Source organism: Pelagibius sp. (assembly GCF_965249265.1).
Lineage (GTDB): Bacteria > Pseudomonadota > Alphaproteobacteria > Kiloniellales > Kiloniellaceae > Pelagibius.
Window position 1 is genome coordinate 2,026,040 of record NZ_OZ252224.1, and the last position, 112,567, is coordinate 2,138,606.

Consider the following 112,567-nt stretch of genomic DNA (forward strand, 5'->3'; position numbering starts at 1 on the left):
TAACGTCCCAAGGTGGGTTGGTGCCCACAGGGATCTTGCTGATATCCAACGCTTTCTCCTCAGGTTCTAGGAAGTTTGCCCCAATTTTGCCCTTGATCAGGGATGAGGACCTTTACCAATTGTTAACGCCATTTTCCTATTAATAAACTGTTAGGATCAGACTCTATGAGATTGCAAGAAAGAACGATAAATAACTGTTTTTGTTTGTAATTGATTCCTTTATCCATCCATGCGCCGGGAAGCTGCATCAGATCGGCCCGGCAAGGGGGAGACGGTGGGTAGGATAAAGGATACTTCGAACAACTGTTGCGCGCACCTGTTGACCCAAATGTGTCGGGGTGGGAGGCGCGAAAGGTGCACGAAGCGGTTCTTCGACCGGAAGGTCGAGCGGCCAAGGAACGTGACGTCGTTATGCGGAATGAGATGAACCGGACAGAGACAACCAAGCGACCGTTGCTTTCGCGTTGGCCCGCGGCATTTATTGCCGCGGTGTTGATCGGGACGACGGCCCTGGTGCTCTATGTCGAGGCCAGCATTTCGCAACTGAAGCAGGTGTTGCCGGTCGAGGTGCTGCGTCAGGAGCGTGACGTTGTCTTCATCATCGATGACCTTGTCTATCTGCAAGATGCAATCCGCGAGGCGAGAACCGCTCCGACGGCGGATAATCGACAGGCCGTGGTCGATCGGATCGAACTGATCGAGCGGCGGATCGAGGATCTCAACGACTCCTACGAGTTCAGCAGCCAGATCGGCATCGCCTCGATGTATGCGACCCTGAAACCTGTGGCGAGCGACCTCAAACTCTGGCTTACCGATGGTGTTCAGGGCTTGGCGCCGGACTCCGAGGTCGTTCTCGACCTGGCGCAGGAGCGGGTCGGTGCCGCACGCCAGGAGATCGCCAAGCTGTTCGGCGAGGCGAACAGTGCCGCGCTGGCGATCCTGCAGACCGAAGCAGCCAACCTGGAGCGCTTCCGGGGCGCCCTGATTTTGGTCGTGATCGTCGTGGCCTCACTGACCGTGGTTCTTGTTGCCTTTATTTTCCGCGAGCGCCGCTCGGAACTGGCGGCGGCGGCGGCTCAGCAGCGCCTGCGCGAGTCCATTGAATCCCTTGCCGGCGGATTTGCCCTCTTCGATGCCGGCGAGCGGCTGGTTCTCTGCAACCGGCGCTATGGGGATCTTTATGCCGGTGCACGAGACCTTCTGGTGCCGGGCATGCGCTTTGAGGAAATCGTCACCGCTGCGGCCGGAGCCGGGAACTTCCCGCAGGCCGGGGAAAACTGGCATCTCTGGGTCGAGGAGCATCTTCAGCACTTCCGTAACCCCGGGCCGCCGTTTGAGATCGAGCTGCGGGACGGGGCGTGGTTCAGGGTTGCCGAACGGCGCACCGCCGACGGCGGCTTCGTGGTGATCAGCACCAACATCACCGAACTGCGGCGCCGGGAATCGGAACTGCGCAGCATCGGTGAGGAACTGCGCCACAAGAACGTCCTCTTGGACGCCGCCCTGGACAACATGGTTCAGGGCCTGGCCATGTACGACGTCAATCAGCGCCTGATCATCTGCAACCAGCGTTTCCTCGACCTCTACAACCTGCCGGCCGGGATGGGCCAGCCGGGAACGGATCTCGTGGAGATTCTGGACTACACCGCCAAGCTGGAAGGGCTGACCAGGGATCAGGCCGCCACCATGCGCCAGCGCCGCATGTCGGCCGCGGCAAGTGCAAAGGAAGCCAAGCTGCAGGACTTCCTCTCCAACGGGCGGGTGATCAATGTTCTGCATCGCCCGATGCCGGGCGGCGGTTCGTTGGCGACCTACGACGACGTGACCGGCAGCTACAGCGCCGAGCGCCAGCTACGCAGCGCCAAGGAAGAAGCAGAACTCGCCAGCCGCGCCAAGTCCGACTTCCTGGCCAACGTCAGCCATGAATTGCGGACCCCGCTGAATGCCATCATCGGTTTCTCGGAGATCATCAAGGATCAGCTCTTCGGCCCCATGGGCAACCAGCGTTATCGCGAGTATGCGATCGACATCCACGACAGCGGCACGCATTTGCTGAGTCTGATCAACGATATCCTCGATCTTTCAAAGGTCGAGGCCGGCAAGTTCGAACTGCACGAGGAGGCCATCGATCTGCAGGCCGCCACCAAGGCTTCTTTCCGGATCATGCGGGATCGGGCCGAGGAGGCCGGTGTCAATCTGGTGCTCGACATGCCCGCCGGCTTGCCCCGGCTGCAGGCCGATCCGCGCGCGGTCAAGCAGATCATGCTCAATCTCCTGTCCAACGCGGTGAAGTTCACCGATGCGGGCGGGCGTGTCTCTGTCCGTGCGCGCCTGCTCGGCACCGGCGGTCTGCGGGTGCAGGTGGAAGACACGGGGATCGGCATCGCCGAGGAAGATATTGCCAAGGCGATGGCACCCTTCGGCCAGGTCGATTCCTCGTTGAGCCGGAAGTACGAGGGCACGGGCCTCGGTCTGCCGCTGACCCGCCGGCTGATCGATCTGCACGGCGGCAGCCTGTCGTTGACCAGCGAGGCGGATAAGGGAACCTGCGTCAGCATCGACTTTCCCAAGGAGCGCGTCTCGCCGCTGGAGACTTCCTTCGACCCGCCGCAGGTGATCGGCAAGTCGGCCTAGAGGCCCCGGCCGCCATCAACGGCAGTTGCCAGCAGCTTGCGTAATCAGCTTATAGTAGGCTGTGCTAATCATCTTGGACGCAAGAAGTCTTTCACCAAACCCACTACATGTAGTATATAGTCTCACTCATTGGGGGTAGATGAGGGGCGTTGCAGTGGGGAAGGCTTTTGATCCGGCGGACCTGCCGGACAACAAGCTGCAGAAGCTTTTCGCCTATTGGCGGGCGCTTTGTGAGGGCGATCTTCTGCCCTCGCGGCAAGACATCGATCCGGTGGAGATTCCCGACCTGTTGCCCAACGTCTTCCTGCTCGACGTTGTGGGCGATGCGGAGGATTTTCACTTTCGTCTTGCCGGCAGTCAGGTCGAAGATGCGTTCTCCATGCCGCTGCGCGGCAAATCCATAGCCGATATCCAAAGACGGGCCGGTATTCGGATCCCGATGGAGCACCATATCGAGGTGGCGCGGGGCGGCGGTCCGCGTTACCGCGAGGGCAAGATGCATGTTGCCGGGCGCGAACACTGGGAAATCCACCGCCTGCTGCTGCCGCTTGCCAGTGACGGCCGGTCGATCGATGTGCTGATGGGCGGCGCCGTCTTTATGCATGGAAGCCGGGTTGGTGATCAGCCCGACGAAGCTCAGGGGCACCAGGCAGGCGCTCCTTAAGGTCTCGTCCGGGTGCCGCCCCGGATCTCCCCAATGACGCGAAAAAGATCGAGAATCTTTGCCTTCAGTGGATAGCCTGCTTGTCTCCGGTCGCAGGCTGTGTTTGCCTAGACGGGTGACAAATGAGCGGCAAAGCCGCCAATAGGGAGAATTGGGCAGCGATGGCGAAGAGATTTCAACCGCGCCGCATGGTTGCGGCGGGCGATACTGCATTTGGATCGGGGCCAGGGGAAACTGCGCTTGGGTTCGCGCAACCTGATCTGACGAAACGGACCTTGTCACCCGATGCGCGGCCCGAGGGCACCTTGATCGTCGGCAACGGTATTTTCGTGAAAGGCGAGATCGAGTCCTGCCAGACACTGGTTGTCGAGGGTCGGGTGGAGGCCTCGCTCACCGCCGACCATCTGAAGGTCCGTTCAGGCGGCGTGTTTCGCGGTCGGGCTGTCGTCGAGACGGCAAACATCACCGGGGATTTCGACGGCGATCTCACGGTTCGCGGACTGCTGACGATCGAAGCGTCAGGCCGGGTCAGCGGTACCATCCGCTACGCGGAAATCATGATCAAGACCGGTGGCCAGATCCGCGGCGATATCGGTGTCGGCCCCGCCTTGGTCGCCGGCGAAGACGTGGCCTGAGGGAAACGTGGCCTGAGGGAAACGTGGCCTAAGGAAGGCTTGGCCTAAGACAGAGTCTTGCCGGCCTGATCGCCTCTCCGGTTTCGTAACGCGGCCAGGATGTCGCGCTGCACCGTCAGATATCCTCTGCTGCGGGTTACCACCTTTCCGCCCAGCATCGCATCGGCCTCGGGCAGAGCGTGAAATGGAAGTGCCGGGAAAGCATGATGGGCGCTGTGCCGGTTCATGTTCCAGCAGAGCCAGCGCAGCGCGGCGTTGGTCTGCGTGGTTCGCGAGTTCACCAGCATGTCGTCGGTTTGCGGGCAGCCGCTGTGCTCCGCCAGCAGGAAGGCGCGCAGGAAGGGCTGGCCCAGCAGCGCCGGCAGCAGCCAGAGGCTGAGCAGCAGCGTTGATCCGGCCGTGAGACTGCCGGCCAGCAGGACGCCGTAAGCGGCGAGATGCCAGCGCGCCTCGCCGATGATCCGGGCTTTTTGCCGCGCGGGGATGAAGTCCTCATCGATGCCGCCAAGGGCGTGGCGGACCATTGCAGAAGTTCTCTCCCGCCAGTAGGGCAGTCCGGAAAGATGCGTCAGATAGGCGGCCAAAGATGTGATAGGCGGTCCCGCCAGTTCGGGGTCCTGCGCCGGGTTCTGGGTATGCCGGTGATGCTGAAAATGAAAGGCGCGGAAGTAGTCGGCCGGCAGCAGCAGCAGAAATCCGCAGACCCGCGCTACAAGGTCATTCAGCCGGCGGTTCTGGAAAGCGGTGCGGTGAATGCACTCGTGCAGCGGTGCGAAGAGAAAGGTGATTGCGACACCCTGGGCCAGCAGGGCGGGGCCGTAGAGCAAGGGATGCGCGGCGAGCAGAACCGCGGCAGTCGTAAAAGTCAGGAGTGCAAGGTGTCCGCAGAGCTGCATCAAGCCCTTTGCATCGCTGCGTTCCGACAGCGCTTTGAGGGCCCGCTTGTCTATCGTCGGGTTGCGGTAGACCTCTTCTTCCATAACTCGGACATGCTCTAACCCAAGGCCTTCGCGTGATGCCGCAGATGGTCTTCGACAAAGGTCTGGATGAAATAATAGCTGTGATCGTAGTCCGGTTGCATGCGGAACTCAAAGCGCTGGCCGGCCTCTTCACAGGCGGCTACCAGCAGGTCGGGCTTAAGCTGCTCGCTGAGAAAGGGATCTTCCGCGCCCTGGTCGATGAAGATCTGCGCGTCGGACGGCTGACGGCGAATCAGGGTGCAGCTGTCGTAGTCTTCCCAGGCCGTTTCGTCGTCGCCCAGATAGCCGGCAAAGGCCTTGCGTCCCCAGGGGCAGAGGCTGGGCGCGCAGATCGGCGCAAAGGCCGAGACCGAGCGATAGACGCCGGGGTTCTTCAAATGGATGGTGATGGCGCCATGCCCGCCCATGGAGTGGCCGAAGATGCCCTGACGTTCCATGTCGACGGGGAAGTGCTCACCCATAAGGGTGGGTAACTCCTGGGTCACGTAGCTGTACATCTTATAGCGTTCCGACCAGGGGGTCTCTGTGGCATCCAGGTAGAAGCCGGCGCCGCTGCCGAAGTCATAGTCGTTGTCTTCGCCCGGATAGCCGGCACCGCGCGGCGAGGTATCCGGCACCAGCAGCATGATCCCCAGTTCCGCTGCCACGCGTTGCGCGCCGGCTTTGGTGGTGAAGTTCTCTTCCGTGCAGGTAAGGCCTGAGAGAAAGGTCACCAGAGGCACCTTTGCCCCGTCCTTCGCCTGCGGCGGCTGAAAGACGGAGAAGTTCATCACGCCGCCGCAAACCGCTGACTCGTGACTGTAGAATCCCTGCGTGCCTTCAAAGCAGCGCTGCTGACTGACAATAGTAAGGTCCATGCTCGCCCCGAATACTCTCTAGATCGGATCATGATTTGACGGAACCAATTTGTTGTTCCGTCAAATCATGTGAATCCGATCGCCATCAAACAGTTAGAGCAGATTCACCCTGTCGAATGGATCGCTAAAGCGATTCCATACGACAGGGACCTGCTCTAGGGCCAGGAAAGTTCCCGACGAATCGGTCCATCATACAGCTTTTTGCCGCTAGGCTCTAAAACCCGCGCGCTGGAGGTCTTAGAAGACCACGACGCTGCGGATCGACTTGCCCTCATGCATCAGGTCAAAGGCGCTGTTGATGTCCTCCAGGGGCATGGTGTGGGTGATCAGGTCGTCGATATTGATCTTGCCGTCCATGTACCAGTCGACGATCTGCGGCACGTCCGTGCGTCCGCGCGCACCGCCGAAGGCAGTGCCCTTCCAAACCCGTCCGGTGACCAGTTGGAAGGGGCGGGTGGCGATCTCCTGGCCGGCGCCGGCCACCCCGATAATGACCGAAACGCCCCAACCCTTGTGGCAGCACTCCAAGGCCTGGCGCATGGTGTTCACATTGCCGATGCACTCGAAGCTGTAGTCGGCACCGCCGCCGGTCAGCTCGACCAGATGGGCGACGAGATCGCCATCGAGATCCTTGGGATTGACGAAATGGGTCATGCCGAACTTCTCGCCCAGCGCTTTGCGCGCGGGGTTGAGGTCGACGCCGACGATCTTGTCCGCGCCGACGAGGCGCGCACCCTGGATGACGTTGAGGCCGATACCGCCAAGGCCGAAGACAACCACGTTGGCGCCGGGCTCCACCTTCGCGGTATTGATCACCGCGCCGACGCCGGTGGTGACGCCGCAGCCGATATAGCAGATCTTGTCGAAGGGCGCGTCCTCGCGCACCTTGGCCAGGGCGATCTCGGGTGCAACGGTGTAGTTGGCGAAGGTCGAGCAGCCCATGTAATGCAGCACCGGTTTGCCGTCGAAGGAGAAGCGGCTGGTGCCGTCGGGCATCAGGCCCTGGCCCTGGGTGGTGCGGATGGCCTGGCAGAGATTGGTCTTGGGATTCAGGCAGTACTCGCACTGGCGGCATTCGGGTGTGTAGAGGGGAATGACATGATCGCCCTTTTTCAGCGACGTGACCCCGGGGCCGGTATCGACCACGACACCGGCGCCCTCGTGGCCCAGGATTGCAGGAAACAGGCCTTCCGGGTCGTCACCGGAGAGCGTGAAGGCGTCGGTATGGCAGATCCCCGTGGCTTTCACTTCCACCAGAACTTCGCCCTCTTTCGGGCCTTCCAATTGAACCGTTTCGATTGATAAGGGTTTTCCGGCTCCGAAAGCCACCGCCGCGCGCACGTCCATCTCTTCAGCTTCCCCCTGGGTGCCTGAGTATTGCGAAAGGCTTGGTCTTGAGAATCGACCGCCTGTCAATCTAGTCTAAGCTGACGTTCGCCTGACCGCCATACCTGCCGCCATACCCGCACTACAGGCGGCCCGTGGCCAATTTGAAGGGCCGGGCGGGCCCTGAAGTCCAAGCCGACCCAGGCTTTGGCGCTGTATGAGGAGTTCTCGGATGGAAGACCCCCTGATCCAGGCAAGGATCGATCTCGCGGCGGCTTTGCGGTTGGCGGCGCGTTTCAACCTGAACGAAGGGATCTGTAACCACTTCAGCTACGCGCCGCCGGAAACGACGGATCGCTTTCTCGTCAACCCCTTCGGGATTCACTGGTCGCAGATTACCGCCAGCGACCTGCTGCTGGTCGACAATGCCGGCACCGTGCTGGAAGGAACCGGTGAGTTGGAGACGACGGCCTTCTGCATCCACTCGCGCATCCACATGCGTCACCCCAAGGCGGCCTGTGTGCTGCACACGCATATGCCCTATGCAACTACCCTTACGGCTTTGGAAGATACGCCGCTGGAGCCGATCAGCCAGAACGCACTGCGCTACTACAACGATGTTGCCTACGATCCGAACTACAACGGCATTGCCGGCGAGGTGGAGGAGGGCGACCGCATGGCCGAGGCGATGGGTGACAAGCGTGTTCTCTTTCTCGCCAACCACGGCATCATCGTCGTTGAGAACAGCATCGCCAAAGCTTTCGAAGATCTCTACTACCTGGAGCGTGCCTGTCAGGTACAGGTGCTGGCGCATTCGACCGGTCGCCCGCTGAAGCGGGTGACCGACAACATCGCGGCGACGACTTTCACCAAACCGGAGGTGGCCCTTGAATATGCCGAGGCGCATTTCTCCGCGCTCAAGCGATTGCTCGATGCCGAGGACGCCAGCTACGCAAACTGACCCAGTCCGCCTGAAAGGAATACGTGATGCACAAAAGCCGTCTTGCCGCCGTCGTGCTTGATTGCCCGGGCGATGACTTCGAGCGCGACGCCGCGTTCTGGGGCGAGGCGCTTGGCTGGCCCGCTCAGCCGCCGCGTGACGGCCAGGACCCGCGCTATCGCGATCTCAACACGCCGGCCGACTTTCCAAAACTGCTGCTTCAGCAGGTCGATCATCCCCCACGGGCCCACCTGGATATCGAAACCGATGACATCGAAGCGGAGGTCAAACGGCTGGAAGGGCTCGGCGCCAAGCGCGTTGCACAGGTCAGAACCTGGTGGGTGATGGAAGCCCCCAGCGGCCACCGTTTCTGCGTCGTGCGCCCGCAGCGCGACAACTTCGATGCCCAGGCCAAGACTTGGCCATAACGGATAGAATCACAGCTTTTGTAAATACTTGAACTCTATGATGCGCTATTGCCGGTATTAGGGATCAGAGCCGATGGGCGCGGGAGTGAAGGGCTTCTTCATGCTTTGGTTTTGGGGGTTGCTGGGCGCCTATTGCGTCGTGCTGGTGGTCATGTTCCTGGCCCAGCGCAATCTGCTTTATCCCGCGGCAATCGACGCGCCCAATCTGTCGGACCACAGCCTGCCGGAGTTGCGGGCCATAGAGACGGAGCCGGAGCCCGGTCTCAGGCTCACCCACTGGTTCCATCCGCCGACGTCGCCGGAGCAGCCGGTGATCCTCTATTTCCACGGCAACGCCGGACATCTCGGGGACCGGGTCGCCAAGATGCGCCCGCTCATCGACGCCGGCTTCGGCCTGCTGCTGACCGGCTATCGCGGCTACAGCGGCAACCCGGGCAAGCCGAGCGAGGATGGCTTGCGTGCCGACGCCCGCTCCGTTCACGACTGGCTGCTGGCTGAAGGTTTCGCGGCGGATCGGATCGTCATTTTCGGCGAGTCTCTGGGCACGGCGGTTTCGGTTGCCCTGGCCAGTGAACGGCCGCCGGCAGCCCTGGTGCTTGAGGCGCCGCCGAGTTCGATTGCGGATGTGGCAGCGGCCCATTACTGGTACCTGCCCGTAAGGCTCTTGATCCGCGATCCCTGGGATTCGATTGGCCGCATCGGCTCGATCGATGTGCCGCTCTTTTTGCTTCATGGCGAGCGGGATCACGTCGTTCCGGTGCGCTTTGGGCGCAAACTCTTTGCAGCGGCGAATGAGCCCAAGCAGGCGCTGTTTCATCCTTCCGCGCGGCACACCGATTTGCTGGACTACCGCGATGTCGTCGAGAAGGTGGTGGCCTTCATTCGTGCCAACGCGGGTTAGCCTAAGCGTCGAGGGCGGCCAGGGCTTCCGGGGTATCGACGTCGACCAGGACCGCGTCATCGTCCATCGGCACTTCGCAGACCAGTTCGGCATGGTCGCCGATCAGCGCGCGGGCACCGACATCGCCGGCCACTTCCTGCATCTCCGCGAAGAAGCGGCGGGCGAAGAGCACGGGATTACCGCGCTTGCCCTGCCAGGTCGGCACGCAGATGGCGCGGCCCTCCAGCGGATTGAAGGCTGCGATCAGCCGGTCGATGGCCTGCGGCGAGACTCTGGGCATATCGCCGAGGCAAACCAGTACGCCGTCGATCTCGTCAGGCAGGGCGGCCAGACCCCGCCGCAGAGAGGAGGAAAGGCCGCTGGCGAAGTCCGGGTTGTGGGTCAGCGCAAAACGGCCCTCGGGCAAGGCGGCCTCGACTGCCGCATAGTCGTGTCCGGTCACGACGGCGAGCGGACCGGCCTGGGAGGCCAGCAGGCTCTCGGCGGCATGGGCGACCATGGGCTTGCCGTCGACCGGCAGCAGCAATTTGTTGTCCCGGCCCATGCGCCGGGACTGCCCGGCCGCGAGGATCACCGCGGCGATCCGCGGGGCACGGGGTGCGCCGTCCGAGGTCTCGACGGCTTCGGCGCGGGGCAGCGGGCGGCTGGCAATCTCCTTCAGCAGGCCGCCGGCACCCATGCGCATGACAGCCCTCGGGGAAACTTCCAGCCCGGCGACAAGCCGTTGCAGGACCCAGTCGAAACCATTCAATTTGGGTGAGCGCGCGCAGCCGGGCAGGCCGACCACCGGCCGCTCCTTGAAGCGGCCCAGCAGCATCAGGTTTCCCGGATCGACCGGCATACCGAAGTGATCGATGCTTCCGCCGGCGGCTTCGAGGCCGCTGGGCAGTACATCGCGCCGGTCGATGATCGCTGAAGCGCCGGACATCAGGATGATGTCGCAACCGTCTGCAGAGAGCCTGCGCAGCGCCTCGGCAACCGCCCCTTCCTCGTGGCGGCAGCGGTGTTCCACCACAGCCTTGCAATCCAGCAGAGCCAGGCGCTGATTGGCGGTGTTCCGCGTCTTGTCGAGCAGACTCTCCTTGGTACCCGGCAGATGGGTTTGCAACAGCCCTACCTTGCGCGGTGCCAGGGCCGCAACCTGCAACAGAGGACCGCCGCGGCCAGCGACCGCCAGGCAGGCGTCCAGCACGTGGCGGGTGATGGCGAAGGGGATGATCTTGATGGTCGCCGCCATCTGCCGCGGTTCGACCAGGTCATAGGGCGTCAGGGTGGCGAGGGTGACCGCCTCATCGACGAGATTGAGGGCATCGATGCGCTCTCTCTCCGTCACCAGCACGCCGCGTTTTGCGACCATCAGGTTGCAGCGCCCGGTAAAACTGGCGGAGGCCGTCAAGCCGGCGCCGGTGATGGCATCGGCGAGCGCTGTGGCTGCCGCGTCTTCGTGAACCTCATCGGCTTCAAGGCGCGCGACGGTCAGCTCCTCGATTCCGGCCTCGCGCAGGGTCTCCACATCGGCTTCGGAAAGCCGTCGCCCTTTCTTGAAGGCGATGCCGGAGGCCTTCAGGGAATGGGCGAGGATGGTGTCCGCTGCCTCGCTGACCGGGACCGCACCGAAAATCATTCCGCTGCAGCCGCGCCGGGGTTGAGGGGATCTGCCTTCACCAAAGGCGGCGCGCCGTGCAGGGCCTGGGTCATCTGGGCCAGGATGGCGATGGCGATTTCCGCAGGACTCTTGGCGCCGATGGCGAGGCCGATGGGCCCGTGAATGCGTTCAAAACTTTCCTCTTCCAGACCGGAGTCACGCAAGCGGGCGAGCCGTCCGGCGTGGGTTTTCCGGCTGCCCAAGGCACCGATGTAGAAAGCCGAAGACCGCAGCGCGACGCCGAGGGCCGGGTCGTCGAGCTTCGGGTCGTGGGTCAGCACCACCACCGCACTGCGGTGATCGGGTGCCAGACTGTGCAGGGCTTCATCGGGCCAGCCCTCAACCATGTTGACGGCGGGAAACCTGTCACTGTTCGCCCAGGCCTTGCGCGGATCGACCAGGTACACATCGTAGCCTGCCAATCGCGCCATTGGGACCAACGCCTGACTGATGTGCACGGCGCCCACGACGATCAGGCGTAGCGGCGGGTTGTGGACGTGAACAAAGAGATCGCGGTCTTCCTTGAGGACACCGCTGCGGTCGCTTTGGATCGCCGCCGCAACGGCCGTCCGTTGGTCTGCGGTGAGCGGCAGACCGTCGTCTCCTTCGCCGTCGACGATCAGGGATTGGCGGCCATCCTTGAGGTTGGTGACTACTGCTGCCGGACGTTTCTCCGCCCGGGCGGCTTGCAGACGATCGAGCAGCGCGCGTTTCATTCCACGGCCTCGACAAAAACCTGAATGGTGCCGCCGCAGGCCAGACCGACCTCCCAGGCCTGCTCGTCGGAGACGCCGAACTCCAGCAGCTTCGCCGGAGCACCCCCCATGATGGCCTGGGCTTCGTGAACCACCGCGCCTTCGATGCAGCCGCCGGAGACCGAGCCTTGGAGCCGCAGCCCGTCATCGACGATCAACTGGCTGCCGACCGGCCGGGGGGAGGAGCCCCAGGTGCTGACCACAGTGGCGAGAGCGACCGCATGCCCTTCGTCGCGCCAGCGCAGCGCCTCGGCAAGCAGGTCTTCGCCGCCGCCTGTCATGTTCTCTTGCTTCACCATGACGTCCGTCCTTCTTCACGCCGAGCCGCTGTGCGGCTGAGAACCTTGGAGAGTTCTCTCAGGCTCTGCAGGTTGTGGATCGTGCGAAAATCGTCCACATGGCCGATCATCGCCTTTGCTCCCATGGATTTTGGTTCGTAGGCATCATAACGCAAGAGGGGGTTGAGCCAGATCAGCCGGCGGCAGGATTTGTGCAGCCGTTCGATCTCGCCCGACAAGCCCTCTGCGTTGTCGCGGTCCAGCCCGTCTGAGATCAGCAGCAGGACCGCACCCTGGCCCAGCACGCGCCGCGCCCAGGTCATGTTGAAGTCGCGCAGACAGGCGCCGATGCGGGTACCGCCCGACCAGTCGACAACGGAATCGGAGACTTTCTCCACCGCCACATCGACATCCTTGTGACGCAGGTGGCGGGTGATGTTGGTCAGCCTGGTGCCGAAGACGAAGCTGTGCACCCGGTCGCGGTCGTTGGTGATGGTGTGCATGAAATGCAGCAGCATGCGCGAGTAGCGGCTCATCGACCCTGAGATATCGCAAAGCATCACCAGGGGCGGGTGGCGTCGCCGCTGGCGTTTCCAGTGCAACGGAATGGTATCGCCGCCGCTGCGCAGCCCGGCCCGCATGGTCGCCCGCAGATCCGCCCTTTGGCCCTGTTGCGCCGGGCGAAAGCGCCGGGTCGGTACCTCCATGATCGGCAGGCGCATGGCCTGGATGGCACGCTTTGCCTCGGCCAGCTCGGCGGCGGACATTTTTTCGAAGTCGACTTCCTGCAAAACCTCCTTGCTGGAGAAGGTCATGACCGCGTCGATCTCGGTCTGCTCTTCCTCTTCCCGGACGGTGTCGTCATCGCCGTTCTTGGGACGGAAGACATCGGTCAATCGGCGGCTCAGTTCTTCGGTATTTTCCGGCTGTTGGCCGGCCAAGGGTGTGATGTCCGGCAGCAGCAGGCTCATGACCCGTTCCAGGATCTTGGGGTTGCGCCAGAACATGTGAAAGGCCTGATCGAAGAGCTCCTGCTGGTCGCGGCGGTTCACGAAGACAGAATGAAGCGTCCAGTAAAAGTCATCGCGCCGCGCCAGCCCGACCGTCTCGGTCGCCTTCAGCGCGTCCAGCACCTTGCCAGGGCCGACCGGCAGGCCTGCTGCCCTAAGGGTCCTGGCAAAGTAGAGAATGTTCTCCGCCAGGCGGCCGTCCTGTGGTTCTGAGTTCTGTGCCGAGGAGGTCATGGCGGCCAGCATATACCAAGGCGAGCGCCTGCGCCCAGGCCGCAGGGGCATTAGTTTCCCTAATTCGAGAGATGAGAAGAAGTCGTTTGTCCCTAGGGACTTAAGCGCGCACATCTAAACCCAGCGGAGATGGTATCGCGCCGGATCGTAGGGCTTTTGGCAGAAGTGCCGGCCGGCGCGGATTCCAAGCGAGGAGAAGCGAAGATGTCGAGTATTCATACCTCAATCCACCAACAGCCTTTCGGCGGTGCCGAAGAGGTTCTCGTGCGCAGGCTGCGCCGGGGCCTCGTGGCCCTTGCCGTCCTGGCCGTCGGCTTTCTGGTCTTCCAGGGCATCACCGCCCCGGACGACGTTTCAAAGGAGGGTATCGAGGCTTCGCCGGCAGTGGCGGCCGAGCAAACCTTCGACGGCCGCGGCAAGTGGACCGGCTACGCGCGTTGAGCCCAAGCGCAGAGAGAGTGAAACGAAAAACCGGCGGCTCGAGAGCCGCCGGTCTTCGTTTGCCCCGGATTTGGCCCGAGACTTGACAGGTCAGGCGCTGCTTTCGCTGCCTGCGTACTTTTTGATCTCGCCGCTCTTCAGGCGTGACCAGTAGGACGTCAGTTCCTCCTTCACCACCGGGAAGAGGATGTAGAGCCCGATGATGTTGGCGATCGACATGGCGAAGATCGCGGAGTCCGAGAAGTCGATCACCGGACCCAGGTTCATCGAAGCGCCGATCACCACGAAGATGCAGAAGATCAACTTGAACAGCAGGTCCATCGAACGGCTTTCGCCGAACAGATAGGTCCAGCACTTCGCCCCGTAGTAGGACCACGACAGCATGGTGGAGAAGGCGAAGAGGATCACCGCCACCGCCAGGATGTAGGGGAACCAGGAGAAGGCGCTCTCGAAGGCGAGGGAGGTGAGTTCCACGCCGCTCATGCCGCCGCCGGCGGTGTAGGTGCCGGTGATGACGATCACCAGCGCCGTCATGGTGCAGATCACGACCGTGTCGATGAACGGCTCATGGAGCGCCACCAGCCCCTCGGTGATCGGCTCCTTCGTGCGCACCGCCGAATGGGCGATGGAGGCCGAACCGATGCCGGCTTCGTTGGAGAAGGCCGCCCGCCGGAAGCCCTGGATCAGTGCGCCGATGGCACCACCCGCAACCCCTTCCGCGTGGAAGGCGCCGCCGATGATGGCGCCGAAGGCTGCCGGCACCTGGTCGATGTTCATGACGATGATGATCACCGCGGCTGCGCAGTAGATGACCGCCATGAAGGGTACGACCTTCTCGGTCACCTTGGCGATCGACTGAATGCCGCCGATGATGACCACACCCACCAGGCCGGCAACGATCAGGCCGAAGAGCCAACCCTTGTCGGCCATGAAGCTGTCGGCGCCGCCGGTCACATTGACGAACTGCTGGAACGACTGGTTGGCCTGGAACATGTTGCCGCCGCCGAGCGAGCCGGCGATGCAGCAGATGGCGAAGAACACCGCCAGGAACTTGCCGAGCCCGCCCAGGCCTTTCTCGCCGAGGCCTTTGCTCAGGTAGTACATCGGGCCGCCCGAAACCGTACCGTCCGGATATTCGTTGCGGTACTTCACACCCAGGGTGCATTCGGCGAACTTCAGCGACATGCCGAGGAAGCCGGCGACGATCATCCAGAAAGTCGCGCCCGGACCACCGATGGAAACGGCGATGGCGACGCCGGCGATATTGCCGAGACCGACGGTGCCGGAGAGTGCCGTCGCAAGCGCCTGGAAGTGAGAAACCTCGCCGGCGTCCTTCGGGTCTGAATAATCGCCCCGCACCAACTCGACCGCATGGCCGAAGGCCCGCACCGAGATGAAATTGAAGTACAGCGTCGCGAAGAGGGCGGCGACCACCAACCACACGACGATGACAGGAATGGCAATCTCATCGCTCACCGGAACCGAGTAGAAGATGACCCCGGCGATCGCGTTGGTGACCGGTGAAATCGTCTGGTTGATCCGTTCATCCAAGCTCAATTCGACCGCACCCGCGGCATCCTGGGCCCAGCTTGCCGGTGCCCAGAGCAATGCGGTCAGGAAGGCCGCTAGCAACTTTTTCATGGAAGCCTCGCTTTGTTTCTCGCCGCGATCCCCCCGCGGCCTGCCGTTCCTTTTGCCGGAACGGATTCTTTGACTTGGGGCTTTGCCCCGTCGGTTCCGTCTAGGGAATAACCGTTACCGGAACCGGTGAAATCTGCACCAGACTGCCGGCTGTACTGCCGAACAACAGCGCCTGCATCTTGGTCAGGCCGCGCCGTCCGATGAAGATCTGGCCGGCCTTTTCCTCGCTGGCGAGTTTGCTCAGCACCTCCGCCGCATGCCCGTGACGGACGATCCCCTTGGCTTCCACACCCTCGCCTTTGAGGGTTTCCAGAACCGGACCGATAACGTCGCTTTCGGCGCGGGAGATCTCTTCCTCCCGCCGCTTGTGGCGGACCTCGTTTTCCTGCGGTGTATTGAAACTGTAGGGCGACCACTCGATTACGTAGGCCACGATCAGGTTACCCTGACTTTCCTTGGCGCGTTTGGCCGCAAACTGCGCGGCACGCGTGCCCCCCTCGCTACCGTCGATGCCGACGAGCAATGTATCTGTCATATGTCCCCCACCTCTGCTCCGGCTTCCGCCCTGGAACGGGCAGCCGCCGCTGTTCATCGGTTATGATTTTTTTTTTTACGTTTGCACGAAAATCTAATGAACGCCAGGGTTAGATGGGTCAGGGAAATACAATTTTTACGTCAATGAAGGGGTGCGTAATTAGTCTTCGAGGCGTTATCCCGCGATGGCTCACCCGCGCGACCGGCCCCATATTCTGCCGTGCAGCGGCCGGTTCGTCAGCGGGGCGGATGGTATTGGTAGAGCCAGCTCTCGGTCAGTACCTTGCCGTCGAGTTCCATGTGGCAACGCAGTTCTACCGGCTCCGGGCCATCGACTGTAAGGTCGAAGGAGGCAAGCCAGCGCGGCGTGTACCAAACCGGGTCTGAGCGCCTCAGGCTGATCTCTCCGCGCGAGGCCGTCGCCACCACCTCCGGACGGGCGCCCCAGGGGATGTCGGCCAAGCTGGCGCCGTCGAATTCGACCGCGAACTTGACCACGCCGGGCGGTCGCGGTTTGCCGGCCTCGCCGCCGCGGCCGGTGCGGGTCGCGACACAGCGTGCCAGCTCGACCGCCGGATAGAAGGGCTCGAACTCCTCCCAATGCAGGCGGTAGCGGTAGGTGAGGCTGCTGCCCGCCCGCGCCGTTTCGCTCGGCAGCCAATAGGCGACGATGTTGTCGTGAATTTCATCGTCGGTCGGCAGTTCGATAAGCTGCACCGCCCCGCTGCCCCAGGACCCCAGGGGTTCAACCCAGCAACTGGGGCGGTGGTGGTAGTTCACGCCGTCCAGATAATGGTCGTAGTTGCGGTCTCTCTGCGAGAGCCCAAAGCCCAGGGGATTGCGGTCCTGGAAGCTGGAGGTGATCGGGCGGTCGGGATTGTTGAGGGGGCGCCAGATGCGCTCCCCAGCACCGGTCCAGAGGGCCAGGCCATCGGAGTCATGTACTTCGGGGCGCCAGTCCATCAGCCGCTGGTCGCCGTACTCGCCGTACCAGAACATGGAGGTCAGCGGCGCGATGCCCAGCCGGGCGATATCACGCCGGATGAAGAGCCGTTTCTCAACCTCCATAACCACGCCGCGCTGGCGCGACATGACGAAGCGATAGGCGCCGGTCAGGCTCGGGCCTTCCAGCAGGGCATAGACGACCTGGGGATCGCCCTCGCGCTGGGTCGGGGTGAACCAGAACTGTGTGAAGTCGGGAAACTCTTCGGGCCCCGGGTCGCCGACATTGAGGGCGATACCGCGGGCTGAAAGGCCGACCTGGCCGAGAGCGCCGACGCTGCGAAAATAGGAGGCGCCGACAAAGGTCACCCAGGGTTCCCGCTGACGCCAGTCGCCGGAGCGGCGGGATTCCTGAACCCAGAAGCCGGCAAAGGCCGAGGCGCCGGAAGGAAGGCCCGCCGCCGGATGGCCCTCCGGCACCGTGAAATAGTCCGTTTCGTAGAGAACCTCCTGGGCCTGACCGTCTTCTACCTTGTGCATGCGGATCGACTTGGGGAAGTAGCGGCCGAGATGCACGAAGGTGATGGGATAGACGCTGCCCTCACGGCCCCAGAGCGCATATTCGGGCTTCAGGCGCAGCTTGCCATGGGCATCGTAGTCGATCTGCTCGACCAGTTCCGGCGCCGGTCTCGGCGGCTCCTGATAGGGCTGGGCGGCAAGGGCCTGGGCGTACTCGATCAGCCAGGCCCAGTCGAAACGCCTGGCGGGGCCCAGGCGCAGCGCGGGGGTTTGGGCATAGGCCGCATTGGGGACCAAGGTTGAGGCCCAGGCGGGCGTTGTCAGAAGGGCGCCCAGCGTGGCCAGGGACTGGCGACGGGATAGAGTCATGGTCGATCATCTGAAAGCTGTTCAGGACCGCCAGGATATGGGGAGAAAATGCCTAGTGGGCTGTGTGATTCCGGTGACTTGAGGGCCGATCGTGACGGAATCCGTGAAAACCCGCCCGCCTGGCCGATCCGAAGTCAGGCGATGGCCACGCCTGTAAGCTCCGACTTCACATCGCTCAGCAGACGTGCTGCCTCGCTGCCCTGGATCTTGGCGATGTCGTCCTGATACTTCAGCAGCACGCCCAGGGTGTCGTCGATGGCTTGGGGGTCGAGGGCGACCTTGTCGAGCTGGGTCAGGGCTTCGGCCCAGTCCAGTGTCTCGGCGATGCCGGGCAGCTTGAAGAGGTCTTCCTTGCGCAGAGCCTGAACGAAGGAGACGATCTCCTGCGACAGCTTTGCCGGTGCCGCCGGGGCTTTTACGGTCAGGATCTCCAACTCACGCTCGGCGGTCGGATAGTCTATCCAGTGATAGAGGCAGCGCCGCTTCAGGGCGTCGTGGATCTCCCGCGTGCGGTTGGAGGTGACGATAACGATCGGCGGCGCGGCGGCGGCGATGCTGCCCAGTTCGGGAATGGTGATCTGATAGTCCGAAAGGACCTCCAGCAGGAAGGCCTCGAAGGGCTCGTCGGTGCGGTCGAGTTCGTCGATCAGCAGGACCGGTGCGCCCCGGTCATCCGGCCGAAGGGCCTGAAGCAGGGGGCGTTCGATGAGGAACCGCTCGTCGAAAATGTCGTTGGTCAGGCTGGCCCGGTCGCCGGCGCCGGCGGCCTCGGCGACGCGGATCTCGACCATCTGGCGCGGATAATTCCATTCGTAGACGGCGGCGGCAACATCAAGCCCTTCGTAGCATTGCAGCCGAACGAGACGGCGGCCCAGGGTCTCGGCCAGCACCTTGGCGATCTCGGTTTTGCCGACCCCGGCTTCGCCCTCCAGGAACAGCGGGCGCCCAAGCTTCAAGGCGAGGAACAGAACGGTGGCCAGGCTACGCTCGCCCACGTAGTTGCCGCCTGACAACAGGGCCAGGGTTTCGTCCACGGAGGCGGGTAGGGGGCTTTTGTCGCCCATCGGTCAGGCTCTCACTTTGTCATGCTGGTGTTGTCGGGTGCGGGAGAAGATGGCCAATGCCGCTATTTCTGCAGCCACTCGCCGTCCTTGGTCAGAAACCAGGTCCCGGCGGGTACCTGTTCCAGAATTTCCTGAGCATAAACCATCCCCACCTGGGTGGTTGGGACGCCCTGCTTGTTAGCCTGCTCGACATAGATCGCCAACCGCTTCTCGTTGACCTTCTCAACGAAGTCAGCGACGCCGGAGTCGCGAGCGACCGCCAGGCCGTTGAATTTCTCACCCACCTGTCCGCTGGCGCGCAGATCGTCCAGCGACTGCGCTGCGGCCGGGGTTGCCAGCATCGCCAGGGCGACCAGGGCCGCCGCCAGAATGGGTGTCAGTGAGGACCAGAACCGCGTCATACCATCTTCCTTTGGAATAATATCCGTCTCCATTTTGCCGCAAGCCGGCGGGCGGGTGCCCGCCCTGCTTCTGCTAAAAGATATCCGGGTTGCTTTCGATATCCTTATCGGCTTGTTCTTCAAGTTTTACGCGGACTTCGGCATCTAATTTCACATTCAGGTTTATCGTGATGGGTTCTTTCGGCGCTTCCACCTGCACGGTCGGCGTACAGGCCGAAAGTGCGAGGCAAACCAAAGTTCCGACAAGGACCGCTTCACGGCCGGGAACGACGTACAAATCCGTATCTCCCCTCAAAAAATCGCTCTCGGACGGAAAGCGACAACACAATATATCAGCCTCCAGCGGGCCTATCCATTGGCCCTTGATACTACGCGGGATCCGATGAAAGCATCCCCGGCGGTGGCGGCCGGCGGCGGAAAGCAACGGTCAGTCACTCAAGCGCCAGGCCCGGCGCAGCGCCTCATCCGACAGGGAGTATCCCTGGCGCAGCGCCTCCAGCACGCTGGTCAGGTTACTCTCAAGGTTGATGTTGAACTGGAAGGGTTGCCCGTCCAGCACCGTGGGATTACTGCCCAGGATCGACAGCAGTACCTGGGCCTCGTTGCCCGCTGTCTTATTGAGCTTCACCGAGAGACTTTCGTAACGGAAATCCTCCAGTGCCTTGATGGCCAGCTCGACTGTTTTACCGCCGCCGGCGAGGGCGGAGGCCAACGCCTGTGAGCGAATGGAGAGAACCCCCGGACCTTGAGCGGCAAGAACACCGTCTTCGATGACGACACTTTGGTCTTCGAAGGCGACCGGGATGCGTCCGGCAAGCACGCCGCTGCCGGAAAGCCCTTCGATCTCGATCAGCCTGAAGAAGGTCGCAAGATCCAGGTTATTGGTTGCCAGGGCGACGCTGTTTCGTGCCGCCGCCGGGTCCAGCGTCGTCGGTTCCACTTGCCAGTCGGCGCCGCCCAGGTCAAATCCGCCCCCGATTATCTCCAGATGCGGTTGGGGTTCCTGATCCAGGCTGAAGCGCAGGTCGATGTCCTCGACCGGGGCGCCGGCATCGATCCGCCCGATGGTCAGCCGCTGATTCTTGGCGCTGCTGAGCGGCAGAAGACTCGTCAGGGCAAGATCCAGGGAGAGGTTCTGGAACCTGACACCCTCGATGCCGAAGGAAAGGTTGCGCAGGCCAAGGGTCCCGCTTTCGGCCGCCGCATTGCGCGGCCAGGAAAGAGCCGCCTCGGCCGTGACATCGCCCGCGACATCGGCCAGGACTGCCAGGGCGGGCGCGATATCGGCCGGTTGCAGACCGCCCGGCGCAAACTGCACCGGATCGACGCGAAGCTTTGCCTTTGCGGTTCCCGCGTCGTTATAGCGCAGATCGACTTCGGCGACCTTCAGGTCACCGTCGATCAGGCGGGCGGCGGCATCGATATCGTAGCCGCCCCCGCGGCGCCGCAGCTTTCCGTCGACGATCAGGGGGGAAAGCCGGGCGGGCTTGGCATCGAGTGTGACCGGTTGGGCCGCGAAACGACTCTCCACCGGTCTGAGATCCCGGTCCAGCCGGGTGTTGGCGGTAAGTCTCTTGATACCGAACCCATAAGCCGGGATCGCAGTGTCGGCAATCTCTGCCGCTATCTCTGCGGCGTGGCCTTCCACCGGGTCGAAGGTACCGCCGAAGGTGACGGCGGTGCGGCCGAGCTCGACGTCGAGCGCTTCGCCTGCCGCCGGTTCCACCCGGGCCTTTACCGATGCCGTCCGACTGCCCAGACGGTAGCGGTAGCGGGCAGTCCCTTCCTCCGGCGCCAGGGTGGCCCGGTCGATTGCCAGACGAACCGGTTCGTTCAGGCGCAGGGGAAGGTCGCCGCTCAGTTGGCGAAGACGAAGGCTCCCCGGTTCCGCAAGCGCCAGGGAGATGCCCTTTGCATCCAGTGCCACGGTCAGGGGAAGATTGGCTGAAACCCCGCGCGCTTCACGGTCCCCCAAGCGAAAGCGTTCCAGTGTCGCCTCGACCGCCAGGCTGCCGTCCAATTCGGCAAGGGCGCCGTTCTGATCCATGAGCGCCGATCCTTCGAGCGCCAGGGAAGCGGAAACGCCTTGTTCACTGGTGAAGCCGGTTGTGGCGGTTATTTCCGCTTTTCGAGGCGGCCAGGCCGGTTGCAGGTTCAAGCGAAACGGCTGGCTGCCCTGCGCGGCAACGGAAACCGAAAGGCCCGATGTCAACAGAGGCAGGACATCGTTGGGGATGCCGAGGTCCCTCAGATTGCGTTCGGAGGGCGTGCCGATCTGCAGCGCGCTGTCGTCGCTCAGTGTGATCTCCAGCGCATTCTCCCGCAGCTTTGCCGTTACCGGCAGGTGGGCGGATATGCCGCTGCTTCCCTCTTTCAGCGCGACCTCGGCGAGGATTACTTCGCCGACCAGGTCAGCGGCTGCAGTCTGCGGCAGGGCTTTGAGGTCTTGCCATCGCTCGGGGCGCGGACTTCCCGGCGGCAGGCTGGCGGACAGCTCTGCGACAAGCGTGGCCCTTCCTTCAGCGAGTGCTTCTTCCGCAAGCGGCAGGTAGGCGGCGAGGCCGCCGCTGGTCTGCAGCTCCGCCGCGGTCGCCAGGGTGAGGCCCATCTCGCCGGCCTCCGAACGAACGGCCCCTTTGGTGTCGAGAAGCAGACTCTCCCCCGGCCCCGTGAGACTGGCCTCAAGGGTAAAACCGGAAAGCTCGCCGCTGACCAACACCCGGCCTTCGGTCAGGTTGAGGGCAGCCGCATCGGCAGGCCGGTAGTTCAGGTTCTGCAGCTTCAGGTCGGCGGTAATATCCGGCGCGCCTTCTGCGTCGGCGGTCAGATCGATTGAGCCGGTGAGAGCACCGACGGCGATGCTCTGCCAGTCGATTTGACCTTGGTCGATCTGCGCTTTTACCACCAGGGACCCGTCGGCGGAGAGCCGGGTCTCGACGCTGGCGGAGAGGCGGCCCTGTTCGGCCGCGGCGCGGGCGGAGAGCTGTCCGACGAGATCGCCGCCGGTGTGTGGCTCAAGCGTTCCGTCGACGTCGACCGCCATAGGGCCGGCTCCGGTCTCGGCGATCACCTGGGCATCGCTCAGGTGCAGAGCCGGCAGGCTATCCAGTGACCCATCCAGCGCCGTTGTGCCGGAGGTGTCGCCTGGGGCCGCTGTTTCCTGTGCATCGACGATTGGCTGCAGGCTGCCAAGCATGGGGCCTTCGCCGGTCAGGTCCAACCGAAGCCGGAGGCCGGCAATCGTGATCCGCTCCGGATTGACGGAAAGAGCCCCGGCGTTGAAGGCAACCTCGATGCGGCTTGCGAAGAGTTCGTTCGCGGTGCCGAGTTGTACTCTCTCGAAGACCAGACTTCTGGTGTCCAGCCTGCTGACGGCCAGGGATTCGACGGCGATCCCCTGGTCTTTCAGATAGAAGCGGGCTGCGGCGGCGGCGATCTCCTGACGAAAGATCAGAATGCAGACAAACAACAAGAGCAGGATGGCCGCCGCATAGCCAAGCCACCGCCAAAAACCCCGTTTGGGGCGGGTTTCAGGGGCGGTTTGGGGGCCATTCATGGGCACAAGCTAGCCCAGAGAGGGTAGTCTGAGGAAACGGAAAAGAAAGGGCCGGCCCCATAAGGACCGGCCCTGACAAACCCGGAGGACCTGGCGGTCAGCCGGCTGCGGCGGCAGCCCGGCGCAGCATGACGTTCACCAGATTAGCGCGGTACTCAGAAGACGCATGCAGGTCGCTGTTGAGGCCGTCTGCGGCAACGCTGACGTTGGCCACGGCGTCGGCGGAGATTCCGCTGCCCAATGCCGATTCCGCATCGCTGAGGCGGAACACACAGGGGCCTGCGCCGGTGACCGCCACGCGGGTTCCCGCCGGTCCCGTTGCGACCATCACACCGACGATGGCATAGCGCGAGGCCGGGTTGGCGAACTTTGCGTAGCCAGCCTTCTCAGGAACGGGAAAGGCAACGGCGGTGATGATTTCGCCGTCGTCCAGCGCCGTTTCGAACATGCCGGTGAAGAAATCGTCGGCGGCGATCTCACGCTTGTTGGTGCGGACCGTCGCTCCCAGGCCGACCAGGGCGGCAGGGTAATCCGCCGCCGGGTCGTTGTTGGCGATGGAGCCGCCGATGGTGCCGCAGTTGCGCACCTGGGCGTCACCGATCCCTTCCGCCAAATGCGCGAGGGCCGGAATCTTGGCCTTCACCGTGGCGTCCTTGGCGACCGCGGCGTGGGTCGTCATGGCCCCGACCACGACGGCCCCGCCCTCTTCGCAGATGCCTTTCAACTCGCCGATGGCGCCGAGATCGACAAGGTCGCTGGGACTGGCCAGCCGCTGTTTGAGGGTCGGGATCAGGGTCATGCCGCCGGCCAGGATTTTGCCGTCGTCAGCGCCGGAAAGAGCGGAGGCGGCGGCATCGATCGAACCCGGCCGATGATGATTGAAGTCGTACATGTTTTGCGTCTCCCCTTATTCCGCGGCCATCTTCTGTTCGTTGGCCAACCGCCAGACCTTCTCGGGGCTGGCGGGCATGTCCATGGACAGAATGCCGAGTGCATTGGTGATGGCGTTGATGGTGGCAGCCGGTGCGGCAATAGCGCCCGCTTCACCGCAACCTTTGACGCCCAAGGGATTGTGGGTACAGGCCGTCTCGGTCAGGCCGACGCGGAAGGACGGCAGGTCGTCGGCCCGGGGCATGCAGTAGTCCATGTAGGACCCGGTCAGAAGCTGACCGCTGTCGGCGTCATAGACGCAGTTTTCGAGCAGGGCCTGGCCGACGCCTTGTGCGATACCGCCGTGGACCTGACCTTCGACCACCATCGGGTTGATCACCTTGCCGAAATCGTCGACGGCAACCCAATCCACGATCTCGGTAACGCCCGTGCTGGGATCGATCTCCACCTCGCAGATATGCACACCGGCGGGGTAGGTGAAGTTCAGCGGATCGTAGAAGGCCGTCTCATCGAGGCCGGGCTCTACGTCTTCCGGATAGTTGTGCGGCACATAGGCGGTGAAGGCGACCTCGGCGATCGACTTTTCCTTGTCGGTGCCGGCCACCCGGAAGGTGCCGTTTTCGAACTCCACGTCTTCGACCGAGGCCTCCATCAGGTGCGCCGCGATCTTGCGCGACTTCTCGATGATCTTGTCGCAGGCGCGCGAGATCGCCGAACCGCCGACCGCCAGAGACCGCGAGCCGTAGGTGCCCATGCCCATGGGGATCGAGCCGGTGTCGCCGTGTACGATCTCCACGTTCTCGATGGGAATGCCGAGGGTATCGGCAACCAGTTGCGAGAAGGTGGTCTCGTGCCCCTGACCGTGGCTGTGGGAACCGGTGAAGACCGAGACCGAGCCGGTGGCGTTGAAGCGGACCTGCGCCGATTCCCAAAGCCCGACGCCGGCGCCCAGCGAACCGACCACCGCCGAGGGGGCGATGCCGCAGGCTTCGATGTAGGACGAGAAGCCGATGCCTCGAAGCTTGCCCTTGGCTTCAGAGGCCGCCTTGCGCCCGGCGAAGCCGTCGTAGTCGATCATCTCCAGGGCTTTGGTCAGCGAAGCGTCGTAGTCGCCAATGTCGTATTGCAGAGCGACCGGCGTCTGGTAGGGGAACTGGTCGGGCTGGATGAAGTTGCGGCGGCGGATTTCCGCCGGATCAATACCCATTTCCCGGGCCGCGACTTCGACCAGGCGCTCGACAACATAGGTGGCTTCCGGCCGTCCGGCGCCGCGGTAGGCGTCCACCGGCGCGGTGTTGCTGAAAACCGCCTTCACATTGGCGAAGATCACCGGTGTCGTGTACTGTCCGGCCAGCAAGGTCGCGTAGAGGTAGGTCGGCACGGAGGTTGAGAAGCTCGACAGATAGGCGCCCATGTTGGCCGTGGTGTCGACCTTCATGCCCAGGAACTTGCCGTTCTCATCCATGGCCAGTTGGGCATGGGTAATGTGGTCGCGTCCATGCGCGTCGGAGGTAAAGCTCTCGGAGCGGTCGGCGGTCCACTTGACCGGCGCCTTCACTTTCTTCGAGGCCCACATGCAGACCGTTTCTTCCGCATAACAGAAGATCTTGGAACCGAAGCCGCCGCCCACGTCCGGGGCAATGACCCGAAGCTTGTTCTCGTTCAGGCCGAAGACAAAGGCACAGAGAATGAGCTTCAGCAGGTGCGGGTTCTGGCTGGTTGAATAGAGCGTGAAGCTGTCGGTGCCCCCGTCGTAGTCGCCGAGCGCTGCGCGGGGCTCCATGGCATTGGGGATCAGGCGGTTGTTGACGAGATCCACCTTGGTCACGTGATGCGCCTTGGCGAAGGCCGCATCGGCCTCGGCCTCGTCGCCCAGAACCCAGTCGTAGCAAAGGTTGCCCGGCGCCTCCTCGTGCAGCTGCGCCGCGCCGGAGTCCAGGGCTGTTCCGGTACCGGAAACGGCCGGCAACTCGCCGTAGTCGACCTCGACCAGTTCGCCGGCATTGCGCGCGGCGTCGTAGGTCTCAGCGATGACGACGGCGACGTGATCGCCCACATAGCGGGCCTTGTCGCGGGCCAGCGGAAAATGCGGCGGCGCCTTATGCGGCTCGCCGTGGCGGTCGTTGACGACCCAGCCGCAGGGCAGGGAGCCGACGTTGTCGGCAGCCATGTCGGCCCCGGTGAAGACCGCAACCACGCCCTCGGCGGCCTCGGCGGCGGACTTGTTGATGCCGTTGATGGTGGCGTGGGCGTGGGGCGAACGGACGAAGTAGGCGTGCAACTGTCCCGGACGGTTGATGTCGTCGGTATAGCGGCCCTGGCCGGTGAGAAAACGGAAGTCTTCCTTGCGCTGAACGCTGGCGCCGATTCCTGTTTCTGACATTGCCCTATCCCCTCATGTTTTCTGCGGCGGACTGGATCGCCTTGACGATGTTGTGATAGCCGGTGCAGCGGCAGATGTTGCCTTCCAGCCATTCACGGATCTCGCCCTCATCGGGGTTGGGGTTCTTGTTCAGCAGATCCACCGCCGACATCACCATGCCCGGGGTGCAGAAACCGCACTGCAGGCCGTGATGCTCGCGAAAAGCCTCCTGCATTGGATGGAGGCCGCCATTGCTTGCCAGGCCTTCGATGGTCGTTACCTCGGTACCGTCGGCCTGCTGGGCCAGCATGGTGCAACTTTTGATGGACTCGCCGTCGACATGGACGACACAGGCGCCGCATTGGCTGGTATCGCAGCCGACATGGGTGCCGGTCAGCGAAAGCTGCTCGCGCAAAAACTGAACAAGCAGTGTACGGCCTTCAACCTCGCCCGTAACCGCCCGCCCATTGACTGTCATCGAAACAGTGGGCATGGGGATCTCCCTTCATTGACCTCCGAACGGAATGTCCGGTTATCTTTGTTTTCTTGACCACGCGGCTGCCCCTGCTGCCCGCGGTCCCTGTATGCTTAACCTGTTCTAAGTCTGTTGCCGCAGCCAATTCAGGTCAAGGGCTGCGGCGGTATCCCAGGTGATACTTTGGTCTAGCCTGTCGCCTTGCTAGAGCGCAAAAACCGCAAGCAAAATCAGCACGACCACCAACAGCCCGGTGATCCAGACCCCCAAAGACGCGCCGGCACCCACATCGGCATCCGCGTCGGTCTCCGCCGCTGGCGGCTGCGCTGCCGCGGCAGGTTCGGCCGCCGCTGCCGCTGGTTCGGCTGCCGGTTCCGGGGCGGGTCCGCCGACGGTCTCGGCAAAACGGGAAAAGAAGTCATCCGCCATTTTTTTGGCGGTGCCGTTGATCAAACGAGACCCGATCTGCGCCAGCTTGCCGCCGACCTGTGCGTCGACGTCATAATTCAGCAATGTTGCGTCGCCGTCCTCATCCAGGCTCACCTTGGCCCCACCCTTGGCAAAGCCCGCGGCGCCGCCCTTTCCCTCGCCGGAGATGGTATAGCCTCTTGGCGGATCGAGGTCGCTCAGGGTAACGGCGCCGGCAAAACGCGCCGAAACCGGCCCGACCTTGGCCTTTACCTTGGCCGTGAAAGACGTGTCGGAGGTTTTCTCGATCTCTTCGACACCCGGAATACAGGCGCGCAGTACCTCGACATCGTTCAAGGCTTCCCAAACCGCCTCTCGCGGCGCCTCGATGCGGTATTGGCCGGTCATCTGCATGATTTTCGGAAATCCCTCTTGAAACACATCTCTCTGACTGGGCTTTAACAGCCGAGCACCAGAATTGCCGGATCACCCCGGCTGTTCAAGCCCTACCTTCGATCCATATAGGAACATCGGTGGCGAAACCACAGACTGTTTTACATGACCGAAAGCTAGCCGCCGAGAAAGAGGCGGCCGACCTGGGGGTCTTCCAGCAAGCTGTCTCCCGCGTCGGCCATGGCCAACTGGCCGGAAACCAGCACATAGCCGATATCCGCGAACTCCAGCCCCTTCTTTGCATTCTGCTCGACCATGATGATGGTTTTGCCTTCACCTTTCTGCAGATCATCCAGAATCTCGAAGACCATGTCGATGAAGCGCGGCTCCAGGCCGATGGAAGGCTCGTCGACCAGCAACACCTCCGGCTCCATCACCAGGGCGCGCGAGATTTCGAGCAGACGGCGCTCGCCGCCCGACAGAACCTTGGCCTGATGCCCGCGCCGTTCGGCCAGACGGGGGTATTTGGTGAAGATCTCCTCGGCCTTTTCCCGGGCCTGGGCCGGATGCTCCATCAGATAACCGCCCATCCAGAGATTCTCCTCCACCGTCATGGCGGGAAAGACCGACTTGTCCTGCAGGATGTAGGCGACCCCGGCGGAGCGCAGCTTATCCTTGGGGGAGAGGCGGGTGACCTCTTCTCCGCCGATTTTGATTGAACCGCCGAAGATGTTGGTGAAGCCGAAGATCGAGTGCAGCACCGTCGATTTGCCGGCGCCGTTAGGGCCGATCAGGCAGAGCGACTGGCCCCGGCCGACCTGAAGGTTGAAGTCGTGCAGTATCTCCATCTTGCCGTAACCGGCGCGCAGCCCGTCGATGGAGACAAAGGGTGCATTGTCCGCAAGCGCGGCAATGCGCCCTTCGGGAATGCCCGATCCGGCGAGGGCGGCGGCCTGGCGGTTTACGTCTTCGACAGAAATGACCGTCTCGACACCGCCCTGACCGTAACCGCGGACCGGTTGCTTGCTTTGCTCTTCGCCGCTCATCAATGCGCCCCCAGGTAAGCGTCGATCACCCTTTGGTCATTCTGGATCTCCGCCGGATGGCCCTCCGCCAGCAGTTCGCCGTGGGCCAGGCAGTAGATGTTTTCCGCCAGATTCATGATCACCCGCATGTTGTGCTCGATGACGAAGAGGGTGATGCCGAACTCCTCGTTGGCACGCTTCAGGCGGTCGATCAGGCCGTTGATCAGTGTCGGATTGATTCCGGCCGTGGGTTCGTCGAGCAGGAGCACCTTGGGCTCGTTCATCAGCGCCATGGCGAACTCCAGCAGCTTTTGCTGGCCGAAGGAGAGATCGCCGGAGATAAGCCTTCGCTTGGCGTAGAGGCCGACGAATTCGAGCAGGTGCTCCGCCTTGTCCATCAACTCCGGCTCGAAGGGCGTGAACATGGAGCCCCAGCCGGCCCGCCGGTGGGGCAGGGAAATCAGCATGTTCTGAACACAGTCCATCTTGGAATAGATGCGGGTCTGCTGGAAGGTGCGCAGCAGCCCGAGACGGGCGATCTGCGGCACCCGCAGCCGGGAGATTTCCTGCCCTTCGAAGCGGATCGAACCGTTGTCGATGGGATGATAGCCGACGATGGAATTGAACAGGGTGGTCTTGCCGGAGCCATTGGGCCCGATCAGGCCGGTGATCTTGCCGGCTTCCACTTTCAGCGAGACATCGCGGTTGGCCTGAACGCCGCCGAAGGCCTTGGAGACGCCGGTGACCTCTATCAGGTCGCTCATTCCGCCGCCCTCCTTGCCGCACTGTCATCTGCGGACTCGGGTTCATCGACCCGGATGCCGAAGGCCTCCGGCCACTTTTCCTGCGCCCAGCCGAGCAGGCCTTGTTGGAAGTAAACGACGTTGATGATGATCAGCAGCCCGAGGGCGACCCACTGCCAGCCCAGCAGGTGGGTCCAGGTCACCTCCTTGATCACATGGAAGAGGGTCGCCCCCAGCACCGGGCCCCAGAGCGTGCCCTTGCCGCCAAGCAGGGCCATTAGCACCATAAAGATGCCGAAGGTTACGGTGGGGAAGGCCACTTCGAGCGGTTCGATAAAGCCGCTCATGTTGCCGTAGATGGCGCCGGAAATGCCCAGGAAGAAGGCGGCGATGGACCAGGCGACGATCTTATAGCGCAGGGTATGGATGCCCATGGCTTCGGCCTTGGCTTCGTCGTCGCGGATCGCGTTGATCGCCAGTTTGAAGCGGGTGGCATAGAGCACACGCAAAAAGGCGAAGGTGGCGACGGCGCTGCCGAAGCAGAGAAAGTAGAACAGCAGAGCGCGGTCATCGGGTTCGCCGGGGTAGGTGGGCATGGAGATGCCGCTGCCGCCGCCCAGCCAATCCCAGGCCCCGACGAGTTCACCGGCGGCAATGGCGACGCCCAGAGTACCGATGGCGAAATAGGGTCCGCGCAGGCCGAAGACGATCCAGCCGAAGATCACCGCAAAGAGCGCCGATACAACGGCTGAGGCAAGGATGCCGAGGACCAGTCCGAGGTAGTATTGCCCGGGCGTGAAGTCCACCTTCACCGCGCCGTAGGCCGAAGTGTAGTCGCCGACGTTGTAGAACAGTCCGATCTGAATAACGGCGCAGATGTACATGCCGGCGCCGAAGAAGAAGATGTTGCCCAGCGAGTTGTAACCCATCTGGCCGCCCATGATGTCCCAGGTCAGGGCGAAGAGGATCATCACCCAGAGCACCGCAATCTGGAAGGTGTAGTTGGGGAACAGGAAGGGCGCGACGATACCTGCCAAAAGGATCAGCGCGCAGAGCAGAAGCTGCTTGTTCTTTGCGGTCATTGGACCACCTGCCTCAGGCGGCCCTGCTGGATCTGGCGCCAGACCAGAACCGCGACCAGAAGCCCGACGACGGTCGCCTGTTGAAACTCCGCGCCCATCACAAAGCCGCTGTACTGCTCTGCGACGCCGAGGCCGAGTCCGGCGATGATGACGCCTGGCAGATTGCCGAAGCCTGCAGCCGTAACGATGACGAAGGAGCGGATCGAATGGGTGATGCCATAGAACGGCTGGATCACCCAGATCATGGCGATCAGCACGCCGGCGGCCCCGCAGATGGCGGCGTTCAGCGCGAAGGTGAAGGCATAGACCCGGTCGGTGTCGATGCCCATGATCTTGGCGGCGCGAGGATCTTGCGCCGTCGCACGGATCGCCTGTCCCATGCGGCTGCGCTTCATGAAGACCACGACCGCAATCGCCAATGCCGCCGCCATGACGAAGGAAACAACCTTGATGTCGGACACCGTGAGCTGGTTGTCGAGCGCCGAGCGGATACCGAAGCCGGACTCGGCGATCTTCACCTCCGGTCCGTAGATCAGGTTCAGGCTCTGCTGCACCACGATGGCGATGCCGAAAGTAGCCAGCAGAGAGGTGAAGAGATCACGGTCGATGACCCGGCGGATAACCAGCACATAGACCGCCCAGCCGAAGGCGAACATCACCACGATCGCCACGGGCAGGCCGAGGATCGGGTGAATACCCCATTCACCGAGGCTGTAGGCGATGTAACCGCCCATGATGACAAAATCGCCCTGGGCCAGATTCTTCACGTTCATCACGCCCCAGACCAGCGCCAGGCCATAGGCCGCCAGGGCGAAGATGGCCCCGATGAAGAGGCCGTCGAGCAGCAGCTGGATATTGAAAACCGGCGCCAGGTCGAACAGCAGTGAGAGGTTATCGAGCATAACGGATCAGAGTGTCTCCACGCAGTCAGAGGGCCGCAGCCGCCCCCGATCTCGCGATTCCACGAAGACCGGGGGGTGGTGCGGGTATCGTTGCGGACGCCATGGAAAAGCGTCCCGGACTGCGATCCGTTAAAAGCCTGCCTCGCGCGGGAAGTTCAGGGGATGCGAGGCCCACTTTGAAGGCGCCACGACGTTGTAGCTCCCGCCTTGGATCTGCCGCAGCACCATCGGCTTTGCGATGTTGTTGCCGGCTTCGGAGAACCTGATCGGTCCATAGAAGGTCTGCATGTCGGTGGCGGCGATGGCGTCGCGAACCTTGTCGATCTCGAAGCTGTTCGCCCGCTCGAAAGCGTCTTTCCAGACCATCACCGCGGCGGCGGCCTGTGCCGACTGATAGGGTACCGTCGTATAGCCTTCGAAGTTGGCCTTGAACTCCTCGTGGAACTCTGCGGCGGTGCCGAACATCTCGTCTTCGTAAGACAGGGTTTCGGCCCACTGCGTCGAACAGAGGATGTCGTTGGCCCCGGCGCCGAACTTGTCGGTCACTTTTGCTGCCTCGCAATGGGTCATGGCGATCATCGGGATGTCGATTTTCATCTCGTTGATCTGGCGTACAGCCGTGGCCGCGCCCTTGGAGTGGCCGGAGACGATCAGCAGGTCCGGCTTCAGGGCTTTGGCCTTGGTGAGGGTCGCCGACATGTCGGAGAGGTCGCGCGGCAGCTTGTCGTCGATCACCACCTTCATGCCGTACTTCTTGGCGTCGTCAACCACGCCGGCGCGCACATCGAGCGAGAAGGGGTCGTTCTCGAAAGCCATGGCGATCTTCACGTCGGAAGGCTTCCTGCCTTCTTTCTCGGCCATCTCCGCAGCCAGGTCGATGGCGCTGGCGAGATACTGTTCGGAGGTCGAGAGCACGGCGAAGAGATACTTGTAGCCCTGCGTGAAGAGCGAGCGCGAGGCGCCTTCGGCCTCGACCATTGGGATCTTGTATTTCTCGGTGACCGGTGCGATGGCCTTGGTCAGGCCCGAGGAGTAGGGACCGAGCATGAACTGGACCCCGTCCTGCTTGATCAGGCGTTCGGCCAGTTGTGCGCCGCGGGCGGGTGTTGATTCATCGTCGTAGTAGACGACTTTCAACTTGTAGGACTTGCCGTCGACCTTGACGCCGCCGCCTTCGTTGATTTTTCTGACCGCAAGATCGTAGCCGTTCTGGGCGTGAACGCCGTTTGTTGCGTACTTGCCGGTCAATGAGATGGCGGAGCCCAGAACGATGGTGTCGCCTTCGATCTTGGCCTGGGCGCTGCCGGCGGCCAGCAAGCCGACGGCCGCGCCGGCCATCACCAAACGCGAAAATCCCTGAGCCCTGCCGGGCAGAGTGTTGAATTTCATGTGATTTCCTCCCGTATTCGAAGCCGTTCAGCTTCGTTCTTTTTCTGCCGCTTGAGCGATCAGTTAGAAGAAGATCATATAAGGGTGGTGTTGTGACGCAACCCCGCTTGTTTTGCCCGGCCTGGCGTCTGCCACCCGTCCTGCCATCCGGGGCGGCCGGGCGGTCTCAGCCCTTCAGCGCTGGTTTCGGCGGGGAATTGTCAGGGAGCTTGGCTCGTCATCATCGGAATCGGGCGGCACGTCAAAGCTCGCCCAACCGCACTCCGTGCCGGTCGGCGGCAGGTCGGTTTCGGGGTCCACCTGCCGGTGCAGGAAGGATTTGGCGATGAAATTGGCGGTTATCGGGGCTGTCAGCAGAAGGAAAATGGCGATCAGCAACTCATGGACCGAGAAACTGCCCTGGTGTTTCAGAATGAAGACCGCGGAGGCAACGAGGACTGATCCGACACCCAGGGTGGTGGCTTTGGTCGGGCCGTGCAGGCGGGTCATCAGGTCCGGCAGTTTGGCAAGGCCGTAGGAGCCGACCAATCCGAAGACGCCACCGAAGACGATGAGGCCGGCGACCAGCAGTTCCAGGAAGAGGTCCATAGCCGTCCCGCCGCTATTCGATGATGTCGCCGCGCAGGATGAACCTGCAGTAGGCAACGGTGGATATGAAACCGACCATGGCAAAGAGAAGGGCGGCCTCGAAGTAGACCGTCGTTCCCTTGGCGATGCCGTAGAGGATCAAAACCGCGATCCCGTTGATCACCATGGTGTCCAGCGCCAGAACCCGGTCGGCGACGGTCGGGCCCTTGGCGAGGCGATAAAGGTTGAGCAGCAGCCCTATGGCAAAGCAGCCGAAGGCAAATGCCAGCGCATAGTCAATCACTCGAAAATCTCCTTCAGCCGCGCCTCGTAGCGCGCCTTGATATCAACCACCTGGCCTTGCGGATCATCGGTATCGAGGCAGTGCACCAAAAGGCTCCGCCCGTCAGCCGAGAGGTCCGCGGATACGGTTCCGGGTGTCATCGTGATGGTGCCTGCCAGCGCTGTTATCGCTTCGGGCGAATAGATCTCCAACGGGATGGTGATGAAGTGCGAGCGCATCTGCTTGTTGCTCTTGAACACGACGATATAGGCAACCTGGAGGTTGGCCACGAAGATGTCCCAGAGCACCAGGAAAACATAGGCGGTAATCTTCAAAGGGTGACGGATGCGCGGCCGCCCGGGCCAGAAAGCAGCGGTGGTCAGCGGTACCGTAATGCCGATGATCAGGCCAAGCAGCAGGCCACCCAGCGACAGACTGTTGAGCAGCATGAGCCAGACCAGCACCAGCGTGACGGTCAGGATCGGATGGGGCAGCAGTCTGGCTAACACAGCATGGCTCCCTAATACTGCTCCGCCACGGCTTTCGGGCCGAGGACGGTCTGGATATAGCCGTTCGGAGAATAGAGCTCCGCCGCCGCTGTTTCCAGATAGGCGGTTACCGGACTGGCAAAGAGCGCCAGGCCAATCATGGCGGCCAGCATCATACCGGCCGCCGCGATCGGCAGGGCCGGGCGGGCGGAGGCGACCTGCTTGGGCTCTGGAAGTGATGCGCTTTTCCAGAAGACCACGCTGCCGGCCCGGGCGAAGCCGACGATACTGATCAGCGAGGTTACCAGGATGATGGTCCAAATGGTCGCCATGGAGTTCGCATCACGGGCAGAGTCGAGAATCATGAGTTTGCCCAGGAAACCGGTCATCGGCGGCATTCCGGCCATGGCAATGGCGGCCAGGAAGAACATGGCGGCGAGCAGGCCGGTTTGGGCAAAGCGCGGCGCGGTGGTCAGCCGGCCGCCGGCGCCGCCGCGACGCTCACTGATCTGATCGGCCAGAAGGAACAGAGCTGCCGTCGCGAAGGTCGAATGGATCAGATAAAACAACGCCGCGACCGTGGCCGCGGGGGTGAAGAGCGCAATGGCCGTCAGCAAGGTCCCCATGGAGGCGACTACCGAAAAGCAGACAAGCCGGGCCAATTCTTTGGCGCCAAGGACGCCGACCGAACCGACGATCAGCGTCACCAGGGCCGCCGGCAGCAGCCAGTCGGCCGCCAGCCAGGCGCTGTCGCCTGCATCTTCGCCGAACACCAGGGTGAAGAAGCGCAGGATCGAGTAGGCGCCGACTTTCGTCATGACCGCAAAAAGCGCCGCCACCGGTGCCGGTGCATTGGCATAGGTGCCGGGCAGCCAGAAGTGGATTGGCACCAGGGCGGCCTTCACGGCAAAGACGACAAGCAGCAACAGGCCGCCGACCCGCAGGATCGCCTGATCGCCGGCGGGAACCAGCGGCACTTTCACCGCCAGATCGGCCATGTTCAGCGTCCCCGTGACGCCGTAGATCGTCCCGACGGCGATGAGGAAAAGGGTCGAGCCGGCAAGGTTCACCACGACATACTGCACCCCGGCCTTCATCCTGGCCGCGCCGCCGCCATGCAGCATCAGTCCGTAGGAGGCGATCAGGAGCACCTCGAAGAAAACGAAGAGATTGAAAACGTCGCCGGTCAGGAACGCGCCGTTGATGCCCATGAGCTGAAACTGGAAAAGCGCATGAAAATGGCGGCCCCGGGTATCCCATTCGCTGGTCACCGCATAGATCGCCACGACCACCGCGAGCAGGCTGGTCAGCAGCACCATCAGGGCCGACAGGCGGTCCAGTACCAGAACGATGCCGAAGGGCGCCTGCCAGTTGCCGAGCTCGTAGAGCTGTGCGGGACCAGTGGCGGCCTGGGCGGTCAGCGCGATGGCCACCGCCAGCAGGGCGATCGTGCCGGCCAGCGAGAATACCCGCTGCAGCAGCAGATCGTGGCGCATGGCCAATACGATAAACGGCGCCAGCAGGGCCGGCAGGGCAATCGGCACGATCAGCCAATGGTTCATGCCTGATCTCCCCCGGCGCCGGAACCACCGCTGCCACCCGGACGCTCGCCTTCGGCGGTATCGACCGAGCCAACATCGACCTCATCGGTGCCGGCCTCAAGATAGGCGCGCAATGCCAGCACCACGATGACGGCCGTCATACCGAAAGAGATCACAATCGCCGTCAGCACCAAGGCCTGGGGCAGAGGATCGGTATAGGCCGTTGCGGTGCTGGAAATCACCGGCGGCAGGTTGGTCGTCAGACGACCGGTGGCGAAGAGGAAAATGTTGACCGCATAGGAAAGCAGGGCCAGACCGATGATGACAGGAAAGGTTCTGGCGCGCAGCAGAAGGTACACCCCCGTCGCTGTCATGACGCCCACGCCGCTGGCCACGAGAAGCTCCATCAGCTGCGGCCCTCCGTCTCGCCGGCAGGGCTGCTATCGGCCGCCGGATTGTCCTCGACGCTCTCGTCGTCGGGAACCGGCCGGAAGTCCATAGGCTCGTCGCTCACCGGCTCCTCGGTCCGCCGCGCCAGGCGGGAAAGGTTTGCCAGGGCCAGCATGACCGACCCGATAACGGTCAGGAACACGCCGATATCGAAACCCATGACGGTCGCCAACTCGAACTTCTCAAGGAACGGAAGCTTGAAATAGCCGTAGTCGCTGGTGAGGAAAGGCCGCCCGGCCAGCCAGGCGCCGGCACCCGTGAAGCCGGCGATCAGAACGCCCCAGGCAATCAGTGCATGGTAGTCGATCTTCATGCGCCGCTCCGCCCAGCCGAAGCCGCTGGCCATATACTGCATGACAAAAGCGATGGCGACGACCAAGCCGGCGATGAAGCCGCCGCCGGGTTCGTTGTGGCCACGCAGGAAGATGAAGATGCCGACGACGAGTGCCAGCGGCAGCATCACCCTGGTGGCAACCACCATCATCAGGGGATGGCGGTCTTTGGCGCGTTCCTGATCGGGGATCCACGAATTCAACCGCCTGGCCGCCGGACCGTAGAGAGCGCCGTCGAGCAACGCGAAGATCGCCAAGGCGGCAATGCCCAGCACGATGATTTCGCCAAAGGTATCGAAGCCGCGGAAGTCGACCAGGATAACGTTCACCACGTTGGTGCCGCCGCCTTCAGGTTTGGACTTGGCGAGATGGAAGGTCGAGATGCTGTTGAAGTCCCGCGTCATGATGACATAGATCAGACCGCCGACTCCCAGGCCGCTGGCGCCGGCCAGGACCCCGTCACGCAGGCGCCGCGTCACCGAGCTTTCCCGCGGTGTCTCCTTGGGCAGGAAATTCAGTGCCAGCAGCAACAGGACGATGGTGACGACTTCGACCGAAATCTGCGTGAGCGCGAGGTCCGGGGCCGAGAGATAGATGAAGGCGATGGAGAGAATCAGACCCAACACGCCGACGATCACAAGGGTGAGCAGGCGTTGGCGGTGGAAAAACAGAATGCCGATGCAAGCGCCGACCAGCAACATCCAGCCGAGAATTGGAATCAGCGGTGCCGGCATGGGGGCCCGCAGACCGGCAGCGTGCTCACCGCTGATGAAGGCTGTAGCGCCGACCGCGACGCAGGCCGCGACGAAAAACGCGAGGTATCGGCGCAACGAACCATTGTGCAGCCCGTCGATCACCAGATTGCTGAAAGCCGCAAGCCCGCCGATCAAGGCGTCGAACATGGTTTTGGCTTCGGGACGCGGCAGGGCCAGGCGCAGCTTGTTGAAGACGTCGTGACGCCATAGCAAAAAGGCGCCCCCGGCGACGGCAATGGCGCTCATGCCGAGCGCCGCCGTGAAACCGTGCCAGATGGCCAGATGGAACTCCGGTAGCGGTGCACCGACAACGGCGCCCGCGACCACGGTGACCAGCGGCTGCGCCAGGAAAGGCAGCAGCCCGATTGCGATGACCAGGACGACGAGGAACATCGGCGGCAGGAACATCCCGGCCGGCGGGTCGTGCGGATGCTGCGGATAGTCGTCGCGCTGCGGCCCGAAGAAGACATGGAACACGTAGCGAAACGAATAGGCGACGGAAAAAATCGCGCCCAGCGTTGCCAGGGCCGGCAGAATCCAAGGGTTGCCGGCCCAGGGCGTGTGGGCGGCCTCATGCAGCATCATCTCCTTGGAAAGAAAGCCGTTCAAAAAAGGCAATCCGGCCATGGAGAAGGCGGCAATCGTGGCGATGGTGGTGGTGATCGGCATCAGCGCGGCAAGGCCCCCGAGGCGTCTGGCATCGCGGGTGCCGGTCTCGTGGTCGACGATGCCGGCGGTCATGAAGAGCGCGCACTTGAAGGTCGCATGGTTGAGGATGTGGAACACGCCGGCGATGGCGGCCATGGGGGTCCCGAAGCCGAAGAGCATGGTCACCAGTCCCAGGTGGCTGACGGTGGAATGGGCCAGAAGCCCCTTCAGGTCGTCTTTGAACAGCGCGATCCAGGCGCCGATCGCCATGGTCGCCAGGCCGGTGGTTGCGACGATGTAGAACCAGGCATCGGTCCCGGCCAGCACCGGCCACATGCGCGCCATCAGGAAGATGCCGGCTTTCACCATGGTGGCCGAGTGCAGATAGGCGCTGACCGGGGTCGGCGCCGCCATGGCGTGAGGCAGCCAGAAGTGGAAGGGAAACTGTGCCGACTTGGTGAAACAGCCGCCCAGGATCAACAGCAGGGCCGGCAGGTACCAGGGGGATGCCTGGATTTCCGCGCCGTGCTGCAGGATGACCGTAAGATCATAGGATCCGGCGATGTTGCCGAGGATCAGCATGCCGGCGATCATCGACAGGCCGCCCATGCCGGTGACCGCGAGGGCCATGCGCGCGCCCTGACGGCCCGCCGGCAGGTGCTTCCAATAGCCGATCAGCAGAAACGAACTGAGGCTCGTCAGCTCCCAAAAGACCAACAGCAGCAGGATGTTGTCCGAAAGCACGATCCCCACCATCGCGCCCTGGAACAGCAGCAGGTAGGCATAGAACTGACCCATTGGGTCGTTCTTGGAGAGATAGAAGCGTGCATAGATGATGATGAGCAGGCCGATCGAGAGGATCAGGCCGGCAAAGAAAAAGCCGAGGCCGTCCAGGAAAAACGTGACGTTGAGCCCCAGCCAGGGCAGCCAATCCCACCCGGCCTGCACGACCTCGCCGGCGAAGACGGCGGGCGTCTGGGTGAGCAACAGGATCAGTGCCAGCAGGGTCACCGAACCTGTGGTCAAGGCACAGGCGTTACGGCCCGCCCGGATCAACAGACCGGGCAGCACTGCACCTATGAACGGTAACAGGACGATCCACGCCAACGTCATGCCCGGTTATTCTTTCTGTAGTTTCGTTTTCGTGGAAGGGGCGGGCCGTGCGTCAATGCAAACTAGAATCTTTTCCCAGCTCAGGCTTGATAGACTGAGCCTACTGACGGATCGGCGGCGGTCAAGACAATCCCGCAGCCCGCAATGCTTGCTGGCCCCCCCAAGGCCGTTTTCGACCCGTCGCCCTGGTCTTGGCCCAGCCTTTCCTGTCGGTTTCGTTTAGGTTGGCCGGCGCGTTGATGGCACTCACCGGCCCGACATCATCTTTGTGTCCCGGTTCTTGCTGCCGGATTCGGACAGCGAATCGCAGCGCGCTTCGGACGCCTGTCCGGCGAACGAAGGGTGTCGACCCGACACCCGGAGCGTCAAATCGAAGGCTTGCGGCTGGGCCGCCAATCGGGCATCGCTAAAGGCGGGCAACGCCACGGCGGCGCCATGACCCTTTCACCGCGCAACTGACAGGAGAGGCGCCGATGGCCCCCAGGCCCATTATCATCGATACCGATCCCGGACAGGATGATGCCATTGCCATTCTGCTGGCGCTCGCGTCGCCGGAATTCGACGTTCTGGGCATCACGGTGGTGGCCGGCAATGTGCCCCTGAAGCTGACCGAGATGAATGCCCGCAAGATCTGCGAGCTTGCCGGAAAACCGGAAACGAAGGTTTTTGCCGGCTGCGCCAGGCCGATGATGCGTTCCCTGGTCACGGCGGAGGAGGTGCACGGGAAGACCGGCCTCGATGGACCGGAACTGCCCGATCCCGCCATGGCGCTGCAGGATCAGCACGCGGTGGACTGGCTCGTCGAGACGCTGCGCGCGGCGGCGCCGGGCGGCATCACGCTCTGCACCCTGGGGCCGCTGACGAATGTCGCGGCGGCGCTGGTGAAGGCGCCGGACATCGCCGGCAAGATCGCTGAGATCGTGATGATGGGCGGTGGCTTTTTCGAGGGCGGCAACGTGACGCCGGCGGCCGAATTCAACATCTACGTCGATCCCCACGCGGCCCATGTGGTTCTCAGCTCCGGTGTCAAGATCACGATGCATCCGCTTGATGTGACCCACAAAGCGCTGATGACGCGAACCTGGATCGATTCGCTGAAGGCGCTGGGCAACAGGACCGGTGCGGCCGCGGCGGCGATGCTCGATTTCTACGAACGCTTCGATATGGAAAAGTACGGCGAAGACGGCGGGCCGCTGCACGATCCCTGCGTCATGGCCTTTCTGCTGCAGCCGGACCTGTTTCAGGGAAAGGACTGCAATGTGCAGGTCGAAACCGGATCGGAACTGACAATGGGTATGACGGTGGTCGATTGGTGGGGTGTTTCCGGTAGGCCGGCGAACTGTCACGTGATCAATCAGATCGACGCGGCCGGGTTCTACAGTCTCATTCACGACCGCCTCGCCAGGCTGCCGTAACGCTGATCCGGGCAGACTGCGCGAATGCCCTGATGATATCCCGGGTACGCCGACGGCGGCCCGCATACGCCGATGACGAACGACAACGGTGAGTCATGCTTCTGGTCCTTGGCCAGTTACTCTGTCTGCTGGTGATTGCCCGGCTCTGCGGGGTCGGGGCTGAACGCTTCGGGCAGGCCGCCCCGGTGGGCGAATTGGTTGCCGGTGTCCTGATCGCCGTGGCCGCTTCGCTCATTGGACCCGCGCTCGGCCCCGCCAACGGCCTCCTCCAGGGCCTGCGTGAGGCGCCGCACATCGCCGACATCGGCGCGATGGCGATCTTTTTTCTGGTGTTGCGGGCCGGTGTGGACATGGAACCACGAGAAGTCTTCGCCGCTTCCGGCGGCGCCTTCGCGGTGGCGCTGGGTGGTGTCATCCTGCCGATGGCGCTCGGTTTCGCCCTGGCCTGGTGGTTCATCCCGGCCTCAGAACTGAAGGTGGCGCAGGCCATGGTGGTCGGCGTTGCCATGTCGGTAACGGCCATCCCGGCGACCGCGCGGGTGTTCGAAGAACTGGGTCTGCTGCACAGCCGCCTGGGGTCCACCGTCCTCGCCGCCGCCCTGATCGACGATGTTTTCGGGCTGATCCTCCTGGCCGGCGTCACCACCTATGCCGCGACCGGCGGCGATGCCGATCTCGGCAACCTTGCCTGGCTCGCCGCCAAGGCCGGTCTGTTCTTCGTGATAACCGGGCTGCTTGGCGCTCATGTCTACCCGCATGTCAGCGAGCGGCTGCGCGAGGAAAAGATCGTGGCGCTGGATCTCAGCGCGCTGGTCGCCATTGCGCTCGCCTATGCGTTCCTGGCGGAGCTTCTGGGGCTGCACTGGATCATGGGCGCCTTCATGGCGGGGCTGTTTCTGGAGCCGACGCGGATCGGACGGCGCGCCTTTGACGATATGAAGCTGATCCTTGCCGCCATCACCAGCGGCGTACTGGGCCCGCTGTTTTTTGTGTCCATCGGCATGCAGGTCGATCTCTCCGCCGTCTATGAGGCGCCGGTGTTGGCGGCCTTGGTCGTTCTCGCCGCCTTCTTCGGCAAGTTGGCGGGTGCCGGTTTCCCCGCCTTGTGGATCGGGTTCGATCGACGGCACGCCTCTGCCGTCGGCGTCGGCATGAGCGCCAGGGGGGCGGTCGAGCTGATCATCCTCGGCGTCGTGGCGGAGGCGGGTATCCTCGCAACAGGCCATCATGGTGCGGAGTCCGGTGTGGTGGAGAATTTGTTTTCCCTGCTGGTGGTGATGGCCGTCGTTACGACTTTCGTCGCGCCGCTCGTTTTGCGCTGGTTGTTGAAGCCGGATGACTGACGCCCCATGACTGAAGCGCGGGACAGCAGGCCGCCGCGGTTCATCGGCAGCGAGATTTATCGTCGCTCGACCTATGGCGGGCGTCACCCCCTGGCGATCCCCCGGGTTTCGACCTGCATCGATCTTTGCCGGGCGCTCGGTTGGTTGCCCGACAGTGTTTACATCGACAGTCCCCTGGCGACCACCGAGCAACTGGCCCGCTTTCACGACCCGGCCTATATCGCTGCGGTCCGAAAGGCCGAACGCGAGCAGCGCCTGACGGCCGAGGAGCAGGAGCGCTTCAACCTCGGCCGCAACGGCAATCCGATTTATCCGGAAGTCTTCCGCCGCCCGGCGACGGCCTGTGGCGCTTCCATCCTGGCCGGCAGGCTTCTGGCCGAGCCGGGGGTGATTCACAGTCCGGCCGGCGGCACCCATCATGGCCGGCGCGGCCAGGCCAGTGGCTTTTGCTATTTCAACGACCCGGTCTTGGCGATCCTGGCATTGCTCGACGGCGGGCTTTCGCGCGTGGCCTATCTCGACGTCGATGCCCATCACGGCGACGGCGTACAGGCGGCCTTTGACGACGACCCGCGGGTTCTCACCATATCGATCCACGAGGATATGCGTTGGCCGATGGCGGCTTCCACCAACTCTGCCGAGAGTCCGGGCAGCGTCGGCGACCGCGGTGGCGGGCAGGCGCGCAACCTGCCGGTCCCGGCGGGCTTCAACGACAACGAGCTGGCTTTCCTGATGGAAGCAGCCGTCCTGCCGATGCTCGAAGACTTCGCGCCTCAGGCCCTGGTGTTGCAATGCGGCGCCGACGGTTTGGAAGAGGACCCTTTGAGCAAGCTCGCTCTTTCGAACACGGCGCTCTGGCGGGTCGTGGCACAGGTGCGCAGTCTTGCCCCCCGGTTTCTGGTGTTGGGGGGTGGGGGCTACAACCCCTGGTCCGTCGGCCGCGCCTGGGCCGGCGTCTGGGCGACGCTCAACGGCTTTGCAATACCCGAACGCCTGCCGCCGGCGGCGGAAGCGATCCTGCGCGCGCTGGAATGGCGTCACAGCAAAGGCCGCAATCCGCCGGCGGCCTGGTTCACCACCCTGGCTGACCCGCCACGCTATGGACCGCTGCGCCCGGCGGTGAGGGATCTCGCAGCCCAGGTGATGGCGGTGTGGTGAGCAGCGCCAGTCGCCGCTTTATTGCCCTTGTGTGCCAAAGCCGGGGTGGCTAAAGCTTGGTGCCATGGAAAAGCTGAATAAGATCGCCGTTCTGGGCGCCTTGGTGCTGGCGTTGCTGGCGCCCCTGGGCGAGGGCCGGGCCCAGGCGCCGGACAGCCTCGTGAGCTTCGACAGGGACCAAATCACCATCGAGACCGCGGCGGGCGGCAGTCATGTTTTTGAAGTCGAATTGGCGATCACGCCTGAACAGCGCTCTCAAGGGCTGATGTTCAGGCATAGCATGCCGGCAGACGCGGGCATGTTGTTTCTTTTTGAGCGCTCTGAACAGCGCGCGATGTGGATGAAGAATACGCTTATCCCGCTGGATATGCTCTTCATCGACGAGGGCGGCGTCATTGTGCGCATCCATGCGCGCAGCGTGCCCTTTTCGTTGCAGGCCATCGCGTCCGGCCAGCCCGTAATCGCAGTTCTGGAGTTGAACGCCGGGACTTCGGCCCGTCTTTCCATCAAGCCCGGAGACCGGGTGCTTCATGGCGCGTTCGAATCAGGATCCTGAGTGCATCGACCTCATATCGGCAGGCCCAGTTTCCTGAAGTGCCAAGTTAGGCCTCCGGATCCGCAGCAATCTGCTCCATCGCGCGCCAGCCTTCACCGGCAGCCACGAGGCAGCTCATGCCCTGGGGAGTCGTCACAATGATGGACCAGGTCGTACCATTGCCGGTGCTGAGCACCTCGACCAGTCCGCCGTTGTGGGTGACGCCCAAAGCAACAGGGGCTTCTTTGTACTTCTGCTGCAGAACCTTCAGAACAGAGTCACGCTGATCACACTGAGGCTGCGCCGTCGCTGCGGTGGAGTTGCTAACGAGGGCGAGTCCGGCGCTGAGCGCTAAGATCTTCCACATAGTTGGCCTCATCTTTCATTGCACGTCAGCGAAACTCTTTCCGCCGATTCCACAATTTTTCCACGTGGCAATGAAGATGCGCTTAACTTTCACTTAAGCGATCGTTAACGCCAAAAGATAACTTTTGACTACGAATGATAGTCGGTTCGTTTGTGTGCGAGCATCAGGCCGTCGCCGATGGGAACCAGCGAACAGACGACTCGATCGTCCTCTTTGATTTTCTCGTTCAGTGCGCGAATCGCCAGAGTATCCGGGTCTTTTTTGCCGGGATCGATCACGCTGCCGCCCCAGAGCACATTGTCGACGGCGATCAGTCCACCGGGCCGAAGCAGCTTCAAGGCCCGTTCGTAGTAGTCATCGTAGTTGGATTTGTCGGCGTCGATGAAAGCGAAGTCGTAACTTTCTGCCTCGCCGGCGTTAAGCATTTCGTCCAGCGTTTCGACCGCCGGCCCGATTCGCGAATCGATCTTTCCGGCGACGCCCGCCTCGTCCCAATAGCGCCGGCCGATGGCCATGGTTTCCGCATCGACGTCGCAGGCGACCAAGCGGCCATCTGCGGGAAGGGCCCGGGCGACGGCCAAAGCCGAGTAGCCCGTGAAGGTGCCGATTTCGAGGCAGCGGCGCGCACCCATCAACTGCACCAGCAGGGCCATGAACTGTCCTTGCTCCGGGGCGATCTGCATCATCGAGCCGGGCAGGCCGGCGGTCTCCGCGCGCAGGCGGCGCATCACCTCGGGCTCGCGCAGGGAGGTGGCGAGCAGATAGTTGTACAGCGCGTCGCTGAGGTCGATGCTGCGGTTGGACATGGAGCGCTCCGGATGGCAGGGGTTAGAGCAGCTTGCCTTCAAAGGGGTGACGGCCCTCGCGGTCTTCGATCTCCAGGACCCAGACATCGGGATCGCGGCTCACGGCCCGCTCAATATAGGCATCGGCGGCGCTCTCTTCCACAAGCTCACCGCCCAGGGCGGGCATCCAGGCGAGTTCGCCCTCCAGGGTACGGGTCTGGCTGAGCACGCGGCAACCGGCCTCAAGCTGGTTGATCTTCAGGATCAGGGTGCCGCTATTCTTTTCGCCGCGATGGACGATCGTGGCCGGCATGCCCTCGGCAAAACAGCGCCTGAGATGCGCCTTGATCCAGAGTTCGGACGGCAGCCGTCCGTCCGGCTGCATATCCATTTCCTAGATCTGCTCCTTGGTCTTGAGGAAACGCAGGTCGGGATTGTCTTCCGCCGCGCGGTCGAGATGCCAGGCATTGCGCGCCAGGAACACCGGGGCGCCGGTATGGTCTTCGCCCATGGCGCCCTGGTTGCTGTCGATGAAGCGCTTCAGCTTTACCGCGTCGTCGCATTCGATCCAGCGGGCCGTGTGCAGGGCGGTCGGCTCGAAGTGCACCGGCACTTCGTATTCCGTGCGGATGCGGTCGGCCAGCACGTCGAACTGCAGCGGCCCGACGACGCCGACGATCCAGTCGGCGCCGATGGTCGGTTTGAAGACCCGTGCCGCGCCTTCTTCGGCCAACTGCTGCAGGGCGCGGCCCAGATGCTTGGCGCGCAGCGGATCGGCCGGGCGGACGGTCTGCAGGTATTCCGGCGCGAAGGAGGGGATGCCGGTGAACTTCAGTTCCTCGCCCTCGGTCAGGGCATCGCCGATGCCAAGGTTGCCGTGGTTGGGAATGCCGATGATGTCGCCGGGCCAGGCCTCCTCCGCCAGCTCGCGGTCGCGGGCCAGGAACAGCACCGGGTTGTGGATGTTGAGGGTCTTGCCGCTGCGCGAATGGCGCAGCTTGGCGCCGCGCTTGAAATGGCCGGAGCAGAGCCGGAGAAAGGCGATGCGGTCGCGGTGATTGGGGTCCATGTTCGCCTGGATCTTGAAGACGAAGCCGCTGATCTTGTTTTCCGTCGGTTCCACCTCGCGGCCCACCGTCGGCTGCGGACGCGGGGCAGGGGCCATGTCGGCGACACCCTGCAGCAGTTCGCGGACTCCGAAATTATTCAGCGCCGAGCCGAAGTAGATCGGCGTCATGGTGCCGTCGAGATAAGCCTGCTGATCGAATTCCGGACAGAGCCCGCGCACCATCTCGACCTCTTCGCGGAGCTGGGCCACCGCGTCGGCGGGCAGCAGTTCGTCGAGCTTCGGGTCGTCGATGCCGGAACAGGCCTCGCCCTCCGCGCCCTTCTTGTCGCGGCTGCGCTCGACCAGTAGCAGGCGGTCGTGCAGCAGGTCGTAGCAGCCGAGGAAGGAGCGCCCCATGCCGATCGGCCAGGAGGCCGGGGTGACGTCCAGGGCGAGGCGCTGTTCGACTTCGTCGATCAGCTCGAAGGGGTCGCGGCTTTCGCGGTCCAGCTTGTTCACGAAGGTGATGATCGGCATGTCCCTGAGACGGCAGACCTCGAAGAGCTTCAGGGTCTGGGCCTCGATGCCCTTGGCGGCGTCGATCACCATCACGGCGGAGTCCACCGCCGTCAGGGTGCGGTAGGTATCTTCCGAAAAGTCTTCGTGGCCCGGCGTGTCGAGCAGGTTGAAGGTCTTGCCGGCGTAGTCGTAGGTCATGACCGAAGAGGCGACGGAGATGCCGCGCTCGCGCTCCACCTTCATCCAGTCCGAATGGGCGCGGCGCTGCTCGCCGCGCGCCTTCACGGCGCCGGCCATCTGGATCGCACCGCCGAACAGCAACAGCTTTTCCGTCAGCGTGGTCTTGCCCGCATCAGGGTGCGAAATGATCGCAAAGGTGCGCCGCTTGGCAACGGCCTCGGAAAGGTCGGTCATGCTCGAAATCTGTAAATCCCGGGAGCGGGCCCAATCGCCCGCGGGCTTGCCCGCGGGGCCGCAATGGCGCGCCTTATAGCCGGGCAGGGGGCAAATGTCGATCTGGAAGCCTGCTCCGGATCAAGCTGAGCGCAGAACCCTTAGCGATCCAAAATTCTGCGTTCTGGGCGTTGAAGTTCGTAAGGGCTAGCTAATTTTCAAAGACATCTAGGATCTCTGCCCATTGTAGGGCTCAGTGATCGCCATAAATGAATTTCACCCTTAAGAGTTGTATTGATTGGAGTGCCGTCTCGTGAGTTGGAAACAATTGTTTTAAAAATCATATGGTTATAAATCATACTGGTAGATTAACTTGACTTTTATCGTTGCACGCCGACGATAAGGTTTGATACCAAGTTTTAAAGTCTCGAGTCGCGATCTACGGCCAAGGAGGGCGAAATGGCGGGCTTAGCGGTTGCAGAAAAGCGCGAAGAAATGGTCGAGGCGGAAATTCTAAGCTATTTGCAACAGCATGACGAAACTGTGCCACCCTCAAACGTACTTCGTGACCTTCAAAAGGATATCTCCGAAAAGGAGATTATGCAGGCACTACGATTTTTGTTGCAGAGTGGTAGAGTTCGCATGGGACCACACATGAACCTCGAAGTGGTTGAATGATCTAAATGTTACACCGCAGCGACGGGTGCTGAACAATCGATTCAACCGACGTCATAGCATAGCTAGGGACGATCAAAGGAGTGTGTTTCAGCGCGATAGAGATCGTATTCTCTACTGCTCTGCGTTTCGTCGTCTTGCTGGCGTCACACAGATCGTTCGTGCTGGAGAGGCTGATGTATTTCACACACGCCTCACACACACGCTAAAAGTTGCACAGGTTGGACGCAGGCTTGCTGAGCGCCGTCTGGAGCAGCAGCCAGTCGAGTGCGATTTTTTTGGTGTCGACGCAGAAGTCGTTGAAGCTGCTTGCCTCGCGCACGATTTAGGTCACCCACCTTTCGGGCATCTGGGGGAACAGGTTCTCAATGAACTGGTTCTCGCTGAAGCTGATTCGGAGCGAGAAGGAGACGAAGATGGATTCGAGGGCAACGCACAGTCGTTTCGTATTTTAACTAAGCTTTCTGTCCGTTTCGTAGCACGCGATGGCCACCCAATTGACGGCCTCGACCTTACCGGAGCTTCTTTGGCAGCTTGTCTGAAGTATCCGTGGGTTCGTGATCCGAAGGATTCGCGGCGCGCCAAAAAATGGGGTGTTTATAGTTCAGAACTCGACGACTTTGAATGGGCTCGCGCAGGTTGGGCTAGCGATAACAAAACGGCGGAAGCCGAGTTAATGGACTGGGCAGACGACATTGCCTACTCGGTACACGATCTGGAGGATTTTCACCGTTGTCGAGTGATCCCTTGGCACCAGATTTTCGGCAGTGAGGCTAAGGGGGCAGAGGAGATCGTTCAGCGGGCTTTCGGCGCTTGGAGCAAGGCTGCTAGCGGTAAACCTCCAAAAGATGCAGAAGGAAGGCTAAGAAAAGCGCACGGGCGTCTTGAAGAAGTTTTCTCACTCGTTCCGAAAGTGATTTCAACTCCATACGAAGGAAGTTGGGAACAGCGGCAACAACTTCGTTTGCTGACTTCCCAACTGATCGGTCGATACATTGATGGAATAACGTTGAAAACGCAGAGCGAATTTCGACCGAATGAATCATGCGTCCTTATTGATGAGACGCATGAGGAGGAAATCAGGATCCTCAAACAAATTACGCGGGATTATGTGCTGAATAATCCGGCCTTAGCAGCTCAGCAGAAAGGGCACGAACGCATTCTACGCGAGCTGTTTGATGACTTATATCTCGATACCAAGTCCGGCAACCCGAAATATTTCCCGGGCAGATTCAAATATTTGGTCGAAGACGAAAGCGTATCGACTGAGCGCGCAATTTCAGATTGCATTGCTAGCCTTACAGAAGCTGAAGCGATTGGACTTCATGGTCGTCTTCGTGGGTATGCTAGTGGGTCGGTGCTGGATCCAATTGTTCGCTAGCTATGTCACTTAGCTGTTTTGGTTTGCAGAAACTTCCCTTCCGGTAATTCCGTTTCATTTAATGCCGTTTTGTTGTTTAATTTGACAACAGAAGGTGGATAGAATGCCGGAAAGGAGCAGACCATGGCAGTCAGCAGGTTGCGGCCGGCCCCCCGGGCGCAGGGCGCCGATCCCACCGACCCGGATGTCGAGGCCTTGCGGGCGAGCGCGCGCATCGTGGCCCGGATGGAGGTGGCGGACGCGGTCACCGAGGCCCTCAACGCCTATGCCGGCAGCCTGCGCGATCTGCAGCAGGCGACCGGCCTGGACCCCGCTTTCGTCTCCAAGCTGGCCGGCGGCAAGGTGAACAAGCAGGGCGCGACCGTCGCCTCCCTGGCGCAGATCGCGCTGGCCATGAACAAGACCCTGAAGATCTCCATCGAATAGGCCCGCGGTCCTTGCAAGGCGACGGCATCCTGCCCTGGTTTAGCTTCCTCGCCGACATGATGCTGGCGGCCGCGGCGCTCTATGTGACGTCGCAGGCGCTGCGCGGCTGGTACCGCGAGCAGCAGGCCGAGAAGATGGTTGAGGGGCCGGAAAAGCAGGCCAAGATCAACGACGCCAAGACCTTTTATGCCCTGGCCAGTCTCTCCAAGGTCTGGGTCCTGCTGCTGATCCTCGGCGGCACCGCGATCAAGCTGGCCATCAATCTCTACAACGCGCCCTGGACGAACTGAGCGCGTCTTCGGGGCTTCGGTTCAGGAACCGCGCCGGCGCGCGATCAGCATCCAGGCGCAGACCAGGGTGCAAAACCCGAAGAGCGTGAGGCCGAGAATCTCGAAAACAAGATGCCCCTCGATGCTCAGGGCCAGGGCGCTGCTGACCGTCAGCAGCAGAGAGGCGACGAGCATGACCCAAAGCACGGCGGGGTGATGGCGCTTTGCCTGAGTCTCGTAACTTTCCCTGAAGGTCAGCTTTTCGGTCGTGACCTGCAGGCCCTTGGTCCACTTGCGGACCAGGAAGATGTAAGGAAGTACGACGATGGGGATGAGGATCAGCCCCTGCCATTTGAGCGCTACCCCGACCGCGATGGTAACGGCGATGAGCGCCATGGTGTAGCGGATGACGCCTTGCTTTATCTCGTGATGTCGTGTCTCCGTGTCGATCTCATATCCCTTGCCGAACTTGCCCCAGGGATAAAAGGCGGGTTTTCCGGACTTTGTATGTTTGAAACAACTGCTTGCCAGCGCATCGAAGTACCCCAAAACGACTCTCCACAACCCTTGGATTAGAATAATCTAACCAATTCCCGGAGATTGTCATGGGCGCAAAAGCCTTAGAAGTCCTGATTACAAGTTGTCTCTAATTTCTTTCAGCCCGCGTTTCTGCCGCCCGTCGCCGTCGAAGTTCGCCGGCGCCAGCCAGGCTTCGAAAGCGGCCTTGGCCTGCGGCCATTCCCGGTCGAGCAGGGAGTACCAGGCGGTGTCGCGGTTGCGGCCCTTGATCACCGCGGCCTGGCGGAAGACTCCCTCGAAGGTGAAGCCGAGACGTTCGGCGGCGCGGCAGGAGCCGGCGTTCAGCGCGTTGCACTTCCACTCATAGCGCCGGTAGCCCAATTCATCGAAGACCCGGGCCATCATCAGGTACATCGCCTCGGTGGCGATCGCGGTGCCCTGGAGGGCGGGGCTGTAGTTGATGTGGCCGACCTCGATGGAGCCTGCCGCCGGGGCGATGCGCAGATAGCTGGCGACACCGAGCGCTTTTCCGGCGGCCTGATCGACGATGGCATGGAACAGCGGATCATCGCTGAGGCAGGTCGCTTCCATCCACTTGCGAAAGGCCGCCGGATCGTCGAAGGGCCCGTAGGGCAGGTAGGTCCAGATGCGGTTTTCCCGGTCGGCGCCATAGGCGGCGAAGAGGTCGGCAGCATGGGTCTCAGGGCTCAGCGGTTCCACCCGGCAGAGACGGCCTGCCATTGCCGAGCGCGGCGGCGCGGGCGGCGGCATCCAGCCGGGCAGGGGATCGCCCAGAGGAGCATCGGTCGGTTGGTTCGGGTTCTCTCGCGCGTCCGGCATGGCGGTCTCTGTATCAGGGGCTGGGCGACCGCGCCTTCATGCAATCAAGCGGTCCGGCAGACAAGGGCCAGATCGGCAAACTGCAGGGAGCCACTTAGGCGTTGTCCCGAAATGGCGTGAGGCCGGCGCGCAGCCAATCCCGCAGCGCGGCAACCGCCGGCCGGACCTCATCGCCCGCCCGGCAGACGAAGTAGACGGCCCGCTCCAGAGGCAGTGTCACATCGCTGACCTGGACCAGCCGCCCGGCGGCAAGGTCGTCCGCGGCCAGCAGGCGCCGGACTAGGGCGACAGCCTGGCCGTCGAGGGCGGCGGCGATCAAGAGGCCGGTATCGCCGTAGCGGTCTCCCGGCAGCGTTTCGCCGCTGGCGCCGCCACCCGCTCTTTCCAGCCAAGGCTCCCAGCCCGGGTTGTAATCGTCATGGACCAGCGGCAGGGCTGTGAGCGCAGAAGGCTCGATCGGCAGTGGCCGATCACCGATCAACCCGGGTGCCGCCACCGCCACCAACTCTTCCCGCGCCAGCAAACTGGCATGGAGGCCCTTCCAGTCGCCCTTGCCGAAGCGCAAGGCAGCGTCCACCGTCTTATCGGTGAAGTCGACCGGGGCGTCGTTGGTGTCCAGCAGGATGGCGATCTCCGGATGGCGCGCCCTGAAGTCCGGCAGCCTGGGCAGCAGCCACTTCATCGCCAGGGAGGTGGTGAGGGAGAGGGTTACCGTTTGGTCGGTCTTGCGCCTTTCCAGCTCGGCGACGCCGTTTTCCAGCGCGGCAAAAGCTTCGCGGCTGGCGCGGAACAGCACTCGGCCGTCGTCGGTGAGCCCGGCACCCCTTGCCGTCCGGTGGAAGAGGGTGCTGCCGAGCTGTTCCTCCAAGCCCCGGATCTGACGGCTGACCGCGCCGTGGGTCACGGCCAGGGCGTCGGCGGCGCGGCTGAAACTGCTGTGCCTTGCCACCGCGTCGAAGGCCTGGATCGCCCGTAGCGAGGGAAGCCTCATCGCCTGTCTTTCTGTTACTTAAACTCACAGAAGGCGTGAGCTTATATCGTTTGCGCTACCCCGCAAGATATTATTTTTTATCGATAAATCTTGCGCGAGGGGTGCGCCAAGCCGGAAAGCCCTTCAGCCTGAAATCACATCAAAGACGGTAGACCGGGAGGCCCCCGAAGGCTCCGTCTATAGGAAGGATAAGTCATGCCACAACGTCACAACCCCCCTTCGATCCGCCCGGTGGGGAACGACTTCAAAGGGATCTACACCCATGCCGTGGCCCTTGAGGCGCCGCAGAAGCTGTTCTTCATTTCCGGTCAGATCGGTGTCGACCCGCAAGGGGTCACGCATGAGTCTTTCGAAGACCAATGCCATGAGGCCATGGCCAGCGTGGAGACGCTCCTCAGCACCGTCGATCTCTCGATGAACGATATGGTCCGTGTGGTCTACTATCTGACGAAGGCGGGAAACCTGCCGGCGCTGACGAAGATCCGCCAGGCCCGCTGGGGCGGCAATGAGGCCCCGGCGGTGACGACCCTGGTCATCGCCGCCCTGGCCCGCCCCGAGTATCTGGTAGAGATCGAGGTTACGGCGGGCCGCTAGATCGGCGAAACGGTCGGTCGGCCTAGCGGTACCGGTCCAGCAGCGCTGCCCAGCTTTCGGTGTCCATCGCAACGCGGGACATCCGTCCGGGCACCGTGTCGCGATGACTTGTGATACCGAACATTTCGTCCTGCACCTCGCCGACGCTTGGCGCGGTGGCTGCGTTGGGGTAGGTCTCGACCGTCAGGGCCGCGCCGTATTTCTTCTTGAGATTGGCGGTCATGTGCGTGGCGACGAAGTCGTTCAGCGCATCGCCGGTCAGGCCGAGCTCTCGGCCGACCTTATCGGCATCGCCCTGTCCGGGGACGATTCGGGCACTACTGTCGGCGTTTTTGGTTGTCGACCAGCCATTGGTTTGGTGCAACGCGACGACCTCGCCGTTGACCCGATACACGGTATGCACCGGGACAGCGCGCTGCTTTGCGATCTGTGCGGCCCTCTCGGTTGCCGAAAGCTCCTCTGGGCGCGTCTGCAGGGCACGCTGCATCATCTCCCAGCGTTCGGGGTCGGTCTCCTTCAGGTCATTAAGCCGATGAAGCTGCGGTTTGATCTCGCGTGCCTCGGCGAGAGGAATGCCACTTTGTATCGTTGTCATCTGATCCTCCGTTCATCGGGATCCCCCGGTGATCCGCGAAGAGTCACCGCTGCAACTTCAGCAAGAAGAATGCCAAGAAACATCAATTTTTTAGGCGCTTTGACTCCCTTTGAAACCCTTAGATTGAGCCTGCAAGAGGTGTGAGCGCCGAGGTCAGTAAGTTGAAAATAGGCGGCACTAATTGCCGCCATGGAAGGCTTTGCCTAGCTTTGGCCGCTGATTCAGGGCGACTTCCGCCCTGGTCTCCCATGCCGCCGGATACAAGATCCTTACCGCTCGGCTAGACGGAATCCGCATGGGGAGCGGAGGCGATGCGCAGAAACATCCGGTCCTCGTGGCGGATAAAGCGTTCCTCTCGGGCAAAGCGATAGTTTTCTCGCCCCAAGGGGTCGGCGGCCAGACGGGCGCGGTAGGCTTCGTAGTCCGCCAGGCTGGCAACGTTGTAGAGACCGTAGGCGGTGGTCGCCGAACCCTCGTGCGGCGCGTAGTAGCCGATGAGGTCAGCGCCGCAGCGCGGTATCGCTTGGCCCCAATTGCGCGCGTAGATCTCGAAGAGCTCCTTCTTGAAGGGGTCGATTTCGTAGCGGATGAAACAGGTGATCATGGCACGGTGCTCCGGGTTGCTTGTCGCTGCCATAAAGCACGGATCGTCTGCTCCAAGATTCGCCTGATATCGAAGTGTGCCCGCGGGACCTTGGCCCTTCCTCCGGCTCTTCTCCGTCCTTTCCGGGGCCTTGCCAAGGCCGGGGGCGGGGCCTAGTCTGGCGCTGTCTCAACGGGGTGCCCAAGCGGTCTGACCACAGTGGTCTGATGACTCTGGGCTGAGAGATCGGGGCGGTGCTGCCGCCCGGTCAACCCGATGAACCTGACCCGGGTAATGCCGGCGGAGGGATTTGAGCGGAAGGCCTCTTCGGAAAAGACCCACCTCAAAGCCAGCCGCCCCATAGCGCTATGGAGCGATGTTATGCGAATTCCCAGTTTCCTGGCGGCCCTCGGCCTTGCCGCCGTCATAACGGCCGGCCTTTCCGGCGCCCCCGACGTTCTTGAGGCGGCCGAGGCAAAGAAGCGCCTGACCGTCTACACCTACGACTCCTTCACCTCCGACTGGGGTCCTGGCCCCCAAATCAAGGAAGCTTTCGAAGCCGACTGCAATTGCCTACTGGATTTCGTGGCCGTCGACTCTTCGGTGGGCGTGCTCAGCCGACTGCGCCTGGAAGGGGCGTCGAGCAAGGCCGATGTCGTCCTGGGGCTCGATCTCAACCTGATGGCCGAGGCCAAAGAGACCGGACTTTTCGCCGAGCACGGCTTGGCGGCGGAGGGTTTTGTGCTGCCGGTCGCCTGGCACGATGAGACTTTTCTGCCCTTCGATTACGGCTATTTTTCCTTCGTCTACGATACCGAGAGCCTGACCGCACCTCCGCAGAGCCTGAAGGAACTGGTGGAGGCGCCGGACGATCTGAAGATCATCGTGCAGGACCCGCGCACCTCGACGCCCGGGCTTGGCCTGATGCTCTGGGTCCGCGCCGTTTATGGCGACAAGGCGCCCGAGGCCTGGGCCAAGCTGGCGCGCAAAACGGTGACCACCACCAAGGGCTGGAGCGAGGCCTACGGCCTGTTCCTGGAGGGTGAGGCGCCGCTGGTGCTGAGCTACACCACCTCGCCGGCCTATCACATGATTGCCGAGGACTCCGCACGCTATCAGGCCGCTGCTTTCGAGGAAGGCCACTACATGCAGGTCGAGATCGCCGGCATCCCGAAGTCGGCGCCGGAGCCGGAACTGGCCCGGCAGTTTCTCGCCTTCATGGTCAGCCCGGCCTTTCAATCGGCAATTCCGACCGGGCAATGGATGTATCCGGTGATCAATCTGCCTGAGGGCCTGCCGCGCGAATACGGCAAGCTGGACTACCCGTCGCGCCCCCTGCTGATCCCTTCGCAGGAAGTGGCTGAAAACCGCAAGGCCTGGATAGAGGAATGGCTACAGGCCGTCAGTCGGTAGCGGCCGACACCGGCTGATCGCGACCATGCCCTGGTGGCTTCCAGCGAGTCTCTCGCTCAGCGTTGTTGGGCTCCTCGTCGGCGGAGCGCTGCTGGCCCTGGGGCTGACCGCCGGCGGACTGGCGCTGGCCGACAACCTGGGACAGCCCTATCTCTGGCGCGTGGTCTGGTTCACACTCTGGCAGGCGGCGCTTTCCACCCTGTTGTCGGTGGCCTTTGCAATCCCCCTCGCCAGGGCCCTGTCAAGGCGCCGCTTTCCGGGCCGTGGTTTGCTGCTCCGCATTTTCAGCCTCTCCTTGGTGGTGCCGGTCATCGTCGCCATCTTCGGCATCGTCGCCGTGCATGGCCGCCGGGGCTGGGTCAACGAGGCCCTGGAAGCCTTTGGCTTTTCCGGCGTTCATTACCTCTACGGCTTGGGTGGCATCCTGATCGGCCACTGCTTTCTCAACATGCCCTTTGTCGCCCGGATACTGCTCCAGGCCCTGGATACGGTGCCGCCGGAAAGCTGGCGCGTCGCCAGCCAATACGGTCTGCGGTCGCGGGATCTCTTCCGATTGATCGAGTGGCCTGCCATGCGCACGGTTCTGCCCGGTGTGGCCGGTCTCGTCTTCATGCTTTGCTTTACCTCCTTCGCCGTGGTGCTGACTCTGGGCGGCGGTCCCAAGGCGACGACCCTCGAGGTCGCGGTCTATCAGGCCCTGCGCTTCGACTTCGACCTCGGGCGCGCGGTGACCCTGGCGTTGGTGCAGCTTGTCTGCTGCGGCGGCATTGTTCTGGCGGTGTTGCACCTCTCGCTGCCCGGTAACCTCTCGCTGACCGAAGGGCGCGCTTATCCACGGCCGGACCGCGCCGGCTGGCCGGGTCGGCTGGCGGACAGCGCGATGATCGGCGGCGCCATGGTCTTCGTGCTCCTGCCGCTGGCTGCGGTGGTTCTGGCGGGCTTCAATGCCAAGGCGGCAAGCGTACTCACTGATCCGGCCCTCTGGCGTGCGCTCGGCCAGTCGCTGACCATCGCCATGGCCTCGGCGGTCCTGGCTTTGCTATTGGGGGCTGCCTTGCTGATCAGCAGCCGCAGCCTGCGTCACCGCCTGTTGCGCCCGGCGGCGGCCAATCGGCTGGAGCTCTCGGCCTCGCTGATCCTTGTTGTGCCGCCCTTCGTATTGGCCACCGGGCTCTTCGTCATGCTGCGGCACGTCACCGATGTCTTTGCGCTCGCCATGCCGCTGGTGATCCTCGTGAATGCGCTGATGGCGCTGCCCTTTGTGGTGCGCTTTCTCGGCGGGCCGATGATGGCCGAGGCGCAGAAGCACGACCGTCTTTGCCAGAGTCTTGGCCTTGCCGGCTGGAACCGTCTGCGGCTGATCGAATGGCCGAGTCTGCGCCGCCCCATCGCCCTGGCGCTGGCGGTGGCGGCGACCCTGTCGCTGGGAGACCTCGGGGTCATCGCGCTCTTCGGCAGCCAGGATTTTGCCACCTTGCCGCTGTTGCTCTATCAGGCGATGGGCGGTTTTCGCATGGCTGAAGCGGCGGTGATCGCAGCGGTTCTTTCGTTGCTCTGCCTGCTGCTTTTCCTTTCCATCGAATACGGCCTGGGGCGGATGCGTTTCCGCAGGCGGGTACGCCATGCTTGAGGTCGCGGGCCTGACTTTCCACTACGAAGACATGACCATGGTCTTCGATCTCAAGGTCGCCAGAGGCGAGTGCCTGGCTTTGCTGGGGCCCAGCGGCGCCGGGAAGTCGACCTTGCTGAGCCTGATCGCCGGCTTCGAGACGCCCAGCAGCGGGCGGGTGGAAATCGAGGGCCGCGACGTGACAAACCTCAGCCCGGCCGAGCGCCCGGTCACCAGCCTGTTTCAGGAACACAATCTTTTCGCCCATCTGACGGTGACCGAGAACGTCGGGTTGGGCCTCGATCCCGGTCTGCATCTGGGGCCGGCCGAGCGTGCGGCCGTGGAGGAGGCGCTGCATCGCGTCGAACTGGCCGGCATGGGCGGGCGTCTGCCGGCACAGCTCTCCGGCGGGCAGCGTCAGAGGGTCGCCCTGGCCCGCAGTCTGGTGCGGCAAAAACCCCTGCTGCTGCTCGACGAACCTTTCTCGGCGCTCGACCCGGGGCTGCGTGGGGGCATGCTGGATTTGGTGGACCAATTGCGCCGGGAGCGCGGCCTGACTGTCGTTATCGTCAGCCACAATCCGCAGGATGCCCAGCACATAGCGGCGCGGACCGCTTTTCTTTATGAGGGGCGTGTCGTTGCCCAGGGGGAAACACAGGCTGTGCTGAGCGCCGGTGAGCCGGCGGCACTGCGCGCCTTCCTGGGCAACGCGCCGCGGCAGGTGGGCGAGGGCTAATCCGCATTCCCGCCACCCCGGTACTACCGGATGCGCCGGAAATACTCTAATTTGCCACGAACGTGGCGGCCCGCCCCGTCGGGAGTACCGGCGCCGACCGGGTTGAACACAGCAATGAGCGACAAATCGCCGTCAGAGGATGGCTTAGCAAGGTGCAATGGGGTCGGCGCAGACAGACTGCAATCTAAGGGCCGTTGACGCAACGTCCGCGCGAAGCATTCGCTTGCTGCGGGGCTTTGCCTTGGTCTGCCTGTTGATCTTTGCCGCGCCTGCCGGCCTCACCGCCCAAAACGCCGCCGCCCAAAACGCTGCCACCCAGGATGGCGCCGGTTCCGGCATTCTGAGCGCCGATGATCTGCGAGGGGCGATAGACGAACTCCGGCAACTCGCGGCATTTTACGGCGAGATCGCCGGGCGCGACAGCAACGGCTTCGCCGCGTCGCGGTGGACTGACCTCCAGTCCTCCTATGCCGCCATGGCGGGCCAGTTGACCGATCTGCTCGGCAGCGGCCGTCTGGGTATCGTCGACCTGCCGGAGGGATCGCTTCGGATTTCCCAAGGGGGTGACATCGAGATCGATGATCGGCTGGACGGGCGCTGGCTGCCGAGCCTGGTGCGCGCGCAGCGCCGGCAGGGCCGTCCCGAGGCACAGAACAGCGATGTCCTCTTGCCGGTTCTGATTCAGGCGCTTTCTCAGGTCAACGATGCCCGGAATTGGCCTTGGTTCGACGAGCATGTGCGGCGCGCCGGCACCCTGGGTCCGATTACCGAAGAGGGCGCGAGCCGGGCTGAACTGGCGCGCTACTTCTTTCTGAAAGACCGCTATCTCAGTCTTTCGATGCGCCGCATCGCCGAGGGCGACCCCGGGCTGCGCCATGACTGGGCGCGGCGGCAGATGCGCGCCTTTACGGAGGTGCGCGGTCTGCGGCGCGACTTTGCCACGCGTTTTGGTGCCGGGCCGGCCGAGACCCTGCGCGACGATTGGTCGAACTACGTGGCGCTCGTCGACGGATTTGCCGTTACCCGGGGCTGGCTGATGCTCGATCCGACCCTGCGGCTGACGCGGTTGCAGAGGACCCTTCCCGACGGCACGGTCGAACGGGCGGCGGAGGAGATTGTCGAGGCCCGCCAGACCTCGATCCTCAGTCCCCGGGCGGGGCAGCGGCCCGCCGGCCTGCCGGACCCGCAGCCGGCCGAGGCTCTGCCCTATCTTGACGAAACCGGGCCGAGCCTTTCCAGCCTTGTCCGGAGGGTCGAGACCCGGGCGGCACGTCAGGCCCTGCAGAACGACGTTGCGGCCAGTTTTCCGGTCCAGGCACTGTTGCTGAGGCCGGAGTTTGGCGCGGCCGGATATGGCGCCTCCGGCACGGCGGAGTTCCGGGCTTTCGCCGAGCGTCTGAAAACGGCGATGCGCCAACCCGACCCGGCGCTGGAACTTGCCAAGCGTGACCGGGCTCTCAATGCCGCAGAGCGGGAACTGGCGTTGGCGAATGCAAGGATCAACGCGCTTGAGCCGGTGGAGCGGGAGGTCAGCGCACTTCAAGAGCGTGTCCGCGTGTTGAATGAGGCCGAGCGGCAGGTCGAAGCCCTCAAGTCCCAAGTCGGTGAACTGGACGAAGCGCAGGAGCAGGTTGCGGCCCTCCAGGCCCAGGTCGACGAACTGGGTGCGGCCTTGAACGCCCGCGACGGAGAAGCCGGCGCCCTGCAGGAACAATTGGCCGAGGCACGCAGCAGGTTGGAAACGGCATCGGAGTCTACAATCGTTCCGGCCGTTTCGCGGATTGAAGAGCGGCAGCTCTACATGATGGCGGCGATCGCCGTGATGTTCGTGCTGACGCTGCTGCTCTGGGCCCGGCGCCGGGAGCGTCCGGTTGCCGTTTACCAGCCGCCGTCGGACCCGGCGCGCATCGCGCCAGCGCCAGCGCGCCTCCCGCCGCCGCCGGGACGCAGCGCCCTGAACAATCCTCCTCCTGACGTGATCGATGTGCCGCCTCTTGAAGAAACGCGACCCTTGGACGAAACGGCGGATGTTGAATCCGAGACGGCCTGCCGCAACGACGCGGCAGCAACCCAGCAAGAAACGGTCAACGGCATCGCCCACACGGAGATCTCGGCGGCGGACGTGCGTGAGGTCGCAAGCGCCGATAACGCTGCGGTCCTCGGCGACGAGAAGTCGGCAGCCGGTCACCCCATCGTCAAGGCGTTGCGCAAAGGCAACTTGCCGCTCTTCGAATTGCTGTTCAGCGAGTTAACCGATTTGCGCAGTCCCCAGTTGCAGCGCATCGTTTACGGCGGTCGCGGGGAAGACCTTGCCATCGTTTGCCGCGCCGTCGAGGTCGACAAGCTGCTGTTCGGTGCCATCTTTCTGCTGACCGATCACCTGCGCGGCGGCGATGCAGACAACGATCCGAACCGCGTTGCAGAGATCCTGGCTTTGTACGACCGCACGGCGCCGTCAACGGCCCGTAAGGCTTTGCTAAAGTGGCAGCGCAACTGGGGCGCCGGTCCGCTACCAACCTCTTCGCATGCCGACTGAATGGTACGCAGCAAGAAAAAGGCCGGGCAAAGACCGGTGACCCGGCGGCTGATCCAAAGGGCGCGGCGCTGGCTGCTGTGGGGGCTTGCCATCATCGTCTGCCTGCCGCTGGTTTTGACTCTGGCCTACCGTTTCCTGCCGCCGCCGATCACGCCGCTGATGGTGATCCGGGTCATGGAGGGAAAAGGGCTGGAAAAGGACTGGGTTCGCTGGCCCGAAATCAGTCCCAACCTGCGCCGCGCCGCGGTTGCCGCCGAGGACAACCTGTTTTGCGAACACAGGGGTTTCGACTGGGGGTCCCTGGAGGTGGCCGTCAGATCCTATGCGGACGGTAAGCGGGCAGGCGGGGGCAGCACGATCTCCATGCAGACGGCCAAGAATCTCTTTCTCTGGCCCAAGCGAAGCGTGGTCCGCAAGGTGTTGGAAGTACCGCTCACGGCCACTCTTGAACTGCTCTGGCCGAAGCAGCGGATCATGGAGGTCTATCTCAACATTGCGGAGTGGGGGCCGGGGGTCTATGGCGCCGAGGCGGCCGCGCAGGCCCACTTCGGCGTCAGCGCTGACAAGCTCAGCCTGCGTCAGGCCTCCCAGCTTGCCGCGGTGCTGCCGAATCCGTTGAACTGGAGTGCCGGAAAACCCGGCAACCATGTGACCAGCCGCGCCGCCACGATCCGTAAGCGTATCCGGCAGCTCGGCCCGATGCTCGACTGCGTTACGGAATAGGACTTAACAACCGGCGGCCGGCTGCAGCAACCCCCAGCCGAAAGTGCTGTCGCGCCCGGGTGTGCCCAGATCGCGCGCCTGTTCCGCCAGGCGGCTTTGCAGGGCCTGCGGAGCAATGTCGGGTTCCAACGCCAGCACCACCGCAGCCGACGCCGCTACGAAGGGGGCGGCGAAGGAAGTGCCGCTGCTGTAGCGTCCGCCCTTTCCACTGCGTGCCGACCAGACGTCTACGCCCGGCGCAGCGAGATCGATGTAGTCGCCGCGGTTGGCCAGGCTATAGGGCTGAAGGGCGGCATCAACGGCGGTGACGGCCAGCACGGATTCGTAGCCCGCCGGGAAAACCGGCGCCGCGTTTGGCCCTTCATTGCCGGCGGCGGCGACCAGGATCATCCCACTATCCCGGGCGCGCTCCACGGTGAGGCGCATCACCTGGTTGCCGGAGCCCGAAAGGCTGAGATTGACGATACGCACGCCTTCCTGGCCCAGCCAGTCGACGGCGCGGGCTATGGCGTCGGTGGTGCCGACCACGCGATTGTTCTCGCGCAAACCAAAAATCGCCGCCGCGTAAAGGCGGGCGGAGGGGATCAACCCTTTGGCGCTGGAGGCGGGGTCGCCGACAATCAGGGAGGCGACGGCGGTACCGTGGTCCGGCGGTGCTGGTTTCAGCCCCGAGGTCAGGAAGTTGCGCGACATCAGGTTACGATCGCGCAGCGCCGGGTGACTGCGATCCACCGCCGTGTCGATCAGACCGACATCGACTTCGAGCCGGCAGTCCGATGAGAGCTCCGGCCAACCGATCAGAGCCTTGGCGTAACGCCGCGGCTCTGCCGCGGCTTGCAGATGGCGCTGCGGTTTTGCCGAGGCCTGGGGCCCATAGAGCGTATTGGCATCGAAGAGCGTTGCCGGAAACGCCTGGCGCAGGGTGCCGAGGGCGGAGGGCACGTCCTGGCCGCTTGGCAGCCCCAGGCGCATCAAAGAAAAGCCGAGCACCGGCAGTTCCTGCAGCGAGCGGATGGCATAGCCCTGGCCCGTCAGTTGCTGTGCCAGTGCGGTGGCTTCGTTAAGAGAACCGGTGATCGCCAGGATCTCGTCGTCTTCCTGGTCGGGCAGTGCATCGCCGCTTGCGGGGGGCGGGGCGGGCAATCCGGCCGGCGGTGTTTGTGGCGGGGTCCCCGGCGTGGCGACGCTCGGACGCTCCGGCGGCGTGCTTCCCGGTGTGTTCCTGGGGGGAACCCTGCGCGGCGGCTCCGACGACGGCCTGCGGTCCGGTCCCGCCGGCTGGCCGCGATCCGGATTAATCGGGTTGCCGGAGGCATCGACCTGCGGCCTTTCGTCTGCGCAGATCTGCAAGGGGCGGCGTTGAGCCGAAGTCCACTTGCCGCTTCTCTTCTCTTCGATGCCCAGCTGATACCAGTTGCCGGGCACGAGATTGCTGGCGCGCGGTACGGTGGCGAGAATGCTGCGGTCCGTCCATCGGGTGATCGGCAGTTCGACGCGGGCGTAGGAGTCTTTCAGGATGAGCGATTTGCCGCCGGCGCGGCCGAAGTTGCTGCCCTTCACGGAAATGCGGTCCCCGGGTTCCACACAACCCATGACACCGACACCCAGGATGCGCGGCGGGTTTTGCGGAGCACTGGTAGAGGTTTGCGCCGAGGCCACAGCCGCCAGGCAAAGAGAGGCTGCGACAAGGCCCGCAATCTGCAGCGGCCGGAACACGGCTTAGTTCCTCTCTGCGAAAGTCACCACATCGCCGCGCGCCTGCAACTTGGTCAGGGCGGCGTCTATCTGAGCGTCGCTCGTGTCGGCGCCCAGCAGACGCAGGCCGTAGACGCCGATTGCGGTCGGTCCGCTGGCGATGGAGGTACCGGCGGACTGCAGCACTTCGCGAATGTCCTGTTCGGTCGCCGTCGGGGCGAAAGTGACCTGCAGCACAGGGGGGGCGTAAGCGATCTCGCCGCCGGCCGTACCGACCTCGTCGCCCGCATCTTTCGTCAGGTCCACCATGAACCCGGCCTGAATGACGACCGCAAGACAGGCGGCAACCGCCAGGGGGCGCCACCACGAAGCGATGGTCACCACTGTGCCGCTTTCCGCCGGGGCCGCATCCTGCTTCTCGCTGAGGGAGATCTCGCGCCTCAACCGCTTGAGGCCAAGTTCGCCCGGGCTGTTTTCGATGGCCTCTTCTTTCACCTGTCCGCGCAGCGCCGAGAGCAGCTCGACCTCGTCACGCGCATGGGGATTATCTTCCAGGTAGGCCTCGATGGCTTTCGTCTCCTCGGCGCTCAGGCTGCCGTTGACGTACCAGGGGAGGAGCAGGTCCAGGTCCTCGTCTTTTTTGCCGTTTTCAACCATCACAACAGTCCCATCTCTTTGAGCCCCGCAAGACACTTCATAAGCGCCTTTTTCGCGTGAAACATTCTTGTCTTCACCGTTCCCTCCGGGCAGCCCACGATAGAGGCTATTTCGCCGTAGGGGAGGTCTTCGAAGAACGCCAGATGAACCACACTGCGATGCGCTTCAGAGAGCTGGTCGACACAGGTTCGAACCTGCTCTGCATTCTGGGCTGCCGAGAGTGTCTCCGCCGGGTTGGGAGTCTCGTCCTCTGCGAGCTCCGGGTCCAGTTCCACACTCTCGCCTGGTTTGCGCCGACGGATCCGGTCGATTGCCTTATGGTGAGCGATACCCAATACCCAAGTACTCACCGCTGATCTACCTTCAAACCGCCCGGCACTGCGCCAGACTTCGAACATAACCTCATTGAGTACGTCGGCGGCATCAAAGGAATCGTTCAATTTAGACCGAATAAATCGGTAAACGCGTCCTTCATACTGGCGGTAGAATTCGTCCAGGGCACTTTGGTCGCCATTTGCCATGCGGCTCAGCAACTCTTGATCTTCCTGTGCCAAAAATAGCTCCCACACTAAAATGGCGACCCGGGCCCAGGGACGCCTAGGGTTTAAAGATCTCCCTTACGGAACTGGACCCGATGACAGCGCCATTAGCATCAATCGCGCTGACCTTCCAGAAGTAGCTCCTGCCTGCGGGCAGGTGGTCGACGGAGAAGTCCGCAAGGCTTGTTTGGGTTCTGTCGCCCGGCACGAAGCTGCCGGCCAGGGCAGCCTGTCCTTTGACGGCATCGGTCTCTGGACCGGGGTCGAGCGGCAGGTTTGCCTGCACGGCATTGGGGTCGGCGGGTTTACGCGGACCGGCAGGGGTGGCGAAGATCTCGAGGTGATAGGTCTTGGCAGCGGCCATTGCCGACCAGGCAAACACCGTTTCGTCGGTCAGCGAAGCGCCGGGACGCGGGCCGGAAACGAGGATCTCCTGCAGCGGCTGCTGGCCGGCGGCAAGGCTGCGCGGCGTCACATAGTACTGCAGCGTCTGGTCCTCGACGCGCAGTTCGGGGCTCGTGACAAGGAAGCGCACCAGGTTCGATCCTTCGACGCTGGTCGGCAGACGGGGACTGGTGATGATCGTCCGGCCGCCACCGCCGACGCCCTGACGAACTTCGTAGAGCGTGCGAAAGACCGGTGTGCCGGCCGTGGTGAAACCTTCGGCGATCTGCCACTTGCCGGACAACAGGCCGGCGCCTGTGGTGTTGATTTCGGCAACCGCCCGCAGACTGCTGTTGCGGGGCAGGACGCGGGTGCGCACGTCATCGCCAAAGCTCAGCGAGAGGCGTTGGACCGTGAACCCTTCAGAGCCTGGACCTGCCGGTACGACGATCAATTCGCCGTCTTCGCTGCCTGAATCCGCGATGTCGTCGAAGACCCGCCGCACGATGATGGGGCTTTCCTGTTTGATGGCGCGGTAGATCACGGAGCGGGGAATTCTCAAGGTTTCCCTGAATTCCAGGATTTCAGCGCTCGTTTCGCCTGCCGAGCTTTGCTCGAGGCGGCGTGAAATCGTTCCTGCCGCAGCGCCATTGATGAAGAGCTGGGCATTCGCCGAGGCGATGACACCCGGGACGGGCAGACTGACCAGGCTGCGGTTGACGCGCCAGGTGACGGCGACAGAACCGGCGCCCGTGGCCGCGACCTGCGCCTTGACCGGCGATGGCGTAACGCTGCCGACCGAGGCCTGAGCCGTTGCGAAGGGCAACGCCAGGGCCGCCATAAGGGCGGTGGTTGCGAGTGTGAGGCGGGTTGCTTGGGCGCCCATGATTCTGTTCCTTGCCTTGGATTCCTGTTGATCGATCCGGGCCTGATAACCAGGAACCGGTTGCTCCCGATGGGTCGGAGTCAGCCCAGTTTGGGTTCAACGGCGCGTGGCAAGTCTTTCTATGGCTTGAATATTTCTTTCATTTCGCTCACTCCCAGAACAGCACCTTCCTTGCCGAGCGCTTTAACCATCCAACGATACCGGCGGTTCGGCGGCAGATGCTGCAGGGAAAAGGCTTTCAGCCGGGTCTCGGTGACCGCAGCAGGCAGGACGATGCCGGTCAATGGCTCGACTGCCGTGGCTGGGGCATCCGGCGCCGGGTCGAGGGGCAGTTCGGCGACCACAAGGTCCTGGTCGGCCGGCGCGGCCGGACCGGGATCGCCGGGATGGATTTCCAGTTTATAGGCCTGGGCACCGGGGACCGCCTGCCAGGCAAAGCGCGTGGTCTGCGTCAGCGGCGTGCCGGCGCTCGGGCTGGTGGTCAACAACAGACGTGGCGGCTGCTGATCGGGCAGCGGGCTTTCCGGCGTCACGTAATACTGCAACTCCGGCTCGTCAAAACGCGTTGCGGGGTCGGTGATGCGCAAACGGACGATGTTGTTTCCCTCGAAGCGGGTGGGCAGTGGTGGGCTGGTGATGACGACCCGCCTGCCGCCGGCGACGCTTCGGCGCACCAGTGAGAGCGGCCGGAAAATCGGCGTACCGGCGGTCGTGACGGCGGGCGCGTATTCCCACTGCGCGATGATCAGGCCGACGCCGGTGGTGTTGATCTCGGCGAGCGCCCGCAGGCGGCTGCCCTTCGATAAGACCTTCACCCGCGAGCGATCATCGAAGGTGAGCGAAAGGCGACTGACTGAAAACGGTTCTGAGCCCGGTCCCGAGGGAAACAGCGCAGCCCCGGCACTGGCGGTACCGGCAGCAGTGTTGTCCGAAAACGTTCGCGTCACGATGATCGGGGCCCCGGACTTCACGGCGCGGAATGCTGCTCCCTGAGGGATGACAAGGGTTTCAGTGAAAATCGCGGTCTCACCAAGCGCCGGAATACCCGGCAGGGTTCGTGAAAGGGGGCTGCCGGCGGTTCCCACTGACAGCCCTCCGACGGTAAGCTGGGCTGTCGGTGAGCTGACGGTGCCGACCAGTCCGCCGGTCAGCGGAACGCGGGTCACCGTCCAAACCAATGTGACTGTCGATGGACCTGTCGTCGATATAGCGGCTCTGCTTGGCGTAACGGTAACGGCGGTAACGTTGGCAAATGCAGCCGCTGCTCCAAGCAACACCACTGCCGCCGCAAGCAGAGGTGTAAATGCACGGAAAAAGACTTTCTGCATGATACCGCCCATCAGTAACTCACCGGCAGGGAGAGCCGGAGCGTGGTAAAGGCCTGGTACTGAACATCGTCCTCCAGGCTTTCGAAGTCGTCATTCCGGGTTTCCTGAATAAAGCCGTTAAACGCCAAGGCGATCCCCAGCTTGTTGGGCTCCGGGTCCCGCAGGGTCCAGACGACTTCACCGCCGAAGCTGCTGCTGTCCGGTGTGTCGCCGTCACCTGTGCGAACGTTCATGTTATAGGACAAAGAGGCGGTCAGAACCTCTGGGATCACTGTGATATCGCTGGAAATACCCAGATTGATGGTCCGGTTGGTTTTGCCGAGGTCTTTGTCTTCAAAGACATCGTACTGCACGCTGGGCGACAGGGTCAGCCAGTCCTGGATCAGGAAGTAGCCACTTAACCCTGTGTTATTGTTGATACTATCGCTGCTGAAGGCGGTTTGATCCTCAAAGGTGTAGAGCGTGTGCGAGAGGTTCCAGCTCCAGGTCTCATAACTTGAACCGGTGCTCAGGGTCACGGAGCGGCTTTGGTTGTCGGCATCGTCCTCGGGGAAATCGCTGGAGGTTTCGACCCGCTCGATGTCGTTCACCGAAACCGTCAGACCGAAGAACGGCTGGCCATACCACGGCAGGCTGCCGTCTTCCAGCGGCTCCACGAAGGGGGTGTAGTTGCCGTTGAAATAGACGTTTATGGTCCGGTCGGTGGGCAGAAAGTCGAGGTCGTCAACATTGTTGAGTTGGTGGTCGACCCGCAGCTGGGCGGCGAACTCGTCCCAGAAGAAGTCGGTGAAGAAGGTCGTCGTTTCCCGATCCGCCTGCAGCGACGGGTTGGCGAGACTTTGAAAGAAGGTATCGACCTGGTCCCGCTGCACGCCGAAGGTCCAGTTGACGATGCTGTCGCCCAGCGTCGCCCCGCGAAAGGGCTCGAGCGATGCCAGCACCGAATAGGCATTGGCCGTCTCCGCTGCGAAGCCCTCGTCCTTGCCGTCGAAGTCGAAGGTTGCTTCGGCGAGCTCGCCGCGGATACGCAGACTCTCGTCGAACCACAGGGTATCGGCTGCCACCGACCAGCCGTCGCCCTCGTTGATCACCTCTTCGGTGCCGATGCCGAAGCCACCGTCGCTGCCCTCACCGTTATAGTAGGTACCGGTGAGGACGATGTTGTCCTGCAAGGCCTCGATGGGTCTCACCGAGACAGAGGCGCCCTCGATACGGTCCTCGTCGTGGCTGATGCCAAGGACATGGCGGGTGCCGACGAGAGACTCCGTGCGCAGCATGAAGGCGGTGGCGCTGATGCGGTCGTCTGCGGTTCCGGCCCGAAGCGAAACGCCGCGCCGGTTGAAACCGGACATGATCAGGCTGTCGATACCGGTATCGTGATTGCCGGCGGTCAGGCCGGCAAAGAAGTCTTCATTCTCGAAGTCGCCGTCGAGACGGTACTCACCGAAGTCGAAGTTGCGGTTATCCAGCCCCAGTTCGAGTTGCGAGTTGTAGAGATAATTGCCTTGCAGGGAGACGCGCCAGTTCTCGTCGCCGGCAGCCCCTTCGAAGTTGCCGCCGCTTTCCGCCGTCACGTGCTGGGGCGGGGTGTCGATGCCGCCGTCCAGCACCCGCCCGTTGACTTCACCGGCCAGGTCGGCGGTTGCGGAGAGATCGCGGATCAATTCGGAATGCCGGATCTCCAGAAACCAGGCGCCGCGTTCCAGGATGCTGCCGTCTTCGCCGCGTTCGATCAGGCGGACGACATGCTCGCCGGTCGATAGCGCCTCGGGCGGGTTGATGGTGATCCGGCCGGGCTCGGTAACCGCAAAGGCGGTTACGTCTATGTCGTCCAGTTCCACCGCCAGGCGCGACAGAACGCTGCTGTCCAGGTCGCCGGGCAGAGCGATGATGATGGGATCGCTGCGGCCGCGTGTTTCTCCGGAAACTTCCTGAAGTTCGGGGACCCAATCCTGGGCCAGGACGCCTTGCGGGAAAATCATCAAGCCGGTCGCCAGCACCGTTGTGCAAAGGATGGTGCTGGAAATCAAACCAAAGCGTTGAAAACCGTCACCGACCCTGCGCTGGCCGATGCCCAAAACAAAAGGCGTGGCTTGCTGGTAGCCACGTCTTAGGTACTTCATTGCCCCCTGCCTTTCGCTCCACCCCCCGGCGGTCGAATAGAGGCGACTCTCCCACAGTCGAACTCCTAATATCCCGAAAGTTGGGTTAAAGGAAGGTTTAGCTGCGCCAACAGACCCTTTTTGCCAGCCTTTTCGTCCTTTTTTGCCACCGATTGCCCTTTCGAGCGCAGAAAGACCGACGTAAGGCTGAGTGGGCGGGCTTTACTCAATCTGCGGGGGAGGCGCCTGTGTTTCGGTCGCGATACCGCGCCAAGGGAGCGTTTCACCGCGCTTGCCGACACTCGGCCGGCCGGGTGTTTTCGGGTTTTGGTCTCTTCGGCACTTGCTGAAACCGCCGGGAGCCCATAGGTTTCCCGCGATCGGGGCGTAGCTCAGCCTGGTAGAGTGCCTGCTTTGGGAGCAGGATGTCGGAGGTTCGAATCCTCTCGCCCCGACCAACATCCGATTTCCAGTATCCAATTCCAGTCTTTCAAACCGATTTGCCGCCAGCCGCGTTTTTGTGGAGACTTGACGATGAGTGAAGCAGCGGAGGTTGCGGCCTACAGAGAGCAAGTGAAGCAAGACCTGGGTCTGGCACCGGACACCCCGGTCGAAGCCTTCCATTTCGGCGATACGCCGGAGTTGGCCAACGAACTGGCCGAACTCGTCGTCTCCGGTCCCAAAAGAGCGACGGTCGGCTGGATCGCGGAAGCTGAGTTTGACGGCGACACGCTGCCTGAAGTCGGTGACCTTTCCATCGTCCTGGATGGTGCCGGGCAGCCGCGCTGCACGATCCGTGTGACCGAGACGCGGCGCGGGCCGCTGCTCTCCGCCGATGAGGCTTTTGCCTGGGATGAAGGCGAGGGAGACCGAAGCCTTGCCTGGTGGCTGGATGGGCACCGCGACTACTTCGCCCGGCGGGCGGCAGTGACGGGCCTGTCTTTCGATGAGGGGACAAGCGAACTATTGTTTGAACGTTTCGAGGTGGTGCACCGCGCCGCTTAACGCAGCTCAAGAAGCTGCACGGGATTCGGCAACGGCAGTTGTGTTGGAGGATAGGCTGATGGCGCTCATCCGGTTGGATCACGTGAACATTCGCACGGGAAACCTGGCGGCGATGACCGCCTTTTATGAAGACGTATTGGGGCTGACTGCAGGCGAGCGCCCGGCTTTCGGCTTTCCCGGCGCCTGGCTCTACTGCGACGACATTGCGACGGTCCATCTGATCGAGGTGACGGAGGCTGCCGCCCCCTCGGGCAGTCTGCAGTTGGAGCACTTTGCCTTTGCGGCAAAAGGTCTGGCCGACTTTCTCACGCTGTTGCGCCGGCGCGGCGAGACCTATCGGATCGGCGTCGTCCCCGGGCTTGGCATCATACAGGTCAACATCCACGACCCGGACGGCAATCACATTCATATCGACTTTGATCCGGTGGAGGCTGCCTCGGTTTCCGATGAGCCGGCCTTGGCGGCGGTCTAGCCGGGGTGGGGGCGGCCGGGGTTGCGCCGCTCCGGGGTCGCGTCAAAACCGTTGCGCAGGGCCGATCAGGGGCTATCATGCGGCGCAGTCAGGTCCGGCCGGACGGGCCGGGTTCAAACGAGGAATCGTAGAGCTATCATGCAAGTACGCATCTATCAGCCACCGAAGACCGCCATGCAGTCCGGGCGCGCCCGCGCCAAGGTTTGGATGATGGAGTTCGAGCCGACGGCGGCCCGCCAGGTGGAGCCGCTGATGGGCTGGACCTCCTCCGCGGACACCCGTTCGCAGTTGCGTCTGCGCTTTGAAAGCCTGGAAGAGGCGATCGCCTACGCGAAGGCGGAAGGCCTGATGTATAGTGTGGAAAAGCCGCGTGAAAGAAACCTAAAACCAAAAGCTTACGCGGATAATTTCAAGTATGATCGCATGGGGCGCTGGACTCACTAGAGCCGTTGCCCGGCTTTCCGGGCGCCCGTAGCTCAGCTGGATAGAGCAACGGACTTCTAATCCGTAGGTCGCAGGTTCGAATCCTGCCGGGCGCGCCAATCCTTCCAGACGCTTTAGTTGTCACGCTGGTCGCTGCGTTCCCAGAAGGGCGCAGGATTGAACGAATCCCTGTTTCCGTAAGCACTGCTGCCCGGGGCGCTGCAGGCACCCAGCAGTAGGGCCGTCAGGGTGACGCCCGCAAGGGTCAGTCCCAGCCTGCTGGCATGAATTCTCTTGGCCTGAAGCTTCATTGCGGCGCCTCTCCTCAGGGGCTGACTTCTTTCAGGCATCGGAACAACCGTTCCAGCACGCCTGCGTTCCCGAAGCATATAGGGCGCTCGGGCCGCTTCGCCCAGCCATAAACGCCGAGCTTCGGCGGGAATCGGCCCGTCCGCGGATCAAACCCGCGTGATGCGCTGGCATTGCCGGCTGCTTGGTCCGCTAAGCACCTTCATCCTTGCTGCGGCGGGAAGGGTCCTCAAGCGGCGCCAGGCCGGTCTTGATCTTCTCCATGACCTTGTTCGTCAGCTTCTTTTCGAGCGACCACTTCAGCACCAGCTTGCTGCCGAAACGCAGCAGGCCGTTCAGAACAGGCCGCAGTTCCTCGTCGATGGTGATCTCGCCCAGCGCCTTGATCCGGGCCCGGACCTGGCGGCGGATACCTTCCATATCGACGCGTTCGGGCTTGGGGGCCTCATGGGCCGGTATCGCTTCGTCCTCAGCGAGGCCACCGGTCAGCGGAATGATCGGCAGGGCTGGATGCAGATTGCCCTTCGAATCCTGTACCATCCGCTTGTTGCCCTGGCGGTCGCGGACGTACCAGACTTCGCGCTGCTCTGGAGACATCGCGTCGAAGAGGGGATTGGTCTCCGGCAACACCAGGTAACGGCGCAGGAAGGACCGGCAGTTCTTGCGCCCCAGGAGGTAATCGTGACGGCGGAAGGATTCCTCGAAGAAGCCGCCGAAGCCGCCCAGGGTGGCGGAGGCGATGGCGAACTCGGCCTGACGGCCCTGCGCGTCGCGGCGCGAAGGCGAAATCATGAAGCGGGAGTAGACGTCTGACCGCTCGGCCAGTTCCAGTTCCTCCGGTTTGAAGCGCGCCTGATCGACCAGGGCGCCGAACATCTTCGGCAGGATGGCGCGCAGCCGGTCGTCGTTGTCGGCTTCGGGATTGAACTCGACCAGGTTGGGGAAGGGGTCGATCATGATGACCGCACGCTGCGCCTCCTCACCCTCGCGGGGGTTGCGATTTCCTATCCCGCCCGACAAGTGGCGGCGCGCCAGTTCCAGGGGTTCGTTGTTCATCAGGCCGCCATCGACGCAGACAAAGTCATATTGGTCCGGCTTGGTGTCGCCAAAGGCCGGCGCGCGCCTGTCGGAACGATGATAGTAGTCGTCGGCACGGCGGCTCAGGACCTGCGGGCTGAGCCCGATCGGAAAGGCGCCGGTGGCGAGCGCGGCACGCGCCAGGGTCGGCCAGTTGCCGCCTGGGGCGTCGCCCGGCTTCAAGTCGATGAAGCCGGCCGGGGTTTCGCTGTTCCAGGTGACGGCAAAGCGCATGTCGTCCATGTGGTTTGTCATGCCGTAGGCATCGCTGCTGCCGGTGCCGTAAAGCTGAAAGCCATAGGGAACGCCGCGAAGGTTGGCGACCGTCAGGAAAACCGCCAGCGGGTCGCCGACCCAGGGCCGCTTCCGTTTTTCTCCCTCGGCTTCCAGCGCACTGCTGGCAATGTCCCAGAGCGCCGTCGAGTCCAAGGCCGAGACCACGGCGCGGCGCTTTTCGATATCGCTGGTTCCCAGCAGCTTGCGGATGTCGATTTCCCGGACCCAGGAGTTATAGAGCTGGTTGCTCTTCGGGCTTGCCGTATCGCTGCCAGGCCGCTGGTGGGCGATGTCGTGCATGAAGTGAACGGCGGAGATTGCCGAGGTCATGCCACCCGCAGAGGCGCCGGCCAGGACGGGAACCTTCACGCCGTGGCGCGGGCCGGTCCAGTCCGCGCGCTCGCGCGCCGCGTAATAACTGTCCAGCGCTTCGATAACGAAATCCATGACGCCGGCTGTATAGGCACCGGCGGAGATCGCGCCCGCCATCACCAGTCCCAGTTCGAACTCAGCTTCGTCGGCCATAAGGATTCCTCCTTGCGTGTCTTTGCGGCTTTTTCGCTGGCTCTGCCGCTACGCTTTAAATCAAAGGGGCGGCGAACTTCACGGCCTTCTTCAACAGCTTGTCGAGCTGTCCGAAGACCTTCGTCGCCTTCTCGGCGATCTTTACGGCGTCATCAAGATCCTTGGTCGCCTGGCGCAGGTCGGTCGTGGCTTCCAGAACCTTTGCCTGGGCCTTGGTGAAGGCCACGGCGTCGCTGTTGAAACGTGCCGCCGAAAGTTCGACCCACTGGCTGCGCAGTTCCTGCGCCCGGTGCAGCAGCGCAAAGCGCTGTGGAATCGGCAGGTTCGGCGACATGGCTTTCTGCGCCATCTCTTCGAAGGACTTGTAGAGGTTGTCCCGCACGGCCTTGGATGCTTTTACTTCCGACATCATGTTCTCCCCAATCACCAAGCCCAGGTGTTGTCGTCTCAGGACCGCCTGTCCTGTGCCTAGCCGGTTGCGGCGGCGTTCAGCCGCTTGAAGGATTCGAAAACCTCCTTGGCGGAGTCGGAGTAGCTGCGCACGATCGTCACGAGGTCGGAGAGATCCTGCGGACCTTTGTCCGACTTCGCGTAGCGTACCAGGGCATCATGGGCGACATCGAACTGATCGAGTGTCTGGATGAGCCCTTGAAGCGTCGAGAGGCTTTGGGTGCGCGCTTCCAGCGCCTGGTCGAGTTTGCTGAGGGTGCTCAGCCTTGCGGAATTGTTGCCGGTCTCCTGCGCCTGAGCGTAGAGGATGGTCAATTCGGCGATTTCCAGTTGCTTCACCGAATCGCGTTGACGCACGACAAAGGCGAGATCCTCGCGCAGCTTTGCCGAGATCTCCTGCACCGCGGGCGCCGCCTTGGTGATCGCCGCGTCCAGCGCGTCCGAGCGTTTGGCGTTGAGGATCTCCGTGGCAATGGCATCGGAGATCGTCTTCAGCGGGCTGGTGATATCGCCTATCGGCAGATCGCCCAGGATGCCGCTGTCCGCGTTGATATCGATCAGCAGGGTATCGGCGGAGGCCTTCGCCCGCTCGCTTGCCGCTTTCCAGCGCTCGCTCACATCGCTTTCCGCCAGCGCCGCCAGCATCTGCGTGTACTGCTTGAGGATACCGAAGGCGCGGTCTCTGGCCGCGATCGCCTGAGAGGAGAGGATCGGTTCCGACAACTTGGAAATGTTGAGCAGGCGCTTGGGGTCTTCACGCAGCAGCTTTAACTCGTAGCTGCGTTCGAAGCGGTTGATGCCCTGAACGTAATCAAGCGCTACGGAGGCGGTTCGGTCGGTTGCCGCCTGGAATTCGCCGATGCTTTCCTGGTAGACGGTGAAATCGCGCGGCGTACCGCAGGCGGCCAAGGCGAGTGCCAGCAGAAGTGCCGACAGCGGCCTGGCAAGGCTTGGGATCTTCGGCTGCATGCTTGAGGGGCTGCGGCCTCTGTGTTGACGCAATTGGAAACGGCCGATGGGCCAGCGACGTTTGCTCTGTTTCATATCCCCCCCTGCGAATCGAACGCGGCAGCAGAAAAGCGCCGACGGAGATTCGTAATCAGATTGTTGTGCCGATCGCCTTGGAACCGCAACCGCGAATTCCGGACTAAGCCCTAGGAGTTAAGCCTGGGCGACAGTTTTGGCGGGAAACCGGGAGGGTATGGGCAAAGGAAGAGTGGTCTCGGCGCCACTAGGGCGCCACTAGGAAGACAAGCCGGATTGAAACAGTTGTCGGGTCCAGAAGAATTCAGGCCCAGAAGAATTCAGGCCCAGGAGAATTCAGGCCTAGGAGAATTCAGGCGGGGCTGGGCTTAGCGGAGGCCGCGCACGACGGCGGGCTTTGAGCGCGGCGTCAGCACCTTGGCGGAGGTGCTCGGTCCCGACTGCCAGTTCAGATCGACCCCCTGTTCCTTCAGGTAGGCTTCCGCTGCGGCGCGGGCCTCGGCATGCGAATCCGCAAAGCCCTGAGCGTAAAAGCGCCCGTCCTTCTCGTAGGAAACAGTCCAGCGGAACTCGGTCACGCCGCGCCGGGTGCCGGCGCCGGGGGTTCCGCGCCAGGGTTCGATCAGGATATCGTGTTTCTTCATGGTGGTTACTTGGATAGCCGGAGTTTCAACGTCAACTTTATTCTAGGCCGAGGCTGGCCGGTTTGTAGACTCTCTTCTTCAGATTCCTGGCTTCTTCAAAACCCTGGATATCAGATTGTCCCAATCTGGTGACCATGCGCTCCGTTGGGGCGTCGCGAGGAACAGCTAGTGCCTGAGAACCAGCAGAGCGCCTTCGATAAGCTTCACGACGTTGGGACATCCCTCAATGGCGGCGAGGTCGCGGGCAAGTTCCAGCTTGGCGATACCCTCGTCCGGCGTGGTCGCCGGTCGCGAAATGATTTCGTCGTCCAGATCAGAGACGCTGGCTTCTGCAGCGCCGCGGTCATGCAAATCCTGCTCGCGAAGCATCCGTGCGCGATGGATCGTAAGTTCGTTTAATGTATGCATGGACATGATTAAACCGCGCTCCTTACCGTCAGGTCTGTGACAAAAGGCGGGCACCTGCAGAGCCGATTAACCATAGTAGCGTATTGGGCGCGGTTTGTCGCCTAAATCATTGGTCTTCTGACAAAAAGCGGGTGCTCTTGTCACGCCGTCCCAGGCTCTGCCGGTCGATGGCGACGCTCTTGATCAGCGCGAAGACCTTGCGGCCCGGCTGCAGGCCGAGCGCATGGCAGGAGCGGGTGGTGATGCGGGCCCAGATCGCTGCGCCGCCGGCATCCAGCTGAAGGTCGACTTGCGGACTGCGTTCTTCACTGATTGCTTTAACAGTGCATTCTATCATGTTTAGAATGCTTGTATTTTCTGGTTTTTCCGTGGCAATGGAGACGTCGCGGGCGCGAATCCTGACCCGAAGGTCCTGGCCCAGTGGCAGATTGAGGTAGGGGACCTTCAGACGCCCGCCGGCAAACCGCAATTCCGTAAGCCCGAAGGCCTTGTCCTGACCGGCCACGGTCGTGGCGAGGACCGCGCCGGCCTCGTAGCGTCCGGTCAGGGGCCGCAGATCGAGGCGGCTGGTCAGGTCTTCCACGCTGCCCACGGCCTCCACCCGACCGTCCGACATCAGCACCAGAGTGTCCGCCAAGCGGACGATTTCCTGCATGGAGTGGCTCACATAGATGATTGGCAAAGCCATCTCATCGCGCAGATGTTCGATGAAGGGCAGGATCTCGTCCTTGCGGGGCTGGTCCAGCGCCGCCAGCGGTTCGTCCATGAGCAGCAGTTTGGGGTTGGCCAGAAGCGCGCGGCCCAGTGCGACACGCTGCTTTTCGCCGCCTGAAAGCGCCGCCGGGCGGCGCTCCAGCAGCGCCTCGATGTCGAGCAGGGCGACCACCTCTTCCAGGTCGATGCGCCGCTCCTCCTTCGGCACGCGCTTCAGGCCGTAGCTCAGGTTGCCACGGACGGAGAGGTGCGGAAACAACCGGCCTTCCTGGAAGACGTAACCCAGGCGGCGGCGTTCGGTCGGGATATCGGTTCCGGCGGACGAGTCGAACAGCGTCACGCCGTTGAGGCTGATGCGCCCGCGGTCCGGCCGCAGCAGGCCGGCGATCATGTTGATCAGGGATGTCTTTCCCGCCCCGGAGCGGCCGAAGATGGCGGTAATGCCGGCGGCCGTGCAGGAAAAGTCGGCCTCCAGGGTCATGTTGCCGAGGCGGCGTTGGAGGTCGATCTCCAGGTTTCCCTTTTCCATGGCCATGTCTTCAGTCCTTCAGCCGCGCCCGCAGGCGCCGCTCGATCAGTTCCGAAGCGCCCAGGGCGGCCAGCGACAGCAGGACGGAGAGAATGGCCAGGCGCAGGGCGCCCTCTTCGCCGTTCGGCGTCTGGATCAGGCTGTAGAGGGCGAGGGGCAGGGTTCGGGTCTCGCCGGGAATGTTTGAGACGAAGGTGATGGTGGCGCCGAATTCCCCCAGGCTGCGGGCAAAAGCCAGGACGCAGCCGGCCAGGATGCCCGGCGCGATCAGCGGCAGGGTGATGGTCAGGAAAACCGACAAGCGCGAGGCGCCGAGGGTACGGGCGGCTGATTCCAGGTTCCGGTCGATGGTCTCGATCGACAGCCGGATCGCCCGGACCATCAGCGGAAAGGCCATGACCGCAGCGGCCAGGGCCGCACCCTCCCAGGTGAAGGGCAGGGAGATGCCGAAGGTCTCATAGAGCCAGGAGCCCAGCGGGCCCTGGCGCCCCAGCAGGATCAGCAGCAGGTAGCCGACCACCACCGGCGGCAGCACCAGCGGCAGATGAATGATGCCGTTCAGCAGGGTCTTGCCATAGAAGTCGTAGCGCTGGAGCAACCAGGCAAGGGCGAGGCCGAAAGGCAGGCTGGTCAGCACCGACCAAAACGCGACGCGCAGGCTGAGTTGAATGGCTTCGCTTTCGAGCGGCGTCAGTTCGAGCATCGCTTCCGTCGGGGTCAAGGATATCGGCCTGCAGCCCTTTAACGTCCCCGGGCCGTCGCTGTAAAGCCATGCTTGCGAAAGATCACCGCCGCTTCTTCGCCCTTCAGGAACTCGTAGACCTTGCGAACGGCGCTGTTACCGCGTCCCTCGACGATGGCCAGCGGATAGTCGATTTGCGGCGTTGCCGTCTCGGGAAAGGCTGCCACCACGCGCACGCCGTCGGCAATGGCGGCATCGGTTTCGTAGACGATCCCGGCCACCGCTTCGCCGCGGTCGACCAGGGCAAGGGCCATACGCACGTTGCCGGCCTGCGCCAGGCGGTCGGCCACCTGAGCCCACAGGCCCAGCGCTTCCAGCGCTTGGCGCGCATAGATGCCCGCCGGCACATGCGCCGGATCGCCGATGGCAAGGCGCCCGTCGCCGAGCGCTTCAGCCAGCGCCGCGCCCGCTGCGAGCTCGATCTGCAGGTCGGCACCCAGCGGTGAGACCAGAACCAGCCGGTTTGACAGCAGCGCCAGTCGGCTTGACGCCTCGACCAGCCCCTGCTGCTGGAGATGGTCCATCCAGTCAACATTGGCGGAAAGAAACAGGTCGGCGGGCGCGCCCTGGGCAATCTGGCGCGCCAGGGTGGAGGAGGCGGCGACCACCGGGCGGATCGACCCGCCGGTTTTCGAGGCATAAGCCTCGGCAATCTCATTGATTGCATCGATCGTACTGGCGGCGGCGAACAGCGTAACGGTTTCGCGCCGCTCTTCCCCGGCCGCCGCCGACAGTGGCACCAGTATCGCCAGCAAGGAAAGCCAGGCCCGGAGGCCGAGCCGGGCCGATTGCCAAGCCTCAGTCACCGTAGAGTTCACCAGGGTCGGTCATCACCGGCATCACTTCCCGCAGGCCGCCTTCCTCGGTTGCCGCGAGATAAAAGCAGGAACGCCGGCCGGTATGGCAGGCAACCCCCTTTTGGTCGACCAGCAGCAGCAGGCTGTCACCGTCGCAGTCGACCCGCAGGTCGATCAGTTTCTGCGTCTGGCCGGAGGTTTCGCCCTTGCGCCAGAGTTTGCCGCGTGAGCGCGACCAATAGCAGACCTGCCGCTCGGCCAGTGTCTCGGCCAGGGCTTCCCGGTTCATCCAGGCGACCATCAGCACTTCGCCGCTGTCATGCTGCTGTGCCACGGCCAGCACCAGGCCCCTGTCATCGAAGGTGACGGCTTCTTCCAGCGTTTTCGGCAGCTCGGTCATGATGTTCACTTTAGCGTTATGGGCTGAGAATCAAGGAATCCCGGCGTCTTGTGATGCATGGTTGCGGGACTGGAGGTCTGTGAAGGCATTCCCCGGCCCGCAGGGCGGTTCGGGTGTTTCTATAAGCCTCGTCGCCGCCTGGGCCAAGCCATCTGATTTCAAACAGCTTTCGGGCCGGAATCATAAAGGGTTGCGGCGCCGCCGCGTCCGCCGCGCTCAAGCGCCGATGCACCGGCCCGGGCACCTTCAAAGTTGCCTATTTTTTTATCAATTCAGCCCCAGCAAGCTGTTGCGTTTCGGGGGCGACTGAGACATGGTTCGCGCAGACGAACGCTCAAGCATCCCGTCGGGAGGCTGCAGAAGTTAACAATAACCAGCGGTCAGAACGGGGCGGGTTGTTCGTTTTAAGACAATAAACTTTGAACAGCAGGGAAGGTCTATCCATGTCTACTTTTAAGGTTCTGCTCGCGGCGGGCGCGCTTACCGCCGTCGGTGCCACCGGTGCCGCCGCTGGCACCCTGGACGACATTCGCGCGAAGGGATTTGTGCAGTGCGGCGTGTCCACGGGTGTGCCCGGTTTCTCCTACACAGACGATGCCGGCAACTGGCAGGGCTTTGACCCGGCGGTCTGCCAGGGCGTTGCCGCTGCGGTCTTCGGGGATTCCAGCAAGGTCAAGTACACGCCGACCACGGGCAAGACGCGCTTCACCGCGCTGGCTTCCGGCGAAATCGACATGCTGGCCCGCAACACCACCTGGACCTTCAGCCGCGACGTCGATCTGGGATTCACCTTTATCGGGGTGAACTACTATGACGGCCAGGGCTTCATGATCCCGAAGGCATTGGGCGTCGGTAGCGCCACGGAACTTGATGGCGCTTCGGTCTGCATCCAGACCGGCACGACCACGGAGCTCAACCTCGCGGACTACTTCCGCACCAATAACATGAGCTACGAGCCGGTTCCGATCGAAACCAACGAAGAAGCGCGGACCAACTATCTGGCCGGCCGTTGCGACGTCTATACGACAGACGCCTCGGGCTTGGCCGCCAGCCGCGCGGCTTTCGACAATCCCGGCGATCACATCGTGCTGCCGGAGATCATCTCCAAGGAGCCGCTGGGTCCGCTCGTCCGCCAGGGCGATGAGCAGTGGGGCGATGTGGTCCGCTGGACGCTGAATGCCATGATCAACGCCGAAGAGTACGGCGTGACCTCTGCGAACGTCGACGAAATGGCCGGCGGCGCCAGCAACAACCCCGAAGTTGCCCGCCTCCTCGGCGCTGAAGGTGACCTGGGTGGCATGCTCGGCCTGGAAAAGAACTGGGCCTACAACGTCATCAAGCAGGTCGGCAACTACGGTGAAGTGTTCGAGACGCACATTGGCTCGAACACGCCGATCGGCCTGGAGCGCGGCATCAATGCGCTCTACACCGATGGTGGGCTGATCTACGCTCCGCCGATGCGCTAAGCGCAGCGACTGGAATGGGATGAGGGGTACGCCAGCGGCTTCGCCGGCGTACCCCACGCCTATTTCTCAACGGCACGAGGGCCGCTGGGCCCATAGCGTGCAGGTCGTCGCAGCGGGGTAATGCTATGGCCGCAATTGAACATGATTCTGAGCCGCTCACTTTGGGCCGTCTCTGGTCGGATAAACGCTATCGGGCCGTCATAACGCAGATACTGGTTGTCGCCGGGATGTTTATGCTGCTTGCATTCCTGGCCACCAACGCCGTGCAGAACCTGGAAGCCCTGGGCAAAACCTTCGGGTTTGACTTCCTCTGGGCGCCGGCGGGCTACGACATCAATCAGACTCTGATTCCCTACGATTCGCGGGAAACGCATTTCCGCGCCGGCGTCGTCGGCCTGCTCAATACCGGCCTTGTCGCGATCACCGGCTGCATTTTTGCGACCATCCTGGGCTTCATTCTCGGCGTCCTGCGCCTCTCCAGCAACTGGCTGATCAACCGGATCGTCTACTGCTACATCGAGTTCACGCGCAATGTGCCGGTTCTGGTGCAGATCCTGCTCTGGCATGGCGTCATCGTCTCGACGCTGCCGGGCGTGCGCCAGGCGCTCTCGCCCACCGAGGGTGTGTTTCTGTCCAATCGCGGTTTCTACGTCCCAAAGCCGGTCTTTGAAGACGGTTTCATGCTGGTGATCATCGCTTTCCTGGCCGCCATCGCCGGCATGGTGGTGTTCAGCCGTTGGGCGAAGAAGCACCAGGAGGCAACCGGCCAGATCTACCCGGTCTTCTCCATCGGCGTTGCGGCGATCATCGGCCTTCCCCTGATCGCCTTTTTTGTTGCCGGAATGCCTCTGGCCTTCGAAATGCCGGAACTGAAGGGTTTTAACTTTCAGGGTGGCGTTGTCGTGCGGCCTGAGTTCGCGGCCCTGTGGTTCGCGCTGTCGATCTACACTGCAGCCTTTATTGCGGAGAACGTGCGCTCCGGCATTCAGTCCGTGAGCCATGGTCAGACCGAGGCGGCCTTCGCGCTCGGCATCAAGCCGAACTGGACCATGCGCCTGATCATCGTTCCCCAGGCCCTGCGGGTCATCGTGCCGCCGCTGACGAGCCAGTATCTGAACTTGACCAAGAACTCGTCTCTGGCGATTGCGATCGGTTACATGGATATCGTCGCGACCTTCGGCGGGATCACCCTGAATCAGACGGGCAAGGAGATGGAGGTGATGATCATTGTTCTGACCATCTATCTCACCATCTCACTGCTGATTTCGGCCTTTATGAACTGGTACAACCGGCGCATTGCGCTGGTGGAACGGTGAGGGGGAGCGACGCTATGGCTGACACCACTCAGACCTACGAGCCGGGCACCCATCCCGACCTGCCGCCGCCAATGGCGACAAGAGGGCCGATCCTCTGGGTCCGCAAGAACCTGCTCAGTTCGCCGACGAACATCTTTCTGACCGTCGTCTCGGTCTATCTGCTCTATCTGTTTGTCCCGGGCGCGCTGAACTGGGCGCTTTTCGATGCCGTCTGGGATGCCGGTTCGCGCGCGGAGTGCCGGGAAATCGGTCAGGGCGCCTGCTGGGCGCTGGCCGAGGTGCGCTTTGGCCAGTTCATCTACGGCTTCTACCCCGAACACCTGCGCTGGCGGGTCGACCTGACGGCAGTGCTGTTCATCCTGGCCATTCTGCCGCTGCTTTGGGACAAGACGCCTTTCCGTACGCAGATGCTGATGTTCTCGGCTGTGTTCCCGGTTATCGGGTACTTCCTGCTGGTTGGCGGACTGGGACTGGAGCCGGTCGAGACCACCAAGATCGGCGGTTTCACCCTGAATGTCGTGATCGGGGTCACCGGTATTGTCGCGTCGCTGCCTTTGGGAATTCTGCTGGCCCTGGGGCGCCGCTCGCATATGCCCATCGTGCGGACGCTCTGCGTGATGTTCATCGAGTTCATTCGCGGCGTGCCTCTGATCACGCTGCTTTTCGTCGCCTCGACGATGCTGAACTACTTCCTGCCGCCGGGAACCACCTTCGATCTGATCCTGCGGGTTCTGATCATGGTGACGCTGTTTTCCTCGGCTTACATCGCCGAGGTGGTGCGCGGCGGACTGCAGGCCATCCCCAAAGGACAGATCGAAGCAGCCGATGCCATGGGTCTGCGCTATTGGCAGTCCATGCGTCTCGTGGTTCTGCCCCAGGCGTTGAAGATCTCGATCCCCGGAATCGTCAACACCTTCGTCGGCCTGTTCAAGGACACCACCCTCGTCGTGATCATCGGTTTGACCGACGTGCTGGGCGTCGGCCGCGCTTCGCTCTCGGACGCGAAGTGGCAGGGCCTGGCCTGGGAAGTCTATGTCTTTATCGCGATACTCTTCTTCATCTGCTGTTTCAGCATGTCGCGCTACTCGATCTATCTGGAAAAGAAACTGCACACGGGGCACAAGCGCTAAAGGCGCGGTCCGTTAAAGGAGGCATTCATCATGTCTGACGCAGCTGCTGCAAATCTGTCCATTTCGGATGAAGTGGCGATCCAAATTCTCGGCATGCACAAATGGTATGGCGATTTTCACGTCCTCAAGGACATCAACCTGACGGTCAACCGGGGCGAGCGGATCGTCATCTGCGGGCCTTCCGGCTCCGGCAAGTCGACCATGATCCGCTGCATCAACCGTCTGGAAGAACACCAGAGGGGCAAGATCATCGTCGATGATATCGAGCTGACCAATGACCTGAAGAACATCGCCGAAATCCGCCGCGAAGTTGGCATGGTTTTCCAGCACTTCAATCTCTTTCCCCATCTGACGGTCATGGAAAACTGCACCCTGGCGCCGATTTGGGTGCGCAAGATGCCGAAGAAGGAAGCCGAAGAGATCGCCATGCAGTATCTCGAACGGGTGAAGATCCCGGAGCAGGCCGCCAAGTATCCGGGCCAGCTTTCCGGCGGGCAGCAGCAGCGCGTGGCCATCGCCCGTTCGCTCTGCATGAACCCGCGCATCATGCTGTTCGATGAGCCGACTTCCGCACTCGATCCGGAGATGATTTCGGAGGTGCTCGACGTTATGGTCGGGCTGGCCGAGAGCGGCATGACCATGCTCTGCGTGACCCACGAGATGGGCTTTGCCCGCAAGGTCGCCAACCGGGTGATCTTCATGGACGGCGGCGAGATCATCGAAGAGAACGAGCCGGAGGAGTTCTTCAACAACCCGCAGTCCTCGCGGACCAAGCTCTTCCTCAGCCAGATCCTGCACCACTAGGCTGCAAGCAGTTTGAGAGGGCCGGAGCGATGGGATCGCCCGGCCCTTTTTGCTGCCCCCATTTCTTTACCCTTTCCGAGCGATCGTTCTGCTAACCTGCCGGCTCTTGGCCAGACCGGCGGAGCCGTTGATAGCGGACGTTTTGAGGAGTTGGTGTGAGCGATAGGGCAAAGGCGGAAACCCCTGGCCGGAACAGCGGCGACAAGGTGGTTTTTGCGCAGGTCGAACCGACGACGCGGTGTAACTTCATCTGCGGCTTCTGCAGCGGCCGGCAGATGGATCAGACCGACTTTGCGGCCGAAGATTTCCAGCGCCTGCTCGACAGCTTTCCCGACCTTCAGCACATCGAACTGCAGGGCGAGGGCGAGCCGCTGCTCCACAAGGGCTTCTTCGACATGGCCCGCCAGGCGCGCGAGCGCGGCATTCATCTCTCCATGATCACCAACGGCAGCCTGCTCAACGACGAGCGGGTGGCGTCGATCCTGGATGTCGGCATCGAAGCGATTTACGTTTCCATTGAGTCGCCCGACGAGGCCGGGTTCCAGAACATCCGCGGCGGCCTGCTGAGCAAGGTGAAGGCGGGCATCACCCGTCTGCTGGCCGCCCGTAACGCCCGGGGCATGGAACGCCCCACCGTGGGCTTTGCCATCACCGTCCTGAAAGACACCATCGATACCCTGCCGGCGATCGCCGATCTCTATCGCGCGCTTGGAATGGACGGTGGCGCCACGGTCCAGGCCCTTAATCGCATGGAGAGCTATGCGGGTGTCTATGACGCCGACATGGAAGCCCGGCTTCTGGCCCGTGAAGACAACATCCGCATGAAGCAGTTGATCCGCAGTACGCCGAAGATCGGCGCCATGCTGGCCCAGACCCGCAAGACGCGGCACTTCTATATCGAAATGGGCAAGAGCTTCCCCGCCGAACACGGCTGCCCCTGGGTCAAGGGTGCGCTCTATGTCGACCGGCACGGCGGCATCGCCAGTTGCTGCATGGTGAAGGACACGGCCAAATACGGCCTCGGCAAGATCGGCCTGACGCCGATGGAAGTGGTGCTGGAAAAGCGACGGCAGATCGATGAGGCATTACAGGCCGGCAAACCGCCGGAGCAATGCCGCGGCTGCGGCTATTACCGGAGCCCCGAGAGGCGTGAGGCAATCCGGCTGAACCGCTTGGCTGTACAGAAACGTCGCGCCCAAACAGTGGCGCGAGTGCTCAAGCCGGGATGACACCGTTGAGCCGCGGATCCTGGATGACCTGTTTTTCCTGACGGTAGGGCCTGAAGCCGAACTTCTGATACAGCGGCAGAGCGCGGGGGTGGTCCATGGTGTTGGTGTTCACCGTCATCCGCTCCGGCTCATAGCTCCAGGCCTGTTCGATCGCCTGATAGAGCATATAGGGCCCCAGCTTGCGGCCGACGAACTGCGGCAGCAGGCCGAAGTAGGCCAGGTCCACTGTCGGCTCGTCGCGGCGGTCCAGCTCGAAGTAGCCTGCCGGAACCCCTTCGACATAGAGCACGAAGACCTCGACCCGCTCGTCTTCCAGGATGGCGGAGAGATCATCGTCCGACATCTGCCGGCGGTACCACCAGTTCCAGTCCTCGCCAACGCCGTTGTAGAGGAAGCGGTAGAAACTGACCGTCGGACTGTGCGCCCGCATCAGAGCCACGTGGGTACGATGGGGCGGGTGAAGCGGAACAAGGCTCGGCCGCTCGTCCATCTCCAGGAAGGTCACGGTGAAATCCAGGTGGGTGTTCCGGCCCGCGGCCACGGCGATGTCCGGCGCCAGCTTCTTGTCCTCCGGCGGCGCTGCCGGCAGTTCCAGCCAGCGCGACATCACCGCCCGCGGCGTATAGGCATAGCCGAGCGCGGCATAGAACCCCAGCACCTGGCGGTTGGTTTCGCGGACCATCAACTGGATCTTCAGGATGCCTTGCTGGCCCAACCAGTCCTCGGCCTTGCGCACCAGTTGCCGGCCGAGCCCCGCGCGCCGCAGATCGGGGTCCACGGCAACGGCGTAGAGCCAGCCGCGATGGCCGTCGTGACCGCAGCACACGCTGCCGACCAACTGGCCGTCGCGGTAAGCGACGAAGATCTCCGCCGAAGGGCTGTCCTGCCAGAGGGCGATGTCACGTTTGGGTTCATTGTACCAGGCGGCAATCCCGCTGCGATCCCAGAGTGCCGCGCAGCCGTCGAAGTCGTCGTCCTGATAGGGGCGAAGCTGAAACATGACTGAACCTTCGGTGCTGGGCGTTACGGCTTTGCTGCCGGGCCGGTTTCGATGGGCGTGTCGCCGGGCCGCCCCCAGTCCGACCAGGAGCCATCGTAGACCGCGGTGTCGCGATGCCCCAGGCGATGCAGCGCCAGGGCCAGCACGCCCGCGGTAACGCCCGAGCCGCAGGAAGCGACCACCGGCTGCTTCAGGTCCAGCCCCTCGGCCTCAAAGCGTCGGCGGATTTCATCCTTGTCCAGGAAGGTCTGGCTGCTTTGGTCGATGATCTCCCCAAAGGGCAGGTTCAGGCTGCCGGGGATGTGGCCGCTGCGCATACCTTCGCGCGGTTCCGGATCACTGCCTTCGAAGCGCCCCCTGGCGCGGGCGTCGATCACCTGTTCGCTGCCGCGCCCCAGATTGTCGACCAACTGCTCGCGGTCGCGCAGAAGAAAGCTGTTGGCGCGCGGGGTGAAGTGCCGTTCCTCGTTGCTTTCCGGGCCCTCGGCCACGCTGCGCCCTTCATCCAGCCACTTGGGCAGGCCGCCGTCCAGCACCGCGACCTCCTGGTGTCCGAAGTAGCGGAAGGTCCACCATGCCCGCGGCGCGCTCCAGATACCGCGCTGGTCGTAGATCACCAGACGCAGGCCGTCGCCGAGTCCGAGACGGCGCACCTTGGAAGAGAAGATATGGGGCGGCGGCAACATGTGGGGCAGGTCGCTGTCGGGGTCCGCGATATCGTCGATGTCGAAAAAAACGGCGCCTGGAATATGCTGCGCTTCGAACTCGCGGCGTGGATCGAGCCCCTCGCGCGGCAGGTAGTAGCTCGCATCCACGACACGCAGGTCGGGCGCGTTCAGGTTCTCGGCCAGCCAGTCCGTGGTAACGAGGGCATCCTTGTTGAAATCGACCATTGCCGGAAACACGCTCCCTAGAGGCTTTTGCTGATTCTATTCTTCCAGAAGGATATTGATGCGGCGGTTCTGCCGCCCTTTGTTTTCGATTTTTCCGATTCTCACGCTGCCGATCTCGCCGGTGCGCTGCACGTGGGTGCCGCCGCAGGGTTGCAGATCGATCCCGGCGATGTCCAGCAGGCGGACGCGGCCGCCGCCGGCGGGCGGCTTCACCGACATGGTGCGGACCAGTTCCGGCTGCTGCTCGAGTTCCTCTTCGCTGATCCAGCGCGGCGCGACCGCATGGTCTTCGCCGATCAGTCGGTTCAGTTCGGCGGTGATGTGTTCCTTGTCGAGCTGGGTATCCGGCAGATTGAAATCCAAACGGCCCTTGCCGTCGCCGACCTGTCCGCCGGTGACATCGCCGGTGACAACCGAACAGAGCAGATGCATGCAGGTGTGCATACGCATGTGGCGATGCCGCCGCTCCCAATCGATCTCGGCGGTTACCTGGGTGCCAACGGCGGGCAGGGGGCTGCCTTCTTCGGGGATGTGGAGCACATCCTCGTGGGTTTCGCCCTTGCGGGCGTCGGTAATGCGCAGCTTCGTGCCGTCGTCCAGGGTCAGGAAGCCGCTGTCACCGGGCTGGCCGCCGCCGGTGGGGTAAAACACCGTCCGATCGAGGCGCAGCCCCTCCGGTCCGGCGAAGGTCACCCTGGCTTCACAGCGCTTCAGATAGGCATCCTCCCGAAACAACAGCTCCATGTCTCACGTCTTCCCTTTGGTCTTCAGCTTCGCCAGGAAAGCCATTCCGGCACCGGCAGACCTTTTTCGCGCAGAAAGGCCGGATTGAACAGCTTGCTCTGATAGCGCAGGCCGCCATCGCAGAGAATAGTAACGATTCGATGGCCGGGACCCAACAGCTTGGCGAGCCTGACCGCGCCGGCCACGTTGATGCCGCTGGAGGCGCCGAGACAAATTCCCTCGTGCTCAAGAAGGTCGAAGACGATGGGGATCGCCTCCTTGTCGGAGATTTGGAAGGGCTCGTCGATCTCCGCACCTTCGAGATTGGCGGTAATCCGGCCCTGGCCGATGCCCTCGCTGATCGAACTGCCTTCGGCCTTCAGCTCGCCGTGGCGGTAGAAGTGGAACAGCGCCGCGCCCATGGGGTCGGCCAAGCCGATTTTGATATTCTTGTTGCGCTCCTTCAGGGCCGCGGAGACCCCTGCCAGAGTGCCGCCGGTGCCGACCGCGCAGACAAAGGCGTCCACCTTGCCGTCGGTCTGGTCCCAGATCTCCGGCCCCGTGGTTTCGTAGTGGCCGCGCCGATTGGCAATGTTGTCGAACTGCTGCGCCCAGATCGCGCCTTTGGGATCGCTCTCGTCCAGTTCCTTGGCCAGGCGCTCCGACACATGGACATAGTTGTCCGGATCGCGGTAGGGAACCGCGGGCACTTCGCGAAGCTCGGCACCGGAGATTCGCAGGATGTCTTTCTTTTCCTGGCTCTGGGTATCCGGAATGACGATTACCGTGCGGTAACCGCGGGCGCGGGCAACCAGGGCGAGGCCGATGCCCGTGTTGCCGGCCGTACCCTCGACGATGGTGCCGCCGGGGCGCAGGGTGCCTCGCTCCTCGGCGTCCTTTATGATGGCCCAGGCGGCCCGGTCCTTCACCGAACCGCCGGGATTGAGGAACTCGGCCTTGCCGAGGATCTCGCAGCCCGTTTCCTCAGAGAGCTTACGGAGGCGAATGAGGGGCGTATTGCCGATTGCGCCGACAAATCCGTCGCTGACGTCCATGACTTTCTGTTCCTTGCTGGAGGGATGACCGACCCTAAAAACACCAAAACTGTGGGTTATTAAGATTATTAGGCAGTATGCTACCGTAGATTATTTCCAAATACGCATAATTTCGGTGTGATTCAAGGCCAGCCATTGCAGCGCGACGACAGCGGTGAAGTTACAGATCGCCCCCTCGGCCAGCTTTTGCAGGGCTTCCGCGCGCGGCAGCGCCAGGACCCGGATGTCTTCGCCCTCGTGGTCCAGGCCATGAATGCCGCCTGCCTTGCTGGCATCGACCCGTCCGCAGAACAAGGTCAGGCTCTCGGAACTGCCGCCGGGCGTTGCCAGGTAGCTGCCGATGGGGTGCAGTTCCCCGACCTCGCAGCCGGCCTCTTCCAGCGCTTCCCGCCGCACCACGTCCTCCGGCGTTTCGCCGGGATCGATGATTCCGGCGACGATCTCTATCAGCCAGGGCTCAAAGCCGGCGGCATGGGCGCCGAGGCGGAACTGCTCGATCAAAACCACGTGATCCAGTCGCGGGTCGTAGAGCAGCACGGCGGCGGCATGGCCGCGCTCAAAGATCTCGCGGCTCATCTCCTGCGTCCAGCCGCCATCGAACTTGCGGTGACGCAGGCGGTAGCTGTCGACCTGGAAGTAGCCCTTGAAGGGGGTGTCTTTGGCGATGATCTCGATGCGCGGGTCCTGCGCGGCTTTGCTCATACTGGGAAATCCTGGTTTTCGTCGGGGTGAGGGGCCGGGTATCTGGTTTGCTGTAACGCCGAACGGTTTTCCGGCATCAGGTGATGATCGACCCGGGTGAGTTTGGCCGAGTGAAGTTAGCCGGGCGACATTAGCCGAGCGGCCGGCGCGAACCCAGTGACTTTGAACCGATAAACCCGGCCCTTTGTGCGGATTGCGGATTGGCGGCCTTGCCAAGACGCGAAGCGGCATGTTCCGATCCCTGCAATCGGGCGCACCCTTGATGGAGACGGCTTTTATGGCCATGAAGAGCGAAAAACTGACCTTTCCGGGATCCGGCGGCGAGATGCTGGCGGCGCGGCTGGAGCTTCCCGCCGGACCACCCAGGGCCTATGCGCTCTTTGCTCACTGCTTTACCTGCACCAAGGACATCTTCGCCGCCTCGCGGATTGCCGGAGCCCTGGCCGAGCAGGGGATCGCCGTGCTCCGCTTCGACTTCACGGGGCTGGGAGCGAGCGAGGGCGATTTTGCGAACACCAACTTCTCTTCCAATGTGGGCGACCTCGTGCGTGCCGCCGACTTCCTGCGCGAAACCCGTGAGGCGCCGAAACTGATCATCGGCCACAGCCTGGGCGGGGCGGCGGTATTGGCGGCGGCGGGGCAGGTGCCGGAAGCGGTGGCCGTGGCAACCATCGGTGCGCCTGCGGAGCCGGCCCACGTCGCCCACCACTTCACCGAGGCGCGGGAGGAGATCGACGCCAGTGGCGAGGCGGAGGTGCTGCTGGTCGGCCGGCCCTTCAAGATCAAGAAGCAGTTCCTGGAAGATATCGAGGCCCAGCGCCTGGAAAAGGCAATTGCCGACATGAAAAAGGCGTTGATCGTGTTTCACGCGCCTCGCGATCAGACCGTTGGTATCGAGAACGCCGGCAAGATTTTTGCTGCCGCCAAGCATCCCAAGAGTTTCGTTTCCCTGGACGATGCCGACCACCTGCTGAGCCGCAAGGTCGACGCAATCTACGTCGCCAATGTGCTGGGTGCCTGGGCGGCCCGCTACCTGGGAGATCTGGATACGGCCGAGACGCCCGCCGCGAAGGCAAACACGGTGGTGGTGGAGGAAACCGGGGAAGGGCGCTTTACCCAGGCCATCGCCGCCGGTCCGCATCGCTTGCGCGCCGACGAGCCGGAGAGCTATGGGGGCCTGGATTCCGGTCCGTCACCCTACGACCTGGTGCTGGCGGGTCTCGGGGCCTGTACCTCGATGACCCTGCGCATGTATGCGGAGCACAAAAAACTGCCGCTGGACAAGGTCAAGGTCACGCTTTCCCACGAGAAGGTCCACGCCGTCGATTGCGCGGAGTGTGAGACCAAGGAGGGCAAAATCGACCGGATCGAGCGGATTGTCAGCATAAAGGGCGATCTCGATGCCGAGCAGCGGCAGCGCCTTCTGGCGATTGCGGACCGCTGCCCGGTCCACAAGACGCTGGAGAACGAGGTTCAGGTCGTCACAAAGGCCGCGGATTGACCAAAGTCAGTGTTTCCCTGTCACAAGCGTCATCGCGCCATAGGGTCGTTTCTGGCCTAGTGACTGTCGCAAAGCTACAACTCGCGGGTTTCGGCGGGCGATAAAGTTTGCTAGGCTTTTGGCTGAAAAGAGAAAAAGAAAGCCGAGCCGCCGCCACGCAAGAATTGGCGGTGTATAAGAAAAAAGAGAAGCTTTAGAGGAACAGGGAAAATCCAGGGTTTGTGGACAACCGCTGACAGTTTTGGGTCGGCGGGGAGAACAGGGTGCAGTTTGGTGCGCTGGACTGCCGTGTCGGGCGAATGGTTGCAATGGGCTGACCCTAAGAGTTGTCTGTCGCCGCCAGCCCTGAACCATAGCGCAGACTCTGACAATAAGGATAACGACCACCCGGCGTACCCTGCGGGCGATAAACCAATGCGAATGAGGCGGATGCGTCGGCGCGAACGCCTTTCAGCCCGAGGAGACGGCTCTTCGGGTCAAACAGTAACAGATGGAATACACCGGGCCGTGATCCGGCAGGGCAGTGCCTGCGGCAGGCTCCGTACTAGCTTCACCAGGGAGACTTTCAGATGACAAAAGAGTTGGAAACCATCAACGGCAAGCCGCTTCATCCCGGCGTCGATCAGCTCTGCGAGCAATACAAGAGCGGCAAGATGGACCGCCGCGAGTTCGTGCGCCTGAGCGCCTTCCTCGGTGTTTCGGCGGCATCAGCCTATGCCTTTGCCGGCGATCCGACGGGCGGCCTCTTCAAGGAAGCTGCGGCGGAGACCCCCAAGAAGGGCGGCGTGCTCCGGGTGGCGATGCAGGTTCAGCAGATGACCGATCCGGCCACCTATGACTGGACCGAAATGTCCAACCAAGCGCGCCACATCGTCGAGTACCTGACGATCACCGGAAACGACAACGTGACCCGGCCCTACCTGGCGGAAAGCTGGGAGGCCTCGGACGATCTGAAGACTTGGACCTTCAAGCTGCGCCAGGGCGTGAAGTGGAGCAACGGCGACGACTTCAACGCCGATGACGTGGTTTTCAACTTCACCCGTTGGCTTGACCCGGCAACCGGTTCTTCGAACCTCGGCCTGTTCTCCGCGATGACCGAGGAATACGACACCGGTGAGAAGGACGACGCCGGCCAGCCCAAGATGGGCAAGCGCATGGCGGAAGGTGCGGTTGAGAAAATCGACGATCACACCGTGCGTGTGAACTTGAACTCGCCGGTCCTGTCGATGCCGGAGAACCTCTATAACTACCCGACCGCCATCGTGCACCGGAACTTCACGAAGGACGGCGGCGATCTGTCGAAGAACCCCGTCGGCACCGGTGCCTTCGAACTGGCCGAATTTGCGGTCGGCGAAAAGTGCGTTCTGCGCCGCCGCCAGGAACCCTATTGGGGCGGCGAGGTCTACCTCGACGAGATCCAGTACATCGACACCGGCTCGGACGCTGCCGCCGGTATCGCCGCGCTGGCATCGCGTCAGGTCGATGCGGTCTACAATCTCGATATCTCCACCATCGAAATCGCCGAACGGGTTCCCGGGGTGTCGATCTCTCAGGTGGTTACCGCGCAGACCGGCGTGATCCGCATGAAGGTGACTGAGGCGCCTTTCGACAACATGAAGGTGCGCCAGGCGCTGGTGATGGCTGCCGACAACGAGCAGATTCTGAAGCTGGCTTACCGTGATCTGGGCGCGGTCGGCGAAAATCACCATGTTGCCGAGGTACACCCGGAGTACGCCAAGCTGCCGCCGTTGAAGCGGGACGTAGCCAAAGCCAAGGCACTGCTGGCGGAGGCCGGCTATCCGGACGGCATTACGGTCACCTGCAACGTCGGCAACACCGAAGGCGCCTGGGAGCAGGACTCCCTGCAGGTCCTGAAGGAGCAGGTTGCCGAGGCCGGCATCAATCTTGAGATCAACGTGATGCCCGCGGCCCAATACTGGGAAGTATGGGACAAGGCGCCCTTCAGCATCACCTCCTGGACGCACCGTCCGCTGGGCACCATGGTCCTGGCCCTGGCCTACCGCTCGGGCGTGCCCTGGAATGAGTCCAGCTACAGCAATCCGGCGTTTGATGCGGCACTTGTCGAGGCCGAGTCGATCCTGGATGTGGAGGAACGCCGCAAGTCCATGGCCAAGGTCGAGAAGATCCTGCAGGACGATGCGGTGATGGTGCAGCCGTTCTTCCGCTCAGTGTTTACGGCCGCGACCGAGAACGTGAAGGCCTACAGTACTCATCCGACGCGCTATCATCAGTTCAATAGCGTTTGGATGGCTTGATCGGTCGAGGGCCGCAGCACGGGGGGTGCTGCGGCCCTCTTCACTTGCAGTGGGTGGGCCCCGCTGCGCCGCTTCGTATGACCGGGACGGTCTGGTAACGTGTCACGCGGCAAAACGTGATACATGGCGGGTCGCGTCGGGGGGACGGGAAGGCTAGGAAGCGATGCTGATTTTTATTGCGCGACGGATAGGCACCATGGTCCTCACCATGCTTGTCGTGTCGCTTCTCTTGTTCTTGTTGCTGGAAATCAACGTCGAAGGTGTTGCCATCAAGGTGCTTGGGGCCTACAGCTCCGATCAGCAGCGCGAGATCTGGCTTGAGACCAACGGCTACTTCGACCCTCTGCCGGTGCGCTACGCCCGCTGGCTGGGCAACGCGGTGGTCGGCGACTTCGGCGACTCGGTCCGCTTCAAAGTTCCGGTTTCGGAGATTCTTCCGGGCCGGATCTGGAACACCGCCATTCTCGGATTCTGGGCGCTTCTGATTGCCTCCATCATTGGATTGTTTCTCGGCGTCATCGCCGGCATGCGCGAGGGCTCGGGCCTCGACCGCACGGTGTCGGTCGGCTCCATCGTCACCACCTCGGTGCCGGAAATCGCCTCAGCGCCCCTCCTGGCGGCGCTGTTCGTTTTCTACCTTCCGCAAACCATCGGCTGGGGCCTGCCGGGAACCAGCTCCATGGCCGGGGGCTTTGACTGGGTTCAACTGATCCTGCCGATTACCGTGCTGGTGCTTTACGACTTCGGCTACATCGCCCGTATGACGCGGGCGTCGATGGCCGAGGTCATGATGACCCACTACATACGCACCGCCGTTCTCAAAGGCCTGCCTTATGGCACGGTGATTCGAAAACACGCGCTGCGCAACGCCTTGATCGCCCCCTTTACCGTGATCATGCTGCAGATCAACTGGCTGTTGTCCGGCGTGATCGTGGTTGAGGTGTTCTTCGCCTACAAAGGCTTTGGGTCCTTACTCTTGGAGGCTTCGCTCAATCAGGACATCTTCTTGATCGAGGCCTGCGCCATGGTGGCCGTTTTCGTGGCGGTGGGAACCCAGACCCTGGCCGATATCGGCTACACCTATCTCAATCCCCGTATTCGGTTCAGCTAGGAGGGCGCGATGACAGACCAAGCCATTTCCGCACCGCGCCGCGAATCCTCGTTGTTGCGTCTGGTCAAAGGGGCGGCGCTGATCCGCGAAAGCTGGGTCGGTATGGTCGGCCTCGCCATCATCGTCTTTTGGGTTCTGGTGGCCCTGCTTGCCGATGTCCTGGCGCCGTTTCCGCCCAATGCGACCGGGGCCGCGATGACCCTGCCGGGCGGACCGGCCGCCGATGGAAGCAGCGTCCACTGGTTGGGCACGGACCATCTTGGACGGGACATCCTGTCGCGCATCATTCACGGTTCGCGCCAGGTGCTTCTCTATGCGCCTCTGGCGACCCTCTGCGCCTACATCGTCGGCATCCCGATGGGGCTTGCCGCCGGCTATCGCCGCGGCCTGACCGATGATGTCCTGTCTTTCATCGCCAATGTGATCCTATCGTTCCCGGTGCTGGTGCTCTACATCATCATCATCGCGACCATCGGCGCTTCAGGCTTTAACATCGTCATTGCCGTTACCTTCGCTTCGGCGCCCGGCATCATGCGTATTGTGCGCGGCCTGGTGCTGGATCTGCGCAATCGTGAGTATGTCTTCGCGGCGGAGACCCGGGGCGAGTCAGCCTGGCGCATCATGATGATCGAGATCCTGCCCAATGCACGGGGCCCGCTGATCGTCGACTCCTGCCTGCGGTTGGGTTACGTGATCATCACTATCGGAACGCTCGGTTTCCTGGGTTTGGGCCTGCCGCCGCCCGATCCGGACTGGGGCGGCATGATCACCGAAACACGGTCGTTCATCACCTTCATGCCGCATATGGTCGTATTCCCCTGTCTGGCGATTTCGTCGCTGGTTCTGGGTTTCAATCTGCTGGCCGACGGCCTGCGTGAAGTCTCGCTGCGGGATTAGGAGAGAGCGCCATGGAAAACGGCAGCAGCAGCTACGACGGTCCGGTGCTGGAATGCAGGAATCTCTGCATCTCCTATTTCACCCGTGCCGGCGAGATCCCGGCGGTCATCGACTTCAACATGACTCTGAACCAGGGCGAGTCCATCGGCCTGGTTGGTGAGTCCGGTTGCGGCAAGTCGACGGTCGCCATGGCAATCATGCAGTACCTCGGCAAGAACGGAGCGATTGTCGGCGGTGAGGTGTTCTACAAGGGCCGCGACCTCACGACCTTCAGTCCGGAGGAACTGCGCCAGCTCCGCGGCAACGAGATCGCCATGGTCTATCAGGAACCCATGGCCTCGCTGAACCCCAGCATGACCTTGGGACGTCAGTTGATGGAGGTGCCGCTCTGCCACGAAGACATTTCTGAGCAGGAGGCTTATGACCGGGCGGTAAAGATCCTCGCCGATGTGAAGCTGCCTGACCCGGAGCGGATCATGAAGGTCTATCCGCACCAGATTTCAGGTGGTCAGCAACAGCGTGTGGTCATCGCCATGGCGCTGCTCTCCAACCCCTCGCTGCTGCTGCTCGACGAGCCGACGACAGCGCTCGACGTTACGGTCGAAGCGGGCATCGTTGAGCTGATCGGCGAGATCGCCGGCAAGTTCAACACCTCGATGGTCTACATCTCGCACAATCTGGGCCTCATCCTTGCGACCTGTGACCGCTTGAACGTTATGTACTCCGGCGTGGTGGTGGAGCACGGTTCCGTCGACGAGGTCTTCGACCACATGCGCCATCCCTATACCAAGGGATTGTTCGGCTGTATTCCCTTGCCCGGTGCGGACAAGACTGCTCATCCGCTGGTGCCCATTCGCGGGCAACTGCCGCTGCCGCATCAGCGGCCCCCCGGCTGTTACTTCGGACCGCGCTGCGACTTCTTTGAAGCGGGAACCTGTGACCAGGAAGGCCTTGGTATGACTGAGGTCCCGAACGAACCCGGGCACACCGTACGCTGCCGCCGCTGGCAAGGGATCGATTGGGACAGCTACCAGCCCGAAGGCGTCGGCGCCGGCGAGATGGAAGCCGGGGAGGTGGTGCTCTCCATCGACAATATGAAGAAGTATTACGAGATTACCGACAACTCCATTGCGGCCATGGTCAAGGGCAACCGGGTTCGCCATGTGAAGGCCAATGAGAGCATCTCGTTCGAGGCCCGGTCCTGTGAGACCGTGGCTATCGTCGGCGAGTCGGGCTGTGGCAAATCGACCTTCGCCAAGGTGCTGATGGGCCTGGAGACAGCCACCGAAGGTAAGGTGATGTTCAACGGCAAGGACATCTCCCAGGAAGAGGTGCAGAGCCGCACGCCTGAGCAGATCGGCTCCATGCAGATGGTGTTCCAGAACCCCTTTGATACGCTGAACCCCAGCCACACCGTCGGCTCGCAGCTGGCCCGCGTGATCCGCAAGTTCGGCGTCGAGGCCGATAAGGACAAAATCGACGCCCGGGTTATGGAATTGTTGGATCTGGTAAAGCTGCCGCGCGACTTTGCGAAGCGGCGGCCGCGCCAGCTTTCCGGCGGACAGAAGCAGCGCGTCGGCATCGCCCGGGCCTTCGCCGGCAATCCCTCGACCGTGGTGGCGGACGAACCTGTTTCGGCCCTTGATGTTTCGGTGCAGGCGGCGGTGACCGGCCTGCTGATGGACATTCAGAAGACCTACCGCACGACCCTGATCTTCATCAGTCATGACCTCAGCCTGGTGCGCTATCTGGCAGATCGCGTCGTGGTCATGTACCTCGGCAACATCGTGGAGCAGGGGACGACGGACGAGGTCTTCTCGCCGCCTTATCATCCCTACACCGAGGCGCTGCTTTCGGCAGTTCCCATCGCCGACACTTCGATCGAGAAGAAGCGGATCATTCTTGAAGGAAACCTGCCTTCGGTGACCAATCCGCCAAGCGGCTGTCCTTTCAACACGCGCTGCCCACGAAAGATTGGGGCGATCTGCGAAACCGAGGCGCCGCCGGTCTATGAACCCAGTCCCGGTCATCAGATCGCCTGTCATCTGGCGGTTGAGGACTTTGAGTCTATGCAGCCTGTGATCGTTCAGGTGGATGAACCTGCGAACCCCGCTGCAGAATAGCGGTTCGCAGGACACTGCGGCTTAACAGGGTTAATGCTTCTGTGCCTTTTGGTTGGGTGCGAGCACCCCTTGTCGGCGGCGCTTTAGGGTCGTACCTTCCGGTCATGGAAATGGGGGTTCTCATAAAGCGCTGCCGCTTGGCCCTGATGCCCGTGCTGGCCATAACGGCGGGCAGCATCGGGCTGACTGCCTGCACCATCGAGATGGGGCCGCCGCCCGAGTCCGATCCGCCGCTGGTTGCTGAGAGCCAGAGGCCGCCACCGCCGCCACCCCAGCCGACGGAGCCGCAGGCCTGGTCCAAGGATTTGGATTTCGATGCCGGCGGCGAGCTGAGCGTCAGCCGCCAGCAGATGGCCGAGGGACTGGTTGCCGCTGACGAGGACCGCGCCTACAGCGGCGAGCGGCTGACCTTTGAGAGTGCGGAGTCGAGCGAGCGGCCGCCCAGCCAGGCGGAGCTTATCCGGGAAAGAGCCCGCAAGCGTCTATTGGAGGCCCAATCCGTTTCGGCCGGGTCTCCCGCGGCCACGCCTGCCATCGCACCGCCTGCAGTGGTTGCTGCGCCGGTGGAGCCGGTCAGCGCCGAAGCTTTGCCGGAACAGACCCAGAGCGGCGACCGGACCGATGGGAACACCGAAGAGCCGCTGAGCACGGCGGCAGGCCCGACCGTGCCATCAGACCAAGCGGTAGAGGCGCCTCAAGTGGCAGAAGCGCCCGCGGTTGTGCCTGATGCGGCGGAGAATGAGAAGCTGGAGTCCGCAGTTGCCGATGGTACGGGGCAGGCGGAGGTATCGGTCCCGGCGGCTTCCGAAACGCCGCTGGAAGCCGCTGCACCGCCGGCAGCCAGTCTGGCGCCCACTGAGAAGCTCACAGGGGACGGCAGCGCCCCGAAAGGCCCAGAGGCGGGCTCAGAGGCCGAGCAAGTGGCTGCACTCTCTCTGGAGCCCTGGGATGCGCCTGACGGCACCATCCTGGTGCAGGTATCGGCGATCCGTGATCGCCAGCAGATCGCCGAGGAGTGGCAGCGGCTGAAACAGGGATATCCCGCGGTCTTTGCCCCGTTGCGCCTGGTGGTGGACGAAGCCAAGCTGGGCGATCGCGGTGTGTTTTTCCGGGTTCAGGCCGGCGGCTTCAGCAGTGAGAATCAGGCCGAGGAGGCCTGTTCGGCACTGACCGATCAGGGCCAGTCCTGTTTTGTCGTGGAGCGGGCTGTCGGCGGGTGAGGATGGCTGCCGGCCTGGTTCAGGCCAGTGTGGGGTGAGACCGGTGGCCGGCTAGTGGGTGACCCGGATTTCGCTATCGGTCACCATGGCAAAGGGCACGCGCATCGCCACCAGTTTCCACTCAGGGCCGCGTCCCTCCGCCCAATGGCGAAACTGCTGCTTGGCGCGGTGCACGACTTCTTCTTCGCTTTGCTCGTGCGTGCTGACAACCTGCTGGTAAATCTCCAGATGTATCTGATGCTCGTCATCGTCAAGCTGAAGCTTTACGTCGTACTTGGGCATGGAAATTCGCCCCATCCTTGATATCATCGACCTTCTTGATGATGTCCCAGGACCTCTTGAGCATTCGTTAAATGACGCATACCCTCTTTCGCGTATATGGTTAATGTTTACTTAAGTCAGAACTGCTATTTCCCGGTTGGTTGTTCAGAAATCCTGTGAAGCTTTGAGAAACCGGGTAAATGCGAGAGAACGGCAGCGGATCTGAACGAGGAGATTAGCGATTGCCGGCTGAGCTCTTGGTGACTGCAGCAAAACACTTGGAATTGGGCTGATGCCCGGCAATAGATGAACATGCGTCTGAGCACTCGGAGCCAAGCAACGGACGACTGGGGACTGGCGGCTTTGGCCGAGCAGATTCTGGAAAGGCTTCCCGTTGCCGTGGCCGTGGCGCTCTATGCCAGCGACGGCAAGGAGCCGGCGCTGATTTACGGCAATGCCGCCTTTGCTGAGCTGTTGGGGGTCACCCCCTCAGGCGCTGCGCCTGCTTTTCTCTCCGAAGTCTTGGGCAAGGGCCCCGGTGGTGCACCACCCGGCTGCCGATTGGCCGAGGGCGCGCCTTTCGACGAAACACTGGCCGCCGCGGGGACCGCGTTGGCGCAAGCATCGGTCCGTTGCAGCTGGGCTCCTCTGGATATGGCGGCGGACGGCGGTAACTGCTGGACCGTTACGCTGACGCCGGTCGAGGACGGCGCTGCTTTGCGCGCAGAGTTGGACGAGAAAGAAGCGCAACTCTCGGCAATCCTCGATTACTCGCCCATGGACATCTGCATCAAGGATGCGGAAGGTCGCTATGTTCGGACCAACCGCCGCTTTTCCGAGATCTACTCGGTGGCGATGGACACCACTGCCGGCAAGCTGGCGTCGGACATCGGGCTGTCAGAGGAGTGGGCATCGCGCAGTCGGCAGGTAGATCTTCAGGTTATCGAGACCAGAAAGCCGGTGGTGTTTGAGGAACACATCCCCTTGCCGCGGGGGCCGATGGAAGCGATCACGGTCAAGTTCCCGATCCTCGATCCGGACGGCTCCCTCCGAGGGGTCGGGGTGATGTGCTCCGACGTCACGCAGCGCCGCAAGCTTGAACAGGCCTTGCGCGAAAGCGAAGAGTGCCTGCGGATGATTTTTGAGCACGCGCCGCTCTACATGAACCTGAAGGACGCCGAAGGCCGCTATGTCGCTGTGAGCCGTCAGCTTCGAGAGGTCCACGGCCTGACGGCACAGGAAATGTACGGTCGCCTGCCTGAGGAGATTTCGTCGAACGTGGAATGGTCCAGTCGAACCTCCCGGGCCGATCAGGAGGTTCTGAGAAGCGGACGCATCCTGATTCAGGAAGAGACCTTTCAGCGCGACGGTCAGAAACGAGCCATTCTGACCATCAAGTTTCCGCGGATCGGTGCCGACGGGCAGGTCATCGGGCTTGGTTCCCTGGGCAGCGACATCACGGAGCGCAAGCGCACCGAGCGGGCCTTGTTCCAGAGTGAAATGGAGGCCGCCCGTACCCGCGCGCTGTTGTCTGAAGCGATCGAAAGCATGACCGACGGCTTCGTGTGGTTCGACAACGAAGGCAAACTGATTCTCTGCAATCGAAAGTACCGCGAACTCTATCCGCGGCTGGCCAGCGATCTACGCCCCGGGGCGGCCTATAACGATCTGATGAAGCTGGCCTTCGACCGTGACCAGTTCGCTGTTGTGGCATCGGGCGAGATGTCGATGCAGCGGCTGCAGCCTTCTGACTATGTCAAGGAGCATCCGACCTTTCGCACCAAGACGAGCGAAGGGCGTTGGATCGAGGCCCGCAACCATCCGGTCGAGTCCGGCGGCTTCATCGGCATTCGCCTCGACATCACCGACCGGGTGCTGGCGGAAGACGCCCTGAAGGAAAGTGAGCAGCGCTTCAAGGACTTCGCCCAGTCCGGTCCCGGCGGATTCTGGGAGATGGACGAGGGGCTGCGCTTTTCCTCCTACTTGGATGTGCAGACTGCGAGCGGCCGTTCCAGGCCCGCCGCGCAGGAGGCGATTGGCCGGACGCTATGGGATCTGTTCTCCGCCGACGTTGAGAACGATCCCTATTGGCGCGCGTACCGCGAGGATTTCGAGGCAAGGCGGCCGATCCGCGATCTTCGCGCTTCCTATTGCGATGGTGGTGGACGGCGCTACTCCTGGCGTATCAACGGCAAGCCCTATTACGACCGCACAGGGCGGTTTGCCGGGTACCGGGGCGTGGCCGAAGATGAGACCGCCGAGGTCGAGGCACGGCGACGCGCGGAAGCTGCGGAGGCACGGCTGATCGATGCGATCGAGAGTCTGTCAGAGGGCTTTGCTCTGTTTGATTCCGATGATCGTTTGGTTCTGAGTAATCAGACCTACCGCGAAGTCTCGAAGGAAAAGAGCCACTACATCGTACCGGGCGTTAAGTTCGAAGAGATCGTAAGGCAGAATGTCGCCAATCACTACGTTCCCGGCCTGGAAGACGAGGAAGCTGCCGAGGCCTGGATTCAGCGCCGTTTGGCCAGGCATCAGGCGGCCGAGAGTTTCATCGAACAAGACTGGGGCGACGGACGGTCTCTGCTGATCACTGAGAGACGAACGCACGAGGGTGGGATCACCACTGTCGTTTCGGATGTCACGGAGCTGCAAGGCGCGCGTGCAGCGGCCGAACGTGCCAATGACGCAAAGACCCGGTTTCTGGCAGCGGCCAGTCACGACCTGCGCCAACCGCTGCATGCGATCGAACTGTTCGTTGCCGCGTTGGAGGCGACAGTCGAGGACGATGAAGCTCACGAGCTGGTGGCCGATATCCGCGAAGCCTCGGAGGCGGCGGGTCGTCTGCTGAATGCCCTATTGGATATCTCCGAGCTGGAGACCGGTCAGCTGGAAGCGCGGATCGAGGCCGTTCCCGTTCAGAAGATTCTGGACGGCCTGCTGCGGGTCTACGGGCAGCAGGCCAGCAAGCGGGGCCTGGCCCTGCGAACGGTCCCTTGCGGCCTGGCAGTTCACAGCGACCCCGTTCTCTTGGAGAGGATCCTTAGCAATCTGCTGTCAAACGCCGTTCGTTATACGGAAAGCGGTAAAATTCTGCTCGGCTGTCGGCACAGAGGCGACCGTCTGCGGATTGAGGTTTGGGACACCGGCCCGGGGATTCCCGAAACCGAAAGAGCCACGATATTCGAGGAATTTCACCAGCTTGATAACGCGGCCCGTGATCGTCGGAAAGGGGTCGGTCTCGGTCTATCGATCGTCCGTCGTCTGGCCGGAATCCTCGACCATGAGATCCTTCTGGATTCCATGCCGGGTAAAGGCAGCGTTTTTTCGGTCGAGGTTCCGTTGGCCAACCTTACCGAAGATGAGGCCGTTGCCGAGAAGGCGAAGGATGAGTTTGCCGCTGAGGGTTTGAAGGTTTTGGTTGTGGAAGACGATGTCCAGAGCCAGAAGGCCATGTCGCTGACACTCGGGATATGGGGGTGCAGCGTCCGCGTTGCCTCGGACTACGAGGAGGCTCTCGACCTCGTTTCCTCGGATTGGGGTCCCGTCGATGTGATCGTGGCGGACTACCGCTTACCGAAGAATGTGAATGGAGTCGAAGCGGCAAAGCGGTTGCGCGCTGCCTCCGGGCGTGAAGTTCCGGTGTTGATCGTGACCGCCGACCAGGGCCGCGGGCCGCGCGGCGAGATTGCGGCCGAGGGCTTTCGCTCGCTGCGCAAACCGGTCCGATCCGAGCATCTGCAAGCCAGCCTGGCCGGTCTGTTGAAAGGCGCTGACTGAGTCCTCCCGTTGGCCCTTGCGGATTCTGACGGGTGATATCACTCTGGCGGGGCTTGGTCCGACCATCGCGGAGAGGTTTCAGGAAGCCTTTTGCATTCTGTTTCAATAGAGAGTCTTTGGCCCTTTCTGGGCTTTGTGGCCGCGGTAATTCATCTCTCCGGCATTCTTTCGGCCTTTCACGCTATCGTGCGTACCCGAACCGCCCAGGGGGCTGTTGCCTGGGCCATCTCGCTCGTGACCCTTCCCTATCTGGCGCTTCCGCTTTACTGGATCTTCGGCCGCGGCAAGTTCTACGGTTACGTCGCTGCGCGGCGAAGCGGTGACCTGAAGATCCACCATATTGCCGCCGATTTGCGGGACCGCCTGAAACGTCCGGACACCCGCTTCCAGACGCCGGAGGGCTGCAGTCTGCGGGTCCTGGAACGTCTGGCTGGAATGCCGTTTACCAGCGGCAACGAGATCGAAGTTCTACAGGACGGCTCCGCCGCCTATGGGGCGATGTTCGATGCCATAGATGCGGCCCAGCGCTACGTCCTCCTGCAATCCTACCTGATCCGCGATGATGATCTTGGACGCGACCTGAAGGCTCGTTTGCTGCGCACGGCTCGCCGCGGGATCGCGGTCCACCTTCTCTACGATGAAATTGGCAGCTATGGGTTGCCCGCGAACTTTGGTGCGGAACTGATGGCCGGTGGCGTGAAGGTTCGTGCTTTTTCGACTGTCCGGGGACCCGTCAATCGGTTCCAGTTGAACTTCCGCAATCATCGCAAGTCCTTGGTTGTCGACGGCAGCAAAGCCTTTGTGGGCGGTTTGAACTATGGTGACGAGTACCTGGGCAGGAGCGGTCCATTCGGTGCCTGGCGCGACACGCATGTGCGTCTGAGCGGCCCTGCTGTGCAGGCCGTCCAGCTTGCCTTTGTCGAGGACTGGTACTGGGCCGCCCGGGAGGTGCCGGAACTGCTGTGGGATCCTCGGCCGGGCTCAGGGGGCGCAGCGGCGCTGGTTCTGCCTACCGGTCCGGCTGACCATTGGGACAGCTGTGAACTCTTCCTGTTGGAAGTGATTCGAACCGCAAAAACGCGCATCTGGATTGCCAGTCCTTACTTCGTGCCGGACGAGCAGATCGTTTCCGCACTGCAACTGGCGTCGCTGCGCGGCGTCGAGGTGCGTATTCTGCTGCCGCTGCAAGCGGATCACGTGCTGATGGATTGGGCGAGTTATGCCTACTATCCGATGGCGGAGCGGGCAGGAATAGAGATCTACCGTTATGAAGCTGGTTTCCTGCATCAGAAAGTTCTGCTGGTGGACGACACCCTGGCCAGCATCGGAACCGCCAACCTGGATAACCGTTCGTTTCGGTTGAACTTTGAGATTTCAACGGTGGTTTGGGACCGGCGCTTTGCCGGATTGGTCGAAACCATGCTCCGCGATGATTTCTCTGCCAGTCGCAAGGTGGTTGCGGGTGAACTCGACGACAAGTCTGTGTGGTTTCGCTTCGGCGTCAGGTTCTCACGATTGTTCGCGCCGATTCTTTGAGGACTACGGGAAGGGCCCGCGGAAACCTACATACCGCTGAGAGCGTCAATCGTGCGTAGGATCGCCGGCCCGATCAGGACTATGAAAAGCGGCGGCAGGATGAAGATGATCATCGGCACCGTCAGAAGCGCGGGCAGCCGGGCAGCCTTTTCTTCTGCCTTCATCGCCCGTTCTTCGCGTGATTCGGCTGACAGAACCCGCAGCGAGTGGGCAAGGGGAGTGCCGTAGCGTTCCGCCTGCAACAGGGTTCCGACCACGCCGCGGATCACTATCAGGTCTGTCCTGTCCGCGAGATTCTGGAGCGCGACCCGCCGGTCAGGCAGAAAGCCGAGCTCCAAGCCGGTAAGGCTGAACTCGTCAGACAATTCCGGCGCCGTCTTCTCCATTTCCTGAGAAACACGAGTCAGCGTTGCGTCGAGACTGAGGCCTGCTTCTGAGCAGATCACCATGAGGTCCAGGGCGTCCGGCAGAGACTTTTGGATCGCAGCGCGCCGCTTGTCGGCGGCGTTCTTTACGATGATGTCCGGCAGGTAGGCACCGGCAACCACTGCGCCCAGCGCTGCTGCGGCACGACCTGCCGGCCCCAGATTGTAGGCTTCGAGGCCATAGAGCAAGAAGGTGGCAACACCGCCGAACGCAAAGGGCAGCGCAAGCTTGAAGAAAAAGAAACGCACCACGGCATCTTTGCTGCGCCAGCCCGCCTGCATCAGCTTGGCGCTGACCTTTTTTGCCTGGGTGCTGCGCAGCAGCTTAAGCTTGTCGACCACCTTGTGCATCATGGTCAGGCTTTGTAACTGCGCGTCACGCCGGCGCGGTGTCATCATGCCGGCGCGCAGATCGCGGCGCTGGGCGGCAATCATGTCGGCACGCTTGCCGGAGACATCGCGATGCAGCAAGGCAAACCAGACAGCGACGACGCTGACCAGGACCGAAAATCCGGACATCAGGACCAGCAGGTCTTCGATGGACATGCCGGGTGGGATGAGATCTTCCAGTGTCATATCTCGAACTTAACCATGCGATACATGACCCCGATACCGACGGCAAAGCTGAGGAAACCAAGGAAGACCATGAAGAGTCCGCGGGGGTCTTCGAAGAGCTCCATGATGTAACCCGCATTGACCAGGAAAATCAGCAGCGCCATGATGAACGGCAGGGAGCCGATGATGTAGGCGCTGGCCTTGGCCTCCGAAGAAAGGGCCTTGATTTTCAACTTCAACTGCCGGCGGCGGCGTAAAACGTCCGAAAGGTTCGCGAGAGTCTCGGCGAGATTGCCGCCGGTCTCCGACTGAATGGCGAGGGCGACCGTAAAAAAGTTGAATTCCTGGATATCGAGACGTTTGGAAGCGTCCCAAAGGGCGTCTTCCAGTGACTCGCCGAGGCGGACGGAATCGGTAATGCGTGTCAGCTCTGTCCCGACCGGGTCGACAATCTCGTCGCCGGCGGTTTTGATTGATTCAGTGATAGGAAGACCTGACCGAAGACCGCGCACCATCAGATCGATGGCGTCAGAGAAGCGGGCGATGAACTTGTTTCTGCGGCGGGCGATAAGAAAGCTGAGACCGGCATGCGGCAGCATAATCGCGGCGAAGACACCGAACAGAATTGCGACGACCAGGGGCATGAAGCTGAGGAACTGTAGGCCGCCGGTCGTGATCAGTCCCAACACCAATCCGATCATCAGATAGCGGCCAAGGGAACCCGAAAAACCTGCACTCTGAAGGCGCAGACGCAGTCTTTCCGGCCGTGGCATCAGGCGCTTGATAAGGCTGTCCACGACCGCGATGCTGCTGTCGGTGTCAGAGCGCCGGATTGAGACCGATTCCGGTGTCGCCGCCCTGGTATTTGATGTTTTGATTCTCTCGACACGCCTCTTGACCTGCTTTGCCGAGCCGTCGCCGCCAAAAATCAGAAGCAGGATAATCAGCATCAGCAAGCTCGGGAGGATCAGGAGCAGCAGCTCGGCCGAGATGGTGCCGAGGCCGAATGGCAACTCGATAATCATCCCATCGCTTCCAGCAGCGGCTTGTCCAACCCGAAATAGGCAGCGCGAGGCCCGAAGTGCGGACGCAGGCCGGATGACTTGAAATTGCCGAGCAGCAAGCCGTCTTTGCCTTCGCCCTGGAACTCGTAGGTGAAGAGATTTTGGGTGGTGATGATTTCACCCTCCATGCCGACGATTTCCTCCACGTGGGTGATACGCCGCATGCCGTCGCGCATCCGCGAGACCTGCACGATCATGTCCAAGGCAGAAGCGATCTGCGTGCGTACGGCGCGAGCTGGAAGGTTGATGCCGGCCATGCCGATCATGTTTTCAAGGCGTGTGAGCGCCTCTCTTGGACGGTTGGCATGGATGGTGCCGAGCGAGCCGTCATGGCCGGTGTTCATGGCCTGAAGCATGTCGACAGCTTCGGAACCGCGGACCTCACCCAGGATGATACGGTCGGGGCGCATACGCAGGGCGTTTTTTACAAGATCACGCATAGTGATCTCGCCGCTGCCCTCCAGGTTGGGCGGTCTTGTCTCCAGCCGGACGACGTGAGGTTGCTGCAATTGCAGTTCGGCAGCGTCCTCAATGGTCACGATACGCTCACCAGGGTCAATCAACTGTGACATGGCGTTCAGCAGTGTCGTCTTGCCGGAGCCCGTGCCGCCGGATATCAGGATGTTGAGCTGACTGCGCGAAGCGATCTTCAACACCGTGGCCATGGCGGCCGAGATATTGTTTTGCCGCTGCATCACGTCGAGGGTGATGCCTTTTTTGGAGAACTTCCGGATCGAGATCGAAGGGCCGTCGATGGCAAGCGGCGGAATGATGATATTGACGCGGCTGCCGTCGAGCAGGCGGGCGTCGACCAAGGGTGTCGTTTCGTCGACACGGCGGCCGATCTGCGAAACGATCCGCCGGGCGATGTTCAAAACGTGTTCGTCGTTCTGGAACCGCACATCGGCAAGCTCCAGTTTGCCGCGGCGCTCGATATAGACCTGGTGCGGCCCGTTGACCATGATGTCGGTAATCGACTCATCGGCCAGCAGCGGCTCGAGAGGACCAAGGCCCAACATGTCGTCGAGCATGAGATCGACGATGGACTGCTGCTCCGGCGAATTGAGGTTCAGCTTCTCATCGAGCACGATTTCGCGCACGATCTCGCCGATCTGCCGTGTCAGGTCTTCGCGCGGCAGCTGTGAAGCTGCGGAAACGTCCAGACGCTCCATGACCAGCGGATGGACCTTGTTTCGGGCCGCCTCAATGATTGGTGTGTGCGAGGTCGCTTTGCCCTTGGGGTGACCCTCCGGCGGGCTGATCGAGCCGCTTTGCGGATCCGGCAACTGCTCCAGGATTTCATTGCGCTCTTCGGGCTGCATGGCTTCGCATTGAAGCAACCAGTCGATGAGGGCCGAGACAAGTTTTCGGCGCTGCAAGAGGGTCAGCTTGGTGCCGCTTTGCTCTACGGCATTTGAGAGCAGGTTCCCGATCCGCAGGGCCAGCTCCGGGCGTGGGATGTTAGAAACGTCATCATCGCCGAACAGCGAGAGAACAGCGGGTTGGAGCTGACGGCGCACGGCATCGAGATTTGCATCCTCGACACCGTTCGTGGAAGCGCTGCTCGACTGGTCGTTGTTGACGGCCCCCGACATGAGGTATCAGCCCTTGCGAAAGAGGCCGAAAAGCCCCTTCTTCTTTGCCGCCTTCTTTTTGCCCTTTGCCGGCTTCTTCTCCTGCGGCTCCGGCAGCTTGATGTCGCGCGCGAGCTTACGGATAACCTTGCAGACCTTGGCTTTGGCGTGGGACTGGGCGAGGGGCTTGCCCGTATTGGCCGAGGCGTTGAACACCTTGGGCTCATCAGGCAACAGCAGGTCAACCTTGTGTTCCAGGGCGCGTTGGAAGTCGCGCAACTCCATGGCCTGCTTGGTGTTGAGCGCACGGTTGGCGATGATCCGGACCGGTGTCTCGGGGGCAACCTCTCTGATGCCTGCGAGAAGCCGCAAGCTGTCGCGCAGGCCGCAGAGGCTCAGTTCTGTCACCAGCAGGATTTCGGTGGCCACTTCGAAGACGCGCCGCCGTACTGCATAGGCGGCGCGCGGAACATCGATGACGATGGCGTCGTTGGTGCGTCCCAGGGCCTCGAAGAGCGCGTCGACGGCGTTCGGATTGTAGTTGATCTCTGAGGTCAGGTTCTCCTCGGTCGCCATAATGGCGAAGTTCGGCGTCAGTTTGGCGGTGGCACTTGAGATAAAGAGACCATCGACGCGGGCAGGATTCTCCAGCGCCTCGCGGAGGCCGCGTGTCGGTTCGATGTCGAGCGACAGAGCGACGGTGCCGAACTCCAGATCAAGGTCCACCAGGGTTGTCTTATGCTTTCGTTCTTCAGCGAGGATCCAAGCGAGGTTTACAGCCAGAGTACTGGCGCCGACGCCGCCGCGAGAGCCGATCACGGCGATCCGCGCTTTTTCTTCCTGCGCAACTTCCGGAACCACCGGCTCGTTGCTTTCTTCGGTCCGGTTCAGGGCTGAAACCAGCGCTTTTTCGGTCACTGGCTTCACCAGGTAATCGGTAGCGCCCGACTCGACGATTTCCCGATAGACAGCGATGTCATTCACCGACCCGATGCCGATAATCTTGGTGATCTCAGGTGTGGCTGCACGAAGCGACAGCATCGCGGTCTGCGGGGAGGTGGCCTCGGAGACATCGACGATCAAGACCGAAGGTGGTACCGAGGCGCTCAGGAACTCGATTGCCTGATTTGGGCCGCCGTCCTTCAGCAAAGGTTCGGCGAAGTACTCGCGGAGGACTGAGTCGACAACGGAGTGCGTTTGATTGTCGCCGACGAAGGCAACGCATTCGGCGGCTGTCGCGTCGGCAGCTTTGTGTTCCAGGACTCGATCAGCCACGCTCATTCCGACTTCGTCCCCTCTTCGACCAGAGGTTCGATTTCACCGATCCGGTAGCGCCGCACGGATCGGCTGAGCGCTTCGCCGTCGCCGGGTTCCAGCGTCCGGCCTTTTTCGAGATCTGCCGGATTGGCCACCATCACACCCAGGTTGTTGGCGTTCGGGCAGCCAAAAGCCGTGTCAAATGCGGGGAGTTCGGGCTCCAGCGGCTGCGGCTGGGCGCAGTCCGGCAAAATGGCCATGTACTTGGCCAGGCTGAGACGCACTTCATTGCCCTCGGTCCCGGGTGCCGGCACGCGCGGAGCAGAACCCAGAACCGCCTGATAGCCTCGATCGGCCAGTGCCGTGCGCACGGCTTCGAGGCGCTGCAAAGTCAACCGGTCGTAGGCCGGGTCGCGGCTTTGACCGGCGTTCAAGGTTATGATCGTTCCCGGGTCGGGTTCAGCTTCAATGAGCAGGGCGTCGATGGCCCGCTCTTCGCCACGCCGGAGCACGGCCGAACCGTCCTCAAAGAACACACTCTGCTGGAACAAGATGCTCTCGGCCTGGTTCTCCGGTGTAGCCGGTATCGGCTGCCACTTGGCGTGGTAGAAGACATGATTGACCACATCCGCGACGGCCTGTGCCTCGGGCGTACGCTCAGGGTCACCGGCGCAGCCTGCGCCCAGCAGAGAGAGCGAGAGAACCGCGGTGAGCTTGCTCAGCTTTCGTACCGTCATCCCTATGCTCCTAATCCAGAATAAAGCCGGTGTTCTTGTTGCCGCCGAGCCTGTCGGCCTGGTCCGCGTCAAGGGGGACCGTGCGTCCGGGTTGCGCGCCGGCTGCTGCCGGCGAGCCGTCAGCGGCCAGCGGAGGAGCACGGTAGGGGTCCAAGGGCGTTCGCAGTTGGTCCGGATTGACCGGCTGGACGATGTATGGTGTGACGATGATCACCAACTCTGTCTCATCGCGTTCGAAGCGATCACTGTTGAACAGCGCACCAAGGATCGGCAGGTCGCCCAGCCCCGGAATCTTTCGGTTTTCCTGGCGTGTGTTGTCCAGGATAAGACCGGCGATAGCGAAGCTCTGGCCGGAGGCGAGCTCAACCGTGGTTTCCGCTCTGCGTGTTGTGAGCGAGGGAATCGAAAGGCCCCCGGCGATGACCTGAACGGCATTCGACAGTTGGCTTACCTCCGGGCGCACGCGCATCGAGATGCGGCTGCGGCCCAGTAACGTCGGCGTAAAGGCGAGACTGACGCCGAACTGCTTGAACTGAACAGTGATGGTATCCTCGTCCTGGGAGACAGGGATCGGAAACTCACCGCCGGCGAGGAAGCTGGCGGTTTCGCCTGACAGTGCCGTCAGGTTCGGTTCCGCCAGGATGCTCACAAGATTGTCTTCGGCCAGGGCGTCGATCAGGGTATCGATCGAGGCGTTGCCGACGTCGCCGCCGGCGAAGATGGTGTTGATGCCGGCGACCGGGGGCAGGGACTGCAGGCCGAATTGGATGCCGCCGTCAACGAAGATATCCCAGTTGAACCCAAACTGGTTGATCACTTCACGAGAAACCTCCGCGATCCGCACGCGCAGATTCACCTGGTTGGGATCGGTTACCGCCAGCCGATTGATGATCTCCTCGCCTTCGCTGATGAAACGCGTCGCCAGGCGGCGCGCATCCTCAGCTTCACTGGCGGTTGCCACGCTCCCGGAAAGGACGATCGCACCATTGACGGACGAGGCCACGATGTCACCCGTCGGCACCAGTTCATCGAGGGCTCGCTGTAGACGGCCCAAGCTGTGATTCACGCTGACGGTGACGTTGGCAATCAGGTTGTCGTTGGCATCCAGGGCGAAGAGCGTGGTGGTGCCGACCCCCTTACCAAAAAGATAGAGTAAGCGGTCAGACTTCGCGCTGATATCGGCAATGGCGGGGTTGGCGATGAAAACAGACGTCATCGCGCGATCCAGCCGCAACAGCTGGCCCTCGCCCAGTTCGATGGCAATGGGGTCGCCGTTGCTCGGCACGGCACGGCCCTGGAGCGCCGCGGTGGCCTGCTCGGTCGAAGCGGCCATCGATACAATCAGGGCGATCGCCAGCCAAATGCCTGAAATTACGCGCATAAATCACACCGTTTAGAAACGCAGCTCTTCAACTTCATTACCACGCGTAACGTTAACAACCTTCTTATTGCCGTCTCTGCCGTCACGCATGCCGACCAGGCGGCTGACCTCGGTATCCCAGGTATAGGTATCGCCGCGCTCGGGGTCGGACTCCTCCTTCGTCTCGTTCAGGACCGCCAACCGCTCCAGCTCCTCCTCGTCCTTGGCGAGGCTTCTGAGCGAGATGGAGAGAGCGCCCAGCTCCCTGACAACGGAAAGCATCTCGGTTTGCTTGGGCGTGACCTCCACGGTGAAGTGCTTGGCGTACTGCGGGTTCGTCCCTTTATCATCCGTTACCTGATCGATCGCGAGTACGCGTACGTTTTGGAGTACAGTCTCGCTGGCCTTGCGCTGGATGACCTGTTCCCCGGTGTTTTCGGCCAGCGTCTGTGTCAAAATAATGTCAATCCGATCCCCAGGAAACACCAACCCGCTCACGCCCGAGGTGGCGTCGACGCGGATCGCGATGGCGCGATAGCCCGGCCGCAGCACGGCAGCCAGGAAACCACGTTCGCCCGGACGAACGACCCGTTTGGGCGTGATTGGTTCACCGGCGGTGAAGCCCCGGCGCACCACGGCGCCGAAAAATTCCTCGAAAGCCACTTCTTCATTGGTGAAGTACGTTTCTGGAATGTCATCGTTGGGCCAGATTTGCCAGCGCAGTTGGCCCTCCTGAATGAAGGCGCCGGTCGGCAGGTCGCCCTTGGCGACCAGAACCTTGATTCCTTCCGGCTCCACCGGCTGCTGCACCACTGTGGCGGGCTGGGCTCTTTGATTGGCCAGCCAACTGCGTGCGACGAATGTGGTGCCGACAGTAATGAGCAGAGCGGCGGCGATCAGAAAGATGTTTCTGAGAGACATGGCTTCGACCTCCTAGGCGCATCCGCAGAAGACGGCAGATACAGCGGGATCGGGCAGGATCACGCCGGCGGAAGAGCGGAAAAATGTGTTTGATTTCATGGCGCTAAGTTCTCATCAACAACTGCAAGGCGACGTAGAGGCCGCCGGCTGCTATGGCCACCGCATAAGGCATCGGCTGCTTTCCGAAAGACGGATCGCTGGAGACGAAGAAGAAAGCGGCAGGTGTTGCCGCCCGGATCATCCTGTGACGGATCCAAAGGGCGATCGCCAGCAATCCGCCGGTCAGCCCGGTATAGAAGACCATGGGCGCAAAGAGGGCGGGGCCTGCCCACAGTGTGACAGCGGCGAAGAGCTTCACGTCTGCGCCGCCGCAGAAGCGGAGGGCGAACAGGACGAAGCCAACGGCGAAGGCGGCCGCGGCACAGATCACACCACCCTGCCAGTCCACGCTGCCGCCCGAGGCCACAACGAAAGACGGGTACAGAGCCAGCAGCGCCACACTGAAGCGATTGGGGACGGTCAAGTTCCTGCAGTCGCTCGCAGCAGCCATAATCAGCAGGCCTGCGAATGATAGGATCGTGAACTGAGCCGTTGCTAATGACAGGTTCATCATGTGGCGATCCGGGCGAGAGCCCCTTGTTGCGCCCTTGCTCGGCTCCATGGAAATGGGAGCCAATAGGGGGCACACCGACAGAGAGATAGGGCCGCGAGGTTTTTGCCCCGGGCCCTATCGCACTGACTGATTCCGCAGGGACCCGGGGCCCCGAAGGATTCAAGCGTTACGGAGTAGACGTTGCCGTGTCCGCCGCATCGCTAAGCTCGTTCGACACGAGGCCGAAGACGTCCCTCAGCGAGTTACCCATCGAGGTAAGCGCCGCGATGGCAGCAACGGAAACCAGGGCGGCGATCAGGCCATACTCGATAGCCGTGGCGCCGGAATCGTCCTGAAGAAAGGACTTAATCGTGTTCATCATGATTGCGACCTCCTATGCACGCATATCCGAGACCGATAATCCCCTCTTCGCATTAATAAAAGGTAAAAGGAAATAGCTTTCTTGAGTGCAATATTAGAAATAATTCAAGAATAATATGGGTTTATTATTATAATAACTTGTTAATTTGGAGATGTGTTTGTGAAAAAAAAGAGATAAATAGTAAAGGCGAAACAATTTTTTGCAATTCCGCTGCTTTCGGCTAAATCGCCGCCCGGTGAACCACGTCTTTGTGAGCCGGACTTTCGGCCCGATGAGGCTGCGAACGCCGCGGAGTTCGTGGCAATGTCGGGAGCGGCGGTGCCGGCAGAGTAAGGTAATGCAGGCGTTTCGTCTCGCGGCGGCTGAGAGATACGGAATCAAGTATCAGACCACAGGCGAACCCAAGGGAGGCCAGCAACATCAGGGCGCAGACCAACACGGCGGTGGGCAGCCGCGGCACCAGTCCGGTCTCGAAGTAGGTCACGAACAGCGGTAGAGACAGGCCGACCGACGTCAATGCCAGGATCATCGCCCCGGACGAGAAGAACGCGAGTGGCCGTTCTTCTTTAGCCAGCCTTACGATGGTTTTGAGAATACGAAACCCGTCGCGAAAGGTGTTGAGCTTGCTTTCCGAGCCCTCCGGCCGCTCTTTATAGGCCGTCGGGACTTCGGCAACCGGCATCCGCAGCTCCAGGGCGTGGACCGTCAACTCGGTTTCAATCTCGAAGCCCTGGGCGAGGGCTGGAAAAGACTTTACGAAGCGCCGGGAGAAGACTCGGTAGCCGGAGAGGATGTCGTCAAAGCGTTTGCCGAAGAGATTGCTGACCAGGCCGGTAAACAGCCGATTCCCGAACTTATGCCCCGCACGATACGCCGCGTCGCTGGTGTTGATCCGCGCCGCGTTGACCATGTCCAATTGCTCTCGGCAGAGCAGCTCTATCAGGTCTTCTGCGGCGCTTGCATCGTAGGTGTCGTCGCCGTCCGACAGGACATAGATGTCCGCCTCGATGTCGGCGAACATCCGCCGCACCACGTTTCCCTTGCCCCTTAAGGTTTCGCTAACCACGTGGGCCCCGGCCTCGCGGGCGACTGCCGCGGTGCGGTCGCTGGACGCATTGTCATAGACGTAAATGCGGGCATTCGGCAGGGCAGCCTGAAAATCTCTGACGGTTTGGTCGATCGCCGCTTCTTCATTGTAGCAGGGCAGCAGGACGGCCACGGAGGGCGCGTCCGCCAGGGTCGCGGCCAGCGCTGCCTGCTGTCTGTGAACCGGATTT

108 protein-coding genes, 2 tRNA genes and 1 riboswitch (2 of these 111 cut by a window edge) are annotated in these 112,567 nt (G+C 62.4%); of the genes, 39 read left to right on the forward strand and 71 right to left on the reverse strand.

Annotated elements, in window-relative coordinates:
• Positions 1-49, reverse strand: partial view of an inorganic diphosphatase gene (gene ppa / locus ACP146_RS09655; RefSeq protein WP_422366543.1) — the start only. 488 nt of this gene lie to the left of the window's left edge; 49 of the gene's 537 nt are visible here — the first part of the coding sequence; the start codon lies at positions 47-49; its stop codon lies beyond the left edge, outside the window.
• A gap of 374 nt (positions 50-423) precedes the next feature.
• Here ppa and ACP146_RS09660 point away from each other — a divergent pair, with 374 nt between their 5' ends.
• The 3 genes from ACP146_RS09660 (at position 424) to ACP146_RS09670 (ending at position 3,933) form a co-directional block, all read left to right on the forward strand.
• Complete coding sequence (locus ACP146_RS09660) at positions 424-2,634, forward strand: PAS-domain containing protein (RefSeq protein ID WP_422366544.1); 2,211 nt, start codon at positions 424-426, stop codon at positions 2,632-2,634.
• Positions 2,635-2,788: 154 nt separating this feature from the next.
• Positions 2,789-3,298, forward strand: coding sequence for a PAS domain-containing protein (locus tag ACP146_RS09665; RefSeq protein ID WP_422366545.1), 510 nt, complete (start codon positions 2,789-2,791; stop codon positions 3,296-3,298).
• A gap of 275 nt (positions 3,299-3,573) precedes the next feature.
• A complete protein-coding gene (locus tag ACP146_RS09670; RefSeq protein WP_422366546.1) occupies positions 3,574-3,933 on the forward strand; it encodes a bactofilin family protein in 360 nt (119 codons plus the stop codon).
• A 44-nt stretch (positions 3,934-3,977) separates the two neighbouring features.
• On the opposite strand, the gene ACP146_RS09675 is transcribed toward ACP146_RS09670, so the two are convergent.
• The 3 genes from ACP146_RS09675 to ACP146_RS09685 form a co-directional block, all read right to left on the reverse strand.
• Entirely contained in the window at positions 3,978-4,913 is a 936-nt protein-coding gene (locus tag ACP146_RS09675; RefSeq protein WP_422366547.1) for a fatty acid desaturase, read from the reverse strand.
• A gap of 14 nt (positions 4,914-4,927) precedes the next feature.
• Positions 4,928-5,770 (reverse strand): S-formylglutathione hydrolase, encoded by an 843-nt coding sequence (gene fghA / locus ACP146_RS09680; RefSeq protein WP_422366548.1) that lies wholly within the window; start codon positions 5,768-5,770, stop codon positions 4,928-4,930.
• A 237-nt stretch (positions 5,771-6,007) separates the two neighbouring features.
• On the reverse strand, positions 6,008-7,117 hold the full coding sequence (locus ACP146_RS09685; RefSeq protein WP_422366549.1) for an S-(hydroxymethyl)glutathione dehydrogenase/class III alcohol dehydrogenase: 1,110 nt from the start codon (positions 7,115-7,117) through the stop codon (positions 6,008-6,010).
• A 211-nt stretch (positions 7,118-7,328) separates the two neighbouring features.
• On the opposite strand from ACP146_RS09685, the gene ACP146_RS09690 reads away from it, so the two are divergent.
• The 3 genes from ACP146_RS09690 (at position 7,329) to ACP146_RS09700 (ending at position 9,365) form a co-directional block, all read left to right on the forward strand.
• Positions 7,329-8,057: an aldolase gene (locus ACP146_RS09690; protein ID WP_422366550.1), complete on the forward strand. Its 729-nt coding sequence runs from the start codon at positions 7,329-7,331 to the stop codon at positions 8,055-8,057.
• A gap of 26 nt (positions 8,058-8,083) precedes the next feature.
• Positions 8,084-8,464, forward strand: coding sequence for a VOC family protein (locus tag ACP146_RS09695; protein ID WP_422366551.1), 381 nt, complete (start codon positions 8,084-8,086; stop codon positions 8,462-8,464).
• Positions 8,465-8,564: 100 nt separating this feature from the next.
• Positions 8,565-9,365 (forward strand): alpha/beta hydrolase, encoded by an 801-nt coding sequence (locus ACP146_RS09700; RefSeq protein WP_425032503.1) that lies wholly within the window; start codon positions 8,565-8,567, stop codon positions 9,363-9,365.
• A 1-nt stretch (position 9,366) separates the two neighbouring features.
• Here the strand turns inward: ACP146_RS09700 and ACP146_RS09705 are convergent, their stop codons facing one another.
• From ACP146_RS09705 to ACP146_RS09720, 4 genes are read right to left on the reverse strand one after another with little or no spacing between them, the layout of a single operon-like run.
• On the reverse strand, positions 9,367-10,989 hold the full coding sequence (locus tag ACP146_RS09705) for an NTP transferase domain-containing protein (protein WP_422366553.1): 1,623 nt from the start codon (positions 10,987-10,989) through the stop codon (positions 9,367-9,369).
• Positions 10,986-11,726, reverse strand: coding sequence for an XdhC family protein (locus ACP146_RS09710; RefSeq protein WP_422366554.1), 741 nt, complete (start codon positions 11,724-11,726; stop codon positions 10,986-10,988). Before ACP146_RS09710 ends, ACP146_RS09705 begins: the two co-directional genes overlap by 4 nt.
• A complete protein-coding gene (locus ACP146_RS09715; RefSeq protein WP_422366555.1) occupies positions 11,723-12,064 on the reverse strand; it encodes an XdhC family protein in 342 nt (113 codons plus the stop codon). The genes ACP146_RS09710 and ACP146_RS09715 overlap by 4 nt, the downstream gene beginning before the upstream one ends.
• Positions 12,058-13,299: a vWA domain-containing protein gene (locus tag ACP146_RS09720; protein WP_425032506.1), complete on the reverse strand. Its 1,242-nt coding sequence runs from the start codon at positions 13,297-13,299 to the stop codon at positions 12,058-12,060. Before ACP146_RS09720 ends, ACP146_RS09715 begins: the two co-directional genes overlap by 7 nt.
• A gap of 192 nt (positions 13,300-13,491) precedes the next feature.
• On the opposite strand from ACP146_RS09720, the gene ACP146_RS09725 reads away from it, so the two are divergent.
• Positions 13,492-13,728, forward strand: coding sequence for a hypothetical protein (locus tag ACP146_RS09725; protein ID WP_422366557.1), 237 nt, complete (start codon positions 13,492-13,494; stop codon positions 13,726-13,728).
• 90 nt (positions 13,729-13,818) lie between these two features.
• Here the strand turns inward: ACP146_RS09725 and ACP146_RS09730 are convergent, their stop codons facing one another.
• From ACP146_RS09730 to ACP146_RS09835, 22 genes are all read right to left on the reverse strand, one after another.
• Positions 13,819-15,369 (reverse strand): alanine/glycine:cation symporter family protein, encoded by a 1,551-nt coding sequence (locus ACP146_RS09730; protein WP_422366558.1) that lies wholly within the window; start codon positions 15,367-15,369, stop codon positions 13,819-13,821.
• 100 nt (positions 15,370-15,469) lie between these two features.
• Positions 15,470-15,904, reverse strand: coding sequence for a universal stress protein (locus tag ACP146_RS09735; RefSeq protein ID WP_422366559.1), 435 nt, complete (start codon positions 15,902-15,904; stop codon positions 15,470-15,472).
• A 236-nt stretch (positions 15,905-16,140) separates the two neighbouring features.
• Entirely contained in the window at positions 16,141-17,733 is a 1,593-nt protein-coding gene (locus tag ACP146_RS09740) for a glucan biosynthesis protein (RefSeq protein WP_422366560.1), read from the reverse strand.
• 134 nt (positions 17,734-17,867) lie between these two features.
• Positions 17,868-18,797, reverse strand: coding sequence for an AAA family ATPase (locus ACP146_RS09745; RefSeq protein ID WP_422366561.1), 930 nt, complete (start codon positions 18,795-18,797; stop codon positions 17,868-17,870).
• A gap of 62 nt (positions 18,798-18,859) precedes the next feature.
• Positions 18,860-19,198, reverse strand: coding sequence for a YdbL family protein (locus ACP146_RS09750; RefSeq protein WP_422366562.1), 339 nt, complete (start codon positions 19,196-19,198; stop codon positions 18,860-18,862).
• Between the two features lie 73 nt (positions 19,199-19,271).
• Positions 19,272-19,475 (reverse strand): YnbE family lipoprotein, encoded by a 204-nt coding sequence (locus tag ACP146_RS09755; RefSeq protein ID WP_422366563.1) that lies wholly within the window; start codon positions 19,473-19,475, stop codon positions 19,272-19,274.
• 150 nt (positions 19,476-19,625) lie between these two features.
• The gene (locus tag ACP146_RS09760) at positions 19,626-22,754 is read right to left on the reverse strand and encodes an intermembrane phospholipid transport protein YdbH family protein (protein ID WP_422366564.1); all 3,129 of its coding nucleotides are present in this window, start codon (positions 22,752-22,754) and stop codon (positions 19,626-19,628) included.
• A gap of 97 nt (positions 22,755-22,851) precedes the next feature.
• Positions 22,852-23,646, reverse strand: coding sequence for an FAD binding domain-containing protein (locus ACP146_RS09765; RefSeq protein ID WP_422366565.1), 795 nt, complete (start codon positions 23,644-23,646; stop codon positions 22,852-22,854).
• Between the two features lie 15 nt (positions 23,647-23,661).
• A complete protein-coding gene (locus ACP146_RS09770) occupies positions 23,662-26,028 on the reverse strand; it encodes a xanthine dehydrogenase family protein molybdopterin-binding subunit (protein ID WP_422366566.1) in 2,367 nt (788 codons plus the stop codon).
• A gap of 4 nt (positions 26,029-26,032) precedes the next feature.
• Entirely contained in the window at positions 26,033-26,500 is a 468-nt protein-coding gene (locus tag ACP146_RS09775) for a (2Fe-2S)-binding protein (RefSeq protein WP_422366567.1), read from the reverse strand.
• A gap of 186 nt (positions 26,501-26,686) precedes the next feature.
• Positions 26,687-27,304, reverse strand: coding sequence for a CoxG family protein (locus ACP146_RS09780; RefSeq protein WP_422366568.1), 618 nt, complete (start codon positions 27,302-27,304; stop codon positions 26,687-26,689).
• 155 nt (positions 27,305-27,459) lie between these two features.
• On the reverse strand, positions 27,460-28,329 hold the full coding sequence (locus tag ACP146_RS09785; RefSeq protein ID WP_422366569.1) for an ABC transporter ATP-binding protein: 870 nt from the start codon (positions 28,327-28,329) through the stop codon (positions 27,460-27,462).
• Positions 28,329-29,072, reverse strand: a complete 744-nt coding sequence (locus ACP146_RS09790) for an ABC transporter ATP-binding protein (RefSeq protein WP_422366570.1) — start codon at positions 29,070-29,072, stop codon at positions 28,329-28,331. The genes ACP146_RS09785 and ACP146_RS09790 overlap by 1 nt, the downstream gene beginning before the upstream one ends.
• The gene (locus ACP146_RS09795) at positions 29,069-30,133 is read right to left on the reverse strand and encodes a branched-chain amino acid ABC transporter permease (RefSeq protein ID WP_422366571.1); all 1,065 of its coding nucleotides are present in this window, start codon (positions 30,131-30,133) and stop codon (positions 29,069-29,071) included. Before ACP146_RS09795 ends, ACP146_RS09790 begins: the two co-directional genes overlap by 4 nt.
• Entirely contained in the window at positions 30,130-31,035 is a 906-nt protein-coding gene (locus tag ACP146_RS09800; RefSeq protein WP_422366572.1) for a branched-chain amino acid ABC transporter permease, read from the reverse strand. Before ACP146_RS09800 ends, ACP146_RS09795 begins: the two co-directional genes overlap by 4 nt.
• A 129-nt stretch (positions 31,036-31,164) precedes the next feature.
• Positions 31,165-32,424 carry an amino acid ABC transporter substrate-binding protein gene (locus ACP146_RS09805; protein WP_422366573.1) on the reverse strand — a complete coding sequence of 420 codons (1,260 nt, stop codon included), beginning with the start codon at positions 32,422-32,424 and terminating at the stop codon, positions 31,165-31,167.
• 174 nt (positions 32,425-32,598) lie between these two features.
• The gene (locus tag ACP146_RS09810; RefSeq protein WP_422366574.1) at positions 32,599-33,012 is read right to left on the reverse strand and encodes a Na+/H+ antiporter subunit G; all 414 of its coding nucleotides are present in this window, start codon (positions 33,010-33,012) and stop codon (positions 32,599-32,601) included.
• A gap of 13 nt (positions 33,013-33,025) precedes the next feature.
• Positions 33,026-33,295, reverse strand: a complete 270-nt coding sequence (locus tag ACP146_RS09815; RefSeq protein ID WP_422366575.1) for a K+/H+ antiporter subunit F — start codon at positions 33,293-33,295, stop codon at positions 33,026-33,028.
• The gene (locus ACP146_RS09820; RefSeq protein WP_422366576.1) at positions 33,292-33,783 is read right to left on the reverse strand and encodes a Na+/H+ antiporter subunit E; all 492 of its coding nucleotides are present in this window, start codon (positions 33,781-33,783) and stop codon (positions 33,292-33,294) included. Before ACP146_RS09820 ends, ACP146_RS09815 begins: the two co-directional genes overlap by 4 nt.
• Before the next feature lie 11 nt (positions 33,784-33,794).
• Positions 33,795-35,324, reverse strand: coding sequence for a monovalent cation/H+ antiporter subunit D (locus tag ACP146_RS09825; protein ID WP_422366577.1), 1,530 nt, complete (start codon positions 35,322-35,324; stop codon positions 33,795-33,797).
• A complete protein-coding gene (locus tag ACP146_RS09830; RefSeq protein ID WP_422366578.1) occupies positions 35,321-35,710 on the reverse strand; it encodes a Na+/H+ antiporter subunit C in 390 nt (129 codons plus the stop codon). The genes ACP146_RS09825 and ACP146_RS09830 overlap by 4 nt, the downstream gene beginning before the upstream one ends.
• Positions 35,710-38,601, reverse strand: coding sequence for a monovalent cation/H+ antiporter subunit A (locus ACP146_RS09835; protein ID WP_422366579.1), 2,892 nt, complete (start codon positions 38,599-38,601; stop codon positions 35,710-35,712). The genes ACP146_RS09830 and ACP146_RS09835 overlap by 1 nt, the downstream gene beginning before the upstream one ends.
• Positions 38,602-39,074: 473 nt before the next feature.
• Here ACP146_RS09835 and ACP146_RS09840 point away from each other — a divergent pair, with 473 nt between their 5' ends.
• The 4 genes from ACP146_RS09840 to ACP146_RS09855 all read left to right on the forward strand — a co-directional run bounded on the left by ACP146_RS09840 (position 39,075) and on the right by ACP146_RS09855 (position 43,073).
• Entirely contained in the window at positions 39,075-40,016 is a 942-nt protein-coding gene (locus ACP146_RS09840) for a nucleoside hydrolase (RefSeq protein ID WP_422366580.1), read from the forward strand.
• A gap of 95 nt (positions 40,017-40,111) precedes the next feature.
• The gene (locus tag ACP146_RS09845) at positions 40,112-41,359 is read left to right on the forward strand and encodes a cation:proton antiporter (RefSeq protein ID WP_422366581.1); all 1,248 of its coding nucleotides are present in this window, start codon (positions 40,112-40,114) and stop codon (positions 41,357-41,359) included.
• 6 nt (positions 41,360-41,365) lie between these two features.
• Positions 41,366-42,517 (forward strand): acetoin utilization protein AcuC, encoded by a 1,152-nt coding sequence (locus tag ACP146_RS09850; protein ID WP_422366582.1) that lies wholly within the window; start codon positions 41,366-41,368, stop codon positions 42,515-42,517.
• 64 nt (positions 42,518-42,581) lie between these two features.
• Entirely contained in the window at positions 42,582-43,073 is a 492-nt protein-coding gene (locus ACP146_RS09855; RefSeq protein WP_422366583.1) for a DUF192 domain-containing protein, read from the forward strand.
• A gap of 46 nt (positions 43,074-43,119) precedes the next feature.
• Here the strand turns inward: ACP146_RS09855 and ACP146_RS09860 are convergent, their stop codons facing one another.
• The 4 genes from ACP146_RS09860 to ACP146_RS09875 all read right to left on the reverse strand — a co-directional run bounded on the left by ACP146_RS09860 (position 43,120) and on the right by ACP146_RS09875 (position 46,185).
• Positions 43,120-43,419: a hypothetical protein gene (locus tag ACP146_RS09860; protein WP_422366584.1), complete on the reverse strand. Its 300-nt coding sequence runs from the start codon at positions 43,417-43,419 to the stop codon at positions 43,120-43,122.
• A gap of 128 nt (positions 43,420-43,547) precedes the next feature.
• Positions 43,548-44,225, reverse strand: a complete 678-nt coding sequence (locus ACP146_RS09865) for a class I SAM-dependent methyltransferase (protein WP_422366585.1) — start codon at positions 44,223-44,225, stop codon at positions 43,548-43,550.
• 22 nt (positions 44,226-44,247) lie between these two features.
• Positions 44,248-44,595 (reverse strand): DUF1491 family protein, encoded by a 348-nt coding sequence (locus ACP146_RS09870; RefSeq protein ID WP_422366586.1) that lies wholly within the window; start codon positions 44,593-44,595, stop codon positions 44,248-44,250.
• Positions 44,596-44,598: 3 nt separating this feature from the next.
• Complete coding sequence (locus ACP146_RS09875; protein ID WP_422366587.1) at positions 44,599-46,185, reverse strand: peptide chain release factor 3; 1,587 nt, start codon at positions 46,183-46,185, stop codon at positions 44,599-44,601.
• Positions 46,186-46,623: 438 nt separating this feature from the next.
• Here ACP146_RS09875 and ACP146_RS09880 point away from each other — a divergent pair, with 438 nt between their 5' ends.
• The 4 genes from ACP146_RS09880 to ACP146_RS09895 all read left to right on the forward strand — a co-directional run bounded on the left by ACP146_RS09880 (position 46,624) and on the right by ACP146_RS09895 (position 48,936).
• Complete coding sequence (locus ACP146_RS09880; RefSeq protein WP_422366588.1) at positions 46,624-46,842, forward strand: hypothetical protein; 219 nt, start codon at positions 46,624-46,626, stop codon at positions 46,840-46,842.
• A gap of 82 nt (positions 46,843-46,924) precedes the next feature.
• Entirely contained in the window at positions 46,925-48,220 is a 1,296-nt protein-coding gene (locus tag ACP146_RS09885; RefSeq protein WP_422366589.1) for a deoxyguanosinetriphosphate triphosphohydrolase family protein, read from the forward strand.
• 123 nt (positions 48,221-48,343) lie between these two features.
• Positions 48,344-48,646 (forward strand): hypothetical protein, encoded by a 303-nt coding sequence (locus ACP146_RS09890; RefSeq protein ID WP_422366590.1) that lies wholly within the window; start codon positions 48,344-48,346, stop codon positions 48,644-48,646.
• Positions 48,647-48,657: 11 nt separating this feature from the next.
• Positions 48,658-48,936, forward strand: a complete 279-nt coding sequence (locus tag ACP146_RS09895; protein ID WP_422366591.1) for a hypothetical protein — start codon at positions 48,658-48,660, stop codon at positions 48,934-48,936.
• Between the two features lie 21 nt (positions 48,937-48,957).
• Here the strand turns inward: ACP146_RS09895 and ACP146_RS09900 are convergent, their stop codons facing one another.
• From ACP146_RS09900 to ACP146_RS09910, 3 genes are all read right to left on the reverse strand, one after another.
• Positions 48,958-49,464 carry a hypothetical protein gene (locus tag ACP146_RS09900; RefSeq protein ID WP_422366592.1) on the reverse strand — a complete coding sequence of 169 codons (507 nt, stop codon included), beginning with the start codon at positions 49,462-49,464 and terminating at the stop codon, positions 48,958-48,960.
• An 84-nt stretch (positions 49,465-49,548) separates the two neighbouring features.
• The gene (locus ACP146_RS09905; protein ID WP_422366593.1) at positions 49,549-50,274 is read right to left on the reverse strand and encodes a GNAT family N-acetyltransferase; all 726 of its coding nucleotides are present in this window, start codon (positions 50,272-50,274) and stop codon (positions 49,549-49,551) included.
• Positions 50,275-50,368: 94 nt separating this feature from the next.
• Positions 50,369-51,265: a LysR substrate-binding domain-containing protein gene (locus ACP146_RS09910; RefSeq protein WP_422366594.1), complete on the reverse strand. Its 897-nt coding sequence runs from the start codon at positions 51,263-51,265 to the stop codon at positions 50,369-50,371.
• Positions 51,266-51,460: 195 nt separating this feature from the next.
• Here ACP146_RS09910 and ACP146_RS09915 point away from each other — a divergent pair, with 195 nt between their 5' ends.
• Positions 51,461-51,859 (forward strand): RidA family protein, encoded by a 399-nt coding sequence (locus ACP146_RS09915; protein WP_422366595.1) that lies wholly within the window; start codon positions 51,461-51,463, stop codon positions 51,857-51,859.
• A gap of 22 nt (positions 51,860-51,881) precedes the next feature.
• Here the strand turns inward: ACP146_RS09915 and ACP146_RS09920 are convergent, their stop codons facing one another.
• Together ACP146_RS09920 and ACP146_RS09925 are read right to left on the reverse strand one after the other, a co-directional pair.
• Complete coding sequence (locus ACP146_RS09920) at positions 51,882-52,454, reverse strand: hypothetical protein (RefSeq protein WP_422366596.1); 573 nt, start codon at positions 52,452-52,454, stop codon at positions 51,882-51,884.
• A gap of 280 nt (positions 52,455-52,734) precedes the next feature.
• Entirely contained in the window at positions 52,735-53,091 is a 357-nt protein-coding gene (locus ACP146_RS09925) for an NIPSNAP family protein (protein WP_422366597.1), read from the reverse strand.
• Positions 53,092-53,220: 129 nt separating this feature from the next.
• A riboswitch (TPP riboswitch) is annotated at positions 53,221-53,364 on the forward strand.
• 54 nt (positions 53,365-53,418) lie between these two features.
• Here ACP146_RS09925 and thiB point away from each other — a divergent pair.
• The 5 genes from thiB (at position 53,419) to mtgA (ending at position 60,054) form a co-directional block, all read left to right on the forward strand.
• The gene (gene thiB, locus ACP146_RS09930) at positions 53,419-54,450 is read left to right on the forward strand and encodes a thiamine ABC transporter substrate binding subunit (RefSeq protein WP_422366598.1); all 1,032 of its coding nucleotides are present in this window, start codon (positions 53,419-53,421) and stop codon (positions 54,448-54,450) included.
• A 25-nt stretch (positions 54,451-54,475) separates the two neighbouring features.
• Positions 54,476-56,080, forward strand: a complete 1,605-nt coding sequence (thiP, locus tag ACP146_RS09935; protein ID WP_422366599.1) for a thiamine/thiamine pyrophosphate ABC transporter permease — start codon at positions 54,476-54,478, stop codon at positions 56,078-56,080.
• The gene (thiQ, locus tag ACP146_RS09940) at positions 56,073-56,795 is read left to right on the forward strand and encodes a thiamine ABC transporter ATP-binding protein (protein ID WP_422366600.1); all 723 of its coding nucleotides are present in this window, start codon (positions 56,073-56,075) and stop codon (positions 56,793-56,795) included. The genes thiP and thiQ overlap by 8 nt, the downstream gene beginning before the upstream one ends.
• Before the next feature lie 223 nt (positions 56,796-57,018).
• The gene (locus tag ACP146_RS09945) at positions 57,019-59,331 is read left to right on the forward strand and encodes a DUF2336 domain-containing protein (RefSeq protein WP_422366601.1); all 2,313 of its coding nucleotides are present in this window, start codon (positions 57,019-57,021) and stop codon (positions 59,329-59,331) included.
• The gene (mtgA, locus tag ACP146_RS09950) at positions 59,332-60,054 is read left to right on the forward strand and encodes a monofunctional biosynthetic peptidoglycan transglycosylase (RefSeq protein WP_422366602.1); all 723 of its coding nucleotides are present in this window, start codon (positions 59,332-59,334) and stop codon (positions 60,052-60,054) included.
• 3 nt (positions 60,055-60,057) lie between these two features.
• On the opposite strand, the gene ACP146_RS09955 is transcribed toward mtgA, so the two are convergent.
• The 6 genes from ACP146_RS09955 to ACP146_RS09980 form a co-directional block, all read right to left on the reverse strand.
• The gene (locus ACP146_RS09955) at positions 60,058-61,770 is read right to left on the reverse strand and encodes a S8 family serine peptidase (RefSeq protein ID WP_422366603.1); all 1,713 of its coding nucleotides are present in this window, start codon (positions 61,768-61,770) and stop codon (positions 60,058-60,060) included.
• A 3-nt stretch (positions 61,771-61,773) separates the two neighbouring features.
• Positions 61,774-62,406: a hypothetical protein gene (locus ACP146_RS09960; protein WP_422366604.1), complete on the reverse strand. Its 633-nt coding sequence runs from the start codon at positions 62,404-62,406 to the stop codon at positions 61,774-61,776.
• Entirely contained in the window at positions 62,406-62,960 is a 555-nt protein-coding gene (locus ACP146_RS09965) for an RNA polymerase sigma factor (protein WP_422366605.1), read from the reverse strand. Before ACP146_RS09965 ends, ACP146_RS09960 begins: the two co-directional genes overlap by 1 nt.
• 43 nt (positions 62,961-63,003) lie before the next feature.
• Positions 63,004-64,215, reverse strand: a complete 1,212-nt coding sequence (locus ACP146_RS09970) for a hypothetical protein (protein WP_422366606.1) — start codon at positions 64,213-64,215, stop codon at positions 63,004-63,006.
• 119 nt (positions 64,216-64,334) lie between these two features.
• Positions 64,335-65,381 carry a hypothetical protein gene (locus tag ACP146_RS09975; RefSeq protein WP_422366607.1) on the reverse strand — a complete coding sequence of 349 codons (1,047 nt, stop codon included), beginning with the start codon at positions 65,379-65,381 and terminating at the stop codon, positions 64,335-64,337.
• A 173-nt stretch (positions 65,382-65,554) separates the two neighbouring features.
• Positions 65,555-67,666, reverse strand: a complete 2,112-nt coding sequence (locus ACP146_RS09980; RefSeq protein ID WP_422366608.1) for a hypothetical protein — start codon at positions 67,664-67,666, stop codon at positions 65,555-65,557.
• A gap of 360 nt (positions 67,667-68,026) precedes the next feature.
• On the opposite strand from ACP146_RS09980, the gene ACP146_RS09985 reads away from it, so the two are divergent.
• The 5 genes from ACP146_RS09985 (at position 68,027) to ACP146_RS10005 (ending at position 69,664) form a co-directional block, all read left to right on the forward strand.
• Positions 68,027-68,103, forward strand: a tRNA-Pro gene (locus ACP146_RS09985).
• Between the two features lie 76 nt (positions 68,104-68,179).
• Entirely contained in the window at positions 68,180-68,650 is a 471-nt protein-coding gene (locus ACP146_RS09990; RefSeq protein ID WP_422366609.1) for an ASCH domain-containing protein, read from the forward strand.
• Between the two features lie 58 nt (positions 68,651-68,708).
• Positions 68,709-69,122, forward strand: coding sequence for a VOC family protein (locus tag ACP146_RS09995; RefSeq protein ID WP_422366610.1), 414 nt, complete (start codon positions 68,709-68,711; stop codon positions 69,120-69,122).
• 138 nt (positions 69,123-69,260) lie between these two features.
• Positions 69,261-69,566, forward strand: a complete 306-nt coding sequence (locus ACP146_RS10000; RefSeq protein ID WP_422366611.1) for an ETC complex I subunit — start codon at positions 69,261-69,263, stop codon at positions 69,564-69,566.
• Between the two features lie 21 nt (positions 69,567-69,587).
• A tRNA-Arg gene (locus tag ACP146_RS10005) sits at positions 69,588-69,664 on the forward strand.
• A 15-nt stretch (positions 69,665-69,679) separates the two neighbouring features.
• Here the strand turns inward: ACP146_RS10005 and ACP146_RS10010 are convergent.
• The 10 genes from ACP146_RS10010 to hisI form a co-directional block, all read right to left on the reverse strand.
• Positions 69,680-69,856, reverse strand: a complete 177-nt coding sequence (locus ACP146_RS10010) for a hypothetical protein (protein ID WP_422366612.1) — start codon at positions 69,854-69,856, stop codon at positions 69,680-69,682.
• Between the two features lie 190 nt (positions 69,857-70,046).
• The gene (locus tag ACP146_RS10015) at positions 70,047-71,732 is read right to left on the reverse strand and encodes a hypothetical protein (protein WP_422366613.1); all 1,686 of its coding nucleotides are present in this window, start codon (positions 71,730-71,732) and stop codon (positions 70,047-70,049) included.
• 55 nt (positions 71,733-71,787) lie between these two features.
• Positions 71,788-72,141: a hypothetical protein gene (locus tag ACP146_RS10020; RefSeq protein ID WP_422366614.1), complete on the reverse strand. Its 354-nt coding sequence runs from the start codon at positions 72,139-72,141 to the stop codon at positions 71,788-71,790.
• Positions 72,142-72,200: 59 nt separating this feature from the next.
• On the reverse strand, positions 72,201-73,226 hold the full coding sequence (locus tag ACP146_RS10025; protein WP_422366615.1) for a hypothetical protein: 1,026 nt from the start codon (positions 73,224-73,226) through the stop codon (positions 72,201-72,203).
• 308 nt (positions 73,227-73,534) lie between these two features.
• Positions 73,535-73,810 carry a hypothetical protein gene (locus tag ACP146_RS10030; RefSeq protein ID WP_422366616.1) on the reverse strand — a complete coding sequence of 92 codons (276 nt, stop codon included), beginning with the start codon at positions 73,808-73,810 and terminating at the stop codon, positions 73,535-73,537.
• A gap of 165 nt (positions 73,811-73,975) precedes the next feature.
• The gene (locus ACP146_RS10035) at positions 73,976-74,224 is read right to left on the reverse strand and encodes a hypothetical protein (protein ID WP_422366617.1); all 249 of its coding nucleotides are present in this window, start codon (positions 74,222-74,224) and stop codon (positions 73,976-73,978) included.
• A 100-nt stretch (positions 74,225-74,324) separates the two neighbouring features.
• Positions 74,325-75,461 carry a molybdenum ABC transporter ATP-binding protein gene (gene modC, locus ACP146_RS10040; protein ID WP_425032522.1) on the reverse strand — a complete coding sequence of 379 codons (1,137 nt, stop codon included), beginning with the start codon at positions 75,459-75,461 and terminating at the stop codon, positions 74,325-74,327.
• A gap of 10 nt (positions 75,462-75,471) precedes the next feature.
• Positions 75,472-76,164: a molybdate ABC transporter permease subunit gene (gene modB / locus ACP146_RS10045; RefSeq protein ID WP_422369639.1), complete on the reverse strand. Its 693-nt coding sequence runs from the start codon at positions 76,162-76,164 to the stop codon at positions 75,472-75,474.
• 38 nt (positions 76,165-76,202) lie between these two features.
• Positions 76,203-77,009 carry a molybdate ABC transporter substrate-binding protein gene (gene modA / locus ACP146_RS10050; RefSeq protein ID WP_422366619.1) on the reverse strand — a complete coding sequence of 269 codons (807 nt, stop codon included), beginning with the start codon at positions 77,007-77,009 and terminating at the stop codon, positions 76,203-76,205.
• On the reverse strand, positions 77,002-77,400 hold the full coding sequence (hisI, locus tag ACP146_RS10055) for a phosphoribosyl-AMP cyclohydrolase (protein WP_422366620.1): 399 nt from the start codon (positions 77,398-77,400) through the stop codon (positions 77,002-77,004). Before hisI ends, modA begins: the two co-directional genes overlap by 8 nt.
• Positions 77,401-77,843: 443 nt before the next feature.
• Between hisI and ACP146_RS10060 the strand changes: the two genes are divergently transcribed.
• The 5 genes from ACP146_RS10060 (at position 77,844) to ACP146_RS10080 (ending at position 83,345) form a co-directional block, all read left to right on the forward strand.
• Complete coding sequence (locus tag ACP146_RS10060) at positions 77,844-78,866, forward strand: amino acid ABC transporter substrate-binding protein (protein ID WP_422366621.1); 1,023 nt, start codon at positions 77,844-77,846, stop codon at positions 78,864-78,866.
• 125 nt (positions 78,867-78,991) lie between these two features.
• Positions 78,992-80,182 carry an amino acid ABC transporter permease gene (locus ACP146_RS10065; RefSeq protein ID WP_422366622.1) on the forward strand — a complete coding sequence of 397 codons (1,191 nt, stop codon included), beginning with the start codon at positions 78,992-78,994 and terminating at the stop codon, positions 80,180-80,182.
• Between the two features lie 14 nt (positions 80,183-80,196).
• The gene (locus tag ACP146_RS10070; protein WP_422366623.1) at positions 80,197-81,312 is read left to right on the forward strand and encodes an amino acid ABC transporter permease; all 1,116 of its coding nucleotides are present in this window, start codon (positions 80,197-80,199) and stop codon (positions 81,310-81,312) included.
• Between the two features lie 30 nt (positions 81,313-81,342).
• On the forward strand, positions 81,343-82,116 hold the full coding sequence (locus tag ACP146_RS10075; protein ID WP_422366624.1) for an amino acid ABC transporter ATP-binding protein: 774 nt from the start codon (positions 81,343-81,345) through the stop codon (positions 82,114-82,116).
• Positions 82,117-82,271: 155 nt separating this feature from the next.
• The gene (locus tag ACP146_RS10080) at positions 82,272-83,345 is read left to right on the forward strand and encodes a radical SAM protein (protein WP_422366625.1); all 1,074 of its coding nucleotides are present in this window, start codon (positions 82,272-82,274) and stop codon (positions 83,343-83,345) included.
• On the opposite strand, the gene ACP146_RS10085 is transcribed toward ACP146_RS10080, so the two are convergent.
• From ACP146_RS10085 to nudF, 5 genes are all read right to left on the reverse strand, one after another.
• Positions 83,332-84,345, reverse strand: coding sequence for a GNAT family acetyltransferase (locus ACP146_RS10085; protein ID WP_422366626.1), 1,014 nt, complete (start codon positions 84,343-84,345; stop codon positions 83,332-83,334). The genes ACP146_RS10080 and ACP146_RS10085 overlap by 14 nt on opposite strands.
• Before the next feature lie 23 nt (positions 84,346-84,368).
• Positions 84,369-85,238, reverse strand: a complete 870-nt coding sequence (sseA, locus tag ACP146_RS10090; protein ID WP_422366627.1) for a 3-mercaptopyruvate sulfurtransferase — start codon at positions 85,236-85,238, stop codon at positions 84,369-84,371.
• A gap of 36 nt (positions 85,239-85,274) precedes the next feature.
• Positions 85,275-85,982 carry an alanyl-tRNA editing protein gene (locus tag ACP146_RS10095; RefSeq protein ID WP_422366628.1) on the reverse strand — a complete coding sequence of 236 codons (708 nt, stop codon included), beginning with the start codon at positions 85,980-85,982 and terminating at the stop codon, positions 85,275-85,277.
• A 23-nt stretch (positions 85,983-86,005) separates the two neighbouring features.
• The gene (locus ACP146_RS10100; RefSeq protein ID WP_422366629.1) at positions 86,006-87,016 is read right to left on the reverse strand and encodes a cysteine synthase A; all 1,011 of its coding nucleotides are present in this window, start codon (positions 87,014-87,016) and stop codon (positions 86,006-86,008) included.
• 90 nt (positions 87,017-87,106) lie between these two features.
• A complete protein-coding gene (gene nudF / locus ACP146_RS10105) occupies positions 87,107-87,718 on the reverse strand; it encodes an ADP-ribose diphosphatase (protein ID WP_422366630.1) in 612 nt (203 codons plus the stop codon).
• A 277-nt stretch (positions 87,719-87,995) separates the two neighbouring features.
• On the opposite strand from nudF, the gene ACP146_RS10110 reads away from it, so the two are divergent.
• The 6 genes from ACP146_RS10110 to ACP146_RS10135 all read left to right on the forward strand — a co-directional run bounded on the left by ACP146_RS10110 (position 87,996) and on the right by ACP146_RS10135 (position 96,846).
• Positions 87,996-89,219 (forward strand): alpha/beta fold hydrolase, encoded by a 1,224-nt coding sequence (locus ACP146_RS10110; protein ID WP_422366631.1) that lies wholly within the window; start codon positions 87,996-87,998, stop codon positions 89,217-89,219.
• Between the two features lie 569 nt (positions 89,220-89,788).
• Entirely contained in the window at positions 89,789-91,495 is a 1,707-nt protein-coding gene (locus ACP146_RS10115) for an ABC transporter substrate-binding protein (protein ID WP_422366632.1), read from the forward strand.
• 163 nt (positions 91,496-91,658) lie between these two features.
• Complete coding sequence (locus tag ACP146_RS10120) at positions 91,659-92,606, forward strand: ABC transporter permease (protein ID WP_422366633.1); 948 nt, start codon at positions 91,659-91,661, stop codon at positions 92,604-92,606.
• 9 nt (positions 92,607-92,615) lie between these two features.
• A complete protein-coding gene (locus ACP146_RS10125) occupies positions 92,616-93,503 on the forward strand; it encodes an ABC transporter permease (protein ID WP_422366634.1) in 888 nt (295 codons plus the stop codon).
• Between the two features lie 11 nt (positions 93,504-93,514).
• A complete protein-coding gene (locus tag ACP146_RS10130) occupies positions 93,515-95,626 on the forward strand; it encodes an ABC transporter ATP-binding protein (protein WP_422366635.1) in 2,112 nt (703 codons plus the stop codon).
• Positions 95,627-95,772: 146 nt separating this feature from the next.
• Positions 95,773-96,846: an SPOR domain-containing protein gene (locus ACP146_RS10135; protein WP_422369640.1), complete on the forward strand. Its 1,074-nt coding sequence runs from the start codon at positions 95,773-95,775 to the stop codon at positions 96,844-96,846.
• A 51-nt stretch (positions 96,847-96,897) separates the two neighbouring features.
• Here ACP146_RS10135 and ACP146_RS10140 read toward each other — a convergent pair whose 3' ends face one another.
• A complete protein-coding gene (locus ACP146_RS10140; protein WP_422366636.1) occupies positions 96,898-97,143 on the reverse strand; it encodes a hypothetical protein in 246 nt (81 codons plus the stop codon).
• A gap of 276 nt (positions 97,144-97,419) precedes the next feature.
• Between ACP146_RS10140 and ACP146_RS10145 the strand changes: the two genes are divergently transcribed.
• Complete coding sequence (locus tag ACP146_RS10145) at positions 97,420-100,887, forward strand: PAS-domain containing protein (protein ID WP_422366637.1); 3,468 nt, start codon at positions 97,420-97,422, stop codon at positions 100,885-100,887.
• A gap of 90 nt (positions 100,888-100,977) precedes the next feature.
• A complete protein-coding gene (gene cls, locus ACP146_RS10150) occupies positions 100,978-102,423 on the forward strand; it encodes a cardiolipin synthase (protein ID WP_422366638.1) in 1,446 nt (481 codons plus the stop codon).
• A gap of 26 nt (positions 102,424-102,449) precedes the next feature.
• Here the strand turns inward: cls and ACP146_RS10155 are convergent, their stop codons facing one another.
• The 10 genes from ACP146_RS10155 to ACP146_RS10200 all read right to left on the reverse strand — a co-directional run.
• Positions 102,450-103,424, reverse strand: coding sequence for a type II secretion system F family protein (locus tag ACP146_RS10155; RefSeq protein WP_422366639.1), 975 nt, complete (start codon positions 103,422-103,424; stop codon positions 102,450-102,452).
• A complete protein-coding gene (locus tag ACP146_RS10160) occupies positions 103,421-104,428 on the reverse strand; it encodes a type II secretion system F family protein (RefSeq protein WP_422366640.1) in 1,008 nt (335 codons plus the stop codon). Before ACP146_RS10160 ends, ACP146_RS10155 begins: the two co-directional genes overlap by 4 nt.
• Positions 104,425-106,062 (reverse strand): CpaF family protein, encoded by a 1,638-nt coding sequence (locus ACP146_RS10165; RefSeq protein ID WP_422366641.1) that lies wholly within the window; start codon positions 106,060-106,062, stop codon positions 104,425-104,427. Before ACP146_RS10165 ends, ACP146_RS10160 begins: the two co-directional genes overlap by 4 nt.
• Positions 106,063-106,068: 6 nt before the next feature.
• Positions 106,069-107,322, reverse strand: coding sequence for an AAA family ATPase (locus ACP146_RS10170; RefSeq protein WP_425032530.1), 1,254 nt, complete (start codon positions 107,320-107,322; stop codon positions 106,069-106,071).
• Positions 107,319-108,035 carry a CpaD family pilus assembly lipoprotein gene (locus tag ACP146_RS10175; RefSeq protein WP_422366643.1) on the reverse strand — a complete coding sequence of 239 codons (717 nt, stop codon included), beginning with the start codon at positions 108,033-108,035 and terminating at the stop codon, positions 107,319-107,321. The genes ACP146_RS10170 and ACP146_RS10175 overlap by 4 nt, the downstream gene beginning before the upstream one ends.
• Positions 108,036-108,045: 10 nt before the next feature.
• A complete protein-coding gene (locus tag ACP146_RS10180) occupies positions 108,046-109,416 on the reverse strand; it encodes a type II and III secretion system protein family protein (protein ID WP_422366644.1) in 1,371 nt (456 codons plus the stop codon).
• A 12-nt stretch (positions 109,417-109,428) separates the two neighbouring features.
• Positions 109,429-110,316: a Flp pilus assembly protein CpaB gene (gene cpaB, locus ACP146_RS10185; protein WP_422366645.1), complete on the reverse strand. Its 888-nt coding sequence runs from the start codon at positions 110,314-110,316 to the stop codon at positions 109,429-109,431.
• A gap of 103 nt (positions 110,317-110,419) precedes the next feature.
• Positions 110,420-110,929, reverse strand: a complete 510-nt coding sequence (locus ACP146_RS10190) for an A24 family peptidase (RefSeq protein ID WP_422366646.1) — start codon at positions 110,927-110,929, stop codon at positions 110,420-110,422.
• 166 nt (positions 110,930-111,095) lie between these two features.
• Positions 111,096-111,290 carry a Flp family type IVb pilin gene (locus ACP146_RS10195; protein ID WP_422366647.1) on the reverse strand — a complete coding sequence of 65 codons (195 nt, stop codon included), beginning with the start codon at positions 111,288-111,290 and terminating at the stop codon, positions 111,096-111,098.
• Positions 111,291-111,510: 220 nt separating this feature from the next.
• Positions 111,511-112,567 carry the 3' portion of a glycosyltransferase family 2 protein gene (locus ACP146_RS10200; protein WP_422366648.1) on the reverse strand. It continues 11 nt past the right edge of the window, so only the last 1,057 of its 1,068 coding nucleotides appear in the window; its start codon lies off the right edge, out of view; its stop codon occupies positions 111,511-111,513.

What these genes read in the sequence shown, in the direction of transcription:
- ACP146_RS10110 (WP_422366631.1), top strand. Translation starts at nt 87,996, where the DNA reads ATGGCCATGAAGAGCGAAAAACTGACCTTTCCGGGATCCGGCGGCGAG.
- ACP146_RS09770 (WP_422366566.1), bottom strand. Translation starts at nt 26,028, where the DNA reads ATGTCAGAAACAGGAATCGGCGCCAGCGTTCAGCGCAAGGAAGACTTC.
- ACP146_RS10180 (WP_422366644.1), bottom strand. Translation starts at nt 109,416, where the DNA reads ATGCGCGTAATTTCAGGCATTTGGCTGGCGATCGCCCTGATTGTATCG.
- ACP146_RS10140 (WP_422366636.1), bottom strand. Translation starts at nt 97,143, where the DNA reads ATGGGGCGAATTTCCATGCCCAAGTACGACGTAAAGCTTCAGCTTGAC.
- mtgA (WP_422366602.1), top strand. Translation starts at nt 59,332, where the DNA reads ATGGTACGCAGCAAGAAAAAGGCCGGGCAAAGACCGGTGACCCGGCGG.
- ACP146_RS09850 (WP_422366582.1), top strand. Translation starts at nt 41,366, where the DNA reads ATGACTGAAGCGCGGGACAGCAGGCCGCCGCGGTTCATCGGCAGCGAG.
- ACP146_RS10170 (WP_425032530.1), bottom strand. Translation starts at nt 107,322, where the DNA reads ATGAGCGTGGCTGATCGAGTCCTGGAACACAAAGCTGCCGACGCGACA.
- ACP146_RS09740 (WP_422366560.1), bottom strand. Translation starts at nt 17,733, where the DNA reads ATGACTCTATCCCGTCGCCAGTCCCTGGCCACGCTGGGCGCCCTTCTG.
- ACP146_RS09880 (WP_422366588.1), top strand. Translation starts at nt 46,624, where the DNA reads ATGGCGGGCTTAGCGGTTGCAGAAAAGCGCGAAGAAATGGTCGAGGCG.
- ACP146_RS09735 (WP_422366559.1), bottom strand. Translation starts at nt 15,904, where the DNA reads ATGACAGATACATTGCTCGTCGGCATCGACGGTAGCGAGGGGGGCACG.
- cpaB (WP_422366645.1), bottom strand. Translation starts at nt 110,316, where the DNA reads ATGTCTCTCAGAAACATCTTTCTGATCGCCGCCGCTCTGCTCATTACT.
- thiB (WP_422366598.1), top strand. Translation starts at nt 53,419, where the DNA reads ATGCGAATTCCCAGTTTCCTGGCGGCCCTCGGCCTTGCCGCCGTCATA.
- thiQ (WP_422366600.1), top strand. Translation starts at nt 56,073, where the DNA reads ATGCTTGAGGTCGCGGGCCTGACTTTCCACTACGAAGACATGACCATG.
- ACP146_RS10145 (WP_422366637.1), top strand. Translation starts at nt 97,420, where the DNA reads ATGCGTCTGAGCACTCGGAGCCAAGCAACGGACGACTGGGGACTGGCG.
- ACP146_RS09970 (WP_422366606.1), bottom strand. Translation starts at nt 64,215, where the DNA reads ATGGGCGCCCAAGCAACCCGCCTCACACTCGCAACCACCGCCCTTATG.
- ACP146_RS10020 (WP_422366614.1), bottom strand. Translation starts at nt 72,141, where the DNA reads ATGTCGGAAGTAAAAGCATCCAAGGCCGTGCGGGACAACCTCTACAAG.
- ACP146_RS09780 (WP_422366568.1), bottom strand. Translation starts at nt 27,304, where the DNA reads ATGCAGATGACCGGCCAATACCGCATCGAGGCGCCGCGAGAGGCGGTT.
- ACP146_RS09835 (WP_422366579.1), bottom strand. Translation starts at nt 38,601, where the DNA reads ATGACGTTGGCGTGGATCGTCCTGTTACCGTTCATAGGTGCAGTGCTG.
- ACP146_RS09660 (WP_422366544.1), top strand. Translation starts at nt 424, where the DNA reads ATGAACCGGACAGAGACAACCAAGCGACCGTTGCTTTCGCGTTGGCCC.
- ACP146_RS10070 (WP_422366623.1), top strand. Translation starts at nt 80,197, where the DNA reads ATGGCTGACACCACTCAGACCTACGAGCCGGGCACCCATCCCGACCTG.
- ACP146_RS09790 (WP_422366570.1), bottom strand. Translation starts at nt 29,072, where the DNA reads ATGAGCGACCTGATAGAGGTCACCGGCGTCTCCAAGGCCTTCGGCGGC.
- ACP146_RS10035 (WP_422366617.1), bottom strand. Translation starts at nt 74,224, where the DNA reads ATGTCCATGCATACATTAAACGAACTTACGATCCATCGCGCACGGATG.
- ACP146_RS09750 (WP_422366562.1), bottom strand. Translation starts at nt 19,198, where the DNA reads ATGACGCGGTTCTGGTCCTCACTGACACCCATTCTGGCGGCGGCCCTG.
- ACP146_RS10030 (WP_422366616.1), bottom strand. Translation starts at nt 73,810, where the DNA reads ATGAAGAAACACGATATCCTGATCGAACCCTGGCGCGGAACCCCCGGC.
- ACP146_RS09760 (WP_422366564.1), bottom strand. Translation starts at nt 22,754, where the DNA reads ATGAATGGCCCCCAAACCGCCCCTGAAACCCGCCCCAAACGGGGTTTT.
- ACP146_RS10190 (WP_422366646.1), bottom strand. Translation starts at nt 110,929, where the DNA reads ATGATGAACCTGTCATTAGCAACGGCTCAGTTCACGATCCTATCATTC.
- ACP146_RS09890 (WP_422366590.1), top strand. Translation starts at nt 48,344, where the DNA reads ATGGCAGTCAGCAGGTTGCGGCCGGCCCCCCGGGCGCAGGGCGCCGAT.
- ACP146_RS10085 (WP_422366626.1), bottom strand. Translation starts at nt 84,345, where the DNA reads ATGTTTCAGCTTCGCCCCTATCAGGACGACGACTTCGACGGCTGCGCG.
- ACP146_RS09910 (WP_422366594.1), bottom strand. Translation starts at nt 51,265, where the DNA reads ATGAGGCTTCCCTCGCTACGGGCGATCCAGGCCTTCGACGCGGTGGCA.
- ACP146_RS09915 (WP_422366595.1), top strand. Translation starts at nt 51,461, where the DNA reads ATGCCACAACGTCACAACCCCCCTTCGATCCGCCCGGTGGGGAACGAC.
- ACP146_RS10160 (WP_422366640.1), bottom strand. Translation starts at nt 104,428, where the DNA reads ATGATTATCGAGTTGCCATTCGGCCTCGGCACCATCTCGGCCGAGCTG.
- ACP146_RS10075 (WP_422366624.1), top strand. Translation starts at nt 81,343, where the DNA reads ATGTCTGACGCAGCTGCTGCAAATCTGTCCATTTCGGATGAAGTGGCG.
- ACP146_RS10135 (WP_422369640.1), top strand. Translation starts at nt 95,773, where the DNA reads ATGCCCGTGCTGGCCATAACGGCGGGCAGCATCGGGCTGACTGCCTGC.
- ACP146_RS09960 (WP_422366604.1), bottom strand. Translation starts at nt 62,406, where the DNA reads ATGGTTGAAAACGGCAAAAAAGACGAGGACCTGGACCTGCTCCTCCCC.
- ACP146_RS10120 (WP_422366633.1), top strand. Translation starts at nt 91,659, where the DNA reads ATGCTGATTTTTATTGCGCGACGGATAGGCACCATGGTCCTCACCATG.
- ACP146_RS09765 (WP_422366565.1), bottom strand. Translation starts at nt 23,646, where the DNA reads ATGTACGACTTCAATCATCATCGGCCGGGTTCGATCGATGCCGCCGCC.
- ACP146_RS10100 (WP_422366629.1), bottom strand. Translation starts at nt 87,016, where the DNA reads ATGGACGTCAGCGACGGATTTGTCGGCGCAATCGGCAATACGCCCCTC.
- ACP146_RS09800 (WP_422366572.1), bottom strand. Translation starts at nt 31,035, where the DNA reads ATGCTCGATAACCTCTCACTGCTGTTCGACCTGGCGCCGGTTTTCAAT.
- ACP146_RS09675 (WP_422366547.1), bottom strand. Translation starts at nt 4,913, where the DNA reads ATGGAAGAAGAGGTCTACCGCAACCCGACGATAGACAAGCGGGCCCTC.
- ACP146_RS09875 (WP_422366587.1), bottom strand. Translation starts at nt 46,185, where the DNA reads ATGACCGACCTTTCCGAGGCCGTTGCCAAGCGGCGCACCTTTGCGATC.
- ACP146_RS10130 (WP_422366635.1), top strand. Translation starts at nt 93,515, where the DNA reads ATGGAAAACGGCAGCAGCAGCTACGACGGTCCGGTGCTGGAATGCAGG.
- ACP146_RS09830 (WP_422366578.1), bottom strand. Translation starts at nt 35,710, where the DNA reads ATGGAGCTTCTCGTGGCCAGCGGCGTGGGCGTCATGACAGCGACGGGG.
- ACP146_RS09775 (WP_422366567.1), bottom strand. Translation starts at nt 26,500, where the DNA reads ATGCCCACTGTTTCGATGACAGTCAATGGGCGGGCGGTTACGGGCGAG.
- thiP (WP_422366599.1), top strand. Translation starts at nt 54,476, where the DNA reads ATGCCCTGGTGGCTTCCAGCGAGTCTCTCGCTCAGCGTTGTTGGGCTC.
- ACP146_RS09825 (WP_422366577.1), bottom strand. Translation starts at nt 35,324, where the DNA reads ATGAACCATTGGCTGATCGTGCCGATTGCCCTGCCGGCCCTGCTGGCG.
- ACP146_RS10195 (WP_422366647.1), bottom strand. Translation starts at nt 111,290, where the DNA reads ATGATGAACACGATTAAGTCCTTTCTTCAGGACGATTCCGGCGCCACG.
- ACP146_RS10015 (WP_422366613.1), bottom strand. Translation starts at nt 71,732, where the DNA reads ATGGCCGACGAAGCTGAGTTCGAACTGGGACTGGTGATGGCGGGCGCG.
- ACP146_RS09695 (WP_422366551.1), top strand. Translation starts at nt 8,084, where the DNA reads ATGCACAAAAGCCGTCTTGCCGCCGTCGTGCTTGATTGCCCGGGCGAT.
- ACP146_RS10125 (WP_422366634.1), top strand. Translation starts at nt 92,616, where the DNA reads ATGACAGACCAAGCCATTTCCGCACCGCGCCGCGAATCCTCGTTGTTG.
- ACP146_RS10175 (WP_422366643.1), bottom strand. Translation starts at nt 108,035, where the DNA reads ATGACGGTACGAAAGCTGAGCAAGCTCACCGCGGTTCTCTCGCTCTCT.
- ACP146_RS10065 (WP_422366622.1), top strand. Translation starts at nt 78,992, where the DNA reads ATGGCCGCAATTGAACATGATTCTGAGCCGCTCACTTTGGGCCGTCTC.
- ACP146_RS09865 (WP_422366585.1), bottom strand. Translation starts at nt 44,225, where the DNA reads ATGTCCAACCGCAGCATCGACCTCAGCGACGCGCTGTACAACTATCTG.
- sseA (WP_422366627.1), bottom strand. Translation starts at nt 85,238, where the DNA reads ATGGTCGATTTCAACAAGGATGCCCTCGTTACCACGGACTGGCTGGCC.
- ACP146_RS10010 (WP_422366612.1), bottom strand. Translation starts at nt 69,856, where the DNA reads ATGAAGCTTCAGGCCAAGAGAATTCATGCCAGCAGGCTGGGACTGACC.
- ACP146_RS10025 (WP_422366615.1), bottom strand. Translation starts at nt 73,226, where the DNA reads ATGAAACAGAGCAAACGTCGCTGGCCCATCGGCCGTTTCCAATTGCGT.
- ACP146_RS09870 (WP_422366586.1), bottom strand. Translation starts at nt 44,595, where the DNA reads ATGGATATGCAGCCGGACGGACGGCTGCCGTCCGAACTCTGGATCAAG.
- ACP146_RS09990 (WP_422366609.1), top strand. Translation starts at nt 68,180, where the DNA reads ATGAGTGAAGCAGCGGAGGTTGCGGCCTACAGAGAGCAAGTGAAGCAA.
- ACP146_RS09845 (WP_422366581.1), top strand. Translation starts at nt 40,112, where the DNA reads ATGCTTCTGGTCCTTGGCCAGTTACTCTGTCTGCTGGTGATTGCCCGG.
- ACP146_RS09905 (WP_422366593.1), bottom strand. Translation starts at nt 50,274, where the DNA reads ATGCCGGACGCGCGAGAGAACCCGAACCAACCGACCGATGCTCCTCTG.
- ACP146_RS09805 (WP_422366573.1), bottom strand. Translation starts at nt 32,424, where the DNA reads ATGAAATTCAACACTCTGCCCGGCAGGGCTCAGGGATTTTCGCGTTTG.
- ACP146_RS09920 (WP_422366596.1), bottom strand. Translation starts at nt 52,454, where the DNA reads ATGACAACGATACAAAGTGGCATTCCTCTCGCCGAGGCACGCGAGATC.
- modC (WP_425032522.1), bottom strand. Translation starts at nt 75,461, where the DNA reads ATGGAAAAGGGAAACCTGGAGATCGACCTCCAACGCCGCCTCGGCAAC.
- ACP146_RS09725 (WP_422366557.1), top strand. Translation starts at nt 13,492, where the DNA reads ATGTCGAGTATTCATACCTCAATCCACCAACAGCCTTTCGGCGGTGCC.
- ACP146_RS09785 (WP_422366569.1), bottom strand. Translation starts at nt 28,329, where the DNA reads ATGAGCGGCGAAGAGCAAAGCAAGCAACCGGTCCGCGGTTACGGTCAG.
- fghA (WP_422366548.1), bottom strand. Translation starts at nt 5,770, where the DNA reads ATGGACCTTACTATTGTCAGTCAGCAGCGCTGCTTTGAAGGCACGCAG.
- ACP146_RS09855 (WP_422366583.1), top strand. Translation starts at nt 42,582, where the DNA reads ATGGAAAAGCTGAATAAGATCGCCGTTCTGGGCGCCTTGGTGCTGGCG.
- ACP146_RS10060 (WP_422366621.1), top strand. Translation starts at nt 77,844, where the DNA reads ATGTCTACTTTTAAGGTTCTGCTCGCGGCGGGCGCGCTTACCGCCGTC.
- ACP146_RS09840 (WP_422366580.1), top strand. Translation starts at nt 39,075, where the DNA reads ATGGCCCCCAGGCCCATTATCATCGATACCGATCCCGGACAGGATGAT.
- ACP146_RS09715 (WP_422366555.1), bottom strand. Translation starts at nt 12,064, where the DNA reads ATGGTGAAGCAAGAGAACATGACAGGCGGCGGCGAAGACCTGCTTGCC.
- ACP146_RS09710 (WP_422366554.1), bottom strand. Translation starts at nt 11,726, where the DNA reads ATGAAACGCGCGCTGCTCGATCGTCTGCAAGCCGCCCGGGCGGAGAAA.
- nudF (WP_422366630.1), bottom strand. Translation starts at nt 87,718, where the DNA reads ATGAGCAAAGCCGCGCAGGACCCGCGCATCGAGATCATCGCCAAAGAC.
- ACP146_RS10115 (WP_422366632.1), top strand. Translation starts at nt 89,789, where the DNA reads ATGACAAAAGAGTTGGAAACCATCAACGGCAAGCCGCTTCATCCCGGC.
- ACP146_RS09730 (WP_422366558.1), bottom strand. Translation starts at nt 15,369, where the DNA reads ATGAAAAAGTTGCTAGCGGCCTTCCTGACCGCATTGCTCTGGGCACCG.
- ACP146_RS09995 (WP_422366610.1), top strand. Translation starts at nt 68,709, where the DNA reads ATGGCGCTCATCCGGTTGGATCACGTGAACATTCGCACGGGAAACCTG.
- ACP146_RS10155 (WP_422366639.1), bottom strand. Translation starts at nt 103,424, where the DNA reads ATGACACTGGAAGATCTCATCCCACCCGGCATGTCCATCGAAGACCTG.
- ACP146_RS09925 (WP_422366597.1), bottom strand. Translation starts at nt 53,091, where the DNA reads ATGGCAGCGACAAGCAACCCGGAGCACCGTGCCATGATCACCTGTTTC.
- ACP146_RS10095 (WP_422366628.1), bottom strand. Translation starts at nt 85,982, where the DNA reads ATGGAGCTGTTGTTTCGGGAGGATGCCTATCTGAAGCGCTGTGAAGCC.
- ACP146_RS10000 (WP_422366611.1), top strand. Translation starts at nt 69,261, where the DNA reads ATGCAAGTACGCATCTATCAGCCACCGAAGACCGCCATGCAGTCCGGG.
- ACP146_RS09860 (WP_422366584.1), bottom strand. Translation starts at nt 43,419, where the DNA reads ATGTGGAAGATCTTAGCGCTCAGCGCCGGACTCGCCCTCGTTAGCAAC.
- ACP146_RS10165 (WP_422366641.1), bottom strand. Translation starts at nt 106,062, where the DNA reads ATGTCGGGGGCCGTCAACAACGACCAGTCGAGCAGCGCTTCCACGAAC.
- ACP146_RS09795 (WP_422366571.1), bottom strand. Translation starts at nt 30,133, where the DNA reads ATGACCGCAAAGAACAAGCAGCTTCTGCTCTGCGCGCTGATCCTTTTG.
- ACP146_RS09745 (WP_422366561.1), bottom strand. Translation starts at nt 18,797, where the DNA reads ATGGGCGACAAAAGCCCCCTACCCGCCTCCGTGGACGAAACCCTGGCC.
- ACP146_RS09980 (WP_422366608.1), bottom strand. Translation starts at nt 67,666, where the DNA reads ATGAAGTACCTAAGACGTGGCTACCAGCAAGCCACGCCTTTTGTTTTG.
- ACP146_RS09705 (WP_422366553.1), bottom strand. Translation starts at nt 10,989, where the DNA reads ATGATTTTCGGTGCGGTCCCGGTCAGCGAGGCAGCGGACACCATCCTC.
- modB (WP_422369639.1), bottom strand. Translation starts at nt 76,164, where the DNA reads ATGCTCGAACTGACGCCGCTCGAAAGCGAAGCCATTCAACTCAGCCTG.
- hisI (WP_422366620.1), bottom strand. Translation starts at nt 77,400, where the DNA reads ATGACCGAGCTGCCGAAAACGCTGGAAGAAGCCGTCACCTTCGATGAC.
- ACP146_RS09810 (WP_422366574.1), bottom strand. Translation starts at nt 33,012, where the DNA reads ATGGACCTCTTCCTGGAACTGCTGGTCGCCGGCCTCATCGTCTTCGGT.
- ACP146_RS09700 (WP_425032503.1), top strand. Translation starts at nt 8,565, where the DNA reads ATGCTTTGGTTTTGGGGGTTGCTGGGCGCCTATTGCGTCGTGCTGGTG.
- ACP146_RS09685 (WP_422366549.1), bottom strand. Translation starts at nt 7,117, where the DNA reads ATGGACGTGCGCGCGGCGGTGGCTTTCGGAGCCGGAAAACCCTTATCA.
- ACP146_RS09720 (WP_425032506.1), bottom strand. Translation starts at nt 13,299, where the DNA reads ATGCTGGCCGCCATGACCTCCTCGGCACAGAACTCAGAACCACAGGAC.
- ACP146_RS09690 (WP_422366550.1), top strand. Translation starts at nt 7,329, where the DNA reads ATGGAAGACCCCCTGATCCAGGCAAGGATCGATCTCGCGGCGGCTTTG.